The 115,343-nt window shown below is 35.1% G+C and carries 92 protein-coding genes, 2 tRNA genes, 1 other RNA gene and 15 pseudogenes (2 of these 110 running past the window's edge); 55 read left to right on the forward strand and 55 right to left on the reverse strand.

The genetic code is table 11. The features are described from left to right. From HF197_RS01130 to HF197_RS01140, 3 genes and pseudogenes are all read left to right on the forward strand, one after another. Positions 1 to 459, forward strand: partial view of a coiled-coil domain-containing protein gene (locus tag HF197_RS01130; RefSeq protein ID WP_168463941.1) — the 3' end only. Its footprint begins 2,391 nt before the window's first position; 459 of the gene's 2,850 nt are visible here — the last part of the coding sequence; the start codon falls outside the window, past its left edge; its stop codon occupies positions 457 to 459. Between the two features lie 22 nt (positions 460 to 481). Continuing rightward, a pseudogene (tnpC, locus tag HF197_RS01135) lies at positions 482 to 1,842 on the forward strand (IS66 family transposase). 65 nt (positions 1,843 to 1,907) lie between these two features. Further along, entirely contained in the window at positions 1,908 to 2,225 is a 318-nt protein-coding gene (locus HF197_RS01140) for a hypothetical protein (protein WP_168463942.1), read from the forward strand. Here HF197_RS01140 and HF197_RS01145 read toward each other — a convergent pair. The 3 genes from HF197_RS01145 to HF197_RS01155 all read right to left on the reverse strand — a co-directional run bounded on the left by HF197_RS01145 (position 2,220) and on the right by HF197_RS01155 (position 6,422). Further along, a complete protein-coding gene (locus HF197_RS01145; protein ID WP_168463943.1) occupies positions 2,220 to 3,146 on the reverse strand; it encodes an IS5 family transposase in 927 nt (308 codons plus the stop codon). The two genes, HF197_RS01140 and HF197_RS01145, sit on opposite strands and share 6 nt — an antisense overlap. 98 nt (positions 3,147 to 3,244) lie before the next feature. After that, positions 3,245 to 5,179, reverse strand: coding sequence for a replication restart helicase PriA (gene priA / locus HF197_RS01150; protein WP_168463944.1), 1,935 nt, complete (start codon positions 5,177 to 5,179; stop codon positions 3,245 to 3,247). Between the two features lie 55 nt (positions 5,180 to 5,234). Further along, the gene (locus HF197_RS01155; protein WP_174855530.1) at positions 5,235 to 6,422 is read right to left on the reverse strand and encodes a phosphoglycerate kinase; all 1,188 of its coding nucleotides are present in this window, start codon (positions 6,420 to 6,422) and stop codon (positions 5,235 to 5,237) included. A 204-nt stretch (positions 6,423 to 6,626) separates the two neighbouring features. On the opposite strand from HF197_RS01155, the gene HF197_RS01160 reads away from it, so the two are divergent. Next, a complete protein-coding gene (locus HF197_RS01160) occupies positions 6,627 to 7,598 on the forward strand; it encodes a hypothetical protein (RefSeq protein WP_168463946.1) in 972 nt (323 codons plus the stop codon). Between the two features lie 5 nt (positions 7,599 to 7,603). Here HF197_RS01160 and HF197_RS01165 read toward each other — a convergent pair whose 3' ends face one another. After that, positions 7,604 to 8,560 (reverse strand): IS5 family transposase, encoded by a 957-nt coding sequence (locus tag HF197_RS01165; RefSeq protein WP_168463947.1) that lies wholly within the window; start codon positions 8,558 to 8,560, stop codon positions 7,604 to 7,606. A gap of 409 nt (positions 8,561 to 8,969) precedes the next feature. Here HF197_RS01165 and recG point away from each other — a divergent pair, with 409 nt between their 5' ends. Continuing rightward, positions 8,970 to 10,982, forward strand: coding sequence for an ATP-dependent DNA helicase RecG (gene recG, locus HF197_RS01170; RefSeq protein WP_168463948.1), 2,013 nt, complete (start codon positions 8,970 to 8,972; stop codon positions 10,980 to 10,982). A gap of 29 nt (positions 10,983 to 11,011) precedes the next feature. On the opposite strand, the pseudogene tnpC (HF197_RS01175) reads toward recG, so the two are convergent. The 8 genes and pseudogenes from tnpC (HF197_RS01175) to HF197_RS01210 all read right to left on the reverse strand — a co-directional run bounded on the left by tnpC (HF197_RS01175) (position 11,012) and on the right by HF197_RS01210 (position 21,654). Further along, a pseudogene (gene tnpC, locus HF197_RS01175) lies at positions 11,012 to 12,372 on the reverse strand (IS66 family transposase). 81 nt (positions 12,373 to 12,453) lie between these two features. Further along, positions 12,454 to 13,476: a tRNA (adenosine(37)-N6)-threonylcarbamoyltransferase complex transferase subunit TsaD gene (gene tsaD / locus HF197_RS01180; RefSeq protein WP_168463949.1), complete on the reverse strand. Its 1,023-nt coding sequence runs from the start codon at positions 13,474 to 13,476 to the stop codon at positions 12,454 to 12,456. Further along, positions 13,473 to 16,112: a 2-oxoglutarate dehydrogenase E1 component gene (locus tag HF197_RS01185; RefSeq protein WP_168463950.1), complete on the reverse strand. Its 2,640-nt coding sequence runs from the start codon at positions 16,110 to 16,112 to the stop codon at positions 13,473 to 13,475. The genes tsaD and HF197_RS01185 overlap by 4 nt, the downstream gene beginning before the upstream one ends. Before the next feature lie 76 nt (positions 16,113 to 16,188). Further along, positions 16,189 to 16,845: a hypothetical protein gene (locus HF197_RS01190; protein WP_168463951.1), complete on the reverse strand. Its 657-nt coding sequence runs from the start codon at positions 16,843 to 16,845 to the stop codon at positions 16,189 to 16,191. A gap of 65 nt (positions 16,846 to 16,910) precedes the next feature. Continuing rightward, positions 16,911 to 18,271: pseudogene (gene tnpC / locus HF197_RS01195) on the reverse strand (IS66 family transposase). Positions 18,272 to 18,327: 56 nt separating this feature from the next. Further along, positions 18,328 to 19,578: an ankyrin repeat domain-containing protein gene (locus HF197_RS01200; RefSeq protein WP_369800039.1), complete on the reverse strand. Its 1,251-nt coding sequence runs from the start codon at positions 19,576 to 19,578 to the stop codon at positions 18,328 to 18,330. Further along, positions 19,538 to 20,398: an ankyrin repeat domain-containing protein gene (locus HF197_RS01205; RefSeq protein WP_168463953.1), complete on the reverse strand. Its 861-nt coding sequence runs from the start codon at positions 20,396 to 20,398 to the stop codon at positions 19,538 to 19,540. The genes HF197_RS01200 and HF197_RS01205 overlap by 41 nt, the downstream gene beginning before the upstream one ends. Positions 20,399 to 20,526: 128 nt before the next feature. Further along, positions 20,527 to 21,654 (reverse strand): ankyrin repeat domain-containing protein, encoded by a 1,128-nt coding sequence (locus tag HF197_RS01210; protein WP_168463954.1) that lies wholly within the window; start codon positions 21,652 to 21,654, stop codon positions 20,527 to 20,529. A gap of 196 nt (positions 21,655 to 21,850) precedes the next feature. Here HF197_RS01210 and HF197_RS07625 point away from each other — a divergent pair. After that, positions 21,851 to 22,672 (forward strand): annotated as a pseudogene (locus HF197_RS07625) (EndoU domain-containing protein). On the opposite strand, the gene HF197_RS01225 reads toward HF197_RS07625, so the two are convergent. Further along, complete coding sequence (locus HF197_RS01225) at positions 22,663 to 23,340, reverse strand: septal ring lytic transglycosylase RlpA family protein (RefSeq protein WP_168463956.1); 678 nt, start codon at positions 23,338 to 23,340, stop codon at positions 22,663 to 22,665. The pseudogene HF197_RS07625 and the gene HF197_RS01225 sit on opposite strands and share 10 nt — an antisense overlap. Before the next feature lie 77 nt (positions 23,341 to 23,417). On the opposite strand from HF197_RS01225, the gene HF197_RS01230 reads away from it, so the two are divergent. The 3 genes and pseudogenes from HF197_RS01230 to tnpC (HF197_RS01240) all read left to right on the forward strand — a co-directional run bounded on the left by HF197_RS01230 (position 23,418) and on the right by tnpC (HF197_RS01240) (position 26,953). Continuing rightward, a complete protein-coding gene (locus HF197_RS01230; protein ID WP_168463957.1) occupies positions 23,418 to 25,061 on the forward strand; it encodes a UDP-N-acetylmuramate--L-alanine ligase in 1,644 nt (547 codons plus the stop codon). Positions 25,062 to 25,236: 175 nt separating this feature from the next. Then, entirely contained in the window at positions 25,237 to 25,548 is a 312-nt protein-coding gene (locus tag HF197_RS01235) for a hypothetical protein (protein ID WP_168463958.1), read from the forward strand. A 56-nt stretch (positions 25,549 to 25,604) separates the two neighbouring features. Beyond that, positions 25,605 to 26,953: pseudogene (tnpC, locus tag HF197_RS01240) on the forward strand (IS66 family transposase). A gap of 61 nt (positions 26,954 to 27,014) precedes the next feature. Here tnpC (HF197_RS01240) and gyrB read toward each other — a convergent pair. The 5 genes from gyrB to HF197_RS01265 all read right to left on the reverse strand — a co-directional run bounded on the left by gyrB (position 27,015) and on the right by HF197_RS01265 (position 33,199). Beyond that, positions 27,015 to 29,390, reverse strand: coding sequence for a DNA topoisomerase (ATP-hydrolyzing) subunit B (gyrB, locus tag HF197_RS01245; RefSeq protein ID WP_168463959.1), 2,376 nt, complete (start codon positions 29,388 to 29,390; stop codon positions 27,015 to 27,017). Between the two features lie 230 nt (positions 29,391 to 29,620). Next, entirely contained in the window at positions 29,621 to 29,914 is a 294-nt protein-coding gene (locus tag HF197_RS01250; RefSeq protein ID WP_168463960.1) for a hypothetical protein, read from the reverse strand. A 284-nt stretch (positions 29,915 to 30,198) separates the two neighbouring features. Further along, the gene (locus HF197_RS01255) at positions 30,199 to 30,633 is read right to left on the reverse strand and encodes a hypothetical protein (protein WP_168463961.1); all 435 of its coding nucleotides are present in this window, start codon (positions 30,631 to 30,633) and stop codon (positions 30,199 to 30,201) included. 100 nt (positions 30,634 to 30,733) lie between these two features. Further along, positions 30,734 to 31,891, reverse strand: a complete 1,158-nt coding sequence (locus HF197_RS01260) for a hypothetical protein (RefSeq protein WP_168463962.1) — start codon at positions 31,889 to 31,891, stop codon at positions 30,734 to 30,736. A gap of 99 nt (positions 31,892 to 31,990) precedes the next feature. Further along, on the reverse strand, positions 31,991 to 33,199 hold the full coding sequence (locus HF197_RS01265; RefSeq protein ID WP_168463963.1) for an ankyrin repeat domain-containing protein: 1,209 nt from the start codon (positions 33,197 to 33,199) through the stop codon (positions 31,991 to 31,993). A gap of 74 nt (positions 33,200 to 33,273) precedes the next feature. Between HF197_RS01265 and HF197_RS01270 the strand changes: the two genes are divergently transcribed. From HF197_RS01270 to HF197_RS01280, 3 genes are all read left to right on the forward strand, one after another. Further along, entirely contained in the window at positions 33,274 to 34,230 is a 957-nt protein-coding gene (locus HF197_RS01270) for an IS5 family transposase (protein ID WP_168463947.1), read from the forward strand. Positions 34,231 to 34,387: 157 nt separating this feature from the next. After that, positions 34,388 to 34,771 carry a hypothetical protein gene (locus tag HF197_RS01275; RefSeq protein ID WP_168463964.1) on the forward strand — a complete coding sequence of 128 codons (384 nt, stop codon included), beginning with the start codon at positions 34,388 to 34,390 and terminating at the stop codon, positions 34,769 to 34,771. Positions 34,772 to 35,023: 252 nt separating this feature from the next. Next, a complete protein-coding gene (locus HF197_RS01280; RefSeq protein ID WP_168463965.1) occupies positions 35,024 to 35,584 on the forward strand; it encodes an outer membrane beta-barrel protein in 561 nt (186 codons plus the stop codon). A 30-nt stretch (positions 35,585 to 35,614) separates the two neighbouring features. On the opposite strand, the gene fumC is transcribed toward HF197_RS01280, so the two are convergent. Further along, entirely contained in the window at positions 35,615 to 37,003 is a 1,389-nt protein-coding gene (gene fumC / locus HF197_RS01285) for a class II fumarate hydratase (protein WP_168463966.1), read from the reverse strand. A 184-nt stretch (positions 37,004 to 37,187) separates the two neighbouring features. Here fumC and HF197_RS01290 point away from each other — a divergent pair, with 184 nt between their 5' ends. Next, on the forward strand, positions 37,188 to 37,991 hold the full coding sequence (locus HF197_RS01290) for a DUF2163 domain-containing protein (protein WP_168463967.1): 804 nt from the start codon (positions 37,188 to 37,190) through the stop codon (positions 37,989 to 37,991). A gap of 66 nt (positions 37,992 to 38,057) precedes the next feature. On the opposite strand, the gene HF197_RS01295 is transcribed toward HF197_RS01290, so the two are convergent. Further along, positions 38,058 to 39,449 carry a hypothetical protein gene (locus HF197_RS01295; protein WP_168463968.1) on the reverse strand — a complete coding sequence of 464 codons (1,392 nt, stop codon included), beginning with the start codon at positions 39,447 to 39,449 and terminating at the stop codon, positions 38,058 to 38,060. 165 nt (positions 39,450 to 39,614) lie between these two features. On the opposite strand from HF197_RS01295, the gene HF197_RS01300 reads away from it, so the two are divergent. The 6 genes and pseudogenes from HF197_RS01300 (at position 39,615) to HF197_RS01325 (ending at position 44,455) form a co-directional block, all read left to right on the forward strand. Further along, positions 39,615 to 40,031 (forward strand): hypothetical protein, encoded by a 417-nt coding sequence (locus HF197_RS01300; RefSeq protein ID WP_246168527.1) that lies wholly within the window; start codon positions 39,615 to 39,617, stop codon positions 40,029 to 40,031. A gap of 46 nt (positions 40,032 to 40,077) precedes the next feature. After that, positions 40,078 to 40,847 (forward strand): annotated as a pseudogene (locus HF197_RS01305) (IS5 family transposase). Positions 40,848 to 40,940: 93 nt separating this feature from the next. After that, positions 40,941 to 41,258: a hypothetical protein gene (locus HF197_RS01310; RefSeq protein WP_246168529.1), complete on the forward strand. Its 318-nt coding sequence runs from the start codon at positions 40,941 to 40,943 to the stop codon at positions 41,256 to 41,258. A gap of 216 nt (positions 41,259 to 41,474) precedes the next feature. Then, a complete protein-coding gene (locus HF197_RS01315; protein ID WP_168463969.1) occupies positions 41,475 to 42,233 on the forward strand; it encodes a hypothetical protein in 759 nt (252 codons plus the stop codon). A 267-nt stretch (positions 42,234 to 42,500) separates the two neighbouring features. After that, positions 42,501 to 43,861 (forward strand): annotated as a pseudogene (tnpC, locus tag HF197_RS01320) (IS66 family transposase). 93 nt (positions 43,862 to 43,954) lie between these two features. Continuing rightward, positions 43,955 to 44,455 carry a hypothetical protein gene (locus HF197_RS01325; RefSeq protein ID WP_168463970.1) on the forward strand — a complete coding sequence of 167 codons (501 nt, stop codon included), beginning with the start codon at positions 43,955 to 43,957 and terminating at the stop codon, positions 44,453 to 44,455. A gap of 232 nt (positions 44,456 to 44,687) precedes the next feature. Here HF197_RS01325 and HF197_RS01330 read toward each other — a convergent pair whose 3' ends face one another. The 4 genes from HF197_RS01330 to HF197_RS01345 form a co-directional block, all read right to left on the reverse strand. Further along, on the reverse strand, positions 44,688 to 45,164 hold the full coding sequence (locus HF197_RS01330; RefSeq protein ID WP_168463971.1) for an ankyrin repeat domain-containing protein: 477 nt from the start codon (positions 45,162 to 45,164) through the stop codon (positions 44,688 to 44,690). Further along, positions 45,151 to 46,140: an ankyrin repeat domain-containing protein gene (locus HF197_RS01335; RefSeq protein WP_168463972.1), complete on the reverse strand. Its 990-nt coding sequence runs from the start codon at positions 46,138 to 46,140 to the stop codon at positions 45,151 to 45,153. The genes HF197_RS01330 and HF197_RS01335 overlap by 14 nt, the downstream gene beginning before the upstream one ends. 361 nt (positions 46,141 to 46,501) lie before the next feature. Next, entirely contained in the window at positions 46,502 to 48,157 is a 1,656-nt protein-coding gene (gene groL / locus HF197_RS01340; protein ID WP_168463973.1) for a chaperonin GroEL, read from the reverse strand. A 94-nt stretch (positions 48,158 to 48,251) separates the two neighbouring features. Further along, entirely contained in the window at positions 48,252 to 48,545 is a 294-nt protein-coding gene (locus tag HF197_RS01345; protein WP_168463974.1) for a co-chaperone GroES, read from the reverse strand. A gap of 109 nt (positions 48,546 to 48,654) precedes the next feature. On the opposite strand from HF197_RS01345, the gene ygfZ reads away from it, so the two are divergent. Both ygfZ and dapF read left to right on the forward strand, forming a co-directional pair. Further along, a complete protein-coding gene (gene ygfZ / locus HF197_RS01350; protein ID WP_168463975.1) occupies positions 48,655 to 49,509 on the forward strand; it encodes a CAF17-like 4Fe-4S cluster assembly/insertion protein YgfZ in 855 nt (284 codons plus the stop codon). After that, the gene (gene dapF, locus HF197_RS01355) at positions 49,506 to 50,402 is read left to right on the forward strand and encodes a diaminopimelate epimerase (RefSeq protein ID WP_246168531.1); all 897 of its coding nucleotides are present in this window, start codon (positions 49,506 to 49,508) and stop codon (positions 50,400 to 50,402) included. The genes ygfZ and dapF overlap by 4 nt, the downstream gene beginning before the upstream one ends. On the opposite strand, the gene sucD is transcribed toward dapF, so the two are convergent. The 5 genes from sucD to recR form a co-directional block, all read right to left on the reverse strand. Beyond that, complete coding sequence (sucD, locus tag HF197_RS01360; protein WP_168463976.1) at positions 50,399 to 51,286, reverse strand: succinate--CoA ligase subunit alpha; 888 nt, start codon at positions 51,284 to 51,286, stop codon at positions 50,399 to 50,401. The two genes, dapF and sucD, sit on opposite strands and share 4 nt — an antisense overlap. Before the next feature lie 5 nt (positions 51,287 to 51,291). Further along, positions 51,292 to 52,452 (reverse strand): ADP-forming succinate--CoA ligase subunit beta, encoded by a 1,161-nt coding sequence (sucC, locus tag HF197_RS01365; protein ID WP_168464861.1) that lies wholly within the window; start codon positions 52,450 to 52,452, stop codon positions 51,292 to 51,294. Positions 52,453 to 52,466: 14 nt separating this feature from the next. Continuing rightward, complete coding sequence (gene rpsU, locus HF197_RS01370; protein WP_168463977.1) at positions 52,467 to 52,667, reverse strand: 30S ribosomal protein S21; 201 nt, start codon at positions 52,665 to 52,667, stop codon at positions 52,467 to 52,469. Between the two features lie 85 nt (positions 52,668 to 52,752). Next, complete coding sequence (locus HF197_RS01375; RefSeq protein ID WP_168463978.1) at positions 52,753 to 53,943, reverse strand: KAP family P-loop NTPase fold protein; 1,191 nt, start codon at positions 53,941 to 53,943, stop codon at positions 52,753 to 52,755. Between the two features lie 8 nt (positions 53,944 to 53,951). Next, positions 53,952 to 54,548: a recombination mediator RecR gene (recR, locus tag HF197_RS01380; RefSeq protein WP_168463979.1), complete on the reverse strand. Its 597-nt coding sequence runs from the start codon at positions 54,546 to 54,548 to the stop codon at positions 53,952 to 53,954. A gap of 262 nt (positions 54,549 to 54,810) precedes the next feature. Between recR and HF197_RS01385 the strand changes: the two genes are divergently transcribed. Then, positions 54,811 to 55,554 carry a hypothetical protein gene (locus HF197_RS01385; RefSeq protein WP_168463980.1) on the forward strand — a complete coding sequence of 248 codons (744 nt, stop codon included), beginning with the start codon at positions 54,811 to 54,813 and terminating at the stop codon, positions 55,552 to 55,554. Here HF197_RS01385 and HF197_RS01390 read toward each other — a convergent pair. Continuing rightward, complete coding sequence (locus tag HF197_RS01390) at positions 55,549 to 56,505, reverse strand: IS5 family transposase (RefSeq protein ID WP_168463981.1); 957 nt, start codon at positions 56,503 to 56,505, stop codon at positions 55,549 to 55,551. The two genes, HF197_RS01385 and HF197_RS01390, sit on opposite strands and share 6 nt — an antisense overlap. Positions 56,506 to 56,545: 40 nt before the next feature. Between HF197_RS01390 and HF197_RS01395 the strand changes: the two genes are divergently transcribed. Continuing rightward, positions 56,546 to 57,475 carry a hypothetical protein gene (locus tag HF197_RS01395; RefSeq protein WP_168463982.1) on the forward strand — a complete coding sequence of 310 codons (930 nt, stop codon included), beginning with the start codon at positions 56,546 to 56,548 and terminating at the stop codon, positions 57,473 to 57,475. 133 nt (positions 57,476 to 57,608) lie between these two features. Then, positions 57,609 to 58,969: pseudogene (tnpC, locus tag HF197_RS01400) on the forward strand (IS66 family transposase). 59 nt (positions 58,970 to 59,028) lie between these two features. On the opposite strand, the gene rimM reads toward tnpC (HF197_RS01400), so the two are convergent. Together rimM and HF197_RS01410 are read right to left on the reverse strand one after the other, a co-directional pair. After that, the gene (gene rimM, locus HF197_RS01405) at positions 59,029 to 59,526 is read right to left on the reverse strand and encodes a ribosome maturation factor RimM (RefSeq protein ID WP_168464862.1); all 498 of its coding nucleotides are present in this window, start codon (positions 59,524 to 59,526) and stop codon (positions 59,029 to 59,031) included. A 63-nt stretch (positions 59,527 to 59,589) separates the two neighbouring features. Further along, positions 59,590 to 60,303, reverse strand: coding sequence for a class II aldolase/adducin family protein (locus tag HF197_RS01410; protein ID WP_168463983.1), 714 nt, complete (start codon positions 60,301 to 60,303; stop codon positions 59,590 to 59,592). 121 nt (positions 60,304 to 60,424) lie between these two features. Between HF197_RS01410 and odhB the strand changes: the two genes are divergently transcribed. The 5 genes and pseudogenes from odhB (at position 60,425) to tnpC (HF197_RS01435) (ending at position 67,009) form a co-directional block, all read left to right on the forward strand. Next, positions 60,425 to 61,582, forward strand: coding sequence for a 2-oxoglutarate dehydrogenase complex dihydrolipoyllysine-residue succinyltransferase (odhB, locus tag HF197_RS01415; protein ID WP_168463984.1), 1,158 nt, complete (start codon positions 60,425 to 60,427; stop codon positions 61,580 to 61,582). A gap of 175 nt (positions 61,583 to 61,757) precedes the next feature. Further along, a pseudogene (gene tnpC / locus HF197_RS01420) lies at positions 61,758 to 63,118 on the forward strand (IS66 family transposase). A 206-nt stretch (positions 63,119 to 63,324) separates the two neighbouring features. After that, complete coding sequence (gene eno, locus HF197_RS01425; protein WP_168463985.1) at positions 63,325 to 64,608, forward strand: phosphopyruvate hydratase; 1,284 nt, start codon at positions 63,325 to 63,327, stop codon at positions 64,606 to 64,608. Next, positions 64,587 to 65,597: an Obg family GTPase CgtA gene (cgtA, locus tag HF197_RS01430; RefSeq protein ID WP_168463986.1), complete on the forward strand. Its 1,011-nt coding sequence runs from the start codon at positions 64,587 to 64,589 to the stop codon at positions 65,595 to 65,597. Before eno ends, cgtA begins: the two co-directional genes overlap by 22 nt. Positions 65,598 to 65,648: 51 nt before the next feature. After that, positions 65,649 to 67,009 (forward strand): annotated as a pseudogene (gene tnpC / locus HF197_RS01435) (IS66 family transposase). 37 nt (positions 67,010 to 67,046) lie between these two features. Here tnpC (HF197_RS01435) and HF197_RS01440 read toward each other — a convergent pair. From HF197_RS01440 to HF197_RS01455, 4 genes are all read right to left on the reverse strand, one after another. After that, the gene (locus HF197_RS01440; RefSeq protein WP_168463987.1) at positions 67,047 to 67,961 is read right to left on the reverse strand and encodes an outer membrane protein; all 915 of its coding nucleotides are present in this window, start codon (positions 67,959 to 67,961) and stop codon (positions 67,047 to 67,049) included. A gap of 57 nt (positions 67,962 to 68,018) precedes the next feature. Then, on the reverse strand, positions 68,019 to 69,248 hold the full coding sequence (gene mtaB / locus HF197_RS01445; protein ID WP_168463988.1) for a tRNA (N(6)-L-threonylcarbamoyladenosine(37)-C(2))-methylthiotransferase MtaB: 1,230 nt from the start codon (positions 69,246 to 69,248) through the stop codon (positions 68,019 to 68,021). A 146-nt stretch (positions 69,249 to 69,394) separates the two neighbouring features. Then, positions 69,395 to 70,591: a ribonuclease D gene (locus HF197_RS01450; RefSeq protein WP_168463989.1), complete on the reverse strand. Its 1,197-nt coding sequence runs from the start codon at positions 70,589 to 70,591 to the stop codon at positions 69,395 to 69,397. A 55-nt stretch (positions 70,592 to 70,646) separates the two neighbouring features. Beyond that, positions 70,647 to 71,981 (reverse strand): dihydroorotase, encoded by a 1,335-nt coding sequence (locus HF197_RS01455; protein ID WP_168463990.1) that lies wholly within the window; start codon positions 71,979 to 71,981, stop codon positions 70,647 to 70,649. Positions 71,982 to 72,118: 137 nt separating this feature from the next. Between HF197_RS01455 and HF197_RS01460 the strand changes: the two genes are divergently transcribed. Together HF197_RS01460 and HF197_RS01465 are read left to right on the forward strand one after the other, a co-directional pair. Further along, entirely contained in the window at positions 72,119 to 72,553 is a 435-nt protein-coding gene (locus HF197_RS01460) for a hypothetical protein (RefSeq protein ID WP_168463991.1), read from the forward strand. Positions 72,554 to 72,817: 264 nt separating this feature from the next. Continuing rightward, on the forward strand, positions 72,818 to 72,973 hold the full coding sequence (locus tag HF197_RS01465; protein ID WP_168463992.1) for a hypothetical protein: 156 nt from the start codon (positions 72,818 to 72,820) through the stop codon (positions 72,971 to 72,973). A 27-nt stretch (positions 72,974 to 73,000) separates the two neighbouring features. On the opposite strand, the gene HF197_RS01470 is transcribed toward HF197_RS01465, so the two are convergent. Both HF197_RS01470 and HF197_RS01475 read right to left on the reverse strand, forming a co-directional pair. Next, positions 73,001 to 75,268 carry a hypothetical protein gene (locus tag HF197_RS01470; protein WP_168463993.1) on the reverse strand — a complete coding sequence of 756 codons (2,268 nt, stop codon included), beginning with the start codon at positions 75,266 to 75,268 and terminating at the stop codon, positions 73,001 to 73,003. Positions 75,269 to 75,389: 121 nt separating this feature from the next. Continuing rightward, positions 75,390 to 75,480, reverse strand: a tRNA-Ser gene (locus HF197_RS01475). Positions 75,481 to 75,610: 130 nt separating this feature from the next. Between HF197_RS01475 and HF197_RS01480 the strand changes: the two genes are divergently transcribed. The 5 genes from HF197_RS01480 to HF197_RS01500 all read left to right on the forward strand — a co-directional run bounded on the left by HF197_RS01480 (position 75,611) and on the right by HF197_RS01500 (position 80,872). Then, on the forward strand, positions 75,611 to 76,261 hold the full coding sequence (locus HF197_RS01480; RefSeq protein WP_168463994.1) for a TRP75-related protein: 651 nt from the start codon (positions 75,611 to 75,613) through the stop codon (positions 76,259 to 76,261). A 41-nt stretch (positions 76,262 to 76,302) separates the two neighbouring features. Continuing rightward, the gene (gene ispG, locus HF197_RS01485; RefSeq protein WP_168463995.1) at positions 76,303 to 77,571 is read left to right on the forward strand and encodes a flavodoxin-dependent (E)-4-hydroxy-3-methylbut-2-enyl-diphosphate synthase; all 1,269 of its coding nucleotides are present in this window, start codon (positions 76,303 to 76,305) and stop codon (positions 77,569 to 77,571) included. Between the two features lie 79 nt (positions 77,572 to 77,650). Further along, the gene (ubiE, locus tag HF197_RS01490; RefSeq protein WP_168464863.1) at positions 77,651 to 78,349 is read left to right on the forward strand and encodes a bifunctional demethylmenaquinone methyltransferase/2-methoxy-6-polyprenyl-1,4-benzoquinol methylase UbiE; all 699 of its coding nucleotides are present in this window, start codon (positions 77,651 to 77,653) and stop codon (positions 78,347 to 78,349) included. After that, the gene (locus HF197_RS01495; protein WP_168463996.1) at positions 78,346 to 79,452 is read left to right on the forward strand and encodes an FtsW/RodA/SpoVE family cell cycle protein; all 1,107 of its coding nucleotides are present in this window, start codon (positions 78,346 to 78,348) and stop codon (positions 79,450 to 79,452) included. The genes ubiE and HF197_RS01495 overlap by 4 nt, the downstream gene beginning before the upstream one ends. A 52-nt stretch (positions 79,453 to 79,504) precedes the next feature. Next, positions 79,505 to 80,872, forward strand: a complete 1,368-nt coding sequence (locus tag HF197_RS01500) for a malonyl-CoA decarboxylase (protein ID WP_168463997.1) — start codon at positions 79,505 to 79,507, stop codon at positions 80,870 to 80,872. Between the two features lie 69 nt (positions 80,873 to 80,941). On the opposite strand, the gene HF197_RS01505 is transcribed toward HF197_RS01500, so the two are convergent. The 7 genes from HF197_RS01505 to HF197_RS01535 all read right to left on the reverse strand — a co-directional run bounded on the left by HF197_RS01505 (position 80,942) and on the right by HF197_RS01535 (position 87,527). Then, entirely contained in the window at positions 80,942 to 81,610 is a 669-nt protein-coding gene (locus tag HF197_RS01505) for a leucine-rich repeat domain-containing protein (protein WP_168463998.1), read from the reverse strand. Positions 81,611 to 81,784: 174 nt separating this feature from the next. Then, a complete protein-coding gene (gene topA, locus HF197_RS01510) occupies positions 81,785 to 84,238 on the reverse strand; it encodes a type I DNA topoisomerase (RefSeq protein ID WP_168463999.1) in 2,454 nt (817 codons plus the stop codon). A 204-nt stretch (positions 84,239 to 84,442) separates the two neighbouring features. Further along, the gene (locus HF197_RS01515) at positions 84,443 to 85,399 is read right to left on the reverse strand and encodes a hypothetical protein (protein WP_168464000.1); all 957 of its coding nucleotides are present in this window, start codon (positions 85,397 to 85,399) and stop codon (positions 84,443 to 84,445) included. Between the two features lie 77 nt (positions 85,400 to 85,476). Beyond that, positions 85,477 to 86,388 (reverse strand): methionyl-tRNA formyltransferase, encoded by a 912-nt coding sequence (fmt, locus tag HF197_RS01520; RefSeq protein ID WP_168464001.1) that lies wholly within the window; start codon positions 86,386 to 86,388, stop codon positions 85,477 to 85,479. Positions 86,389 to 86,418: 30 nt separating this feature from the next. After that, entirely contained in the window at positions 86,419 to 86,793 is a 375-nt protein-coding gene (gene rplT / locus HF197_RS01525; protein ID WP_168464002.1) for a 50S ribosomal protein L20, read from the reverse strand. Between the two features lie 18 nt (positions 86,794 to 86,811). Next, the gene (rpmI, locus tag HF197_RS01530) at positions 86,812 to 87,015 is read right to left on the reverse strand and encodes a 50S ribosomal protein L35 (protein ID WP_168464003.1); all 204 of its coding nucleotides are present in this window, start codon (positions 87,013 to 87,015) and stop codon (positions 86,812 to 86,814) included. 59 nt (positions 87,016 to 87,074) lie between these two features. Continuing rightward, entirely contained in the window at positions 87,075 to 87,527 is a 453-nt protein-coding gene (locus tag HF197_RS01535) for a PAS domain-containing protein (RefSeq protein ID WP_168464004.1), read from the reverse strand. A gap of 201 nt (positions 87,528 to 87,728) precedes the next feature. Between HF197_RS01535 and HF197_RS01540 the strand changes: the two genes are divergently transcribed. Beyond that, positions 87,729 to 88,682 carry a hypothetical protein gene (locus tag HF197_RS01540; RefSeq protein ID WP_168464005.1) on the forward strand — a complete coding sequence of 318 codons (954 nt, stop codon included), beginning with the start codon at positions 87,729 to 87,731 and terminating at the stop codon, positions 88,680 to 88,682. Positions 88,683 to 88,740: 58 nt separating this feature from the next. Then, positions 88,741 to 90,078, forward strand: coding sequence for a hypothetical protein (locus HF197_RS01545; RefSeq protein WP_168464006.1), 1,338 nt, complete (start codon positions 88,741 to 88,743; stop codon positions 90,076 to 90,078). A 149-nt stretch (positions 90,079 to 90,227) separates the two neighbouring features. On the opposite strand, the gene HF197_RS01550 is transcribed toward HF197_RS01545, so the two are convergent. Beyond that, positions 90,228 to 91,184, reverse strand: a complete 957-nt coding sequence (locus tag HF197_RS01550; protein WP_168464007.1) for an IS5 family transposase — start codon at positions 91,182 to 91,184, stop codon at positions 90,228 to 90,230. Positions 91,185 to 91,386: 202 nt separating this feature from the next. On the opposite strand from HF197_RS01550, the gene HF197_RS01555 reads away from it, so the two are divergent. Both HF197_RS01555 and tnpC (HF197_RS01560) read left to right on the forward strand, forming a co-directional pair. Next, positions 91,387 to 91,848 carry a disulfide bond formation protein B gene (locus tag HF197_RS01555; RefSeq protein ID WP_168464008.1) on the forward strand — a complete coding sequence of 154 codons (462 nt, stop codon included), beginning with the start codon at positions 91,387 to 91,389 and terminating at the stop codon, positions 91,846 to 91,848. A gap of 94 nt (positions 91,849 to 91,942) precedes the next feature. Beyond that, positions 91,943 to 93,303: pseudogene (gene tnpC / locus HF197_RS01560) on the forward strand (IS66 family transposase). Between the two features lie 86 nt (positions 93,304 to 93,389). On the opposite strand, the gene HF197_RS01565 reads toward tnpC (HF197_RS01560), so the two are convergent. Continuing rightward, positions 93,390 to 94,346, reverse strand: a complete 957-nt coding sequence (locus HF197_RS01565) for an IS5 family transposase (RefSeq protein WP_168463866.1) — start codon at positions 94,344 to 94,346, stop codon at positions 93,390 to 93,392. Between the two features lie 74 nt (positions 94,347 to 94,420). Here HF197_RS01565 and HF197_RS01570 point away from each other — a divergent pair, with 74 nt between their 5' ends. Next, positions 94,421 to 95,182 carry an ankyrin repeat domain-containing protein gene (locus HF197_RS01570; RefSeq protein ID WP_168464009.1) on the forward strand — a complete coding sequence of 254 codons (762 nt, stop codon included), beginning with the start codon at positions 94,421 to 94,423 and terminating at the stop codon, positions 95,180 to 95,182. Between the two features lie 49 nt (positions 95,183 to 95,231). Here HF197_RS01570 and HF197_RS01575 read toward each other — a convergent pair whose 3' ends face one another. Together HF197_RS01575 and tnpC (HF197_RS01580) are read right to left on the reverse strand one after the other, a co-directional pair. Then, the gene (locus HF197_RS01575; protein WP_246168538.1) at positions 95,232 to 96,191 is read right to left on the reverse strand and encodes an SGNH/GDSL hydrolase family protein; all 960 of its coding nucleotides are present in this window, start codon (positions 96,189 to 96,191) and stop codon (positions 95,232 to 95,234) included. A gap of 110 nt (positions 96,192 to 96,301) precedes the next feature. Beyond that, positions 96,302 to 97,662: pseudogene (gene tnpC / locus HF197_RS01580) on the reverse strand (IS66 family transposase). 176 nt (positions 97,663 to 97,838) lie between these two features. Between tnpC (HF197_RS01580) and HF197_RS01585 the strand changes: the two are divergent. Continuing rightward, entirely contained in the window at positions 97,839 to 98,681 is an 843-nt protein-coding gene (locus tag HF197_RS01585; RefSeq protein WP_168464011.1) for a hypothetical protein, read from the forward strand. A 63-nt stretch (positions 98,682 to 98,744) separates the two neighbouring features. On the opposite strand, the gene ftsL is transcribed toward HF197_RS01585, so the two are convergent. Beyond that, positions 98,745 to 99,011: a cell division protein FtsL gene (ftsL, locus tag HF197_RS01590; RefSeq protein WP_168464012.1), complete on the reverse strand. Its 267-nt coding sequence runs from the start codon at positions 99,009 to 99,011 to the stop codon at positions 98,745 to 98,747. After that, positions 99,008 to 99,880 carry a 16S rRNA (cytosine(1402)-N(4))-methyltransferase RsmH gene (gene rsmH / locus HF197_RS01595; RefSeq protein ID WP_168464864.1) on the reverse strand — a complete coding sequence of 291 codons (873 nt, stop codon included), beginning with the start codon at positions 99,878 to 99,880 and terminating at the stop codon, positions 99,008 to 99,010. Before rsmH ends, ftsL begins: the two co-directional genes overlap by 4 nt. 210 nt (positions 99,881 to 100,090) lie before the next feature. Here rsmH and HF197_RS01600 point away from each other — a divergent pair, with 210 nt between their 5' ends. The 5 genes from HF197_RS01600 (at position 100,091) to gpmI (ending at position 105,488) form a co-directional block, all read left to right on the forward strand. Beyond that, the gene (locus HF197_RS01600; protein ID WP_168464013.1) at positions 100,091 to 100,897 is read left to right on the forward strand and encodes a leucine-rich repeat domain-containing protein; all 807 of its coding nucleotides are present in this window, start codon (positions 100,091 to 100,093) and stop codon (positions 100,895 to 100,897) included. A gap of 984 nt (positions 100,898 to 101,881) precedes the next feature. Then, complete coding sequence (locus tag HF197_RS01605; protein ID WP_168464014.1) at positions 101,882 to 102,274, forward strand: hypothetical protein; 393 nt, start codon at positions 101,882 to 101,884, stop codon at positions 102,272 to 102,274. A gap of 326 nt (positions 102,275 to 102,600) precedes the next feature. Then, entirely contained in the window at positions 102,601 to 103,845 is a 1,245-nt protein-coding gene (locus HF197_RS01610; RefSeq protein ID WP_168464015.1) for an MFS transporter, read from the forward strand. Positions 103,846 to 103,892: 47 nt separating this feature from the next. Further along, positions 103,893 to 103,964: transfer RNA gene (locus HF197_RS01615), tRNA-Asn, on the forward strand. A gap of 21 nt (positions 103,965 to 103,985) precedes the next feature. Next, the gene (gene gpmI, locus HF197_RS01620; protein WP_168464016.1) at positions 103,986 to 105,488 is read left to right on the forward strand and encodes a 2,3-bisphosphoglycerate-independent phosphoglycerate mutase; all 1,503 of its coding nucleotides are present in this window, start codon (positions 103,986 to 103,988) and stop codon (positions 105,486 to 105,488) included. A gap of 5 nt (positions 105,489 to 105,493) precedes the next feature. On the opposite strand, the gene HF197_RS01625 is transcribed toward gpmI, so the two are convergent. Then, on the reverse strand, positions 105,494 to 106,015 hold the full coding sequence (locus HF197_RS01625) for a hypothetical protein (protein ID WP_168464017.1): 522 nt from the start codon (positions 106,013 to 106,015) through the stop codon (positions 105,494 to 105,496). Positions 106,016 to 106,207: 192 nt separating this feature from the next. On the opposite strand from HF197_RS01625, the gene gatB reads away from it, so the two are divergent. After that, on the forward strand, positions 106,208 to 107,626 hold the full coding sequence (gene gatB / locus HF197_RS01630; RefSeq protein ID WP_168464018.1) for an Asp-tRNA(Asn)/Glu-tRNA(Gln) amidotransferase subunit GatB: 1,419 nt from the start codon (positions 106,208 to 106,210) through the stop codon (positions 107,624 to 107,626). Between the two features lie 101 nt (positions 107,627 to 107,727). Here gatB and HF197_RS01635 read toward each other — a convergent pair whose 3' ends face one another. Further along, entirely contained in the window at positions 107,728 to 107,886 is a 159-nt protein-coding gene (locus HF197_RS01635; protein WP_168463776.1) for a hypothetical protein, read from the reverse strand. Positions 107,887 to 107,957: 71 nt separating this feature from the next. Here HF197_RS01635 and HF197_RS01640 point away from each other — a divergent pair. The 3 pseudogenes from HF197_RS01640 to tnpC (HF197_RS01650) form a co-directional block, all read left to right on the forward strand. Then, positions 107,958 to 108,502 (forward strand): annotated as a pseudogene (locus HF197_RS01640) (DUF6444 domain-containing protein); the annotation flags it as partial. A gap of 70 nt (positions 108,503 to 108,572) precedes the next feature. Further along, positions 108,573 to 109,342 (forward strand): annotated as a pseudogene (locus HF197_RS01645) (IS5 family transposase). A 15-nt stretch (positions 109,343 to 109,357) separates the two neighbouring features. After that, positions 109,358 to 110,176: pseudogene (gene tnpC / locus HF197_RS01650) on the forward strand (IS66 family transposase); the annotation flags it as partial. 576 nt (positions 110,177 to 110,752) lie between these two features. Here the strand turns inward: tnpC (HF197_RS01650) and hemH are convergent. After that, the gene (gene hemH, locus HF197_RS01655; protein ID WP_168464019.1) at positions 110,753 to 111,751 is read right to left on the reverse strand and encodes a ferrochelatase; all 999 of its coding nucleotides are present in this window, start codon (positions 111,749 to 111,751) and stop codon (positions 110,753 to 110,755) included. Between the two features lie 142 nt (positions 111,752 to 111,893). On the opposite strand from hemH, the gene efp reads away from it, so the two are divergent. From efp to rnpB, 3 genes are all read left to right on the forward strand, one after another. Beyond that, on the forward strand, positions 111,894 to 112,460 hold the full coding sequence (gene efp, locus HF197_RS01660; protein WP_168464020.1) for an elongation factor P: 567 nt from the start codon (positions 111,894 to 111,896) through the stop codon (positions 112,458 to 112,460). Between the two features lie 4 nt (positions 112,461 to 112,464). Continuing rightward, positions 112,465 to 113,166 (forward strand): inositol monophosphatase family protein, encoded by a 702-nt coding sequence (locus tag HF197_RS01665; RefSeq protein WP_168464021.1) that lies wholly within the window; start codon positions 112,465 to 112,467, stop codon positions 113,164 to 113,166. A 98-nt stretch (positions 113,167 to 113,264) separates the two neighbouring features. Continuing rightward, positions 113,265 to 113,610, forward strand: an RNA gene (gene rnpB, locus HF197_RS01670) — RNase P RNA component class A. A gap of 22 nt (positions 113,611 to 113,632) precedes the next feature. On the opposite strand, the gene HF197_RS01675 is transcribed toward rnpB, so the two are convergent. Continuing rightward, positions 113,633 to 114,403: a response regulator transcription factor gene (locus HF197_RS01675; RefSeq protein ID WP_168464022.1), complete on the reverse strand. Its 771-nt coding sequence runs from the start codon at positions 114,401 to 114,403 to the stop codon at positions 113,633 to 113,635. 322 nt (positions 114,404 to 114,725) lie between these two features. Here HF197_RS01675 and HF197_RS01680 point away from each other — a divergent pair, with 322 nt between their 5' ends. Beyond that, positions 114,726 to 115,343: the 5' portion of an NAD(P)H-dependent glycerol-3-phosphate dehydrogenase gene (locus HF197_RS01680; protein ID WP_168464865.1), read on the forward strand. Its footprint extends 357 nt past the window's final position; only the first 618 of its 975 coding nucleotides appear in the window; the start codon lies at positions 114,726 to 114,728; its stop codon lies beyond the right edge, outside the window.

Raw genomic sequence — 115,343 nt, forward strand, 5'->3', positions numbered from 1 at the left:
ATTGAAAATTTAAAGGAAATAATAGAAGATAAGACAGAGAGAATTGAAAGAATGAAAGAAGACTCTCTTATTGATAAAAAAGAAATAAAAGAGTTAAGAAATTATGTAGAAGATTTGAATAAAACTGATGATAACAAAATAGACATAGATGAGGTCTTCAGTAATGTAACGTCATATCGGGATTTATGTACTATAGTTTCAGGACTTGGTGGTCTTATTGAGCCAATAACGGAACAACTGTCACCTAGATCTAAACGACCTAGATTTGGAAGTATCACTACTGATGATGGGTTTGATAGTGAAAGTGATAGGGGAAGTGATATAGATGACGATAGAGGAAGTTATGGAGGAAAAAGTGATAATCGCCCTAACTCTGCTATTAATTCTTCTTGGATAGAAAACGTATCCATTCAGCCGGGCGGTAAAATAAAGAGTAGACAAGGAATGCTAAAAAGGTAAACTAGAGTGGCTGTGAGGTAATATGGTTGATCTTTTAGAATTTTGCGAAAGTTTAAGCAGACTATAGAAAAGTTAGAAACAAAAATAGAAGAGCTTAAAGCAGAAAATAAAGCGCTAAGGATCGAAAACGCTGAGTTAAAAGAAAGGCTTGGCTTAAATTCAAAAAATTCATCTATACCAAGCTCCAAAGAATTATATAAGATGAGGGAAAATAAGCCAAAAAGTGACAGGAAAGTAGGAGCACAGGTTGGACATAAAGGCAGTTACCGCCCTAAAATGGAGGCAGATGAGATGGTAAAAATAGAACTGCCCAATACGTGTGAGTGCGGAGGAGAAATTGCGGTATCAAAAGATCCGTATACTCATCAAAAGGTCGATTTGCCGGAAATCAAGCCGTATGTAGTTGAATATCAACTACAGCATGGACATTGCAAAAGATGTGGAAAAAGAAAAAGTAGCAAGCTACAAGAAGGAGTAACTGCGGACACATTTGGTCCAAGAGTTAAGTCAGTAATTGCAGCATTAAGTGGATTTTACAAGAATTCGAAAAAAGAAGTGGCAAATATTATAAAGGACATTTTCAACCTGGATATCAGCGTCGGTAGTGTATCAAATAGCGAGGCTAGAGTGGCAGAAAAATGCCAAGAAGCATATGAGCAAATTGAGGAAGAGGTAAGCAAGAGCAAAATTTTACATATCGATGAAACTAGCCATTACAACAAAGGTAAACAGGGCTGGTGCTGGATGTTTGCGAGCAAAATAGGAAGTGTGATCAAATTGACAGAGTCAAGAGGGATGAAAGTCCTGGAAAATAGTAAATTTGGAAAGAATAACAACCTAGTAGTGACCGACAGATATGCAGCTTACAACTACTTTTCCAGCAAGAAAAGGCAGGTCTGTTGGGCACATTTAGCAAGAGATTTTGAAAGGTTGTCTCATAGTTGGAATAGCGAAGTGAAAGTTTTGGGGTATTATTTAAGGAATGTTGCTACTGAATTATTTGCATTGAAAAAAGCTCTGTTAAAGGATGAAATAGACACATTAAGGTTCATAAGAAGAGCAAGAAAATTACGCAAGCGAACGAGATATTACTTAAAGAATATATCAAATTTACCCGAGGCAATTGGAGCGTCTCGAGTAGCAAAAAATATCATGAAATCGGATCTGATGATGTGGAAATTTTTGGACGATCCAGAAAATATTCCACTGACAAACAACTATGCTGAGCGACAGATTCGGCATTACGTTGTTTACCGAAAAGTTTCATATTTTACACAATCGAAACGGGGAAATATGTTTCTTGAGAGGATAATTTCATTGTACTTGACTTGGAGGCAAAAGAAGTTAAATCCTTTTCAAAACCTACTGGCTATTGCTTCTTAAGCCATACACCTGAATGGATACATATTCTCATGCTAAATTGACCATTTTATTTATAGGCAATATTTATGGATTTGTTTAGTGATTCTGATACTTATAAGGATACAACGGTAACGTTTGAAGCACAATTGGACAGGTGTAATCTTACAGCTGATTATGATAGCGGCGGTAAAGGCCTTAGCATGGATTTAAAGGATAAGACAGGATTGGGAGGTAGTATTTCGTATGCAAACCATATGCTAAAGTTCTTCTCACCTGATAAGAATTATGAAGTGTCATTAGGTACAATGGAATTTGATGAGAAAAGTAATACAGTCAGAATTGGATTCCAAGCGGCTTTGTTGCATCGCTCTTTGGATAGGAGGCAATGCATAATAAATTCATGAAGCTATCTCAAATTTAGCCATGCCTATTTCAGTAAATTTGTTCAGCAAATAACACTTGAGTAGCATTTCTTTCTCACGGTTAATCTCAGATTTGTTCCTAAAACTAAACCCAAATGTTTGCTTCAGTCGCGAGAAAAAACTTTCTATATAAGATCTCTTCCCATAATTTATCTCTTTTTTCCACTTCTTCATACCATCTTCACCATATGACTTTATGAGCTTGATTGTAGAATTTCTCTCAGCCATATAATCCAGCTTTGGATGCTCCACTGCATTGTTTTGCAGAGGAATTTTTGTCTTTATGCCAAGCTCATTGCACAATTTGTATAACTTCTTTCGATTATATGCTCTGTCTGCATATAGTGTGCTTATATTGTATTTAGCATTAGCCCTTGCAATAAGATCACAGGCTCCATAGTGGTCAGAATAAACTCCACTACTGTATTTTGCAGCTATGACTTTTTTGCTACCTATCTCCAGCATTACATGCAATTTTCTTGTTTGCTTATAGCCACGGTACTTTCTATCTGTACCGTTTGCCTTACTATGGCCTGGAATATTATTGTAGATGCTTATTCCAGTGCTATCTATGGCGATCTCAATATTTTCCATACTGTTTTTATCATGTCTTCGATCATTAATTTTTAAGTTAAGCTTTTTGAATCTTCTGGAAGCCTGGGAATAGCTGATAACTTGCAAATTTTTTCCTATTTGCTCAAGGTATCCCGCTATAAACCCCACCGTTTGTCTTAGGCCTATTCTAAACAAATAAGTTATTATGTGAATTAGAATTACGACTTTATCACTATAAATATTGTTGCCACCGGCCATTTTGGGACTTTTTTCGTACCAATTTTCTATGGCATCGTTGACCTTTACAGGGATGACAAAGGGAGAGCACTGTAATTCAGTTCTTTCCATAAGTAAGGGGATCTGTTGTTTTTTCTTGCACTAAAAATTCCTGAATCCCAGATGCTATTTTGGTGCCTAAAGCACTAGCAAAAGTGCAAAACGCCCTATTAAAAAAAGCTCACAGGATCAATATCTATTGTTACTGTTACGTTTGAATTACCATTTTTAACCAAATCTTTCAATTTTTCTTGCATAAAGAAACTACGATTGTTGTGTACTTTAAGTAATATCCTATAACGATATTGGTTTTTTAAAAAGTTTATTGCTGCTGGTGATGGGCCAAAGGTTTCGCACATGTCACCTTCACACGAAATGTTTCTTATTATTTCATTTGCTACTTTTTGCGCTGCGGCTTGATTTTTACTAGATGTTATCAATGCTATTAATCTACTAAAAGGTGGCATTTGAGCTTGACGCCTTGATTCAAGTTCAAATTCATAGAACAAGTCTCTTTCTTGACTTTGTAGTGCTTTTATAATTGAATTGTTAGGATTATTGGTTTGTATTATTGCTGTTCCTTTTTCACTAAATCTTCCTGATCTGCCTGCAACTTGGTGCAGTAATTGGTAAGTCTTTTCTGCTGCTCTCAAATCAGCGTTCTCTAAACTTAAATCTGCATTAATCACTCCAACCAGAGTTAATTTAGGAAAATTGTGCCCTTTAGCAATTATTTGCGTACCAATTATAATATTAACTTCTTCCTTTAATATTGAATCAATTACTTTATTAACTGACTTTTGATCACTGCTTACAATTGCAGTTTTTGCGTTTGGTATTAGCTTTACTATTTCCTCAAGCAGTCTTTCGATTCCTATGCCGTAAAGAGATAATGACTGCTCTTCTTGACAGTTTGGACATCTTTCAGGAAGTGTTGACTGATAAGAACAATGATGACACAAAAGAGCATTTTTTTTCTTGTGGTATGTAAGCCAAACAGCACAATTTAAGCATTGTATTTTATATCCACACTTTCTGCAAACAGCTAGTTGTGCATATCCTCGGCGATTTAAAAATAGCATAACTTGCTGATTCTTTTCTATAGTTTGTCTAATGTGCTCAAATAGTTCAGGAGAAATCCATTGCTTACTGTTTCTCATATCCACTACTTTAATCGATGGCAACTCTGCGCCACCAAACCGCTTAGTTAACTTCACATGGCTGTAGTTTCCATTTTTAACGTGATAAATGGTTTCAAGTAATGGCGTTGCTGATGATAAAATAACTGGAATATTCTCGATTTTAGCTAACATTATTGCCATGTCTCTAGCGTTATATATAATGCCCTGTTCTTGCTTGAAAGATGAGTCATGCTCTTCATCAATCACAATTAGTTTTAGATTTTTATATGGTAAAAAAAGTGCTGATCTTGCACCAATGATTATCTGTGCATTGCCATTTGCTATATTAAGCCAATTATTTCGGCGAGTTTTTGGAGTAAGTCCTGAGTGCCATTCCACTATGTTTCCAGATATTTGTGAACAAATACGATTCACCAATTGTGATGTTAAAACAATCTCTGGTAGAAGAATGAGAATTTGCGCGTCACAACTATCTTTAATTAGCTGCGCAATTACAGAGAGATAAACTTCCGTCTTACCAGAGCCTGTCTCCCCATCAAGAAGAGTTACTGAATAACAACCCAAATTACTTATTATTTCACAACTTGCTGCGCTCTGTTCATGATTTAATTGATAGCTTATTTTGCTTACTTTTTTCTCTTGTTCAGTGCAAAACAGCTTGCTTAAATCATTTACCTTTAGCACCCCTCCCATTATCATTTTTGCAAGCATGCCAATTGGTATTAGATTATATTGTGCAGCCCACTTTGCAAACGTGATAAGCTTTGGCCTTATGCTTGGTAAATTAATTTTTTGTTCAATGGATTTCAATTCTCGATTGGTTTTATTGCCGTGCTTCCAAACGATACCTATTAAACGCTTTTTGCCAAATGGTACTACAACATAACTTCCATCTATAACTTCATCATTAATTATATATGAAAATAACTGATCAATTGGTAGTGGTAGTAGTACGTCAATCATAATAGCTTAGTAGAATAGACCATCTTATGAATAGTCTAATTTTTGTTCGATTTTTTTAGTTTTGCAATGCAGCAATTCCTGGCATTTCATCGCCGCTTAGCCAGCTTAAAAATGCTCCTCCACCTGTAGAAACATATGTAAAATCCTCGTCAGTGAGGTTTGCAGCATTTATTGCAGATAGGCTATCCCCACCCCCTATTATGCTAGTTAATTTTCCTTCACTTGTTAAGTTACTAACTATTTTCATTACTTCTATTGTTCCATTTGCAAAAGCTGAATGTTCAAAAACGCCAATGGGCCCATTCCATAGCACAGTTTTACTGTTTTTGATTATATTGCTTACTGTATGCAAAGTTTGTGGACCAATGTCCAAAATTACATCATCATCCAAAATAGATCCAGTTTCTCTTAAAATGCTGGCACTATAATCAGAATTCACTGCAACCAATACATCTTCCGGCACAATTATTTTACAGCTATTTTTACTTGCCACTTTAACAATCTCGTGCAAAAAATTATCAACACCATCCTGGAAAAAAGATTTGCCTATATTTATTTTATCAAATAGTAAAAAGTTATTGGCTATAGCGCCACCTAAAATTAGGTAATCAACCTTTTCTGCTAGCTTTACAAGCATTTTTATCTTGGTTAATATCTTAGCTCCCCCAACTATTGCAGTAATCGGTTTTGCATCAAAAGATACAGCTTTTTCAAGATACTTTAGCTCATCTTGCAAGCAAAATCCTGCATAAGAAGGCAGGAGTTCTGTAATACGTGAAATAGAAGCATGAGCTCTGTGAGAGCAAGAGAATGCGTCATTTACATATACATCAGCCAAAGATGCTAACTGCTTGGCAAAATTTAAGTCATTTTGTTCTTCTTCCTTATAAAATCTTAAATTTTCAAGTAATATTATATCACCTGGACTCATGGCATCTGCTGTTTCTTGCACTTTTGCACCAATGCAGTCATCAATAAACTTCACTTCCTTATTTAGCAATTGAGATAAAGTTTTTACTATATGTTGCAATGATAAACCGTCATCTTTGGCTTTCGGGCGCCCAAAATGCGATATGATTAAAATTTTTGCATTTGTGCTTACTAAATATTTGATTGTAGGCAACGCTCTAAGAATACGAGTAGAGTCGCGAATCTCTCCAGCTTTTATAGGAACGTTGAAATCAACTCTAAGTAAGACAATCTTATCATTAAGATTACAACTTTTTATATCAAGTATTCTCATCATAAAATTAAAGCTATAGAATCAGTATACGATAACGCTGTCAAAAGTAAACCACCTCATGAAATAAGCCATAGGGGGAGGTTTTCATAAAACTTACATAATAAGAATGTTATTTAATGAATAAATTTACTAAAATATAGTTGATTTTAATAGTTTGTTTGTTATACATTAAGATAATATTTAATCAATTTTAGAGGTTTTTGTATGCTTCCTACTTTATCACCTGAACAGTTAGCTGATTTTCTTAAGAATGGAAGAGAAGAAGGTTGGGATATAGGGCCTTTTGATCCAGTAAACACGAAGTTACTTAAGGTCGGCGAGATCACTTATGGACTAGATTATCAAGATAGTGGTGATGGAAGTAGCGAAGTAATATTACTTACTAATCCTCAATCAGAACTATACAGGACGGGTATAAGTATAAAAAATGAATTCAGAAATAAGTTATCCCTCGTATCACTTGGGGAGGGCAAAATTGGAATTATTTCTCCTGCAATAGGGAAGAATAAGAAAGAGGAAGAATACGTAAAAAGTTTTTTATTTCATACTTATGATATTACGCGACTGGATTCAGATAAATGCTTCTTAGGTAAAGCAGCATTAGAAGAGAATGCTGATGAATTCCATTCTGCAAATAAGGGCAATAGTTACAGTGAGCCAAAAGCAGAAAAGCTGAGCAATGGTGATGGAATAGTAACTGCATTTGTTATTGGTAGTTATGGGCGGAAGACTCTCGTTGCTTGGTATTTAGAGCAAAATAAAGATGGAGCATTTGAACCAAGACTTGGAGCAAGTAATTTTATACAACGCACATTATTAAAAGCTCGGAAAGAAGATCAAGTATCACTCCTTAAAGATCCAGAGACTGGTGAAGTGAAAATAATTCTATCACGAGAATCTACTGACGATAATCAAAAAATAACAACAGAATTCTATGAATTTCCTGTAACACAAGAATTAATTAGAGAGTTGAGGAGCGGAAATAAGATTGATGAATGCCTTCTTGGGGCATGTATACTAACTAATTCAGAATATTCAATAGAGGAATCATCATTATTTGCTAAAGTTGAAGGGAAAATAAAATTTCTACAGCCCTTGCCTGAGTTGGGTAGTATTTCCTATCTTAAGATAGAATTGCTTTGTTGCATCGCTCTTTGGATAGGAGGCAATGCATAATAAATTCATGAAGCTATCTCAAATTTAGCCATGCCTATTTCAGTAAATTTGTTCAGCAAATAACACTTGAGTAGCATTTCTTTCTCACGGTTAATCTCAGATTTGTTCCTAAAACTAAACCCAAATGTTTGCTTCAGTCGCGAGAAAAAACTTTCTATATAAGATCTCTTCCCATAATTTATCTCTTTTTTCCACTTCTTCATACCATCTTCACCATATGACTTTATGAACTTGATTGTAGAATTTCTCTCAGCCATATAATCCAGCTTTGGATGCTCCACTGCATTGTTTTGTAGTGGAATTTTTGTCTTTATGCCAAGCTCATTGCATAATTTGTATAACTTCTTTCGATTATATGCTCTGTCTGCATATAGTGTGCTTATATTGTATTTAGCATTAGCCCTTGCAATAAGATCACAGGCTCCATAGTGGTCAGAATAAACTCCACTACTGTATTTTGCAGCTATGACTTTTTTGCTACCTATCTCCAGCATTACATGCAATTTTCTTGTTTGCTTATAGCCACGGTACTTTCTATCTGTACCGTTTGCCTTACTATGGCCTGGAATATTATTGTAGATGCTTATTCCAGTGCTATCTATGGCGATCTCAATATTTTCCATACTGTTTTTATCATGTCTTCGATCATTAATTTTTAAGTTAAGCTTTTTGAATCTTCTGGAAGCCTGGGAATAGCTGATAACTTGCAAATTTTTTCCTATTTGCTCAAGGTATCCCGCTATAAACCCCACCGTTTGTCTTAGGCCTATTCTAAACAAATAAGTTATTATGTGAATTAGAATTACGACTTTATCACTATAAATATTGTTGCCACCGGCCATTTTGGGACTTTTTTTGTACCAATTTTCTATGGCATCGTTGACGTAATAAAAAATATTTCCTCTTTCTTGGAGAAATTTGTTATATTCGTAGCAGTTACTGACTTTCATTTTGACTGGCATATTTTTCCTTTGTCGGTTAAATGCCTGTTTATAATGAATTTTATCAGTAACTGCCAGTTCTTTTTACTTTAGCTATGCAACAAAGCCGTATGAAGATCACGTTTCGTATGATCGTCGTAGAGTTGCTCCGCCTACAGAGGGACGATTTGAACTAAGTAGTTTAAATTGTGTAGGTCATAAATTATATTCAGCTGATGATGCAGAGATTGGTTCAGCTCGCTCGACTGATACAACATTAACAACTGTGTCAGTAGAAGGTCCTAGTCGACCAAGTAGCCTATTTCTTTCAAGTAATTGTAGTACTAGACTCTAAGTTTTAAGGCTGGGCTATATATTAAGTTTTGTAAAGATAGGTTTTTAGCTCTAGTGTTTACTATTATAATGATAATAGTAAACACTAGATTGTGGTATGATATCAAACTTAAAGAGCAACATAGAAAACATACCTAAGTTTCATTTCACATTGTTGCTTAAGCTTTGTGGTGGAAATAGAGTGATGGATCTTCTATTTTACAGGCCACTTAGTTATGTTGATAGGAATAAGTCATTGCTTGATGCACAAGTTGGGGAATATACAACCTTTATTGCAAAAGTTTACGAACATCAACCACCTAATTTCAAAGGAAGGCCTTACAAAATAATTGTTGAAAGCGAAAACCAGTACATATTCATAGTATTTTTTAACTACTCAATTAAATATTTACACAAGTTATTTCCTATTAAATCTTCAATAATCATAAGCGGCAAACTTGAAAAATTTGCTGAATATTGGCAAATTACTCACCCAGATTATGTATCATCTAATATCAATCAATTTAAAGAAATTGCGTGCATAGAACCGGTTTATCAATTATGCCGTGGTATTACTAACAAGAGCATAAGAAAGATGATAAGCTCTAATCTGGAAAAGCTTCCTGACTTGCCAGAATGGATTGATGATGCGTTAATTAAACAAAAAAGATGGTTAAGTTGGAAAGAAAGTTTAATAAAGTTACATAGGCCAAGCTCACTGCTTGAGGCTGAAGTCTGTAGAAAAAGGCTAGCTTACGATGAATTACTTGCATATCAGCTAGCATTAAAAATCGCACGAAAAGATCATATAAAAAGAAGAGAGGGAACGTTTACAATATCAAATAAGTATAAAGAGCAAGTTCTCAAAGGATTACCATTTCAGCTAACTGAAGATCAAATTCGCGCAATAGATGAAATTTCAAATAAGCAGAAATCTGAGTATCGCATGGTAAATTTGCTACAAGGTGATGTTGGTAGCGGCAAAACTGTTGTTGCGCTTTTTGCAATGTTAAATGTAGTAGAAAATGGTTTGCAAGCAGCTTTAATGGCACCAACTACCATCTTAGCGGAACAGCATTATAATTGGATAGAAGAGACTTTGTCTTGCACTGATATAAAAGTCGCTCTGCTTACTGGTAAAACTACACGCAAGGAAAGAAAGAATATTATGAATGAACTTGCAAATGGTGTTTTAAATATAATAATTGGCACTCATGCGCTATTTCAAGCTAATGTTACATTTAAAAATTTAGGACTTGCAGTAATAGATGAACAGCAGCGTTTTGGAGTGATGCAGAGGAATCGTTTAATAGGAAAAGGGGAAAATACTGATATACTTTTTGTCACTGCAACGCCAATTCCCAGAACTTTACAGCAAGCAGTATATGGCGATATTGATTGCTCAATCCTGAAAGAAAAACCGAAGTCCAGATTACCAATAAAAACTGTAGCTATGAGCATTGCAAAAATAGAGGATATTGTTGAAAAGCTGAAAGATGCTATAAATCGAGGTGAAAAAGCATATTGGATTTGTCCTTATATAGAGGAAAATGAAGATATTAACGTTGCTGCAGCCGAAATGCGTTTGCAGGAGTTACAGAAGACGTTTTCTGATAAAGTTAACATCATACATGGCAGATTAAGCCAAGATCAAAAAGATCAAGTGATGTTTTCTTTTAAAAGGAATGAGTTTGCTCTGCTTGTTGCAACAACTGTCATAGAGGTTGGCATAGATATACCAGATGCAACTATTATGGTTATAGAAAATGCAGAACAATTTGGCTTATCGCAATTACATCAACTAAGAGGCAGAGTGGGACGGGGAAGTAAGCCTTCCTTTTGCGTCTTGTTGTATAGTAATCTCAGTAAGAGCTCGTCTGAAAAATTAAAAACCGTATGCGAATCACAAGATGGGTTTTATATTGCTGAGAAAGATATGATGATGAGAGGTAGTGGAGATATTCTAGGAGTGAAACAGTCAGGATGTATGGAATTTAAGTTTGCCGATTTGTATAAAGACAGAGAGTTGCTAGACCTTGCATGCAAGAATGCAAAAACTGAAAATGAATTTTTTGAATTGCTACTTGAGATATTTGAATATAATGCTTGGGGAAGTACTGTATCTGCTTAATTTCAGGCGTATCCATTCAGGTGTATGGCTTAAGAAGCAATAGCCAGTAGGTTTTGAAAAGGATTTAACTTCTTTTGCCTCCAAGTCAAGTACAATGAAATTATCCTCTCAAGAAACATATTTCCCCGTTTCGATTGTGTAAAATATGAAACTTTTCGGTAAACAACGTAATGCCGAATCTGTCGCTCAGCATAGTTGTTTGTCAGTGGAATATTTTCTGGATCGTCCAAAAATTTCCACATCATCAGATCCGATTTCATGATATTTTTTGCTACTCGAGACGCTCCAATTGCCTCGGGTAAATTTGATATATTCTTTAAGTAATATCTCGTTCGCTTGCGTAATTTTCTTGCTCTTCTTATGAACCTTAATGTGTCTATTTCATCCTTTAACAGAGCTTTTTTCAATGCAAATAATTCAGTAGCAACATTCCTTAAATAATACCCCAAAACTTTCACTTCGCTATTCCAACTATGAGACAACCTTTCAAAATCTCTTGCTAAATGTGCCCAACAGACCTGCCTTTTCTTGCTGGAAAAGTAGTTGTAAGCTGCATATCTGTCGGTCACTACTAGGTTGTTATTCTTTCCAAATTTACTATTTTCCAGGACTTTCATCCCTCTTGACTCTGTCAATTTGATCACACTTCCTATTTTGCTCGCAAACATCCAGCACCAGCCCTGTTTACCTTTGTTGTAATGGCTAGTTTCATCGATATGTAAAATTTTGCTCTTGCTTACCTCTTCCTCAATTTGCTCATATGCTTCTTGGCATTTTTCTGCCACTCTAGCCTCGCTATTTGATACACTACCGACGCTGATATCCAGGTTGAAAATGTCCTTTATAATATTTGCCACTTCTTTTTTCGAATTCTTGTAAAATCCACTTAATGCTGTAATTACTGACTTAACTCTTGGACCAAATGTGTCCGCAGTTACTCCTTCTTGTAGCTTGCTACTTTTTCTTTTTCCACATCTTTTGCAATGTCCATGCTGTAGTTGATATTCAACTACATACGGCTTGATTTCCGGCAAATCGACCTTTTGATGAGTATACGGATCTTTTGATACCGCAATCTCTCCTCTGCACTCACACGTATTGGGCAGTTCTATTTTTACCATCTCATCTGCCTCCATTTTAGGGCGGTAACTGCCTTTATGTCCAACCTGTGCTCCTACTTTCCTGTCACTTTTTGGCTTATTTTCCCTCATCTTATATAATTCTTTGGAGCTTGGTATAGATGAATTTTTTGAATTTAAGCCAAGCCTTTCTTTTAACTCAGCGTTTTCGATCCTTAGCGCTTTATTTTCTGCTTTAAGCTCTTCTATTTTTGTTTCTAACTTTTCTATAGTCTGCTTAAACTTTCGCAAAATTCTAAAAGATCAACCATATTACCTCACAGCCACTCTAGTTTACCTTTTTAGCATTCCTTGTCTACTCTTTATTTTACCGCCCAGCTGAATGGATACGTCTATTGCAGCTCTTGCATAATCATGTCTAGTTCCCACTTTGACCTTGGTGCAAAGTTAAGTGAGTCTATGTAATTTCTCTCCAGTCTTTCAATACCTGCCCAGGCAACCATTATTGCATTGTCCGTACATAGATTATTAGGAGGGCATAATATATTTAAATTTATATGTTTTTGTAATTTTTTTCTCAAGAAATTATTTGCTGCAACTCCACCGGTAAGGACGAAATCACTAACTTTAATATTTAAGGATTCAGTCATTTGAATTGCATTCTTAACTCTATCAAGTAATACGTCACTGACACATTCCTGAAATGAGGCACACATATCACACACGTCCTTCTCATTCATTTCAAGCTTTTGCACTAGATTTTTTACTGCTGTTTTGATTCCAGAGAATGAGAAATCGCATCCAGTGCGCTTTATCATTGCTCTTGGGAGTTTAAATCTTGTACCATCACCTTTTTGTGCTAGCCTTTCAATTATTGGACCACCAGGATAGCTTAGGCCAAGCGTTTTAGCAACTTTATCAAATGCTTCTCCTAATGAATCATCGAGTGTTTCTCCAAGTTTTATGTATTTACCTACATCCTGCGCAATTAAGAATTGGCAGTGGCCACCTGATACTAACAGGACTAAGAAAGGAAATTTCACTTCTTGTAGTAATCTGATGACAAGTGCATGTGCCTCCAGGTGATTGACTGCAATAAATGGCTTTTGTGCCGCATGTGCAATACCTTTAGCCATCATCGTACCAACTATTAATCCACCGATAAGCCCTGGCCCTGATGTTGCTGCAATTGCGTCTAAATCGCGAAAATTGAGATTAGATTTCTCCATAGCACTTTTTATTAGACCATCCAAATGATCCATATGTGCACGAGATGCTATTTCGGGAATTACGCCACCGCGTGTTCTATGTTCTGCTTGAGAGAGAATTTCATGAGCGAGAACTTGTTTATTGCTATTTACAGCTGCAACTGCAGTTTCATCGCAGCTTGTTTCAATAGCTAAAATAGTTTTCATTTCAGGCTCGTTAAAATTGCCTCCTGTTGCTGAGCATGAACGCTAGTATAACCACATGCAGGAGAGGCAGCAGCAGGCCTTGCAACGCACTGAGGCCTTTTTGCTTGAATGTTTAGGCTAGATAACGCTTCTTCTATCAATGGATTGACAAAAGACCATCCGCCCATATTTTTTGGCTCTTCTTGGCACCACACTACTTCAGCATTTTTGTATTTTTTAAGCTCAACACTTAATTTATCAGAGGGGAATGGATAGAATTGCTCCAAGCGTATTACCGCTATGTCATTAATTTTTTGCACTTCACACATTTCAATGATGTCATAATAAACTTTGCCGCTGCATATTACTACTTTGCGTATTTTATCATTTGCAACCAATTCTTTCCTGCTTTCTGGAATCACCGCTAAAAATTGCCCTTCAAAGTCAGATAGATTAGAAACTGCCCTTTTGTGACGCAGCAGTGATTTAGGTGTGAATGCTACTAGAGGCTTACGAAAATCCCTGTGGATCTGCCTGCGCAAAGCATGAAAGTAGTTTGCTGGTGTGGAGCAATTAACTATCTGCATGTTATCTTCTGCACAGAGCTGCAAAAACCTTTCTATACGGGCAGAACTATGCTCAGGTCCTTGGCCTTCATAACCGTGAGGTAACAATAAAACTAAACCACTTGATCGTAGCCATTTTGTTTCTGCAGATGCGATAAATTGGTCAATCATGATCTGTGCACCATTTGCAAAGTCTCCAAATTGTCCTTCCCAAAGCACCAGCGAATATGGAGAATCAAGGCTATATCCATACTCAAATCCCATAACAGCATATTCTGACAAGGCGCTATCTATAACCTCAAAGCGAGCCTGCTTTTCATTTATATTGTTGAGTGGAACAAATGTTTCTTCTGTTTCTTGGTCAATTAATTTTGAATGACGATGAGAGAAAGTTCCGCGGCCAGAGTCTTGACCTGATAAACGCACTTCTGTTCCTTCTGCAAGCAATGATGCAAATGCAAGGCTTTCTGCAGTTGCCCAATCTATATTACTGCCAGAATTTATGGTTTCTATTCTTCCATCAAGTATTTTTCTAACTTTATTATTAATATTAAAACTGCTTGGAATATTGCTATTTATATGCACACCTAACTTTTTTAATTCATTCTGGGGGGCGCCAGAATCTGTGTAGTATTCACTGAGATCATTTAGCTTTGCTCTTCTTAGTTTTGACCACACTCCATCAAACCAATCGGCTTTTTTTGGAGTGTAATTCACTGATTCAGCAAGATTTTTATCCAATTTTGCTCTAAAATCACTGCGTAATTTGTTTACTTCATCACCGCCTAATACTTTTTCTGCAGTTAATTTTTCTTCATAAAGTGTTCCAGGGGTTTTGTGTTTTGATATTGCTTTATACATAAGTGGCTGGGTGAAGTTTGGTTCATCACCTTCATTGTGGCCGTATTTGCGGTAGCATATTATGTCAATTACTACGTCTTTTTTAAATTTTTGTCTATATTCTAGCGCAAGGCCTGCAACAAAACTTACTGCCTCTGGCTTATCTCCATTAACGTGAAACACTGGTGCTTCTATTGATTTTGCCACATCAGTGCAATAAAAAGAAGACCGCGCGCAGCATGGGTTAGCAGTGAAGCCAACTTGATTATTAATGACAATGTGTACAATGCCGTCAACTTTGTAGCCTTCAATGTTACTTAAAGTTAAGGTTTCAGCAACCACTCCCTGGCCTATAAAAGCCGCATCACCATGAATTGATATTCCAATGCTTTTTTCCTGTCTTGCTTTTAATCTTCCAGCTAACACTGGATTTACCGCTTCAAGATGCGATGGATTAGGGCACAAACTTAAATGCATTTTCTTGCCATTTGCAACTACTCTATCAGAAGAGTAACCAAGGTGATATTTTACATCACCAGAAACCTCAAGATCGCTTGGGTATGCAAGATTTCCCTGAAATTCAGAGAGCATTGCAGCATATTCCTTTCCCATAACTTTAGTGAGAACATTTAGTCGTCCACGATGGGCCATGCCAAGTACTATCTCTCCAATACCAGAAGCTGCAGAATCGCTAATAATTTTTTCAATTGCAACAATAGCTGACTCTCCACCTTCTATGGAAAAGCGCTTATATCCAGGGAATTTCATGTGAAGAAACTGCTCAAACATTTCAGCTTCAATCAAATGTCGCAATATTTCTTTTTTATCTTGCGGGCTTAATGTGTAGGTTTGATTTTCGATTTTCTCTTGTAGCCACATTCTCTCTTCGTAGGAGGAAATATGCATAAATTCAAAGCCGATATTTTTACAGTAAATGTTTCTGTAGAGTTCAGCATCATGCGCTGAAGATAAATTCGAATATTTTTGATAATCTATCGCTAGGTTTTCATTTAATGATAAGGGATTTAAGTCTGCAAAAAAATGACCATAAGCTCTAAAGAAACTTGCTGAACTAGAAGCAGAGCCATCTGTTTTAGCTGCACTGCAAGGTTCTGCCTTACTAATTTCTGCCTTGCTTGAGAAAACTTTAAGCCAATCCTCTCCGATTGATTTGTCACCCTTAAGGTAACGGCTATACATTTCCTCTATGAACTCCGCATTTTCACCATGCAGGCAGCTTAAATCTGACATAATCACTGTATTAAAGACCAAGTAACTATAAGTATAACTTAAGTTTTTTAAAAAAGAACTTTTTTGATCTCCAGAATTAAACTACTCCATGTGATTTATTACTAGCTTCAAGTGAATCAACACTAGTGTATGGATAATCTCGCTCCTCTGGTCTTCTGCAAGTTTTCATAGCAATAAATGTTAATGCAAAACAAAGTACAGGAGGTACTCCAAAAGCTGACCCGATTTCTGGTCCTAAACCAATGCCTAATAGAATTCCCATTAATGCACAACATGCGCTAAGACAGCCGAAAGCGCAATATATGTCACCATAATATGTACGGCTAGAGAATTTTAAGTATTTATTGGTGTCTATTATTGCCAATTGAGCATTTTCAAGGCTTAGTTCTTGATTTTTTAATAATTCTCCATTCTTTTTAATTTTAATATTCTGCGCATCAATATGCAATATTTCTGGATATTTTGAATCATAATCGCTGTCAATTATCTTACCTGCAAATTCATATACGTCATATTTGTCATTTTTATTGTTGGAATCATCTTGTATCCTTACCACAGCAGATAGTAAGTCTTTGTGTTTTCCCAACTCTTGACATATTGCATCATGATTAGTACTTGTGATTGTAATGTGTCCATCAGCATGCGTCGTTAACTTTTGAATCGGAGACTCGTATGACACATATCTGAACTTGCCATCATATTGAATATATTTATCATTATTATGTATAATCATGTTTATTACCTATCTGATATTATTAATATATATTTCAATATTACGTATCCATTCAGGTGTATGGCTTAAGAAGCAATAGCCAGTAGGTTTTGAAAAGGATTTAACTTCTTTTGCCTCCAAGTCAAGTACAATGAAATTATCCTCTCAAGAAACATATTTCCCCGTTTCGATTGTGTAAAATATGAAACTTTTCGGTAAACAACGTAATGCCGAATCTGTCGCTCAGCATAGTTGTTTGTCAGTGGAATATTTTCTGGATCGTCCAAAAATTTCCACATCATCAGATCCGATTTCATGATATTTTTTGCTACTCGAGACGCTCCAATTGCCTCGGGTAAATTTGATATATTCTTTAAGTAATATCTCGTTCGCTTGCGTAATTTTCTTGCTCTTCTTATGAACCTTAATGTGTCTATTTCATCCTTTAACAGAGCTTTTTTCAATGCAAATAATTCAGTAGCAACATTCCTTAAATAATACCCCAAAACTTTCACTTCGCTATTCCAACTATGAGACAACCTTTCAAAATCTCTTGCTAAATGTGCCCAACAGACCTGCCTTTTCTTGCTGGAAAAGTAGTTGTAAGCTGCATATCTGTTGGTCACTACTAGGTTGTTATTCTTTCCAAATTTACTATTTTCCAGGACTTTCATCCCTCTTGACTCTGTCAATTTGATCACACTTCCTATTTTGCTCGCAAACATCCAGCACCAGCCCTGTTTACCTTTGTTGTAATGGCTAGTTTCATCGATATGTAAAATTTTGCTCTTGCTTACCTCTTCCTCAATTTGCTCATATGCTTCTTGGCATTTTTCTGCCACTCTAGCCTCGCTATTTGATACACTACCGACGCTGATATCCAGGTTGAAAATGTCCTTTATAATATTTGCCACTTCTTTTTTCGAATTCTTGTAAAATCCACTTAATGCTGCAATTACTGACTTAACTCTTGGACCAAATGTGTCCGCAGTTACTCCTTCTTGTAGCTTGCTACTTTTTCTTTTTCCACATCTTTTGCAACGTCCATGCTCTAGTTGATATTCAACTACATACGGCTTGATTTCCGGCAAATCGACCTTTTGATGAGTATACGGATCTTTTGATACCGCAATTTCTCCTCCGCACTCACACGTATTGGGCAGTTCTATTTTTACCATCTCATCTGCCTCCATTTTAGGGCGGTAACTGCCTTTATGTCCAACCTGTGCTCCTACTTTCCTGTCACTTTTTGACTTATTTTCCCTCATCTTATATAATTCTTTGGAGCTTGGTATAGATGAATTTTTTGAACTTAAGCCAAGCCTTTCTTTTAACTCAGCGTTTTCGATCCTTAGCGCTTTATTTTCTGCTTTAAGCTCTTCTATTTTTGTTTCTAACTTTTCTATAGTCTGCTTAAACTTTCGCAAAATTCTAAAAGATCAACCATATTACCTCACAGCCACTCTAGTTTACCTTTTTAGCATTCCTTGTCTACTCTTTATTTTACCGCCCGGCTGAATGGATACCTCTTATAATTTCTTCTAATTCTTGCCGCAGACCCGTATTAGATAACCAATCTGCCAATTTGTTTGCGTCGTGCTCAAATAAGAATTCGCGTAATGATACATTACTGTTAGCAATTTTCTTATCAATATTGCGCAATAGATCGAGTATTCTCTCATTACCAGGTTTTTGCATTTTCAGCACTTCATTCTTGCAATCGTCCCAAAATTTATATAACTCATCCAGTACTTCACTTTCGCGATCCCAAATATCGCATAACTCAGCTTTATTTGGCTTTTCTGCTTCAGGATTATGTAATAGAATATGTTGAGTTATAGCTTTAGCACATTCTATACGGTCAAAACCAATAGCCATCTGTAAAGGAGTGTATCCATCGTTATCTCTTTCATTAAGATTAGCTCCATTGTTAATTAGAAGCCTCGATATATCCAACTTACCGTCCCAACAATTAATATTATTGTGCACTATTCCTGATGTCAAACTGTTCAAATAAGCCGCACCGTTCCAATAATTAGCTGTATGTAAAGGAGTATGTCCCTGGTCATTTTTTTCATTAACATTAGCTCCATTGTTAATGAGAGTCTTTACCATTTCCACATTGCCGCTATCAGCAGCATAATGCAAAAGAGTGCGTCTCCTCTTGTTATATATTTCCTCAAATTGGTGGTCTATTCCGCTGCCATAGGCAATATTTGGATATTCTCTTATAATTTCTTCTAATGTTTGCCATAAACCCGTATTAGACAACCAAACAGCCAGCTTGGTCAGATAGCACTCAAATATGAATTCGTGTAATGATACATTACCATTAGCAATGTTCTTATAAGGATCGCGTAGTAGATCGAGTATTCTCTCATTACCAGGTTTTTGCATTTTCAGTACTTCATTTTTGCAATCATCCCAAAATTTAAATAGCTGAGGCTTATCTTCCTGAGTGATGTAACCTGGCTTTTCTGCTTCAGGGTTATGTAATATAATGTGCTGAATCATAGCTCTAGCACGTTCTATATGGTTACCTTCAACAGCCAACTGTAAAGGAGTGCATCCATCATTATCTCCTCCATTAACATTAGCTCCATTGTGAATTAAAAGCATTACCATCCCTATCACCCCCAACTCGCCGTACTGAGTAGCATCATGCAAAGGAGTGCGTCCATTCTCATCTTTCTCATTAACATTAGCTCCTTCGCTAATTAGAAACTTTATGCAAAAAAGTGCGTCCCTCGTTATTTCTTACATTAACATCGGCTCCGTTGTTAATTAGAAGCTCTGCTATCTCCGCATCACTGTTCTTAACAGCAAAACATAAAGGGGCGTTTCCATCTTCGTCTCTTATATTAGAATTTGCTCCTTCTCTGAGTAGCATTTCTACAATGTCTAAATGTCCATGCATAACAGCAAGGTGCAAAGGAGTTCCTGCGCTACTTGTTGCAGAAATATTTGCTCCTTCTCTGAGTAGTACTATTACAACTTCTAAATGGCCTTTCCAGGCAGCACAATGCAAAGCGGTAAACCCATTTATACGTTCTACTGCATTAACATTAGCTCCTGAGTCCAGTAGAATTTCCACAATCTCTGCATAACCACTGTCAGCAGCCCAATGCAAAGCAGCCCATCCTTCTATACTTTCTGCATTCACATTAGCTCCACGCTCAATTAAGAATTGTACTATTTCTGTGTTATAGGGTACACGTCTATCATAAGCATCAGGCTGAGCAAGCAAACGCAAGGCAGTATCACCATCAGCAATATGATTAACATCTGCTCCACTTTCTACTAAAAATTCTGTTACCCTTCTATACCCATTTGTAGCCGCAATGTAGAATAGTGTATAGTCTACAGAGTAATCACCATCATCGTAAGAAAATATATGGTCAACTTTGAACCCATCGTTTTTCCATTCTTCATATCCAGCTGGGTATTGAACTTTCAATTCATCTGCTATTTTCTTAATTACATCTTCTCTTGTTAAATCTTGAGAATTTTCTACTTTTTCTAATACACTACTTAACATTTGTGGTAATCCTCGCAAATACATTACTTTTTCCAATAAGATAATTTTTATTATGAAATATTTTACTAAAAACTCAACACACTTTCTTGATAAATATAATTGTGCATAAGTATGTCAGGCAGCTCCACACGTGGGAGCTGTGCATCTATCGTTTCGAAACTAACTTATATCCCTTGCTCAGGTGTTTTAGCTGACTCAACCCTTTTGATCTCGTCAATGTCACTGTCTGGCATGCTTCCCCATGTTGGTGATGTAGGAGGACTACCTGCCTTTGAATTTGCTAAACGTACTTCATCCCAAATAGCAGAAAATTGGTTGTGATTAGCTATATAATCTGGTTTTTCTGTTTCATAAACGTGTGGAATTATAGCTCTAGCACATTCTATCTTGCCTTTTAAAACAGCATAATGTAAAGGAGTTTCTCCCTTTTTATTTATTTTATTAACATCGGCTCCTGCGTTAATTAGAAGCTTTACTACCTTAACATTACCTCTCGAAATAGCAAAATGTAAAGGAGTATCTCCATCGTCATTGATTTTATTAACATCAACTTTTGCGTTAATTAGAAGCTCTACTACCTTAATATCGCCTGTATAAATAGCATAATGTAAAAGAGGACGTCCAACAATTATTTCATTCACATTAGCTTCTTTTTCAATAAGAAACTCTATAGCCTTCTTGTTGTTACTCATAACAGCATAATATAAAGGAGTGCGTCCATAGCTATCTCTTTCATTCACATTAGCCTTTTTATTAATGAAAAGAAGCTTTGCGACCTCCACATTGCCTACAAGAGCAGCATAATGTAAAGAAGTCCAGCCATAACAATTTCTTGCGTTAATATTAGTTCCTTTTTCAATGAGAGACTCTATAGCCTTCTTGCTGTTGCTCATAACAGCAAAATATAAAGGAGAGCATCCAAGGTCAGTTCTTGCATTAACATTAGCTTCTGCGTTAATTAGAAGCTCCACCATCTCCATATCACCTTTTGCAGTAACATAATGTAAAGGAGTCCATCCTTCACTATTTCTTTCATTAACATTAGCTCTTTCATTAATGAGAAGCTCTGCTACCTTCACATAACCTTTTCCAGCAGCATAATGTAAAGCAGTCTGTCCATAAGATTTATCATCTTTTACATTAACGTCAGTTCCTCTTTCTATCAGCCGTTTAACTGGACTTACATAGCCTTTTTTAGTGGCATAAAAAAACCTTTCTCTGTCATCTTTACCAAAAAAATACAGTACTATATCTAGTATTTTATTATATATAGCATTGAATATATTTGCCATCACTTATCCCAATAAAATAACTTTGATTTTTATGCACTATATTAAAAAGAATCAATATATTTATTTAATAAATTTATCACTTAAGTACAAAACAGTAGGTTAAAGTAAGAAAATCAGATTTGCTAACTTAAAGAGAACCTGGTAAAGCTTTTTTAATTTATTTCTTATACCCTAGCTTTTTTGTAGTGTTGTGGTTATGTCGAAAATAGTGAAATTAATTTTATGCTCAATAATACCAGTAATAGGTTTTATTTTTTACATTGAAAGTCATTATCTTAATAAAAAAGTTAAATTTGAGCCATTCTTTAAAACAGATTCCTCAGGTCCAAGCTACATGCCACAACTTCCAGAGCTCACTGACTTTGATAGAAGCACACTGGCAGTTTGTGGAGAATGGGGAACAGAGCCGACTGTAGAAGATTTCAAAATTCTACTTGATTGCCCACAGCATAAAGAAACAGTGGAAAAAATATATGAAAAGCTTGACCATCAGGTAATCACACCAAATGCAAGCTTGGAATTATTTAAGGATGAGTTGGCTAAGATCTGGTTTACGAATAGCGGAACTGAAAAAAGTACTATCGGATTTGGACATATCTTTTGTGGCGAACCAGATAAATTAGGACTAGGTGGTATGCATTTTGTCGGCAGATACGTCGAAGCCCAAGAAGATCAATGGGCAGGCGCAGTTTGAAACGATAAATCTCTATGCAATAAATCAGATATTACACCACCAGTTTATACATTTGGCATGAAATATTTAGGTAAAGATGGAGAAGTGAAAGTTAAATGTCCTAATGGATATGCTTACAATCTTCATGCTGATGATATTTTAGTTTCTGCAACTAAAGCATTTAAAGAACTGGGAAAAGATGGAATGTGCCTATATAAAATGGAGGAAGATGGTTATCAATCAGTGTTTGTGAGAAAGAATGATGCAATACTCACATTCTACCCTGATTTAACACCAAAATGTAATGATAAACACACTGATTGCGATTGCAGCAATCAATTATAGGAGGCTACTTTTACGCAATATTGATTGTCCTTAAGTAGCAGTCTAACATTTTTTATTCCTTGTCTGCGGAGCTTTGACGCAGCTGATTTAGCAGCCTGGGCATTTTTAAAAAATGCGATATATCCAGTGCTTTTTGCAATATTTTGTTTTGGATGATGTTTTTGCATCTCTCTCTCATATTGCTTTCTATAATGAGGAGTACTTTGTATAAGCTGCTCCGACATCTTTCTTAAATATTCAACTTTTACCTTCGTAATACCGGATCTATGAAATCCTAAAATTATTGCTGCTTTTTCTGACAGATCTATTATTCTGCCCTCGATAAATGGCCCTCTATCATTAACTCTGATCACAAGACTGCTGCCATTTTTTAAATTAGTAACGCGAACAAAGCAAGGTAGCGGTAATGTTTTATGTGCTGCAGAAACCAGGTGGCGGTTAAATATTTCTCCATTTGCCGTTAGTGTGCCATGATCCTCTATTCCATACCACGAAGCTATTCCCACTTCTTCGTAGTGAGTGCAGTTTTTTGGATGATAAGTTACACCATTTACTGTGTAGCTATTGCCAATTTTATAATGGCCTGCAGTGCTATTATACCTGTCTTTCAAGCTACAACTGCTCGTTAAAGCGAATATCAGACATAAAAAGACTAGGTTCTTTATCATTTTTTCGGTAAGAGGCTATGAGGATTTTAAATTATACTATAATAAATTTAGTAATGAGTAAATACCTGTTGTAAAATATGAACGACTCTCAAACAATACATATTATTGGCATAGGTGGAATCGGAATGAGTGCTATTGCTGAAATTCTTCATAATTCTAATTATAAAGTTCAAGGTAGTGATGTACGATTAAACAATAATATAGAAAGACTACAAAAGTTTAGTATTAAAGTTTACATTGAACATAATGCTGATAACATTGAACAAGCACAAACAGTTGTGTATTCCTCTGCAATTAAGCCTGATAATGCGGAACTAGTTGCAGCAAGAGAAAGCAATAAGACTGTTTTGCATAGATCAGATATACTTGGTGAAATCTTAAAAAATAAATATGTAATAGCAGTTTCAGGTTCAAGTGGAAAGACAACAACAACGGCAATGATTGCCTCTATTTTTGATCACTCCAATAGATCTCTTTCTGCAACTTCAACACTCTCCACTGTCATCCGAGTAGCCGACACTGGGATCCATGGAAAAAATCTGGATTCCAGCGTCACGCGCTGGAATGACACCAGTACGGGTATTGATGCAACTGTCATTGTAGGCGGCATACTAAACTCTTACCAAAGCAATTTAAAGATTGGGAAAAGTGGTATTTTTCTCATTGAAGCTGACGAATCAGACGGCACCATGCTTAAGATTCCTGCAAACATTGCCGTCATAACGAGTGTGAATGATGACCATATAGATCATTATGGTACATTTAATGATATCAAAAATGCGTTCTCTCAATTTGCAAGTAAAGCAGACTTTGCAATCTTACCTGATTCTTCAGGCATTAATTGTAATGCAAGTAATTTTATCACATTTGGGTTTGAAGCTGATGCTGGGATTAAAGCAATCAATATCCAGCAACATTCCAGCAGCATAGAATTTGATGTATTGATTGATGCAGATGAATGTCAAAGTAACTGGATTCCAGCGTCAAGCACTGAGATGACACCCTTCTCTTTGTCAAGCACTGCCACTGTTTCTTATAACTGGATTCCAGCGTCACGCGCTGGAATGACAGAGGAAATGGTGTCATCTCAGTGCTTGACACTGGGATCCAGAATGAAACAAACTGCACTAGAATACAGGATTATAAAAAAAATAATATTATCAAATGCAGTAGGAATTCACAAAGTCAGTAATGCCTTAGCTGCAATATCAGTGGCATTAAAACTTGGAATAAGTATTGAAGAAATTAAAAAAGGACTTTTAGAATTTAAAGGAGTTGCAAGAAGATTTTCCTTGATTGCTAATATCAATGGTGTAAAATTTATTGAGGATTATGCACATCACCCCAATGAAATATTAGCAACTTTAACAGCAGCACGTACGATTTCTCAGGGAAAAGTAATAGGTATTATTGAACCGCTTCGTTTTGCCCGTATCCGCAATTTTTTCGGCGAATTCACACGTATTTTTATGATGTTCAATCACATAATACTCACTCCTGTTCACCCTCCAGAGGATCAGCTCATACCTGGCTATGGAATTGATGATATACAAAAGGCTTTAATTGAAAGTGGATTTAATAATGTAAAGCTAATGAATGATTCCTTACTTATTTCACATTTTATTAACGATTCTGCAAATCCTGGTGATGTAGTATTATTTATTGGTGCTGGTAGCAACATAGCTAGGTTAATGAAAGAAACCATACAAATACTTACTTAGGTCTTCAGCGCCCTTACGTTCAGATAATGTTTGAATTTTGTATTAACAATTATACAATAGCTATTATTAATTTATCAATTAAGGAGCTCTTATGACGTTAGAAAATTTTTAAAAAAAAAGCGGTAACACTTTTCAAGTAAAAGTAGCTGATATAGTTGAGCAAAATGGTGGAGCAATGACATGGTACAAAATTCCACATGCCAAGGAAGCTACTGTAAGAATAACAATTGATTCACAGGAAAATAATATACAAATCTCCAATGAGTCAATCAGCACAGTTAAAAATGAAGGTAAGACTGTTATTGAGTTTAACTACATGCATGGAGAACATTACCCATATGGCCAAGGATTATACTTTGATTTCTTGTCGGAAAAGATCAACATAGAAGCTACAAATTGTCCTAATTCAAATGGCATTCACTTTGAAGTTGACATAGAATTTCAAGGCCAAGATGGTTCTGATTGTATCCATTCAGCCGGGCGGTAAAATAAAGAGTAGACAAGGAATGCTAAAAAGGTAAACTAGAGTGGCTGTGAGGTAATATGGTTGATCTTTTAGAATTTTGCGAAAGTTTAAGCAGACTATAGAAAAGTTAGAAACAAAAATAGAAGAGCTTAAAGCAGAAAGGATCGAAAACGCTGAGTTAAAAGAAAGGCTTGGCTTAAGTTCAAAAAATTCATCTATACCAAGCTCCAAAGAATTATATAAGATGAGGGAAAATAAGCCAAAAAGTGACAGGAAAGTAGGAGCACAGGTTGGACATAAAGGCAGTTACCGCCCTAAAATGGAGGCAGATGAGATGGTAAAAATAGAACTGCCCAATACGTGTGAGTGCGGAGGAGAAATTGCGGTATCAAAAGATCCGTATACTCATCAAAAGGTCGATTTGCCGGAAATCAAGCCGTATGTAGTTGAATATCAACTAGAGCATGGACGTTGCAAAAGATGTGGAAAAAGAAAAAGTAGCAAGCTACAAGAAGGAGTAACTGCGGACACATTTGGTCCAAGAGTTAAGTCAGTAATTGCAGCATTAAGTGGATTTTACAAGAATTCGAAAAAAGAAGTGGCAAATATTATAAAGGACATTTTCAACCTGGATATCAGCGTCGGTAGTGTATCAAATAGTGAGGCTAGAGTGGCAGAAAAATGCCAAGAAGCATATGAGCAAATTGAGGAAGAGGTAAGCAAGAGCAAAATTTTACATATCGATGAAACTAGCCATTACAACAAAGGTAAACAGGGCTGGTGCTGGATGTTTGCGAGCAAAATAGGAAGTGTGATCAAATTGACAGAGTCAAGAGGGATGAAAGTCCTGGAAAATAGTAAATTTGGAAAGAATAACAACCTAGTAGTGACCGACAGATATGCAGCTTACAACTACTTTTCCAGCAAGAAAAGGCAGGTCTGTTGGGCACATTTAGCAAGAGATTTTGAAAGGTTGTCTCATAGTTGGAATAGCGAAGTGAAAGTTTTGGGGTATTATTTAAGGAATGTTGCTACTGAATTATTTGCATTGAAAAAAGCTCTGTTAAAGGATGAAATAGACACATTAAGGTTCATAAGAAGAGCAAGAAAATTATGCAAGCGAACGAGATATTACTTAAAGAATATATCAAATTTACCCGAGGCAATTGGAGCGTCTCGAGTAGCAAAAAATATCATGAAATCGGATCTGATGATGTGGAAATTTTTGGACGATCCAGAAAATATTCCACTGACAAACAACTATGCTGAGCAACAGATTCGGCATTACGTTGTTTACCGAAAAGTTTCATATTTTACACAATCGAAACGGGGAAATATGTTTCTTGAGAGGATAATTTCATTGTACTTGACTTGGAGGCAAAAGAAGTTAAATCCTTTTCAAAACCTACTGGCTATTGCTTCTTAAGCCATACACCTGAATGGATACGACGCAACTGCGAAAAGAAGAGGTTGAGTCTTAGCCTCTTCTATATATCCACATCATGCACATTAAGTGCGTTATTATTAATAAAGTCTCGGCGTGGTTCAACTATGTCGCCCATTAATACTGAGAATATGCTATCTGCTTCTTCGCAATCTTTTATTTCAACTTTAAGTAGAGTTCTAGTTTCAGGGTTGAGAGTAGTTTCCCATAGCTGATCAGCATTCATTTCACCAAGACCTTTAAATCTCTGTAGAGTGAGACCTTTTTTACCATATTCCATTACCGTATTTGCTAATGCGCTAGGGGAAGTAATTTTTATCTCAGTGTCTTGTGACTTTAAGAATGAATCACCATTAAATAAATTAACTATATCGTCAAGCAAGTTGAGAATATTCTTTATTTCTTTACTCTCGAGCATACTAAGCGAAAATACATACTTATCTGCCAGCCCTTGAAAGAGTTTAGAAATGTGAATTTCGCCTTCTTTTACTTCTACTTCCCAGGTATATTCACTGTACATTAACTTCAAGTATTTTATTATCTCATCGGCAAATGATAAGGCATTTTTTTTGCTTAATATCAGCATTGATTCTAAGAGATTTTGTGGTATTTCTCTATCATAATTTTTACTAATATTAGAAATACTTACGCATTTACTTAAGATAAAGCGTAGGTCTGCAATTGTACCACTTAATGTCAATCTCTTTACTGCTGAATTTATTATATACTCTTCAAATGTTGCATCATCTTTAATGTAAGTATCTTTAGCATTTTTTGTCACTTTATAAAGAGGTGGCTGAGCTATATATAAGTAGCCTTTTTCAATAACTTCGCGCATATATCGGAAGAAGAAGGTTAAAAGTAAAGTTCTAATATGCGAACCATCAACATCTGCGTCTGTCATGATAATTATCTTGTGGTACCTTATTTTCTCAATATCGAAATTATCACTGCCTATTCCAGCTCCAATTGCTGTAATTAAAGAGCCAATTTCTGCAGACGAGAAAATACGATCTAGCCCTGCGCGTTCTACATTTAGAATTTTTCCTTTTAAAGCAAGCACTGCTTGTGTCTTTCGATCACGACCCTGTTTTGCAGAACCGCCTGCAGAGTTACCTTCTACTATAAACAACTCGGACAACTCTGGAGCCTTTTCTTGACAATCAGCGAGTTTTCCAGGTAGGGTTGCAATATCAATATTATTCTTACTTTTAACCAGCTCACGCTCTTTTCTTGCTGCCTCTCTTCCTTTTGCTGATCTAATTGCTCTTTCTACTATACTCGTTGCTAGTTTTGGGTCAGTTTCAAGTATTGTGCTGAGCTTATCAGAAACTATGCTTTCCACAACTGTACGCGCTTCAGAGCTAACCAACTTGTCTTTCGTTTGTGAAGAAAATTTAGGGTCAGGCATCTTAAGAGAGAGAACGCAAGTCAAACCTTCTCTCACATCTTCTCCAGTTAAACTTACTTTTGCCTTCTTTAGAAATCCTTCATTAGTTGCATAAGTATTAATGCATCTGGTTAGAGCAGATCGAAACCCTGCCAAATGCGTACCACCATCGCGCTGTCTAATATTATTTGTGAAACATAACATATGTTCATAGTAGGAATCATTCCACTCCATTGATAATTCTAAACCTATGCCAAGATCTGCTGCTTCGCCTCTCATGCTGGCAATTTTAGTTACCGGTGTCTTATTTTTATCTAAATAGCGTACAAAACTTGCTGTACCAAAATTATCATTAGACTTTTGTTTATTATCGTTAAAGTGAGATTCCGTGCATGAATCGTTACGTAAATCACGCAAAATGATATTGATATTTGAATTCAAAAATGCTAATTCCCTTATACGATTTTCAAGAGTTGAGTAACTAAATTCAATACCACTAAAAGTATCTGTTGATGGCATGAATGTAACTCTCGTGCCTCTCTTATTTATATTCTCATTAACTATTTTCAAAGACTCAAGAGATTCACCGTCTTCAAAACGCATGAAATGTTCTTTTTTATTGCGCCAGATAGTAAGTTCTAGCCAACTTGATAATGCATTTACCACTGATATACCAACACCGTGCAGTCCACCAGAGACTTTATAAGTATTGCTATCAAATTTACCACCGGCATGCAGTTGGGTCATTATTACTTCTGCCGCTGATATCCCTTCTTCTTCATGGATATCGGTTGGAATGCCGCGACCGTTGTCAGTTACAGACACTGAGCCATCTGCATTGATATTAATTTCTATTTTATCACAGTATCCAGCTAAGGATTCATCTATTGCGTTATCAACAACCTCATACACCATATGATGTAAACCAGATCCATCATCGGTGTCACCGATGTACATACCTGGACGTTTTCTTACTGCCTCAAGACCTCTTAAAACTTTTATCGAATCAGCGTTATAGTTACTTTCCATGCAATTGCTTCATTTATAAATGTTTATTAATGTTATATTGAGATACACCAATTAGCAACATTTTTAAATCCTTGGGTTGAAATTTAAAAATTTGCTAATTTTAATAGACTGCTTGCATAACTCTCAGTGCATAGCTCCAAAACGGTACTATTCTAGCGCGTGAAGCTAGGATCCGGTTGTTTTACCAGATTCTAGATAGATGACAAAAAGGCTATGAAAACAACAACCAATTACGTTTTTGATACTCCGCTTTTTTCACAATGTTGTTTTGTTTCTGTATCACCTAAATTTGTTGTTGGTGGTGTTGCTATTACCGTTTCGTTCGAATTTATGCTTTTTGATTTACTAAGCGCAACTACCTCTTTTAAAGTCATGTTTTTATATTGAGGAACAATTTTAGCATAACCAAGTCTGATTTTTACATCTGTATTTTTTTCCAGATCTTCAAAAGTTAAACCTTCACTTGAATTGCTATAGTTTACTGAAATTTTTGGCTTGTTCTTTTCTGTGTTATCAACACTCATAGTTACTGTAATGCTGCACTTTTTACCATCTACTTCTCAATCAAATTTTATGGTTGAAGATCCATTTGTTATCTCGTACAGCCTTACCCCATTATTGTCTTGTGAGAGACGTAATAGTCTTAAGTCTTCTTTAGATACTAAAACAGCTGATGTAACCCTTTGATTGGAGGCTTCATAGAGTCCACTAAGAAATGATTTATCAATGCGCAGTTCTTTTGTATTATCTTTTAGTGATACCCATGCGGCAAATGATTTATCTTCCCTCGCTCTTAATCTTACATCTGCTATTGAGTCATTACTAATATATTTAGCAATTTCTTTTTGAATTGAGTCAATAAACTTCTTAGTTTTTGTGTCATTTTTATTAAAAAAAAGTTTGCATCTGAATGCTCTTTAGATGGTTCTCCAAAGCTTTCTGATGCTTCTCTAAAACGTTTTAATGCTTCCTCAAGAGTTACATATATGTATTTACCACGTGTATTCTTGGTGTAAGGCCCACATAACTCTGTAGGACTTGGTTGAGTTGTAGTACTTACTATAGTTTCACTTGCGTTTAGGTTATTCTTTGCAGAGTGTGTTTTTAATTTTTGATGTGCTTTTATTTTTCTAGCTTTAGGCATAATCCCCCCTATTAAATAATTAAAATACTTAGCATGTTGATAGTGAAGAAAATTTAATGCGTCAAGAGCCAATAAAGGTATTTTAATTTTACTGTTCATAGCAAAGACCTCTTTATTTTGGAATTAGCAGAGCTAATACGTTGATAAGAGCAAAAGAACTTAACGGTAAAAATCACTACCTAACTATTTCACTTGGATGCTACAACGCGACATAAGATAAATTATTTATGCATTCCCTGCATACTTCTTCTCTTTTTTCATTATTTAGTCTGCTCTTGAACTGCTTACACCTTTTTTCAAGGGCTGTACTTGTAGTAACAACAAACCTTACTGTCTCAGGTGACAATTGCGGCAATTCATCTCGAACTTTTTCCTGTTCTTCTGCAGAAAAATTATTAAGGTTTTCTCTGGCCAAATCAGGGAATCTTTGAGTAATTGTTTCCTTTATCATTCCACTTGCTTCTTGCTCATCAAGTGTAATTATTACTGATGGATGTAATGAAGATAAAGATTCAACCATCTTATTATACGTTCCACCTGCGCAGCTCTGACCACGGTTACCGTAAGTTGTTGCTGCATCAATCAGTCCTTTAATAAACATATTTTTTCTATCTTTTATATTCTCATCACTTAATGGAACTCTCTGACCATCCATTCCAGTATTTCTATCATTACAAGCCTTCCAGCATAAAATGGCCATTTGCTTTAATGTTAAGTTACTATAATTGTCTTTAAAGCTATCTCCTGTTGTTTTGTTAACAAATTCTAAGCATTTACGAGCATGAGATTTCTCATCTTCTGTAAATTCATTTGATTCTCTGATGTATTCTTCAATATCAGTTGTATTCCCCTCATTTAGCTGCGCATAAAACTCCTCTTTACTTAGAGCTTTTTTGTACTTTTCTACCAGCCTATCAACACTTAGGTTTATACTAGATACTGCACTTGGATCGTGAGTGGTTTGCTGTACAATTACAGGAAAAATGTCAGCTAAGTTTTGAAAGAAATTCTGCCTTTCTGCTTCTGGAACTGCTTGTATTGCATTCATATACTCTTGTACTGCTGCAATAAATGCACGATTTAGGATGCATAACCCAAATATTAGAAGCGTTACAAATGCAGAGGAAACAATTATACGCACTAATAAAATGGCACTTAGCGTAAACCTTACAAAGTTCTTAGGCCATGCTAACAACTTTATTTCATTTTCTTGGGGTGTTAGATAGTAATTTATTATTCCTAGGTATATAAAAAATGGTGCAAGTAAATAAAATGAACAGATTATTTTTGCGGCTAGAATTATGTTAATAAATCTTTTAACTCTGCCAATATTAGCAGCATCTTGTATCCTCTCCATCGCTGCCCTAAGCCTCTGTTCTTGCTCAGTATTTGCTGCTCTAGCTTGATTACCTATCTAGCTTGATTACCTAACATATTATTACCTCTAGCCTAATTATTATATAATCAGTGCAAGGCCAGCATCTTTCAAGTAAAGTTGAATTAAACTCTGCTCTTCCGAAATGTCTATTACATCCATGCCATTATTGGTTTGAGCATAAAGATTAGCTCCATTCTTTAGCAAAACATGTGCAATCTCTTTTCTATTGTTTAGAGCAGCAGTGTGTAGTGGAGACAAACCATATTCTTTTTCATTTAGATTTACACTTGCATTATATTTCAATAATAAATTATTAATATCTATATTTCCATTTCTAATGGCGAAATATATAGGTGTAGTGTCATAATCGTCTGCGGTATCAGCAAATGCTCCATTCTCTAGGAGTAATTCTACTTTCCTTGTATCATTTTCTTTTACTGAACGAAATAGGCGACTTTCACCATTTACTTTATTTTCAATATCAGCTCCATATGATCTCAGAACTTTAATTACTTCTTCATTTCCACTATTAAGCGCAATATCCAAAGCATCCACACCATCTACATTTTTGTGATGAAAAAAATCCTTCAGCTTGCCTTCACCAAAATTTTCTTTAAATTTCTTAATAATAAGCTCCACTACCTTCCCAGGGCAATTATTAGCAGCAAAAAAAAGAACTGTGTTGTTATTATTATCCTTTTTAGTTACATCTGCTTTAAGCTTATTGATTAAATACTCAATTACTTCTACTCTACTGTCATTTTTCTGTTCAGTGCATTGCCTCAAAGCTAAAAATAAAGCTATACGACCATTATTGTCTACATCTTCAATATTTTGACCTTTACCAACCAATGCTTGTAGCACACTCGTGTTGCCATATAGAGCAGCAAGATGAAGAGGAGTATGTCCTTCAATGCTTTCTCTTTCATTAATCAATGCATTATTGTTAATCAGTAGTTCTAGAAACTCTGTCGTTTTTGCAAACACTGCAAGATGCATTGGCGTTAGATCATCTTTGCCATGATGTTCAATTTTTGCATTAACATCTGCCCCTTTTTCTATTAGGAATTTTGCTATTTCTAACCGTTTGAATCCAATGGCGATGTGTAGTGGTGTGCGATTGTGTTCATACTTCTCATTAACATTTGCACTATGTTCTACAAGAAATTTTACTCTTTTCAAATTTCCTTGCTTTATGGCTTCACGCAAGATGTGCGTCTCTTTTTCGTTTTCTATAAGTAATTTAATAAATTCAATATTTTTTTGTTCTATTGGGCTTTGTTGCATAGCTAAGGTAAAAAGAACTGGGAGTTACTGACGAAATTCATTATAAACAGGCATTTAACCGACAAAGGAAAAATATGCCAGTCAAAATGAAAGTCAGTAACTGCTACGAATATAACAAATTTCTCCAAGAAAGAGGAAATATTTTTTATTACGTCAACGATGCCATAGAAAATTGGTACAAAAAAAGTCCCAAAATGGCCGGTGGCAACAATATTTATAGTGATAAAGTCGTAATTCTAATTCACATAATAACTTATTTGTTTAGAATAGGCCTAAGACAAACGGTGGGGTTTATAGCGGGATACCTTGAGCAAATAGGAAAAAATTTGCAAGTTATCAGCTATTCCCAGGCTTCCAGAAGATTCAAAAAGCTTAACTTAAAAATTAATGATCGAAGACATGATAAAAACAGTATGGAAAATATTGAGATCGCCATAGATAGCACTGGAATAAGCATCTACAATAATATTCCAGGCCATAGTAAGGCAAACGGTACAGATAGAAAGTACCGTGGCTATAAGCAAACAAGAAAATTGCATGTAATGCTGGAGATAGGTAGCAAAAAAGTCATAGCTGCAAAATACAGTAGTGGAGTTTATTCTGACCACTATGGAGCCTGTGATCTTATTGCAAGGGCTAATGCTAAATACAATATAAGCACACTATATGCAGACAGAGCATATAATCGAAAGAAGTTATACAAATTATGCAATGAGCTTGGCATAAAGACAAAAATTCCACTACAAAACAATGCAGTGGAGCATCCAAAGCTGGATTATATGGCTGAGAGAAATTCTACAATCAAGTTCATAAAGTCATATGGTGAAGATGGTATGAAGAAGTGGAAAAAAGAGATAAATTATGGGAAGAGATCTTATATAGAAAGTTTTTTCTCGCGACTGAAGCAAACATTTGGGTTTAGTTTTAGGAACAAATCTGAGATTAACCGTGAGAAAGAAATGCTACTCAAGTGTTATTTGCTGAACAAATTTACTGAAATAGGCATGGCTAAATTTGAGATAGCTTCATGAATTTATTATGCATTGCCTCCTATCCAAAGAGCGATGCAACAAAGCCAGATTGGATTAAGATTTAACATCTAATTCAGTTCATTTTATATCAAAAGGGTTACTTATTTTATTAATTTATTTATGATATGCTACTAATAATATAATATATCAAAGATGCATGAGTATATTAAAATCACTACTCAAAACAGCGATTGCAATATTATTGCTAATCTGTGTTTCAAGTGCATCTTTTGCCTCTGAAAGCAGTAAGAACAGCGTTAATAGTAAACGTACAGGAAACTTCTATATAGGTCTGAGTCTTGGCCAAGTAATCCCTATTAATGACTTATTGAGCAAATCAATTAGTGCCTCTGTCGGTTATAAAGTTAAATATCTTAACGCGGAGATTGATAGTACTCTTGCATCATTGAATAATGCAGACAGAACAAGCATCATTTTGACATTGATGGCAAATGCTTACTTTCATTTTTATAATAGAAGTAATTTTACTCCGTACATTGGCTTTGGTATTGGATTCTCCGAAGCATCTATTGCCCCTTAAGTGTGTATGGGCTGAATGCTCTCCAAGGAAAAGCGGGCTTCAGTTACAGGGCTGGTAATGCAACTGAGATATTTGCTGGTTATAGATTGTTTAGTATTCCATTGTATACAGGTAGAAGTAATGTTGATCATGAGACTCTAGAAATTGGATTAAGATTTTATATATAATTTAGTTCATTTTATATCAAAAGAGTTACTTATTTTATTAATTTATTTATGATATGCTACTAATAATATAATATATCAAAGATGCATGAGTATATTAAAATCACTACTCAAAACAGCGATTGCAACGTTGTTGTTAATCTGTGTTTCTAGTGCATCTTTTGCATCTGAAAGCAGTAAGAGCAGCATTAATAGTAAATATGCAGGAAACTTCTATGTAGGTCTGAGTCTTGGCCAAATAGTTCCTATTAATGACTTATTGAGCAAATCAATCAGTGTCTCTGCTGGTTATAAAATTAATAAAGATGTTAGTGCGGAGCTTGAAGGTGTTATTTCATTTATTGCAGAAAAAGATAGAGAGAGCTTAATTCCTGCATTAATGGCAAATGCTTACTATCATTTTAATAATAGCAGTAATTTTACTCCGTACGTTGGCTTTGGTATAGGTTTAGCCCAACCACTTTTCTATCACTTCGATGGACTGAAAAGCGCTTATCAAGGAAAAGTTGGCGTAAGTTACAGTGCAGGTAATGCAACTGAGCTATTTGCTGGTTATAGGTTTCTCAATGTTCTAAATGCTAAAAAACCAGATCCACGTGAAGTTTTTACTCATAAGGCTATAGAAATTGGATTAAAATATAATATATAATTCATAAAGTGGCAGTACGCTATCTGCCACTTAAAAACTCACCATTTCCTCTGGCTTTACTATCTTTTCAAATCCTTCTTCAGAAAGTAGCTGCAGTTTTATCGCTGCTTCTTTCAGAGTGATATTCTCTTTATAAGCAAGTTTCGCTATTTTCGCTGCATTGTCATACCCTATATGTGTATTTAATACAGTGACTAACATTAGTGATTGATTTAGTAAATTCTTTATTCTCTCTTCATTTGCTTTAATACCGGTAATGCATTTCTCAGTAAAGTTTAAACTTGCATCAGCCAATAGTCTTATGGATTGCAACACATTGTAAATTATAACTGGCTTAAATACGTTTAGCTCAAAGTGACCATTTGAACCGCCAATAGTAACTGCAACATGATTTCCCATAATTTGAGTACATACCATAGTTACTGCTTCACATTGAGTTGGATTTACTTTACCCGGCATAATCGAAGAACCAGGCTCATTCTCTGGCAATATTATTTCTCCAATACCACACCTTGGACCAGAGCCAAGCAACCTTATGTCATTTGCGATTTTCATTAAACTTACTGCTGCTGTATTTAGTGCACCGCTTAGCTCGACTAACGCATCATTTGCTGCTAATGCCTCAAATTTATTGTCTGCTGAAGTAAATGAAAGATTGGTAATTTTTGCCACTTCTTTAGCAAAATCTTCAGCAAAACCCTTTTTGGTATTTAATCCCGTACCAACTGCAGTGCCACCCTGTGCAAGTTCATATACGTTGCCTAAGGTTGACTTTACCCTATCTATTCCCTTTTTAATCTGTACTGCGTAGCCAGAAAATTCTTGTCCCAAGGTTAAAGGTGTTGCATCTTGTAAATGAGTGCGCCCTACTTTTATTATCTTCTTAAACTCTTCCGCTTTACTATTTAACACTTTGTATAATTCTTCCATATTTGGAATGAGTAAATTATTTATCTGCTCTGCTGCTGCTATATGCATTGCTGTTGGAAAAGTGTCATTGGATGATTGACCATAATTTACGTGGTCGTTTGGATGAACTGGAGATTTGCTACCTAAATTACCATTTAGAATTTCTATAGCACGGTTACTAATCACTTCATTCATATTCATGTTAGTCTGCGTTCCAGATCCAGTTTGCCAAACCACAAGTGGAAACTCGTTGTTAAATTTTCCATCTATGATTTCCTCTGCGACTGTGCAGATTGCGTTTCCAACTTGGTTTTCAATGCTACCATTCCTTATGTTAACACGTGCTGCTGCAAGCTTTACTATTGCCAATGCTTTAATTAAAGGCTCTGGCATTTTTTCCGTGCCAATTTTAAAATTCTCTAAAGAGCGCTGTGTTTGTGCTCCCCAATAATGTTCACTTGGTACTTTGATTTCTCCCAAGCTATCTGACTCTGTTCTAGTTTGTTCCATTTTTTTTTAATTTTCTAAAAAATATCTTGCAGTGAGTAAAAAGTCAATTACAATCAGTCTTGTATAAGCTTTCTAAAAAGAGAGCGAAGTACCATTTGAAAATTGCGCAAGACTCTCCTTTTTCCTGTAATGTAGCTTGCGCATCATTTATTTAAACTCACATACTTATACATAGGAGGCAATCATGCAGAGTACATTGAAAAAACATTTAGCTGGTGAATTACTTACCATTGCTACATGTTGGAAGTTAACACTCATCGATAAAAGAGTGAAGGGGTTTACTGATTGTGATAATGATTTAAGCATTGGCAATACAACGTATAAATCTTCAAGTGGATTTACAGCAAGTCACGTTATACTAAATGGCAATTTAAGGACTGATAATCTGGAAATTGAAGGAATATTAAATAGTAATGATATTAAAGAAGAAGAAGTTTTGGCAGGGAAATACGACTTTGCCAGTATTGAAATATTTCTTGTAAATTACAATGATTTGAACCAGGGAAAAATGATTCTACGTTCAGGAACTTTTGGTAAAATAACACTGAATAATGGTAGATTTATTGTTGAGATCAAAGGACTTTCAGCACAGCTTGAAAAAAGCATAGGAGAACTGTATTCTCCAACATGCAGGGCACAATTTTGTGATGATAAGTGTAGAGCAGATACTAAGAAATTCAATAAGATAAGTGTAATTACTAAAGTAATAGATGAAAGAAGTTTCGAAGATAGAAATTTAACTGAGAGTGATGGGTATTATAAACATGGAATAGTAAGATTCTTAGCATACAAAGAATTCGAGTGTGTTGTTAAGGAATACAAAAATAAAATAGTTACGTTGTTTATTCCGCCCCCGTGTCAAATTTCTGCTGGGAATCGATACTCAATACTTGCAGGTTGTGATAAAACATTTTCAACGTGTAAAAATAAATTCGACAACGCTATTAATTTTCGAGGTGAACCTTGTATACCAGGCTATTATAGTTAATAGATTTCTTGTATATTATTCGCCGACGTGGGTGTTATCATATGACATGACTTTTACAGGAATAACTTATGTATTATCCGTTCCCTGTTCTTGTGACTTAAAGCACTTAGGAACAAACATATCGCTTAACACGCTTCCAGCAGCTTTACGCTTACTTGTGCCATCTTGTGCTGCTCTTTCACTAATTGAACTACAAGTCATTGCGATTGCCATTGTTAATGACATACATAATAATGTTGCTCCTATGACCATTACAGCAATAGCCGATTCAGGAGGAAGGATGTCAGGATAAAAGACAGCAATAATTCCATATGCTATAAATCCAATATCCACAGCGAAAAAGCCAATAATAGCTGCTGCTCCGTGCATGTTGAAGAAGGTCGGGGTTTTTTTAGTTTTTTTATCTTGTTGATCAGGTGTTGAAATAATGGCCGGATAACTTAAATCCCTCTCGTCTATATATATAAGAGGACCAAGGTCTTGTTGTTCGTTCGTTTCAGAGCTTGCGTTTTGTGGCTCAAGTGTTGAAGTAGTAGCCTGCTCATTTAAATCTTCATTATTTGTCTGTGTCGGCACTTGAGAATCAAAGCCTTGTATTATTCGTCTGATAATTTCAAAGCTTTCGTCGTGAATAGTTTCAGCGTAATCAAGTGGTTTGTAACGAGATATTTCCCCATTTTTTGTTATAGTATAACAAGTAGTAGTAAGAACTTTTTTGGGCACTCCTGCCTCTTTAGCATGACATAGTATATAATTAGCAAGCGTAATATTATTTTTGTGCAAAGCATATGCAAGCGGCATGTAATTGTATATTTCCCCATTTTTTTCTCTAACTGCACAATAAGAAAAAAACATTTTTTCTAATATACCTACCCTTCTAGCTCTACCCAGTACATCGCCAATAAGCCGAGGATCATTTTTTTCTATAGTATATTCAAGAACGCCTGCAAGTGGCGTGGTATTATATATTTCCCCATTTTCTTTTTTAGTATAACAAGTAGTAGTGAGAACTTCTCTTAACTCTATTGCCTCTTTAGCTTTATCCAATATATCACAAATAATCTGAGGATCTTTTTTTTCCTTAGCATAATCAAGAGCACATTCAAACGGCGTGCGACTAGTTGTTACCCCATTTTTTTCTAGAGTAGTAACACAGTGGGAAATAAGAATGTTGTTTAATATATCTACCTCTTTATCTTTATCCAATATGCCGTTAACAAACTCAATAATACGGTAATCTTTAGCAAAAACATAAATAATTCCAAGCAGTGATCCAATACCGTCTAGATTGCCGTTCTTTGTTGGAATTTTTATTTTTCGAGTAGCTGTGAGAACTGCCTTTATATCTTCTGGCCTGTGGATTGCCAATGTCGGATTAATTTCATCATTATTTTCTATTTGATGTTGTAGCGTAATAAATAATGATTTTTGCTCTGGTGTTAAACTATCGTATGACACACTTTACTCCTTAATTTCAAAATCAATATAGTTAATTATTGCATAATTTTATGAAAAAGTCAATTATTCTGGTAATTTATGCTTAATTAAATATAATGTTAATAAGTAAATAAAATTTAATATAATTTTATTATACTTGGTGAATGCATTACACAAGATAAATGTATGGAAGAGTCCATAACTGCAAGAAGAAAAGATGATGCTGTGATCTCTGTCTGTCAGGATAATGAAAAAAAAACTTTATTGATTTTAGGGTTAAATCAAGTTGCAAGTGATTTATTAAAATATGAAAAAGAAAGTCTTCTTAATAGGCCGTTAGTTGATATTTTAAATGTAAGGGTGGCTGATAGTATAAAAGATAGTTTAGATTATACCGAAGATGGATATGATTTATTAGATATATTACATAAAGTGATAGATTTTTCTTTAATTGACGCTAAATGGCAGATTATCAGGGTAAAAGTTAAAGTTTTTCGCACTACACAATTCGTTAGTAATAAAATAAATTACGAGCTACTAATACGGGATATTAGCTTATTCTATAAATTAGGAATCTTTAGAAGGTGTCTGCAAAGTATGTAGAAAAGTAGAAAAAAGGACAATTATGTGATACAAGGATAACTTTAACATGTATCCAAGTGACATAAAAGACAGTGAATGGGAAATTTTAAAGCCATATTTTGAGCCAAAAAAGACAGGTAGACCAAGAAAACACGATATTAGAACAATTATTAATGCAATAAGGTACGTAATGAGAACAGGCTGCCAATGGAGACAATTACCTAAGGATTTCCCACCATGGAAGACAATTTACAGTTGGAACACACGACTAAAAAACACTGGAAAATGGCAAGAAATACACGATATTTTAGTAAAAAAAGTAAGGGAGGTAGTTGGTAAAAGAGCCACACCATCAGTTGGAATAATTGACAGCCAATCAGTAAAAACGACTCAAAAAGGGGGGCCAGAGGTTACGATGCTGGCAAGAAAATAAAAGGTCGAAAACGGCATATTATTGTAGACACGCTAGGACTCGTGATTACGGCAGATGTACACAGTGCAAGCATCCAAGACCGCGAGGGAGCTTTAGATCTTCTGGTAAAAGCAAAACAAAAAATACCAACATTACAGAGGTTTTTTGCTGATCAAGGATACACAGGTAACCTTAAAAACAGATGCTTAATAAAAACAGGATGTTTATTTACAATAGCAAAAAAAGCTCCTAATATTGCGGGATTTGAGGTTATACCGAAGCGTTGGATTGTTGAAAGAACTTTTGCTTGGCTTTCCAATTTTAGGCGTATGAGTAAGGATTATGAGCATTCTCCTCAAACTTCGGAAACCAATATTTTCTTTAATATGACTACTATTATGCTTACTAAATTAGCTAATTCTTGAGTTTGCAGACACCTTCTTAGAGGTGAATATCTTGCTGGCAAAAAATATAAAGACCACTTTTTATTTGGCATACCAGACGATGAATCTACTATTTTGGAGTTATATGTCATATTAAATTTCTCTCTTAAATATAAAATCGATGCAGCAGTAGGATTAATTGGCCTAAACAGTAGCTGTGAGACAGATGATGCGCTCAAAACTGTAATAGAGCATTTTCAAAAAAATTGCCGTATTGATGATTTTCTTGGTTATACCGATAGGAACAAAGTGCTTTTCATTCTGATCAATTGTGATAAAAAAAGCACACCTAAAATAATTAAGCGTATTCACTCTGCTATTAATAAGCAATTACTAAAGCAAAAATTACCAAGTATATCGATAACTTACGGTAATATAGCTCAGAAGCTATAAACATAATACAAAGAATTGGAGTTTTCTATGGAAAATGAATCTAGGTATAGCCTTCTTTCTGCCCTGCTTGCAATAAACCCCAAGTGTGAGTCATAAGATTTCGTCGCTTATAAAATAAATTTAAAGTTTTTTTAATAAAACGCAAAAATTATCTATTTACTAATTATTTATTACTTGCATGCTATATTGATAATACTTTAATTGGTAGGGTAGGATATGAGAAGTAAAAGTTTTTCCAGTGATTTCAAGGCTGGTGCAAAATTTGGTATTTATGTCTATATTGCGAGTATAATCTTTGGGCCAGCACTTCTTGTTATTGCTCCTCCTTTATTTTTACCAGCCGCCTTACTTGTTATGAATCCCATAGCTTGTATAGGTTTGGGGGTAGTCGTTGCACTAATATCTGGAATAGGTGGAATTATTGTGAAACCCTTAGCTGACCCCTTTACGGATTTTGTTAACAAAAAAATACGCAAACCTTTAGTCAATTTAGCCAGTTCAGTTAAAAATTTTATTAATGAAAAAGTAAGAAAGCCTTTAAGTAATCTGATGACAAAGATTTTTAGCGAAGAGGAGGAGAGCAAAGGAACTACTGCCTTAGGCAATACAGCAAGAGTAGCGTCAACAGTGCTAGCTTTTTCATTGTTTGGCCCTATAGGTGGTTTAGTAGTTGGAGCTTTAGCGCTAGTAGATTATGCATCAAAAGGTAAGCTCTCTGTAGCAGGAAAAAATATTTCGCTCGGTATAGGAAGTGTCTTAAAAAGTACGTTAGAGCCATATGAGAAAAAGCAAGAAATTGAAATAGATACTGCAAAGAAAGATTTGGATGTAAAAGAACATAGTAACTTCAAAAATTTAAATGACAAAGTCAAAGTGCAGGCTAAAGAGCTTGGCAAGGAGTTTAAAGAAGCAACAGTAAGCGATGAAGCGACTCAAATCACTAACACTTCAAAGCAACAAGGTATAGGATGTTGATAGTTAATATACCTGCTAAATCCCTGACAAGAGCAAGGAAATAGGAAAGCTTGTTAGATGGGTGCACTATTTATGAAGCTATGGAAGGATATTTGAAAGATCAGGGAAATTTTTTCAGCCGTCACCTTCGCCATCTTTCTGAGGCAATAGCTACTTGAAAGTGCTAAAGAGGAAATGGTAGCAGAAATGTATCCATTCAGCCGGGCGGTAAAATAAAGAGTAGACAAGGAATGCTAAAAAGGTAAACTAGAGTGGCTATGAGGTAATATGGTTGATCTTTTAGGATTTTGCGAAAGTTTAAGCAGACTATAGAAAAGTTAGAAACAAAAATAGAAGAGCTTAAAGCAGAAAATAAAGCGCTAAGGATCGAAAACGCTGAGTTAAAAGAAAGGCTTGGCTTAAGTTCAAAAAATTCATCTATACCAAGCTCCAAAGAATTATATAAGATGAGGGAAAATAAGCCAAAAAGTGACAGGAAAGTAGGAGCACAGGTTGGACATAAAGGCAGTTACCGCCCTAAAATGGAGGCAGATGAGATGGTAAAAATAGAACTGCCCAATACGTGTGAGTGCGGAGGAGAAATTGCGGTATCAAAAGATCCGTATACTCATCAAAAGGTCGATTTGCCGGAAATCAAGCCGTATGTAGTTGAATATCAACTAGAGCATGGACGTTGCAAAAGATGTGGAAAAAGAAAAAGTAGCAAGCTACAAGAAGGAGTAACTGCGGACACATTTGGTCCAAGAGTTAAGTCAGTAATTGCAGCATTAAGTGGATTTTACAAGAATTCGAAAAAAGAAGTGGCAAATATTATAAAGGACATTTTCAACCTGGATATCAGCGTCGGTAGTGTATCAAATAGCGAGGCTAGAGTGGCAGAAAAATGCCAAGAAGCATATGAGCAAATTGAGGAAGAGGTAAGCAAGAGCAAAATTTTACATATCGATGAAACTAGCCATTACAACAAAGGTAAACAGGGCTGGTGCTGGATGTTTGCGAGCAAAATAGGAAGTGTGATCAAATTGACAGAGTCAAGAGGGATGAAAGTCCTGGAAAATAGTAAATTTGGAAAGAATAACAACCTAGTAGTGACCGACAGATATGCAGCTTACAACTACTTTTCCAGCAAGAAAAGGCAGGTCTGTTGGGCACATTTAGCAAGAGATTTTGAAAGGTTGTCTCATAGTTGGAATAGCGAAGTGAAAGTTTTGGGGTATTATTTAAGGAATGTTGCTACTGAATTATTTGCATTGAAAAAAGCTCTGTTAAAGGATGAAATAGACACATTAAGGTTCATAAGAAGAGCAAGAAAATTACGCAAGCGAACGAGATATTACTTAAAGAATATATCAAATTTACCCGAGGCAATTGGAGCGTCTCGAGTAGCAAAAAATATCATGAAATCGGATCTGATGATGTGGAAATTTTTGGACGATCCAGAAAATATTCCACTGACAAACAACTATGCTGAGCGACAGATTCGGCATTACGTTGTTTACCGAAAAGTTTCATATTTTACACAATCGAAACGGGGAAATATGTTTCTTGAGAGGATAATTTCATTGTACTTGACTTGGAGGCAAAAGAAGTTAAATCCTTTTCAAAACCTACTGGCTATTGCTTCTTAAGCCATACACCTGAATGGATACCTGGCCTACCTTTGAATTATGCTATATCAGAAAACAATATTCCGGCTATTGAAAGTATCTTAGAAACGTGTAATGACACTGATAAGTATTGTAGCTTGGGAAGAGGTTTTTTACAACGATATTGGTAAGGGTGAAGCTGATGGTAGTAAAAAAGATGCATGGAAGTACCTTTTCGACAAGCATAAAGATGTTACTAGCTCAATTCTTGAAGCAGGTGTATTTAGGTATAGGTTTAGTAAAAAGGAGCTAGATAAATTAATTGAAAAAGTTAATAATGGAAATTATAAGGAAGTGGTATATACGATTCAAAAAAGGCAATTACATTTACAGTATGCACAGTTTGCTATGGGTGTTGCATTGTCAGGTGCTTCGACTTGTATGGTTTCTAGTAGTTTTGTATGGCCAGCAACTATACTTTCTACACCTGAAGAAGCGCTTGCAGCTGCTTGTATTACAATATTAGTAGGCTTATTATTATTAGGAGGGGGGATATTCGTTACTTTTAATGCTTTTAGTAAGTTGGACGACATTAAAACTTCTCAACATAAAGAAACAGTAACTTGTGTTAGCTAGAACCAAAAGTTGATACCCTGAAAGCAGAGAACAATAAATTAAGAGCAAAAATAATTGAGCTATTGCTTTCACAAGGGCACTAAGGTCTTAATGGTCTTGTGCCCTTGTGAAAGCAATAGCTCATTTTGAGTGAGCTTGATTATTTACTTCTATAACCATGGCTCTGTATCTCAGTACTACTTAAATTACTGCTAGGAACTTCAATATCCCAGTCACGAGCTTTACCTGTCTTTCATGCTTGGATAAATTGCAAATGAGTATTATCCACTTTTTCCTTAGTAAATTCCTCTTTGGGCAGTGATTTTTCATGAGATGCTTCTTTTTTTCCTGTAAGCAATCTTGCAATTACATTCAACAAGGACAAATTACTATCCACATTTACTGCTACAGAATGCTGTAAAGATTTAGGTTGCTCCGTACTTATAGCTGGCAAACCTGCTACAGGATCTACTGCTGTATGTGCGATTGTATTTATCAATAATGATGGCTTACTTGCTCCACTTACGGCATTTGAAGCGTCAATACTGCGATGTCTACGACCACTATTTGCTTCCCGTTGATTCAATAGATCTGAAGGAGCTTTACCAGAATTGTCTTCATTAACGGCATTAACGATAGCTCCTCTTTCTACAAGGTACTCAATTATATTCTCTTCACCGCTTTCAGCAGCAGAGTGTAAAGGAGTTATTCCAGCCTTATCGGACAGCATTAATGTCTATTCCTTTGCAAGAAAGAAGTAATTCTACTATATCTTTTCGGCCTTTTTCAGCAGCCAAGTGTAGAGGAGTCTTACCACTTCTTTCCTCAGTTACATTAACATCAGCGCCTTTATTTATCAAAAAGCTTGCTACCTCCAATTGATCTACCTCAATTGCGTATAATAAAGGCGCGCTATGATATCTTCCTCCAACATTAATGTTAGCACCGCTATTCAAGAGAAGTTCTACCATATTTAAGTTTCCCTCTACAATTGCTGCATGCAAAGGCTTACCAAAACGTTCTACATCAGAATTAACATCAGCTCCTTTTTCTATAAGGTACTCTGCTATATCTAAGTCACCTTGGTAAGCAGCAGCATGTAAAAGTGTCTCGCCAATATGGTTCCTAGTATTAACATTTGCACCTTTCTCAATGTATTCTTTAACCTTTTCAAGATTAGGCTCTTCTACAGCATCAACTAGTTCTAAGTTGAGCTGTTCCGGAAATATCGTTGTGCTAGTAGTTTCTTGTAATTCTATAATTTGCTGCTCCGTTGTAACTTGTTCTTCTTCACTAGCTCCTTTTTCTATAAGGTACTCTCTAATGCCTGAATGAGGATACCAATTAGCTATATGCAAAAGTGGCTGTCCATACTGATTTCTAACATTAACATCAGCACCTTTCTCAACAAGCTCTTTTACTTTCTTAAGATCATTTTGTTCTACAGCATTAATGAGCGATAAGTCGAGTCCAGGATCTAGGTCATGAGATATTGTAGTACTAGCTTGAGTAGTAACTTTTTGATCATTCCACTTTCCACTTACCAGCTCATGTTCACTTAACCATAAATTAAAAATAAGTTCTCCTATATCAAATATACTCCGCTTTGAACGATTTTCACTAACTGTTGTACTGTTAAAATTTAAAGACTGTGATTGTTCACCAGTACTATTTTGTTGAGTTGTATTTTGCTTACTTAATCCCATTTTCACCCCCTTAAGTTGAGACAATTAAACTATTTATGCTTAAAATTAAATAACTTATATAAAATTTTAAGTACGCATATATTTTACATAAGCATTTTTAATGTCAACAGATTTTTATGTAAAATGTTTATAAATAAAAACTTATATGTCAGATGTGTAGTCCAAGAGTATAATGGTATGGATTAAGCATAAATAATTCAGCACCCTTACTTGGATGCAGTAGTTCTCAAGGAATTACCCTTCTAAACTCCAAATTGTTTTTTGTAATGTTGTCTATGTTGTTCGTACAGTCGTGCATCACACGCTGTAATGACAGCTTTTGGAGCAATAAGAAAAATGGGGCAGTTTGCCCCATTTATTATTAGAATCCGCCCATGCTGCCCATTGCACCTGCACCCATAGGAGATGTAGCGTCTTCTTTATTTGGCACATCAACTATCATGGATTCAGTGGTAATGAGAACACTTGCAACAGACATAGCTGTTTCAAAAGCAATACGAACTACTTTTGCTGGATCAATAACACCAGCGGTGAATGCATTAGCATAATCCATAGCTTCAACATTGTATATAAGCTCTCTGTCGTTTTGTTTAATTAGATGATTAATTATAACAGCAGGTTCAAGACCAGCATTTTTAACCAATCTCTTAATCGGAGCACTCAGAACTTTTTTGATAATATTTATCCCTATTTGTTCCTCGTCGTTTGCACCTTTTAACTTATCAAGAGCAGATGAAGCATAAAGAAGTGCAACTCCACCACCTGGAACTATTCCTTCTTCGATTGCAGCTCTTGTTGCATGCAATGCATCTTCAACTCTATCTCTACGCTCTTTAACTTCTACTTCAGTTGCTCCACCAACTTTGAGCACTGCAACACCACCTGATAATTTCGCTAAACGTTCTCTTAGCTTTTCTTTATCGTAGTCAGAAGTTGAAGCGTCAATTTGAGATTTGATTTGCTCAATTCTAGCTTTTACTGTGTCAGATTCACTATTTTCACTAACAATTGTAGTGTTATCTTTAGTGATTTTAACATTTTTAGCAGTACCAAGATCTTCAAGACTTAAATCTTCCATCTTGATTCCAAGTTCGTCTTTTATGACATATTTAGCACCAGTCAAAGTTGCTATGTCTTCAAGCATTTCTTTTCTTCTGTCGCCAAAACCTGGAGCTTTTACTGCAGCAACTTTTAAACCACCACGCAATTTATTGATAACCAAAGTACTTAGTGCTTCACCTTCAATATCCTCTGCGATAATAAGTAGAGGTCTACCAGATTTAACAATAGCTTCAAGAATAGGCAGTAAAGGTTGAATAATGTTAAGTTTTTTTTCTGTTATGAATAAATATGGATCGTCAAGTTCCACCAGCATTTTTTCATTGTTTGTAATAAAGTATGGAGAAAGATAACCACGATCAAACTGCATACCGGTAGTAAGTTCAACTTCTAATTCTTTAGAGCCCTTACTTTCCTCAACAGTGATCACTCCTTCTTTTCCAACTTTTTTGACGGAATCAGCAATGCTACTACCAATATCTTTGTCGCCATTTGCAGAAATGATTGCAACTTGTGCCACTTCATCCATTTTCTCCAAGGAAATTGTACGAGACATTGATGCAATTTCTTTTAATACCACCTCTTTTGCCTTTTGCATTCCGTTTTTGATACAAATACTATCATTTCCAGCAGCAATTGATTTCATAGCTTCCATTATCATGTTGCTAGTTAGTATTGAACACGTTGTTGTGCCATCACCAACTTTGTCATTGCATTGAGAAGCACTCTGAGCAATAAGATTTACTATGGCAGCCTCTGCTCGATCTTCAGGTTTTATACTTTTTGCTGCTTTATAACCATCTTTTGTACCTTCTGGTGAACCATAAGGCTTATCAATTATAACTATCCCTCCTCTGGGACCCGCAGTTGCTCCGACGGTAAATTCCACTATTTCTGCACCTTTACGAACAACGTTTCGCAGATGCTCGCCTGATATTACCACATTAGTAGTAGTCATTTTATCACCTCTTAATTAATAAAAAAATTTAAAAAACTATAATAAATAATGCGTATTGCTACGCCTTGTTTTAATTTAATCAAAATAAAAATTGCTACTCATTAATAACAGCAAGTATATCTGACTCTTTCATTACAATAAATTTCTGGTCATCATGCTTTATTTCTGTTCCGGCATATGTACGATAAAACACTTTATCACCAGCTTTTACAGTTAAAGATACACGTTCACCGCTTGAATTACGCGAACCTTCACCAGTTGCGATAATTTTACCTTTTACAGGTTTTGCCTCAGCGCTTGATGGTAACATAATCCCACCCTTATTTTCTTCGCTAATAGGCTCTATCAGTACGCTGTCATGCAGCACTTTTAAGTTTACATTTGACATTTACTTTTCCTCAATAAGTTAACTTATTAGTTATATATATACTTGGAAAGTATATTTCAAGGGCTATAATCTATAAATATGCGATTAGAAGCAAATTTTTAGAATTTTTATGAGTTATATACCATTACCAAATCGTGGTGTGATAGCACTATACGGACCAGATACGAAAAATTTTTTGCAGGGTATTATAACCAATGATATCAATAAATTAAATGATCAGAAAGCTATCTATTCTTTATTGCTCAACCCTCAAGGAAAATATTTATATGACTTTTTTCTTATTGAGTATGATAAATACATTTTTTTGGAGTGTGAAAAGGCACATTTGCAGCAATTGATTGAAAAATTAGACTTGCTTAAAACATACCTAAAAGTAAGAATCAAAGATGTCAGTTTGCTATATAAGATTGTGGTTCTACTTGACTCTAAATTAAATGAATGTAGCAGTGAGTCGCAAATCATTTTTCAAGATCCAAGACACTCTTCGTTAGGAATGAGAATAATACATAAAGATGAAATAAAAGAGCCAGTTATGGATTTTTGCGAATATGAAAAAATCAGAATTCAAAATCTCATTCCAGATGGCGCAAAAGATATGGTACAAAATTCGTCATTTCCACTGCAATATTTAATTGATCAGGTAAATGGTATAAGTTTCACTAAAGGGTGTTATATAGGTCAAGAAGTTGTGAATCGTATGAATCGTGTGAGAGTTCAAGAAGGAGCGCTGAGAAGAAGGCTTTATCTTATTAAAGGAGATGATGCACTTCCAAGTATTGGCACAAAAATAACAAATAATAATGATGAAGAAGTAGGGGAGTTACGTTCTAGTATAGATAATATAGGTCTTGCATTACTTAGCAGTGCTAAAGATCATATAGATTTGCGTGTTGGCGGAGTTAAAGTTATAGCCCTTCTTGTAGCAACTGAAGGAGAGCAAGACGAGAAAATTAAGAAGATATGAAACATATATCTGGAAGCGATTTAATAGACCAATTGCCTGCTATAAAGATGCATGGCACTGGTAACAATTTTGTGATTATAGATTCACGCTCACGTCTGTACGAACATTGCAATACGGTACCGACAGTGCGTGCTGTACGAACATTTACGCAAGAAGTGGTGTCATCCCAGTGCTTGACACTGGGATCCAGAAATCTTGATTATAATTACAGAGAGATTGCTAGTAAGAACAATTGCGATCAGGTCATAGTAATAACTAACTCCAGCATAGCAGACTGCTTTATGCATATTTACAATGCTGATGGCAGCAAAGCTGAAATGTGCGGAAATGCAGCGCGTTGTGTTGGATATCTGCTAATGTTAGAAAGTAATACCGAGCATGCCACCATTGAATTAATCAATAAACGCATCTTAGAATGCTTTAGAGTAGGTAATAAGTCCATAAAGGTCAATATGGGCAAACCGTTATTCAAATGGCATGAAATCCCTTTATCTACTAAATGCGATACCCTTCATTTACCTATTGAAGTTGAAGTATTAAAAGATCCAGTGGCTGTAAATATCGGTAATCCTCACATAATTTTTTTTGTTGATAATGTAGATGAGGTGCCACTGCAGAGTTTGGGACCAAAACTGGAAAATCATACGTTATTTCCTCAAAAAGTTAATGTTAGCGTTGCACAAATTGAAAAATCTGGAGAAATAAACTTAAGAACTTGGGAAAGAGGTACGGGCATCACTGCTTCATGCGGTAGTGCGGCTTGTGCGGCACTGGTTGCATCTATACTTCGTGGGTATATTACTGCTCAACAGGCTACAGTAAACTTAGCAGGAGGTAAGTTGTTAATTGAGTGGAAAAATGACATATATATGACTGGCGATATAGGGTTTTAAACAACCTTTTCTTTATTCATCACTTCTAATACTTTTTTACCAATCACTGCAGGCGTTTCTGCAATAGCAATACCAGCACTTTTCATAACCTCAAGTTTTGCACCAGCACTTCCACCACTTGAAGAGATAATTGCTCCGGCATGTCCCATACGCCTTCCAGGAGGTGCTGTTTGCCCAGCGACAAAACCAACAATTGGTTTTTTGGTTTTTTCTGTTTTTACAAAATGCGCTACATCCTCTTCTTCATTCCCACCTATTTCACCAATGACTACAATACCGTGAGTATCATCATCTTTTAAAAAGAGCTCCATGCAGTCAACAAATGTCATACCATGAACAGGATCTCCTCCAATTCCAATACACGTTGATTGGCCAAGACCAACTGCCGTTGTTTGTGCCACTGCTTCATAGGTTAAAGTTCCAGAACGAGACATAATTCCTACATGCCCACGCTTATGAATATGGCCTGGCATAATTCCTATTTTGCATTCTTGAGGTGTGATAATTCCAGGACAGTTAGGACCAATAAGCCGGCTTTTTGAATCCATAAGTGCACGCTTAACTTTTACCATATCAAGTATAGGAATACCCTCTGTAATACAGACTATTAACTCTATTCCAGCATCTATCGCTTCAAGTATAGCGTCTGCAGCGAATTTAGCAGGTACATATATTACTGTAGCATTTGCATCAGTTTTGTCTTTTGCTTCTGCTACAGTGTTAAAAATTGGCAGATTAAGGTGAGTGCTCCCACCTTTTCCAGGAGTTACACCACCAACCATTTTTGTTCCATAAGCGATAGCTTGCTCAGAATGAAACGTACCTTGTGCACCAGTGAAACCCTGGCATATTAATCTCGTATCTTTATTTACTAATACAGACATATTTTTTACTTAACCTCTTTTACTATTTTTTGTGCAGCCTCATCAAGCTCATCTGCAGCAATAATATTTAATCCCGATTCCTCTAAGATTTTTTTTCCTTCTTTGAAATTAGTACCTGATAACCTCACCACTAGAGGAACTTTAATGCTCATCTCTTTTGCAGCTTCAACAATGCCATTTGCAATGATATCGCAACGCATTATGCCGCCAAATATGTTTACCAAAATCCCTTTTACGTTGCTATCAGATAATATTATCTTAAATGCCTCAGTAACAGTTTCTTTGCTTGCTCCTCCACCAACATCCAAAAAGTTAGCCGGCTCAGCTCCATAGTACTTTATTATGTCCATTGTTGCCATAGCAAGACCTGCACCGTTTACCATACAACCAATGCTACCATCCATCTTTATATAGCTTAACCCAAACTTAGAAGCTTCTATTTCTTCTTTTACTTCTTCATCTAAATCACGCAATTCTAAGATATCTGGATGACGATATAGAGCATTGTCATCAAAGTTAATTTTGGCATCAAGTGCAATAAAATCTCCTGAGTTTGTTTCAACTAGAGGATTAATCTCTATTTGACTTGCATCAGTTGCAATAAATGCATCGTATATATTTTTTGCAACATTTGTTATCTTTTCTACTTGTTCTGAATTAAGGCTAAAACTTGATTCTAACTTATTCCTATCAAAGCTTGTGAAGCCAGCGGCAGGATCAATGTCTATTTTCACGATTTTATCAGGAGAGCTTTTTGCTACTTCTTCAATATCCATTCCACCTTCTGAAGAAAATATAAATGTTGGCCTGCTTAATTTTGGATCAACTACTATACTCAAATAGTATTCTTTTTTAATGCTTGAGCCCTCTTCGATATATACTCTTTTTACTTCTTGCCCGCTTGGCCCGGTCTGGTGAGTAACTAAAGTCATGCCGAGCATGCTCTTGATGAACTGTTTAGCTTCTTCAATTGTTTTTGCAAGTTTTACGCCACCTGCTTTACCTCTACCACCTGCATGAATTTGAGCTTTAACCACAAATATATCAGAATTTAATTGATCTATTTGTGACTCTATTCCTTTTGCAGATGTAGTAACAAAACCTTTTGGTACCGGAACGTTAAATTTATGCAAAACTTCCTTTGCTTGATATTCGTGAATATTCATAAAATAACCTAAAATTACCAACCGTAACGCTGTCTTCTACACTCTTGCTGATGCTTCTTTTTTCTTGCTTCAGCTTTCTTTTTAGCTCTCTTTTCTGATTTCTTTTCATGATATTGTTTTTTCATTTTCAATCCTCTCCCTTCCTTTTGAATTGTTTTCTTCAATGCTGGAAAGGCTCTATCTACATCACCATGATGAACTGATACTTCAATCAAATTCTGTACCTCCGTGTGGTTAAAAATCATTTATAAATTAGAAAGTTAACATTGTCAATTATTTTATAAATTTTAGCAAGAAAGCTTACAATAGTATTTGCTTTGTAGTTTTGCTAGCCTTGTCTGAAAAAGCCATATCCAGAGAGTTTTTAATTTTTTTCCGTATTTCTTGATCATTTGCATGGCTTATAGTTGTAGCTTTTTCAATTTTTTCTAATGCTTCCTTATATGAGTCCTCATATATATCAATATCTATCGACTGCAATATTATGAGAAATGAAAATAGGTTCGGGTCGGGTATTTTATTGTAGTTCAAAAAGCATAATAACATTTTCTTTACACAGTATTCTATCGCTTTTAATGATAGAGAAAAGATTTTTACATAAAATATAAAACTTTCCATGATCATATCTTTTGATTTCTTAGATAGTTTAATATTTTTAAACAGTTCTTTTGCGAATTTTTCTATTGGTTGTTTTGGCAGATGCAAAGAGAAATCAGTGAAAGACCTTAAGTCAAAATTTGAGCCAAGTATTGTATTAATGGCCTTAGGAACGTTGCTTTTATCCATGCTTATGGAAATAATGAACACAAGACCTTTTATGCCTAGCATGTATTTTATAGATTCTAGAAAATCAACAATAAATTTAGGACGGCATATATCTAAGTTATCGACCATTATATAAATGTTTTTGCCATTTCTAATTTTACCAATAACTTTTGCTAATTCTGTTTTAAAATCATTAATATTTTCTTCTCTTCTCTGCAGGTTATTCAATTCTCTGAGCACAGCACCTATATCTTTTTTATCGGCCTCTTTAGTGGCATCTAGCAATACAGAAAGCATAGCAAGTGGGGATTTGCTGATCAATTTTCCCAATGTATTTAAAGAAAACAACTCTTGGTTTATATTCTTGAACTGCTGTACAATACTCCCCTTTACTTCATATGATGCAAACAGATCTTCGAATAAAAAATTTAAAAAAGAAGGAAGTGGTTGGTCTAGCGCATTAATATCCCATGCACTGTAATAAGCTGCAATTTCACCTTGTTGTTTTAATTCTTTTACCCATTCTTTTAGAAAAAAGGTCTTACCCCATCCATCATATCCCTCTAGAGATATTATCGTAAAAGATTCTTCAACTGTTCTGATTATAGTGTTGAATTTGTTCGCGATTTGCTTATAGTTTAGAAGATCATTTTCCCAAGCTACTACTATTTGAGGTGGCTCATTTTTTCTACGTTTTACAATCGATATAAGTTTTTTAAAGCACATACCTCATCCTATTTTTCATACTCTTTTCTTGAAGTTAGTGCTGCTTTCAGCGTTCCTTCATCCAAATAATCAATTTCTCCACCCATTGGTATACCATAGGCAAGGTGTGATATTTTCACATTTAGATTCCTAAGTAACTCAATTATATACTGTGCAGTCACCTGACCCTCCAGCGTTGGATTGATGGCAATAATTATTTCTTCAGTTTTAGATTCTGTTACTCTTTTTAAAATGTTATCAAGATTGAGCTCTTTTGGACCTATGCCATTTATTGCAGACAATCTACCACCTAAAACATGGTACATGCCTAAATATATACTTCCCTTTTCAAGCGCCCATAAATCACCTATTTCTTCTACTATGCAAAGCATTTTGTAGTCGCGTTTTGGATTAGTGCAAATAGCACATGGGGATTTTACATCTAAGTTCCCACAAACTTCGCATTCGATTATACAATCTGCTAATTCTTTAATCATAGATGCAATCGGTAGCATAATTTTTTCTTTGTTTTGGAGTAAATATGTTACCAACCTGCGAGATAATGATGGTCCTAGACTTGGCAGTTTAGAGAAAGCATTAATCAAATTTTTGATATTAATGTTCATTAAGTAAATTCAGAACAGATTATTAAATGTAACATTAAACCCTCTATAAAGAAAGTGAGAAATCTGCTTTTATATGCTAATTTAAATATTAAAATTATTAAATCTTTAACTATTATATTTTATAATGGCTTCATGTTACATTTTCGAAGGATTGTTATTTATAATTTTCTGCTGCAGTAGCTGCAAGAACTGCAATAAGCTTCAGCTGGTGAAGTCTTTTGAGTGGTAAATATAATTTAGTATAAAGTTTTAGGAGATTAATATGTTAAAACATAGTGACAAAAATAGGTATTCTGATGAATTCTCTGACAGATATACTAATAAGAGAATAAGTAAGGAAGGTTTAAATACTAAAATTACTGGGAATATTACCGAACATCAAACCTCTACTGAAGAAGGTAAAACTGAGGATCATATCATCAATGATAAAAAAAGAAGTATCGCAGATATAAAGGACAAAATAGAAGAAAAAATAAAAGAACTGATAGGGGGAGGAGACAAGGGAGAGGGAGGAGATAAGAAAGGGGGAGGTGAAGGAGAAGGTGAGGGTGAAGAAGGTAAGAAGGAGGTAGGGGGAGGTGAAGAAGGAGAAGGAGGTAAGAAGGAGGTAGGAGAAGGTGAAGAAGGAGAAGGTGAAGAAGGTAAGAAGGAGGTAGGGGGAGGAGATAAGAAAGATCAGGCAAGCGAAATCGATAAGATGAGAAAAGAAGTTGAACAGGCAAAAGAAGCGCTTACGCAGTGTAAAATTTCAAAGGCAGAGGCGGAAGCTGAAGCTGCATGTATGAAAAAGATGCTTGAGCAATGTGAAAAAGGGGCTAAGGAAGGTGTAACACATCCTAGCATGAATCAAGAAGAGCTTGATAAAATTAAAGAAGATATTGATGCGGTTAAAAAAGACCTTAGAGGAGTAAAAGATAGTCTTGATGGAGTTATAAAAGATCAAGAGCCTGGACCGGCTTTGTTGCATCGCTCTTTGGATAGGAGGCAATGCATAATAAATTCATAAAGCTATCTCAAATTTAGCCATGCCTATTTCAGTAAATTTGTTCAGCAAATAACACTTGAGTAGCATTTCTTTCTCACGGTTAATCTCAGATTTGTTCCTAAAACTAAACCCAAATGTTTGCTTCAGTCGCGAGAAAAAACTTTCTATATAAGATCTCTTCCCATAATTTATCTCTTTTTTCCACTTCTTCATACCATCTTCACCATATGACTTTATGAACTTGATTGTAGAATTTCTCTCAGCCATATAATCCAGCTTTGGATGCTCCACTGCATTGTTTTGCAGAGGAATTTTTGTCTTTATGCCAAGCTCATTGCACAATTTGTATAACTTCTTTCGATTATATGCTCTGTCTGCATATAGTGTGCTTATATTGTATTTAGCATTAGCCCTTGCAATAAGATCACAGGCTCCATAGTGGTCAGAATAAACTCCACTACTGTATTTTGCAGCTATGACTTTTTTGCTACCTATCTCCAGCATTACATGCAATTTTCTTGTTTGCTTATAGCCACGGTACTTTCTATCTGTACCGTTTGCCTTACTATGGCCTGGAATATTATTGTAGATGCTTATTCCAGTGCTATCTATGGCGATCTCAATATTTTCCATACTGTTTTTATCATGTCTTCGATCATTAATTTTTAAGTTAAGCTTTTTGAATCTTCTGGAAGCCTGGGAATAGCTGATAACTTGCAAATTTTTTCCTATTTGCTCAAGGTATCCCGCTATAAACCCCACCGTTTGTCTTAGGCCTATTCTAAACAAATAAGTTATTATGTGAATTAGAATTACGACTTTATCACTATAAATATTGTTGCCACCGGCCATTTTGGGACTTTTTTTGTACCAATTTTCTATGGCATCGTTGACGTAATAAAAAATATTTCCTCTTTCTTGGAGAAATTTGTTATATTCGTAGCAGTTACTGACTTTCATTTTGACTGGCATATTTTTCCTTTGTCGGTTAAATGCCTGTTTATAATGAATTTTGTCAGTAACTCCCAGTTCTTTTTACTTTAGCTATGCAACAAAGCCGCCTGGACCTGACAAAAATGATCCTGATGAGGTTATAAAAGGTCAAGAGCCTGGGCCTGACAAGAATGATCCTGATGAGGTTATAAAAGATCAAAAGCCTGATCTGGAAAAAGAACAAGGTGATAGTGATACATGTGCCAGTGAAAAAAACAAATCAGCAGGTATTATTATAGCTGAAAAAATTACCGAGGATCATACTTCACATTCAAGATGTGGAAAGTACTCTAAAAAATATGACGAGAAAGAGCAAGTCGGTTATGATGGTTTTCATTCGGCGGATATAGCGGAAATACTTTTTTTTGAAATATATAATAATCCTAAAATTATGAACCTTATAGAAGAAGACAAGTACTATCCTACAAATGCTGTGTTTGCTTTTACAGGTCATATTGAAAGTTCAATTGATAGTTGCATAACTTGTAGAGAGTGCGAATTGACAGAAGAGCCTATCTGTCAAAGCGATAGAACTGTTAAGAGCGTTTGCTTTGTTGGTAGTGGCACTCCAGGGAAGTTTTTTACTAAATCATGCCCTAACTTAGTTAACAAGTCTGATAGTAAGGAGGAAATAACAGTAAGACAAGTTGCACCATTAATACTTATTAAAAATATTAGTTATGAAGATAGAAGTGAATATGATCAAATGTTAGATAAGGAGGGTAATACCACTGGAGCGCATTATACTGACCTACTTGCCTATATAGAGAATGATGGTAACATAACAAGCGATTGTGCGGATGATAATAGATGTCTAGAGTTTGTTGAAATCATGAAAGAAGTTGGATGGTATTCTGGTAAGATGTTAACAATCAAGCCTTCCGAGGAGGAAGTGTCCAGTGATACAAGTAGTTACAGTGTATATCCTTCTGAGAGTGAACTTTTTTAGCAGTAAATCCTGTGAGCAGTAAATGTAATTTAATATAAAGTTTTAGGAAATTCGGTATCCATTCAGCCGGGCGGTAAAATAAAGAGTAGACAAGGAATGCTAAAAAGGTAAACTAGAGTGGCTGTGAGGTAATATGGTTGATCTTTTAGAATTTTGCGAAAGTTTAAGCAGACTATAGAAAAGTTAGAAACAAAAATAGAAGAGCTTAAAGCAGAAAATAAAGCGCTAAGGATCGAAAACGCTGAGTTAAAAGAAAGGCTTGGCTTAAATTCAAAAAATTCATCTATACCAAGCTCCAAAGAATTATATAAGATGAGGGAAAATAAGCCAAAAAGTGACAGGAAAGTAGGAGCACAGGTTGGACATAAAGGCAGTTACCGCCCTAAAATGGAGGCAGATGAGATGGTAAAAATAGAACTGCCCAATACGTGTGAGTGCGGAGGAGAAATTGCGGTATCAAAAGATCCGTATACTCATCAAAAGGTCGATTTGCCGGAAATCAAGCCGTATGTAGTTGAATATTAACTAGAGCATGGACGTTGCAAAAGATGTGGAAAAAGAAAAAGTAGCAAGCTACAAGAAGGAGTAACTGCGGACACATTTGGTCCAAGAGTTAAGTCAGTAATTACAGCATTAAGTGGATTTTACAAGAATTCGAAAAAAGAAGTGGCAAATATTATAAAGGACATTTTCAACCTGGATATCAGCGTCGGTAGTGTATCAAATAGCGAGGCTAGAGTGGCAGAAAAATGCCAAGAAGCATATGAGCAAATTGAGGAAGAGGTAAGCAAGAGCAAAATTTTACATATCGATGAAACTAGCCATTACAACAAAGGTAAACAGGGCTGGTGCTGGATGTTTGCGAGCAAAATAGGAAGTGTGATCAAATTGACAGAGTCAAGAGGGATGAAAGTCCTGGAAAATAGTAAATTTGGAAAGAATAACAACCTAGTAGTGACCGACAGATATGCAGCTTACAACTACTTTTCCAGCAAGAAAAGGCAGGTCTGTTGGGCACATTTAGCAAGAGATTTTGAAAGGTTGTCTCATAGTTGGAATAGCGAAGTGAAAGTTTTGGGGTATTATTTAAGGAATGTTGCTACTGAATTATTTGCATTGAAAAAAGCTCTGTTAAAGGATGAAATAGACACATTAAGGTTCATAAGAAGAGCAAGAAAATTACGCAAGCGAACGAGATATTACTTAAAGAATATATCAAATTTACCCGAGGCAATTGGAGCGTCTCGAGTAGCAAAAAATATCATGAAATCGGATCTGATGATGTGGAAATTTTTGGACGATCCAGAAAATATTCCACTGACAAACAACTATGCTGAGCGACAGATTCGGCATTACGTTGTTTACCGAAAAGTTTCATATTTTACACAATCGAAACGGGGAAATATGTTTCTTGAGAGGATAATTTCATTGTACTTGACTTGGAGGCAAAAGAAGTTAAATCCTTTTCAAAACCTACTGGCTATTGCTTCTTAAGCCATACACCTGAATGGATACACGTAATTCGTTGACCTTTACAGTAAGGGTATGGTTTATTAATTGATAAATTCTGGCATATTTAGTACTATATATTTTTCCTTGACATTTACATTCGGAAAAACTTCCTTAGTAAAAGATAGCATGATGCTTCTTTGACTATCTATAACTAAAATTTCTAGTATATCGTCAGAACCAAAGTTATGTATAGACTTCACATGGCCATATAATTCGTTATTTTCTAGTCTTACTTCCATACCTACAAGATCGCTCTGATAAAACTCATCTTCATCATCTAATTCAGGTAGCTTTTCCCTCTCTATATATAATTTCTTATTTCTGAGCAGCTCTGCTTCATTGCGAGAATTTATCCCATTTATTGCGGCAATCACTAAATTATCACCTATAACAGATATTGAATCTATTTGATAACTCTCATTACCACTTACCAACTCACCATATAGAGAAATATTTTCAGGTTTTTCAGTGAAAGTCTTGATTTTAACTGCTCCTTTAATTCCATGAGGAGAGGTGATAATTCCCAAACATACTAACATATTAATATAATAGCCAATATTGGTCTTTCTGTCCAGCACACCAAAGCTTTTTGCGTTACTCTTTTACGAATGTTTACCCTTAAGAAGCCTAACCCATGCACTCCAATCTCTATCACCAAGATTGCTTTCAAATGAGAGAAGATCTTCTACAGCTTTCGAACAAACTTCCTTATTTGGCATTGATAGCCCTTTATTCATCGCTAAGGTTAAACACTGGGTTTTGCACGCTTGCTCTAAGTGATATGTGTAAAACATAGCTTCTTGTATAGTTCTTCCACATGTAATAGATCCATGATTGCGCATTAACATGACAAAATTTTCTTTTAGATCCGCCGTTAATCTCTTTCCTTCTATACCTTCAAGCGCTAAGGAATTATAGTCATGATAGGATATTTTATTATAAAAGTGCAGCGCCCATTGATTTATGGGAAGCAGGCCATCCTTTAGTGAAGAAATAGCTACGATTGAAGGAGTATGTAAGTGAAAAATTGCCTGAATATCCCTTCTTGCTTGATAAATAAAGCCATGAATTATATACCCAGTTCTATTATACTGATATTCCTTACCTTCAATTACATTTCCATCCAACGATACTTTCATCAACGAACTTTCATTTACCTCATCAAAGCGCATGCCAAAAGGATAAATATAAAATGATTTTTGATCTTCAGAATGCACTGAAAGATGTGTATATGTATGATCATCAAGCTTCAGGTAAGATAAGATATGGTAAGCATGGACCAAATCTTTCTTTAACTTATTTCTTGTTAACAGCATTTCTTATTCGCCTTGAAAGCAAATATTATAGGTAATTCTGTCTACTGAATATACAAATTAGTTTATTACACATTTCTTTTCGTGTATAAGTTTATAGCAGATTTTATGAAAGGTTATTTTTATGAGCGAAACTATAGAAATTAGAGCACCGAAAACTCTTGGTGGTGAGTCGGTTACTGAGGGTATAGTCAAAATAAAGAAAAGTATTGGCGAACCAGTAAAAGTAGATGATTTAATCTTTGAAATTGAAACCGATAAAACAGCACTCGAGTTAACTGCTGAAGCTTCAGGGCAAATAGCTGAGTTCCTTGTTAAGGAAGATGATGTCATTAGTCCTGATCAGTTATTAGCAAGGCTTTCCATCGGAGAGATAAAAGAAGAAGTAAAAAAAGAGAGTAATAATGAAACCAAGAAGGATGCTCCTTCTGCTCGTAAAATCATGGAAGAAAATAATATAAATCCAGAAAGTGTCAAGGGAACCGGCATGAGTGGCAGAGTTACCAAAGACGATGTAGTGGATCATATGAATAAAGCTGAGCAACCTGCAGTAAAACAATCTGAGCCAAGAAAAAGTGTAGAAGGCAGAGAACGAAGAGAGAAAATGAGCAAAATAAGGCAAGTAATTGCTGCTCGTTTAAAGGCATCACAAAACACTGCTGCAATACTCACAACATTCAACGAAGTTGATATGAAGAATGTGATGGATTTAAGGGCTCAATATAAGGAAGCTTTCGAAAAGAAATACGGAATAAAATTAGGATTTATGTCATTCTTCATAAAAGCTGCAATACAGGCACTGAAAGAAATTCCTGAAATTAATGCTGAAATTTCAAAAGATGAAATCATATATAAAAATTACTATGATATAGGTGTTGCTGTTGGAACTGACAAAGGCCTTGTTGTACCGGTTATCCGAAATGCTGATCAGATGTCCTTTGCTGAAATAGAGCTTACCTTGGTTGACCTTGGTAAAAAAGCTCGTGATGGTAAATTACAAGTGTCAGAAATGGAAGGTGCAACATTCACAGTTTCAAATGGAGGAGTATATGGTTCACTTCTTTCTACTCCAATAATAAACCCTCCACAATCTGGAATACTTGGTATGCATTCAATACAGAACAGACCAGTTGCTGTAGGTAATTCCATAGAAATTAGACCTATGATGTACATTGCCTTATCCTATGATCACAGAATAGTGGATGGTAAGGGAGCAGTTACTTTTCTTGTGAAAATGAAGAACTACATAGAAGATCCAAACAGGTTGGTTCTGGAAGTATAGTTATTGGCTTGATGCAAAAAGCTAAAAAGGTAGTATTACATAAATTTGCATACTTCAATACAAGCAATGACACCATCCTGAATTGGAGCTACTAAAGTATCCATTCAGCCGGGCGGTAAAATAAAGAGTAGACAAGGAATGCTAAAAAGGTAAACTAGAGTGGCTGTGAGGTAATATGGTTGATCTTTTAGAATTTTGCGAAAGTTTAAGCAGACTATAGAAAAGTTAGAAACAAAAATAGAAGAGCTTAAAGCAGAAAATAAAGCGCTAAGGATCGAAAACGCTGAGTTAAAAGAAAGGCTTGGCTTAAATTCAAAAAATTCATCTATACCAAGCTCCAAAGAATTATATAAGATGAGGGAAAATAAGCCAAAAAGTGACAGGAAAGTAGGAGCACAGGTTGGACATAAAGGCAGTTACCGCCCTAAAATGGAGGCAGATGAGATGGTAAAAATAGAACTGCCCAATACGTGTGAGTGCGGAGGAGAAATTGCGGTATCAAAAGATCCGTATACTCATCAAAAGGTCGATTTGCCGGAAATCAAGCCGTATGTAGTTGAATATCAACTAGAGCATGGACGTTGCAAAAGATGTGGAAAAAGAAAAAGTAGCAAGCTACAAGAAGGAGTAACTGCGGACACATTTGGTCCAAGAGTTAAGTCAGTAATTACAGCATTAAGTGGATTTTACAAGAATTCGAAAAAAGAAGTGGCAAATATTATAAAGGACATTTTCAACCTGGATATCAGCGTCGGTAGTGTATCAAATAGCGAGGCTAGAGTGGCAGAAAAATGCCAAGAAGCATATGAGCAAATTGAGGAAGAGGTAAGCAAGAGCAAAATTTTACATATCGATGAAACTAGCCATTACAACAAAGGTAAACAGGGCTGGTGCTGGATGTTTGCGAGCAAAATAGGAAGTGTGATCAAATTGACAGAGTCAAGAGGGATGAAAGTCCTGGAAAATAGTAAATTTGGAAAGAATAACAACCTAGTAGTGACCGACAGATATGCAGCTTACAACTACTTTTCCAGCAAGAAAAGGCAGGTCTGTTGGGCACATTTAGCAAGAGATTTTGAAAGGTTGTCTCATAGTTGGAATAGCGAAGTGAAAGTTTTGGGGTATTATTTAAGGAATGTTGCTACTGAATTATTTGCATTGAAAAAAGCTCTGTTAAAGGATGAAATAGACACATTAAGGTTCATAAGAAGAGCAAGAAAATTACGCAAGCGAACGAGATATTACTTAAAGAATATATCAAATTTACCCGAGGCAATTGGAGCGTCTCGAGTAGCAAAAAATATCATGAAATCGGATCTGATGATGTGGAAATTTTTGGACGATCCAGAAAATATTCCACTGACAAACAACTATGCTGAGCGACAGATTCGGCATTACGTTGTTTACCGAAAAGTTTCATATTTTACACAATCGAAACGGGGAAATATGTTTCTTGAGAGGATAATTTCATTGTACTTGACTTGGAGGCAAAAGAAGTTAAATCCTTTTCAAAACCTACTGGCTATTGCTTCTTAAGCCATACACCTGAATGGATACTTCTGATTTAGTAAATGAACACCAAGAATTTGATTTCAATCCTTGTTACTTTATATAGCTAAATTTTATAGAGGAAGTCTTCTTCCTCTATATGCTTTATTTTTGTGCAGATAAGCGCTTGTTTATAACCTTTATTTTCTATTTCTTCAGTGTATAATATTAAAATAAAGGTTTGCAACAGAGCTATGCAAAAAATAATTACTAATATATTTGCAAGAGAAATTTTAGATAGCAGAGGTTTTCCAACCGTTGAAGTAGAAGTTGAGCTTTCAGGTGGTGCAAAAGGTAGAGCATCAGTGCCATCTGGAGCTTCAACAGGTAAACTTGAAGCATTGGAGCTCAGAGATCAAGATGAAAAAAGATATTGCGGTAAAGGGGTGCTAAAGGCTGTGCAAGCTGTAAATGGAACAATAGCAGATAAAATCATCGGAATGTATGCAGCAGATCAAGGAACGATAGATGCAACATTAATTGCACTGGATAGCACAAATAACAAATCTAAGCTTGGAGCAAATGCAACGCTAGGAGTATCTCTTGCAGTTGCAAAAGCAGCAGCAAATAGCTTTGAAATACCTTTATACAAGTATTTGGGAGGTGAAAAGGCAAATATTATGCCAGTACCACTAATTAACATAATTAATGGCGGAGTGCATGCAGACAATAAACTTGATTTTCAAGAGTTTATGATTCTTCCTATCGGGGCTGGAACTTTTAGTGAAGCAATTAGAATGTCTGCTGAGGTATTTCATAACTTATGTAAGATTCTTAAGAGCAAAGGCTACAGCACAAATGTCGGGGACGAAGGAGGTTTTGCACCGAATATTGAAAGCACTGAAGAGGCGCTTGATTTAATAATACATGCAATAGAATCTGCAGGTTACTCAATGAAAAGTCACTTTGCACTAGGTCTTGATGTTGCTTCATCTACTTTTTATGACAATAAAGTTTATAAATTTGAAAATAAAGAACTCACCGCAGAAGAATTGACTGAACATTATTGTAATCTCGTGGAAAAATATCCGATAGTTTCTATAGAAGATGCAATGGGTGAAGATGATTATGACGGTTGGAAATTACTTACTGAAAAATTGGGGAATAAAGTCCAATTAGTTGGAGATGATTTATTTGTTACAAATTGTGAGCTAATTAGCAAAGGAATAGAACAGAAAATGGCAAATGCTGTATTAATCAAACCAAATCAGATAGGAACATTAACAGAAACTTTTGCTGCTATTGAAATGGCAAAATCGCATGATTACAAAGCCATTATTTCCCATCGCTCAGGCGAAACAGAGGATACAACGATATCTCATATAGCAGCTGCATCAAATTGCGGACAAATAAAAACCGGTTCGTTGTCGCGTTCTGATAGGCTTGCAAAATATAATGAGTTACTCAGAATTGAGAGTGTTTTGGGAAAAGACGCTGAATATTATCATGGATTAGCATGGCCTTCATCGACGAAGTAAAATTGTATCTAAAAGCAGGTAATGGCGGTAATGGTTGTGTTAGTTTTCGCCGGGAAAAATTCCTTGAATTTGGTGGTCCAAATGGAGGTAATGGAGGAAAGGGTGGAGACATAATTTTCATCAGCGATGCGAATCTTAATACCTTGCTCAACTTTCGTTATATGAAACACATAAAAGCAATGAGCGGGAAACATGGTGCAAATTGGGATAGATCTGGATTATCAGGAAAAAATACTATACTTAAAGTTCCAGTTGGTACACAAATAATCGACGAAGAAAGTGAAGATTTAATAATTGATTTAGACAAACCAGATATGGAATTTAAGGTAGCACAAGGTGGAAAAGGTGGGCTTGGAAACACCAATTTTAAATCCTCCACTAACAAAGCACCAAGGCGCTTTACTTACGGCCAACCAGGTGAGGAAAAATATGTATTATTAAAGCTAAAAATCTTATCAGATGTTGGCATTATCGGAATGCCAAATGCAGGTAAATCAAAATTTTTAACTCGCTGCTCAAATGCAGATACTAGAGTGGGTGATTATCCATTTACCACTATCAGGCCTCATTTGGGTGTTGCAAGAGTAGATGATGGTGAAGTTGTGATAGCAGATATCCCAGGAATAATCACTGATGCTCACCTTGGAGTTGGACTGGGGCACAAATTTTTAAAACATATAGAAAGGTGTAAAATTCTTCTTCATTTAATTGATGTAACTAGTGAGGATATTATTTCAGTTTACAATTGCACACATAATGAGCTAGAGCTTTACAACAGCGAACTTGTTGAAAAAGAAGAAATTATTGTATTAAACAAGTGTGACTTACTGGACGATGCAGAAATTTTAGAAAAAAAGAATAACTTAGCTAAATATCTTAATAAAGAGATATTATGTTTATCAATTACTGATGACCTACAACCTATATTAAGATTATTAAGTAAAAAATTAAGGAAAATTACGTATCCATTCAGCCGGGCGGTAAAATAAAGAGTAGACAAGGAATGCTAAAAAGGTAAACTAGAGTGGCTGTGAGGTAATATGGTTGATCTTTTAGAATTTTGCGAAAGTTTAAGCAGACTATAGAAAAGTTAGAAACAAAAATAGAAGAGCTTAAAGCAGAAAATAAAGCGCTAAGGATCGAAAACGCTGAGTTAAAAGAAAGGCTTGGCTTAAATTCAAAAAATTCATCTATACCAAGCTCCAAAGAATTATATAAGATGAGGGAAAATAAGCCAAAAAGTGACAGGAAAGTAGGAGCACAGGTTGGACATAAAGGCAGTTACCGCCCTAAAATGGAGGCAGATGAGATGGTAAAAATAGAACTGCCCAATACGTGTGAGTGCGGAGGAGAAATTGCGGTATCAAAAGATCCGTATACTCATCAAAAGGTCGATTTGCCGGAAATCAAGCCGTATGTAGTTGAATATCAACTAGAGCATGGACGTTGCAAAAGATGTGGAAAAAGAAAAAGTAGCAAGCTACAAGAAGGAGTAACTGCGGACACATTTGGTCCAAGAGTTAAGTCAGTAATTACAGCATTAAGTGGATTTTACAAGAATTCGAAAAAAGAAGTGGCAAATATTATAAAGGACATTTTCAACCTGGATATCAGCGTCGGTAGTGTATCAAATAGCGAGGCTAGAGTGGCAGAAAAATGCCAAGAAGCATATGAGCAAATTGAGGAAGAGGTAAGCAAGAGCAAAATTTTACATATCGATGAAACTAGCCATTACAACAAAGGTAAACAGGGCTGGTGCTGGATGTTTGCGAGCAAAATAGGAAGTGTGATCAAATTGACAGAGTCAAGAGGGATGAAAGTCCTGGAAAATAGTAAATTTGGAAAGAATAACAACCTAGTAGTGACCGACAGATATGCAGCTTACAACTACTTTTCCAGCAAGAAAAGGCAGGTCTGTTGGGCACATTTAGCAAGAGATTTTGAAAGGTTGTCTCATAGTTGGAATAGCGAAGTGAAAGTTTTGGGGTATTATTTAAGGAATGTTGCTACTGAATTATTTGCATTGAAAAAAGCTCTGTTAAAGGATGAAATAGACACATTAAGGTTCATAAGAAGAGCAAGAAAATTACGCAAGCGAACGAGATATTACTTAAAGAATATATCAAATTTACCTGAGGCAATTGGAGCGTCTCGAGTAGCAAAAAATATCATGAAATCGGATCTGATGATGTGGAAATTTTTGGACGATCCAGAAAATATTCCACTGACAAACAACTATGCTGAGCGACAGATTCGGCATTACGTTGTTTACCGAAAAGTTTCATATTTTACACAATCGAAACGGGGAAATATGTTTCTTGAGAGGATAATTTCATTGTACTTGACTTGGAGGCAAAAGAAGTTAAATCCTTTTCAAAACCTACTGGCTATTGCTTCTTAAGCCATACACCTGAATGGATACTATTCACCAGTTAGGGTTAAAAGTTAAATTGTAAACCAGCTTCAATATTATGAGTCGAGATATCATCTGCTACAGGTATTGGAATGCTGAAATAGCGATAGCCAAGAAAGGTTCTTATTTCTGGAATTATCGAATAACTAACACCAAGTTTTATTTGATAAGCAAACCAAGGAACATTCATTGGCATTAGTTCCTCAGGCGATCCATTAAACTTCTTTAGTCTGAAAACTGTCGGTCCAACACCCAGACCAATATACGGAGTACATTTTGCATCTTTAGTATTAGGATTATAATACAAATTCAATAAAAATGCAAATATACCTGCCGTTTCATCAAATATTTTATTTTCACTACTATCCTTGATTTTTACTTTAGAATACATAGCTTCAAAATCAACTTGACCGTTTTCTCCAGCATAATAACCTAAAGCTATGCTGTTTAACCATTGAAAATCAATTTCACCTTTAAAGTTCTCAATACTCTTAATTTCTTTTGCTGCTATAAATTCTATAATTGTATTTTTAGTTAAAGTTGACACTCTTTTTCCTATTGTCTTTATACCTTCTACAAGTATTTCTGAATTATCGTGATATACTTTACCGCTATTGGCGCTGACATAAAAGTTAAGTTTTTTTGTTTGTTTTTTTTCGGGTAACTTATTGCTAAAAATGTTTGTGAAGTTGGATCTCTTGCGACATCTAGTCTCTGATTGGTGTCGAACACTTTTTAGATGCATTTTTTGCTTGTCTTTTCCTAAACCTTTTTTGCCACAAATTGGTTTTTTATTAATTTTTTTAGGCTCTCGATTCAGTACTTCTTCTGTAAAAGTTTCTTCAGTATCAGTTTCCAATCTTAAATCAGTTGGTTGTTCTGCATAGATATTAGAAAACACAGTTAAAGCCAAAAACAAAGTGATAGATCTTTTAGTCATACTTACAATTTATAGTATAATTACTATGTCATATATTTTACTAGCGTGCAAAATTAATTAAAGAATATTGCCAACAAGATAATTATTTTCTACGCCTTTAACACTAATTTCAACGATATTTTTAGCTTCAGCTTTAAGTTTTACTAGTGCAAAATTTTCTGCTCTACCAATATTATTTTGTTCAACTAGCACATTTTGTTTAGTGCCTATCAAAGATTGATAGAAATCATTCACCATTTCTTTATTTACTTCCCTTAAATGTTTTACTCGCTCTTTACGCACATTTTCTGGTACTTGTGGCATTCGTGCAGCAGGTGTATTTTTCCGTTCTGAATACGGAAAAGCATGCAAGTAAACTATATTAATCTCTTTTAAGAGATCAATTGTATCTTGAAACATCTCATCAGTTTCTGTAGGAAATCCAGCAATAATATCAGCACCAAATGCTATACTAGGTCTAAAATTTTTCACTTTATAATAAAAATCTATAGCTTGCTCTCTGTTGTGACGGCGCTTCATTCTCTTTAGAATTAAATTATTACCAGACTGGAGACTTAAATGTAAATGAGGCATAAACCTTGGTTCATTTGCTATTAAATCCATCAATTCACTGTCCACTTCAGCAACATCAATTGAAGAAAGCCTGAGTCTTTTTAGCTCTGGCACATCTTTTAAAACCCTTCTAATCATAAAACCGAGCGATGGCTTATCAAATAAGTCTATTCCATAATCTGTAATATCCACTCCAGTAAACACCACTTCCTGATAGCCATTTTCTATAAAAACTCTAATTTGTTCTATAATATTACTTATCGGTACGGATCTATTGTCTCCTCTTGCCAAGGTAATTGAACAAAACGTGCAGTTGTGATTACAACCATTTTGAATCTCAATAAACGCCCTTGATTTATCTTCAAATTTATTGAGTAAAACAGGTTCTATTTGACTTGTTTTAGTATCACTTACTAATATTTTTTCGCTGCCATTTAGCAAATAATTTTCGGCCTTGAGTTTATCCTGATTACCCAATACTTTACTTACACCAGGAATATTACTATAGCTTTCAGGATCTAGTTGAACAGCGCAACCAACAACAATAATTTCCTTACTTGGGTCATCTTTATAAATCTTACGTATTTTTTGCTTTACTTGGCGTTCAGCTTCATTTGTTACGGCGCAACTGTGCACCACAATAACATTTTCTCTTTCTACTTTTTTTAAAGCCTCCTTGATCAATTCACTCTCATAAAAATTCAGGCGACAACCAAATGTTATTACTTCATTCATTTTAACATACTTTAATGATTTAATTATTATATCAGATAAAATCATTAAGCCTATTCGTTTACCATTTGAAAATTTCCCCTTTAGAAACTGAAGAGCCTTCAACTTTGCAGAGTTTCGACTAAAAGACCATACAATTTATCTTATGATTATCCTTTTAGCATTTCTTGCTTACTCTTTATCTTACTACTGGGTTGAGCGGATATCTGAGTTTTAATTATATTGTTTGTAGACTTCACAGCTAGAACCTCAAACTTCGAGCTAGTATTCAAAAATGCTTCAATAGATTTACCAAAAAATTCATATCTCCAATTCTCAAATAATCTACCTTTTTGTTCATATATTGATTCGATTAACTCATCTTTTGAAGCAACTAATTTTCTTGATATGTTATTTTCCTTACATTGACTTTCTAAAATAATTGACAGTATATCAAACACAGACTTGTCGTAATTTACTGATGCAACATCGTCCTGTTGCACCAAGTTCCTTTCATTTTCATTAAAAATGTCTATAAATTCCAACAGATCTTCTTCTTTTATATTCTTAGTATTTTTCTTAAGAATATCCAAAACTTCATCAACACGTTTCACGTTTTTTTCAATCAAACGAGTTATTATTGAATTATTGACTACCTTATTACGATTCATATTACAACGCTGTGCTAAAGTCTCTTGCCATTCAGTAACTGCCTTAATAGTTACCGGATTTGCTTCACAATCAAATTTTATTCTCTTCCATGCGTTTTTAGGATTATGTAAATACTTATTTATGTCAGTCACAGATTCCATCTCTTCTTGAAACCAACTGATTCTGTTATTTTCTTCAAGCTTATCGTTCAAAATCTGATACAGGTAGTATAAGTGTGTAACATCATTTATTGCATAGTCTAGCTGGTCTTCAGATAATGGCCGTTTTAACCAGTCTGAATTTTTAGCTTTGATTTTATCTAGTACTACACCTCGATATTTTTCTACTACCTTTGAATAGCCAATGAAATCATGATAATAATAACAAAACATAGCAGCAACCTGAGTATCAAAAATAGGAGCAGGAATACATTTGAATACAGTCAATAAGGATTCTATGTCCTGACGACAACTATGAAATACTTTGATAATATCTTGAGAGAGTAATAGCTCCTTAATTGGTGATAGGTCTATTTCTGGTGCCAATGCATCTACAATGAAATTTCTCTCTCCATAAGAAATCTGTATTAATGATAATTTAGGATAGTAAGCTAGATTATTCCTAATAAATTCCGTGTCAACTGCTATAAACTTAGGTTCTTTTGCCGTTAATTCTTCGCATATACTTTTTAACTTTGGTGTTGTACTAATTAGCATATATCACTTATATTTTATTTTTTAATCAATTGCTATGAATGCTTTAGCTTGAGACTTAAACCACAGCAGAATGCACAGTTTTGCCAGAAACGATAGTGCGTGTTACATATCCCTTTACCTTACGTCCGTCAAAAGGAGAATTCTTTGATTTACTAGCAAAGTTTTCAGTTTTAATTTTCCACTCATGATCCAAATCAACTAAAATTAAGTCTGCAGCAAGATTTTTTTGTATGCGCCCACGTGGCACATGTATAATATCTGCAGATTTATATGTTAGTTTTGCCAGAACATCAAACAAGCTCATTTGTCCACTATGGTAAAGCTCAAGTGAAAGGGGAAGCATTGTTTCAAGGCCAACAATACCAAATGCGGCATTTTCAAGCGGCAGGTCCTTAGAGCTGCGGTCGTGCGGAGCATGATCAGTAGCTATACAATCAATAACACCGGTTTTTAGGCCTTCAACCATAGCTAAACGGTCTTCTTCAGTGCGAAGTGGCGGATTCATTTTTGCAATTGCTCCGTGTTGCTTTACTATATCTTCAGTAAGAGTAAAGTGATGAGGAGTAACCTCACAAGTAACGTTGAGCCCCAAATCTTTTGCCTGCTTGATAGCATCAAGTGAATCTTTTGAAGAAACGTGCAAAATATGATAGTGCACATCTCTTATGTCTTTCATGAGCAAAATATCACGACTTACCATAACTGATTCTGATGCACTTATGATTCCTTTTACTCCTAGCTCTTCAGAAATTTTTCCTTCGTTGATTGCACCACCTGCAGATAGATTTAAGTCCTCTGCATGTTGGGCAATAGGGACGTTCAACATGCTTGAATAGAGTAACGCCTGCCTCATGATCATAGGATTCATAACTGGCATGCCATCATCAGTAAATCCAACTGCACCTGCTTCTTTCAAAAGTGCCATTTCAGTCAATTTTTCTTCTGAAGTGGTAATTTTTGCATAAAATTCAACATTGACGTGTGATGTCTCAAGTGTTCTATATTTCAAGTATTGAGCCAGGAGTACACTATCGATTGCTGGAACGGTGTTTGGTTGACAAACTACGGTTGTAACACCTCCTGCAGCCGCAGATTTACTGCCTGTATATATAGTTTCCTTATGCTCTTGACCTGGTTCACGAAAATGCACATGAATATCAACAAGACCTGGCATGAGCACAAGCCCTTTGCAGTCTATAATTTCATCAATTCCGCTTGGAGTGCCATCCGAAAATAGAGACTCACCAAAATCAACAATTCTATTCCCTTCAGTAAGGAGTGAGCCTTTTATGTCAAGTCTAGATTCGGGGTCAATAATACGAGCATTTGTATAGGCAATTTTATAGCCTTCTTTCTGTCCTGTTTGTAGTAAATTCCAAGTTTGAGTCATTAGATCTTTAAATGTTAAATAAATTTAAAGCCTTTTTTAATAAAACGCAATTGAATTAGAATATAGTCTTCGGCTGTTCACCGATTGTTTATTACTTGCATGTTATATTGAGAATATTTTAGTTGGTAAAGTGGGGCATGAAAAGTAAACGTTCTTCCAGTGGTTTTAAGACTGGTGCAAAACTTGGTATTTATGCCTATATTGCAAGTATAATCTTGGGGCCAGCACTTCTTATGATTGCTCCTCCTTTATTTCTTTTGCCAGCCGCCTTGCTTGTTATGAATCCCGTAGCTTGTATAGGATTTGGGATAGCCGTTACGCTAATGTCTGGAGTAGGTGGAATGATTGGTAAAGCCATTTACGAAGAAGTAGTGAAACCCTTAGCTAACTCCTTTACGGATTTCATTAACGAAAAAATACACAAATCTTTGATCAATTTAGCTAATTCAATTAAAAATTTCATTGGTGAGAAAATAGGCAAGCCTATAGCTAATTTAGCCAATTCAGTTAAAAATTTTATTAGTGAAAAAGTAGGAAAACCTTTAAGTCACCTGATAACAAAAGATTTTTAGTGAAAAGGAGGAGAGCAAAGGAACTACCGCCTTAGGCAACACAGCGAGAGTTGCATCAACAGTTCTGGCCTTTTTATTGCTTGGTCCCATAGGTGGTCTAGTAGTGGGAGCTTTAGCGCTAGCAGACTATGCATCAAACGGTAGGCTCTCTGTAGCAGGAAAAATATTTCGTCTGGTATAGGAAACATCTTAAAAAGTACATTAACAGGAGAGCCTTCATCACATGAAAAAAAGCAGATAGATGCTTTTAAACAGGACCTATATGTGAAGGAACACAATAATTTTAAAGGTTTTAACAATAAAGTTAAAGCTCAGGCTAAAGAACTTGGCAAGGAGTTTAAAGAAGTAGTAGTAAACAACAAAGTAACTCAAAACAAGGTCAATGATACTTCAAAGCAACAAGGTATAGGACGCTATTAATGCTTACTTTCCTACACTCAAAGTTATTTAACTAAGCTCTGGCTTAGGCCCTAGCTGAGTGACAAATAGATCCCTATTACTTGTGTCAGGAATAGGATCACTCACAGATTCTGTTTTAGATAATGCATTGTTTACATAATCAAGTACAACCGAATTAAGCACAGCCTGATCCTTGCCTGGCTCTTGACTACGTTCTCCAAGTATTAATGACGTAAGAACTAGTGCAAAGCCCACTGTAAACACCACAAGAGATCCAATAAGAATCTCCATAATAGCTAATACCGGAAATGATAGCATTAAACTCCATCCTAATATACCTAAAGACGTTATCGTGATACTTTTAATATAGTATTTTCTGTTTTCTTTTTTTATGTAGGAATCTACTGATGGCTTAACGCCTTCTAAAAGTGAGAAATCTACAATAATCATAGCCTTTTCTTCAGGAGTTAGCTTATTACACTTTAGTATCAACTTAGCTCCTGAAAAATTTTCCCTTATTTTCTCAAGAAAACGATTGCGGTCATCTTTTTCTTGAGGTGTGATATTCTTTTTGAGACAGAGGAGTTTTCTCTTTTCTGCAATTCTTAGATTACTTCCAACTATTAACTGAACCTCATCTTTATATGTAGGCGCCCGCGTTATCCAGCTGCTTGCCATTTTACTTAGCTTATCTATCATATCCTCATTCAGAAGAGAAGCAGTACCAGTTGCCGATCTACATGTCACAGCACCTTCCGACAAGTTTTTAGCAGTATCCCTTCGAAAATATCCCCTATTTTCGATTCTTAATGTATTGCTTCTTATACCTTTCAGACATTGACCGTCCATCACACTAGCATATATACGGTTTTCTGCATATGCGCGTGTACGAAGCTCTTGATAAGTATTGTTATTAGACAAGTAATTAAAAAGCTCATCTTCATTTGCAATTAAGAATTGATAGTATGAAATTTTGCTATTGCCGATTTTATTATTTTGCATTTCCTGCAACTCATTTTTGCAATCATCCCAAAAAGCAGAAAGTTCAGCATTATTGGTGACGCTTTTTAATTTTTCTGCTTGAGGGTTGTGTGATACAAAGTATGGAATTAGAATTTTTACTGACTCTCTATCGGCAACATCTACAACAGTATCTCCTTTCTTATCTCTTATGTTAGGGTTCACTCCTTTTGCAAGTAGAAACTTTATTATTCCAATATCCCATCGTCTTACAGCATGACGTAAAATAATTTCTCCATTTTTATCTGTTGAATTAATTGGAAAAGGGTACTTATCAGGGTTTTGTAGTATATCTTTGGTGTCCTGCCCATTATTATCATACGGAACCATTTTGAAAACTAAATTTTTTACAGTCTCTTCATCTAATCTACCAAATTTACCATCATTGTAAGATTTTACTAAGGCATTAAAGACATTAGAATGAAAGTCATTAACTTTAATTTTTACTTGATTTAGAAATTGTAATAGGGCAAGAGCTTCTAAGCCTTCAACTCCAATGTTGTCTGGATGTGAATACAGTGAACTAAAATCCAGTGAAGTAAGATTTACGAGCTTAGCAGCTAATAATGCTTTTATACCTTTATTTCCAATCTTGTTGCCACCTAATTTCAGTTTAACAAGTTTTGAAAGATTAGTTATTACATCTACACCTTCAGCTCTAATGTCGTTTTCATACAAATCTAGCTCAGTAAGTTCTGAGAAATTAGCTAATGCCTTTGCACCTTTAGCTGTAATTTTGTTTCCACTTAACCTCAGTTTAACAAGTTTTGAAAGATTACCATTACCTAGTGCCTCTACGCCTTCATCTTCAATCTCGTTTCCATCTAAATCTAGTTCAGTAAGTTCTGAAAGATTACCACTAGCTAGTTCCTTTACACCTTCAGCTCTGAGTTTGTTTCCACTTAATCTCAGTTTAACAAGTTTTGAAAGATTAGTTAGTGCCCTCGCAGTTGTAATTTCGTTACAACTCAAATCCAGTTCAATAAGATTTGGAAGATTATCAGCTATTACCTTTAAGCCTTCATCTCTAATTTTGTTTTTACTTAAATTTAGTTTAGTAAGATTTGGAAAATTCTTAGCTAGAACTGGAACTAATTCTTTAATATCATCGTCACTAACTCCGCAAAAATGCAAATCGAGCTCTTTAACATTGTGTTTAGTGCTATATTGATTTAAAAATTCTATTAATGCCTTTATATTCCACTTACTACCGCTGCGGCGTATAATTAAAACACTACCTAAAGTACAACTTCTGAAATATCTTTCCATATCATTAAGATTCGTCTCAGTATTCATTCCACTTCTCCATTAAAAATATTATTACTAATATAAATATTTTATCTAATATTTTAACTTTTATCAATCTTTTTAAGTATGTAGAGGATTTTGGATATGCTCAAGTTATTGTAGAAAGGTATGGCGGACGGAATGGGATTTGAACCCATGGTATGCTTATCACATACGTCAGTTTTCAAGACTGGTGCCTTAAACCGCTCGGCCATCCGTCCATTTTTTTTCTATCACAATATTAAGCTTTAGGCAATCTATAATTATTTCTGGGCAAGGCCAAATTCTAGTTTACTTGAAGTCTATTAGCTGTTATTTCTTTTAAACACATTGTGTTTAAATACTTATAACATGTTTAGAGTTTTTTCTAAAATTTTATTTATATTTACAGCTTTAGTTCTTGGTTTTCTGGTGGCATATAATGCTGAAGCTAAATCTAAAGTGCATCTAAGTAAGAGATATATACCACCTGGTAACCCTGGAGGTAAAGATTTTCATACAGATGAAGAGTTTGCTGAGTCATATAAGTTATATGAAAAGCGTAGAGAGCTCCTTAAGAAAAAGAAACTACAAGATCGAGCAAATGCTCGTGTAAGTAAGGAAGATCTAATTGAAAAGTTAAAAGAGAAAAGAATTGCCAGCGAGTTAAGTGATGATGCAGAAGCTTGCGTAGTAGATGATGAAGATGATGATATGGTAAATCAACATGGCATTAATATAGCACGTCTAAAAGGTGCTGTGTTTATAGATCAAGACTATGATTTCCAAGATGAGAATGAGCAGCAATACAGTCAACAAAAAGGAGTTAGGAAAGAAGTAAAGAATGCTGCTTCAACACGAGAAAAAAAAATTTCTCCTGTAAATGTCACTATAAAAGAAACCCCATCAAAGGGAATGTGCTCACATGATTCCATTGCTAATCTAAATAGTACAGATATTGATAAGCAATACAGTTTGAATGGTTCAGATTCATTTAAAAGCGTGATTGACACATCAGAGTAGCCTTTGTATATTGAATTTGTAATATTGGCTGTGTAAAATCTATGTATTATCTAGTAAATGGTGAGGTGTTAACTGTCAATAGACATAGGACTCACGTTGTTGAAGTAGGAAAAGTAAAGATAGGAGGAGATAACCCAATAGTTGTGCAGTCTATGGCGCTTGGTGTGCATATAGATTCTGATAATATAAAAAATGACTCCAAAAAGTATGCAAAAGAAATAATAGAACTGGAACGTGCAGGTTCAGAGCTAGTAAGAATTGCTTTGAACTCAGAAGAAGTGGCAAGAGCGATACCTTATATAGTAGAAGAAATAAGTAAAGAAGGTTTAGATAATAAGATATTGGTAGGCTGTGGGCAATATGAGTTGGATAAGCTAATTCAAGATTATCCAGATAATATCAAAATGCTGGGTAAAATTAGAATAAATCCAGGCAATATAGGTTTTGGCGACAAACGTGACGAGAAATTCGAGAGAGTTATAAAATATGCAGTAAAGCATAATATTCCTATCAGAATTGGAGTAAATTTGGGCAGTCTTGACAAATATTTGTCACAAAAACTTATGGATGAAAATTCTTTGTCTAGTAATCCAAAATCCTCTGATGTCATATTGCGCAAAGCGCTTATTATGTCAGCCTTAAGTAGCGCAAAAAAAGCCGAAGAGATTGGCCTCAGTCCAGATAAGATAATCATTTCTTGCAAAGTTAGCAAAGTACAGGATTTAATCTCAGTTTATACAGCACTTGCAAAATCATCTAACTACGCACTGCATTTAGGTTTAACTGAAGCTGGTATGGGGAATAAAGGTGTGATTAATACAACAGCAGGCCTGACTTATTTGCTGCAAAATGGTATTGGAGATACCATCAGAGCTTCTTTAACCCAGCGCCCTGGTGAATCGCGTACTGATGAGGTGATAGTATGTCAGGAAATATTGCAGTCAATAGGTTTGCGTTATTTTAATCCTCAAGTAAATTCATGCCCTGGCTGTGGACGTACAAGTAGTGATAATTTTCGCATATTAACTGAAAAAGTAAATGATTACATAAAAGATTGCATGCCAATATGGAAACATGATCATCCAGGTGTAGAGCGTATGAGTGTTGCCGTTATGGGGTGCATAGTAAATGGTCCTGGAGAAAGCAAGCATGCAAATTTGGGAATCAGCCTTCCTGGTTATGGAGAGAGACCCGTTTCAGCAGTTTATAAGGATGGTAAATACTTTAAAACCTTGCAAGGTGACAATATTTTTGAAGAGTTTAAGGTGATTATTAGTAAGTATGTGGAAGAGCATTACGCATACAAATAGTAGATCTTTTGCACTATAATCTTATAGTAGAAGTTATAGCTATATAGTAAATCTATTAACTATTAATATGAACAGTAATATGAGTAAATCACAATTAGTTAAAGAGGTATTTGATTCTGTAGCAGGTTGCTATGACATCATGAACGACATAATGAGCATAGGGATGCACAGGCTATGGAAAGAAAAGGTAGTAAATAGCATGTGCTTTTCCAGAGATACCAAGGTTTTAGATGTTGCTGGAGGAACTGGAGATATAGCAGTCAGGATAGCAAAAAGGGAACCTAGTGCTAAGGTTACAGTGTGTGATATAAATCAAAATATGCTGAATAAAGGACGTGATAGGGCAGTAAATTCAAATATGCTAAACCTTGATTGGGTATGTGCGGATGCAGAAAATTTGCCATTTGCAGATTCAGAATTTGATTATTGCACAATAGCATTTGGTATTCGAAATGTTTCTGATCGTAAGAAAGCACTAGGTGAAATATATAGAGTATTAAAGCCAAGTGGAAAATTTCTCTGCTTAGAATTTGCTCCCATGCATTACCAAAATAAGGCATTTACTAAACTTTATGACTTGTATTCATTTGAAGTGATTCCAAGAGTTGGCAGCATAGTTGCAAAAGACAAGAGTGCTTATGAATATTTAGTAAAAAGTATAAGAGAATTCCCAACACAAGTTGATTTTAAAGTGGAAATTGAAGAAGTGGGTTTTAAGAATGTTGAGTTTCATAATATGAGTTATGGAATAGTGGCATTACATATTGGAACAAAATGAAAGTTAAGTTCTGGCTAGATTATTATTTAATCCTTCCAGTAATTTTCCTTCTTATTATAAGCTTTATTCTTGTTTACTCGGCTAGCCCAGCAATTGCACAGCGTCTTTCTTTATCGCAAGATTATTTCATAAAGCGTCATATAATTTACATAGCTTTGTCATTAATTACCTTAATAACATTTGCTTCTTTTAATACACAAGTCATACGTAACCTTTCATTCTTTGGTTTTGTTTTATTTGTTACTTTAATGGTAGCTGCAATTGTTCTAGGTATAGAGGCAAAAGGCGCTAAAAGATGGTTATATATTTTTAAAGTATCAATTCAACCATCTGAATTTATGAGATCTTTCTTTTCGATTGTGATAGCCAGCATTTTGGCAAGTGAAGTAAAATTTAAAGTACATATGTCTACTGCAATATTTCTATTAGTTTTTGTTCTTCTGCTAATGCAGCCTGATTTTAGTATGTCTATGCTTTTGACGTATTCTTTTATCAGTCAGATGTTTATTGCATGTATACCATTTTTATACTTTTTATGTATAGGGGGAATGGTTACAATCGGAATTATATCAGCTTATTTATGTCTTCCACACATAAAACAGAGAATCTATAATTTTCTTTTTTTTGCTCAGCGCGATAATTTTCAGATCACAAAATCATTAGAAGCATTTAAAAAAGGTCAATTAACTGGAGTTGGTCCTGGTGAAGGTAGCGTAAAGATGGTTCTTCCTGATTGCCATACGGATTTTGTATTTTCTGTTCTGGCTGAAGAGTTTGGCTTGGTTATGTGCTTGGTTACACTGATATTATTTGGCATAATCTCTGCCCGCCTTCTTTATCTTATATATAAAGAAGATGAATTGTTTAATCTACTGGTAATTTTTGGTATATCAATTCAATTCATAACACAGTTAATAATAAATATAGGAGTAACATTGAGCATTTTTCCCACTACTGGTATAACCTTACCGTTCCTTAGTTATGGCGGCTCTTCCCTTTTATCTTCAAGTATTGCTATCGGCATTATGTTATCTTTTAGTAGAAAACAAGCCATTGCATTAAATTTTAACGAGCGTATTATTACTAGAATAGCAAAACTTTAGTTACTGAAAATTTTCATTTAGTATAATATGGATACAGAGTAAGAGAAAATCTATGACATTAGTAAAAACTGAAATAGCAAAAATTGAGGATAAAAAAGCTGTAGGGGGATTTTTTAAGATGCTGGGAGGAGTGGCAGACGCAGTTAGATCGTGGGTTGGTAACATTAACCCTGACTTAAATAGCAGTCGCGATATCGAGAGCCTAACTTCAAAAATGAACGAATGTTTAAATCCAAAGGGAGGCGAAGTTTCAGCACGTAAGAACACTGTATCTCTTGGTAATCTATATTTGACTCTATCTGAAGAAGGTAAAGTAAGGTTTTTGCAGACTCTAGCAGAAAAGTTTAACTCACATAGAGAAGAAATAGATGAAAAAATTATAGAATATAAAGAAAATCGAAACTTAGAATTGAGCTATAAATTTGAACAAGATCTTATAAAGGTTCTTGAGTCACCGCGTTCGAAGATATTAAAGCAATTCATATCTTTACCAGAAGGGCTTAAATTTATTGTTGATATGCGCTCTGATGTGCTGAAATTAAAGAATCAATATAAAACTTTGAGTCCACTTGAAAGTGAAATAAAAAACACACTGAATTCTTGGGTTGATGTAGATTTGTTAGATCTCCATCAAATCACTTGGGATTCTCCTGCATCACTACTTGAAAAGCTTATAAAATATGAAGCAGTGCATAAAATTTCCTCCTGGGGTGATTTAAAAAATAGGCTAGATTCTGATCGCCTCTGTTTTGCTTTTTTCCATTATAAGATGCCAAATGAGCCTCTAATTTTCGTGGAAGTTGCATTGGTGAATAAAATTGCCGATAGCATTCAGCACCTTTTGGACGAATCATTACCATCAAATGATCCAAGTAGCGCAAATACTGCAATATTTTATTCAATATCGAATACTCAAGCTGGATTGTCTGGAATTAGTCTTGGTAATTTTTTAATTAAAAGAGTTGTAGAAAAGCTCTCGCAAGAATTTAAGAATGTAAAAACATACGCAACTCTTTCACCGATTCCTGGCTTTACAAAATGGCTAAAAGAGCAAAGTGCTGATCTATTGAATACATTTGACATAAAGCAATCTGGTGAAGAAATTTTAGAACAGCTGAAAGTTAATGCTGAATACGAAAAACAATGTTTACTTAAGCTATGTGCGCATTACTTACTTAAGGTTAAGGGTCATAATGGCAGTGCTTACGATCCTGTGGCACATTTTCACTTAAGCAATGGTGCATCAATAAAGCAGCTAAATTGGATGGCAGATATTTCAGAAAAAGGCATGGATCAGTCAGCTGGAATAATGGTAAATTATTTATATGAATTGCCTAAAATAGATAATAATCATGAAAATTACATGATTAACAAAGTTATTTCTTGTTCAAAGCAGGTGTTATCCATATTAAAGGGATAACGACCCACAACTGTACGAATATTGCATTTTAGGCCAGTTACTCACAAAACGGCGTTATCAGAGTAGCCGTCACTGTGGTCTAGTAAAAAGAATATCATTGGCGTAGCTTTCTGCTTGTTGGCTTGAGGGAAGTGTATTACTTATTTTTCCATTTTTATACGCTTCACTCTCTGCTTCTACGAGGCAGTTTGGAAGTTGAGTGGATAATCCTTCCACGCTTTCTGCTTGTTGTCCTGAGGAGAGTATATTATCTATTTTTTTTCCATTTTTATATGCTCCACTATCCGCTTCTACGAGGCAGTTTGGAAGTTGAGTAGATAATTTTTCCGCATTTTTAGCGCTTATCTTTGGATTTCCTCTAAGACTAATACATTTGAGATTAGGAAGTTTCTCCAAGTGTGGAGCCAGTACTGTTAAATTTGAGTTCCCAAGATGGTTATGCTCAAGATACAAATGTGTAAGCTGAGGAAGTTTCTCAAAGTGTAAAGCAAATGTTTTAAAACTTTGGTCTGTAAACGTGTTATGACTAAGATTAATGCATGTAAGATGAGAAAATTTCTCCAAGTATTTTTCTTCAATTGGGCGTCCAATAAAGCACTTTTGTAAATTAAACTCCTTAATCTTAGATATGTTTTTCCTTTTAGATATCTCTTCTAAAAGCTTTTCTAATGTCTTACCAGGATTGTTTCTCCGTATTTTTAAAACACCTCCGTTAATTTTATAATCATAACCGAGCATTCTATACTTCACTAAAGATTAATATATAAATATTCTATCTAATATCTTTACTTTTGTCAACAAATTAGGTGACCTTTACAAGAATGACACCATTTTCTAATGTATGAAGACCATATTACGTAGAAAAATTCAGTTATTTCCAAAACGGAAATAACTGCTTCAAATCAACCAAATTTAGTGCAACTTACTCTTAATCAGCTCCAGAGCCTTTTTTAGATCTATGCTTTCAATATCTGCATCTTTGCCTAAGGCAACGTTGGTTTTATCGCATTTTATGTAAAATCCATATCTGCCGTTGCAAATGAAGACTTCCTTTCCTTTTTCATTGAACCCTAGGGATTTCAACTCTTTACGTGGGCTATTTGCAATAATTTGTACAGCCTCATCCAATTCTGTGCTCAGCACCCCATTTAAATTCTTCTTAAGGGAAAAATATTTACCATCATGAAAAATATAATATCCAAAGCGTCCAAGACCAACTTTCACTTCTTTGCCGGTTTCAGGGTGCTGTCCAATTGTTTTTGGCAAGGAGAGTAATTGCGCAGCGGTATTTATATCAATATCATTAACATTTACATCTTTTGGTATGGAAACTGCCTTCTTTTTCTCTGGTTCGCTACCAAGCTGCAGGTAAAGCCCATAAGGACCTTTTTTTATCATGATCTCTTGCCCTGTCGCATCATCCAAACCCAAACTTTTTGGATACTCTGATACATCATCATTACGAGTAATTTCTTGCGTGTAATTGCATGTTGGATAGTTAGAGCACCCAAGAAACACTCCTGTCCGTCCGAAGTTTAATTTTAATATACCATCAGAGCAATTTAGGCATTTCTTACCTATTTCTTCTTTTCCTTCTTCTGAGCAAAAGCAGTCGATTATTAAATCACGAATGCCATTAAAAACCTCATCATGAGTCATCTGTTTAACAGAGTTAACATGCGCAAAAAATGGCACCCAAAAATGACTCAGCTCTTTTTTCCAATCTGCATCGCCATTTGAAATTAAATCGAGTTTTTCTTCCATTTGCGCAGTGAAGTCATATTCTATGCAGTTATGGAAAAAGACTTTTAAAAATATAGTAACTATCTTACCGCGGCTACTTGGAATAAACCTTTTATTATCAAGTGTAACATATTCACGGTCTTGCAATACCGAAATAATCGTTCCGTAAGTTGATGGACGGCCGATACCTATTTCTTCCATTTTTTTCACAATGCTTGCTTCGCTATAACGCGGAGGCGGCTGGGTAAAATGTTGTTTTGGATGAGTAGAAATCAGCTTGCACGCTTCCCCTTCATTCATCACAGGTAATAGGCCTTCATTTTCAGTGTCTATATCATCTTTATAGACTTTATAAAAGCCATCAAATAGTATGCTAGATCCATTTGCTCGCAAGATTACTTTCTGATCAGTGGAACTAATTTCTACTACTACTTGATCAAGAATTGCTGATTCCATCTGACTTGCAATGATCCTTTTCCAGATTAAATCATACAATTTAAATTGCTCTGGAGTTAGATAGTTTTTTATGCTACTTGGTGTTCTATTGATGTCAGTTGGACGAATTGCTTCGTGTGCTTCCTGGGCATTTTTGACCTTTTTTACATACTGACGGGGGGATTGCGGCAGATACTTATCACCATATAGCGACTTAATGGACTGTCTAATTGAGCTTATGGCCTCATCTGTAATGTGAAAGCCATCTGTACGCATATAGGTTATTAACCCTACAGTTTCACCGCCAATATCAATACCCTCATATAAATTCTGGGCTATACGCATAACATTTTTAACGTAAAAGTTTAATTTATTTACTGCATCCTGCTGCAAAGTGGAGGTAATAAATGGTGGAAGAGGATTTCTCTTAACTTGCTTACGTTCTATTGTGCTGACGGCATACTGTCTTGATTCAATTTGCTTGACCAAATCTTTTGCTTCTTCTTCATTTTTAATATCAAATTTTTCTAGTTTTTTATTATCATAGTGGCTCAGCATAGCAAAAAAGTTCTCATTTTTGCTGTTTTGCATTTCTGCTTTTATGCTCCAATATTCTTGTGATACGAACTTACTAATTTCATCTTCTCGCTCACATATGAGCCTCAATGCAACAGACTGCACACGGCCTGCAGACTTGCTGCCCGATAACTTTGTCCATAAAAGTGGCGATAAACTAAATCCTACAAGATAATCCAAGGCTCTGCGCGCTTGCTGAGCATGCACTAAATCCATATTTATTTCTCGTGGGTTTTTTATTGCCGCCTGCACCGCTTTCTTTGTTATTTCGTTAAAAACCACTCTATAGATATTGTTTTTATTGTTGATAGCCTTTCTTTCCTTTAATGCCTCTATTACGTGCCAGGCTATTGCTTCTCCTTCTCTATCTGGATCTGTGGCAAGATATATATCTGATGTTTTGTTTGCTGCTTTTACCAGCTTTTTTACATATTTTTCTGCTTTTTCGATGATCTCATATTTTATGGCAAAATCATTATCTGGATCAACAGAACCATTTTTTGCTGGAAGATCTCTTACATGGCCAAAAGATGCAGCCACTTTGAATTCCTTGCTTAGGTATTTGCCTATTGTCTTTGCCTTTGCAGGTGACTCAACTATTAATAACGCCATAATTATTAGTATTTAGATATAATATGTTGAGAAATATACAATGAAAAGTAAAAGAATATTTTAATAAACTGTTCTTATTTTGCAAAATTATAAATATTCTAAATATAATAGAGTAAATATTTAGAATATGCAAGAAAACCATAGGAAGTTTAATTAAAGGTGCAGCTTTGTAAAAAGCCAGGGTAAGTGTTGATATTTAAAACCTTAGATTTCTCGAGTTTGTCCCACTTGAGCAGCTCGACGGTCCATGACCATATTTCTAAATTTTTGCTCCTTTATAGGGTCTGTTATAGGTTCTATCTTATTTTCAGGTATACTTACTAAGGCTTCACTAATACCTTCACTAAAAATTTTATTACATTTTTCTTTTTCCTTTTCATCTTCAGCTTTCCTAGTCTCAGCTTCATGCTTTGCAGCCTGATCAAGTATGTTTTTCTCAGTAGCTGAGAAATGCGGACTTTTATCTTGAGGAACGTCCTCCTTCTTAAATGAAAAAAGACCCTTCACCTGCGTTATTGGAGTATAAATAAGAAAAAGAATAGTAGTAGTTAGAATCAATGGGTTAGCGCCAACAAATGCTATTGTAATGCCGGAAATGACAAGACGAGACGCAGGTCCTGTAAAAAAACTCATTACCCTCTTATCATCACTAGGCAAAGGTTTTTTATTTTCATCCTTAAAATGTTTTCCAATTATTGGAATGTTTGCGAGAAACTCTGTTCCGGGCATAAATTTTTTAGCGAACTTTTTAATATAACCCCAAGCTTCAGAACGTGTTCCACCTTTTACATCTTCAACTACAATATCCGTTGAACTCCTTTCTTTGTATTCATCTACAATTTCTTGTATTGCATTATCTGTGAAATTCCTTTTTTTGCATTCAACTACAGTTTTTTGTGTTTTACTACCTATTGAATTCCAATTTGTAGCTAAATCTTTAACTACGGTAGATAAAAATTGGCCAAAATTCTCTTTGCTTAGTGAGTTTGCTCCTTTTATAACTATGGTGTTTTTAAATATCTTTTCATGATTGTTTAAAATAAAAGTAAGGAATTGCTCTTGATTTGGATTCAATTTACCACAGTTCCTATACGCTTCAATCTTCTTTAAGAACTCCTCATAAATTAACAGGTGTTCTTTCTTCATTGATATAGCTTCCATAACTTATATTTACATTATCTACTCTTTAATTGTAGCACATTTTTCACACTAATTCAACTAAATTGTAGCTTTTCAAGTTATTCTATGAGCTTTTCTGCTATGGCTGACTTTAAACCACGAACGAAATCTGCAATACTACAAGGGTTTCTCCCTTCCATCTGTACAATTTTAGGAATTAAAATGCCGCCCTTTAAACTTATATGCATATTATCATTAATGACCTTTCCTTGCTCTAAATAAGGCGTATTTGCTTCAAAGTCAGCATCGAGTATTCTTATGCGCTTACCTTCCATTTTAACAAATGCTTTTGGGTAAAAAGCTTTAATCTTTCTATAAGCAACTTCACAATTATCATTAACATAAATTTGATAATCTTCTATTTTATCAGCATAGCATGTAAGGCTATCATCCTGTTTTACGGGAATTTGTTTTTCAATCTCATTTAGGACCTCCAAAAGCAATTCACTGCCTAGTTTAGATAATTTATCGTGCAACGTTTTGTAATTATCTTCTTTTTTAACAAGAAATTTTTTCTGCTTTAAAACAGGACCAGAATCAAGCCCTTCATCGAGTTGCATAATACTGACTCCAGTTTCTGCATCACCTGCTAGAATTGTATGTTGTATTGGCGCTGCACCACGCCATCTGGGTAGTAGGGAAGGGTGGATATTTATACATCCATACTTTAGAATATTCAAAATTTTGCTTGGAAGTATCAATCCGTATGCAGCAACAACTGCAATATCAGGTTTAAAATTTTTAAATTTTTCTTGTTCTGCTTGAGATTTTAGGGAAGAAGGAGTACAAACTTCTATGTTATTTTCTTCAGCAAGAATATGTACGGGAGACTTTGTCAACTTTTGCCCACGTCCTGAGGGTTTAGGAGGTTTGGTATATACCGCTATTACAAGAAGCCTATTCTGCGACTTCAGCAGCAAGTCTAACGCGCTAACAGCAAACTCTGGTGATCCCATGAAAATAATTCTCATGCTGCTAGCTCCTTTTTAATTTAGCAAAATTTAAGAAACTGCACTATTTTCTTCTAGTTTGCTACCTGCAATTTCTACTAATTTAGCAAAATCATCCTTATAATTCACAGCCATTTCAGCAAGGATTTTCCTATTTAAGTCAATCTCAGCAAGTTTAAGGCCATGCATAAACCTACCATAAGTAAGACCATGCTCACGTGCTGCTGCATTAATACGTATTATCCATAAACTGCGAAAATCACGCTTGCGATTCCTTCTGTCTCTGTAAGCATACTGCAATGCTTTTTCAACTCTCTGCAATGCGATTCTATAGCAGCTGTTTGCACGTCCCCTGTAACCTTTAGCAAGTTTCAATATCTTTTTATGACGAGCGTGAATAGTAACTCCACGTTTTACCCGAGCCATCTTATCTTACCTCCATTTTTAAAGACCATAAGGCATATAAAGCTTAACTATACGCGAATCAGACTTACCAAGGATTGTTGTACCACGCTGATTACGAAGACTAGATTTGCTTCTTTTTGTCATGCCATGTCGTTTACCTGATTGAGTGGCAACAACTTTGCCAGTAGCTGTAAGCTTGAAACGCTTTTTAACAGAAGATTTAGTTTTTAATTTTTTCTTCATATCTAAAATAACTTTAACATTAGTAGTATAAATAATTTTATTAAAGAATCAAATTAAAATTATATATCATCGAATAACTTAAATGTGATCACACCTAATATATGTGTTATACGCTTTTCATCGCCAAGTGGCAGTAACACCTGCCTCATTTTAACACCTTCACTTTCTTCTTCTTCATGAATTAGGTATTTGCTATCTACAATAGTATCGAATTTATCAATAACTGAATCTATCTTATATAATCGCAAAAACGGTGCATCAATTGTATATTTATTATCAATACACATTTTTTTTTTAAAGCCGTAAAAAAAAGAAGCTTTTTCTCCAGCGTTTTCACAGATATAACCTTGATCACTAACTTCAATGATAAAACAATTCTGCCACGATTCCATTATTTCTGCAGTATCTATTTCATGCCTTGCTGGCCAGTTCCTACTAGATCCTTTTATATCGCTCCAGTGTTGAGTAACCACGTTTGCTATTCTTCTCTCTTTGCCTACATAACTTTCCATTCCGATTTTTATATATGAATCACAGATATTAGGTGAATTTATCCTGAATATATTGATTTTTTCTTACCTGAAGATGCATGTTACTAGGGATTTCAGATGACTGACAGTTAAAATCTTGATTCAGAATATTATGAAAAATATCTTGCAGCTGTAGATAAGCTAAATATTATGTAAAATATTATTCTTCAACTGTTAAGTATAATGGATGCAGCGATCATAAGTAACAATTATACTAGAAGATTCTTTTGTAATGTATGCATCTTAATAGGTGAAATATCTGCAAGGCTTTACTGCATTATCCTTGCGAGCAATTTATTAGAGGGTAGGTGGTTTTTTATCATTCCAGCAAGCGTCTTTTGGAAAATGCTCAAAGAACAAAAAACCCTAAAGGATACATTAGAACAAGATATATTAAACATAATAAAACTGCTGCAAAAAGAAAAATGTACAAAAAAACTAGATGAATTGCGTAAGAAGCTATTTTTTCTGACAAAGTTAAAATTTATAATTGAAACGCTAAAATTAATCATCTTCAATCTCTTAATCATACTTATCGGTATAACTTGTTGTGTTGCCAAAACATTTAGGAACAACACAGCGACTTCTGTAAAAAAAGAAGGAAATGAACATTCTGTAAAAAGAGAAAAATCCAATCAAACTGCTAGTAGTAATAGTATTTTAGGAGAAAATATTAAGAAAAACACTCAATATACTACGCTAGATGATAAGAAATCCTTGGTCACTTGTAATAATCAAAAACAACGAGCAGCGTTTGATAGTTATATACATGGGAATGTGTTACCAAAAGTAGTCGCGCATTTAGCTATAAGCTGCCTTGTTAAGACGGAGAGGAGGTTTCATAGAAAGAGGGAAGAGAGCACCTTGAGATATTCTATATATAGATATACATGTGATTATAAGGTTGTTCGAAATGTGGACAAGAAGAATATACGATATATTCACAACAAGAGACGTGAAAGCGGTCTTACTATTACGCCTGAAAGAGCTGATGCATTTATTGCAAACGTGAAGCACCAAAGTAAATGCGATATCAATAATAATGATCTAGAAATAGACGTGTCAAGCAAACTCAAAGAGCTGTTTATTGATCAGGCTGATATTTCAATTGATAAGAAAATTCAGATGATTATGTAAAAATAGTTGCAATAATTTCCCATAATGTACATAAATAAATTTTATTCTGGATAATTGTATGCATAAATATCAAAATAGCAACTTAAACGATAAATTAACTGACGAAGAGCGTGAGTTTCTCAGAAATAGAGGATTAGCAAAGACATATAACATATTTAATATTGCAAATGGTGACATACACAGTAATTTTACTTTAGTACCTAAAGAGAATAAGAAGTATATTGTAGCACCATTTGACTGTATGCATGAAATTAAATTTGAGTATATCCTTCAGTACTTTGAAAAGCTGAAATATAATTTATATTTTCACCTATTTTTGCACGTTAAAGAAAGGGATCGATTTGGTAGCTTTGATGATTATTTCCGTATGATGAAGGGTATAATACCACTCTCTACTTATTTTAGAGATGTTTTTGATGCAGAGTCATTTCCCTTCACAACTAAGGAATTTTTGTTTGATGGAAAAAATTATAAAGTCCTTGTAAATGATAGTATAACACGTAATTTTGAACGTATTATAGCCTTAATGCTAGTGCACCGAACTCTTGAATGTGCATTTGAGCATAGGGATAAAACATATGATGTAAAATTCACTCGTGATGCAAATTATCTACTAAGTTTGTCATTTTCCAGTAGGGATGAAAGAGATGAATTTGCAGGTGATCTCAAGGAGTTTGTAAAAGTTTTTGGACTTGATATTCGACCTCATATTTCTCTTAAGGAGAGCAGGTCCGGTTACTGTGTGTGTATAAAGGATACAGTAGTCGACTGTGCTCAGCTTTTACAAATACTCAAAGGTGCACTACTTAACGCATCTTCAGCCTGCTTTCGTGGGACAAAGGTAAGTAGAAAGTTCGAAACAAATAGAGTGCTGGAGTTATTGTCAAACAGAATGGGCGAAGTAATCGATAGTAAGGTTAAGCTCTATCATGCAAGCAGAAAGGAATGGGCAGGTAGGAGAGATTCTGACGAAAAAGAATTTCTTGTGCCTTATGTAAGCGAGTATGATCAGAGCAGACCATTGACTGCGCTAGAAATTAAAGATATTAACAAAGGTTTTAGGACAGAAACGCATTTTCTTGATATCATAAGTAAATCCGAGAGAAATAGTTACGTATTCTATGATGATCGAGGAAACGAAGTACAGCCAATTTGTATGAATAGCACGCAGCCTATGACAATAAATCTCACTGACCCGTTCGTCTTGTCTCTAATATATGAAAACACAATGTATGGTCTGAGTTGCGCAGTAAACCCTAAAAGTGGTTTTATTAACAGGGAACCACTGTCGGTATTGAAGAACCCGAGGGTAGAACAACGATCAAATACGGTGCAACCTGATTTCCCAATGTTTGAATTTGAAACTAAGGAAGAATCGAGCTGTGTACTATTGTGACTGCTATCTGCTTTTAGCAGGTAGCACTTTTACAGGAAAATTGTTTTTTTGTCGTCCTATGACTTGATCATAGGATCTAGTTAAAAAAGTCTAGATTCTAGCGGGCTTTGTTGCATCGCTCTTTGGATAGGAGGCAATGCATAATAAATTCATGAAGCTATCTCAAATTTAGCCATGCCTATTTCAGTAAATTTGTTCAGCAAATAACACTTGAGTAGCATTTCTTTCTCACGGTTAATCTCAGATTTGTTCCTAAAACTAAACCCAAATGTTTGCTTCAGTCGCGAGAAAAAACTTTCTATATAAGATCTCTTCCCATAATTTATCTCTTTTTTCCACTTCTTCATACCATCTTCACCATATGACTTTATGAACTTGATTGTAGAATTTCTCTCAGCCATATAATCCAGCTTTGGATGCTCCACTGCATTGTTTTGCAGAGGAATTTTTATCTTTATGCCAAGCTCATTGCACAATTTGTATAACTTCTTTCGATTATATGCTCTGTCTGCATATAGTGTGCTTATATTGTATTTAGCATTAGCCCTTGCAATAAGATCACAGGCTCCATAGTGGTCAGAATAAACTCCACTACTGTATTTTGCAGCTATGACTTTTTTGCTACCTATCTCCAGCATTACATGCAATTTTCTTGTTTGCTTATAGCCACGGTACTTTCTATCTGTACCGTTTGCCTTACTATGGCCTGGAATATTATTGTAGATGCTTATTCCAGTGCTATCTATGGCGATCTCAATATTTTCCATACTGTTTTTATCATGTCTTCGATCATTAATTTTTAAGTTAAGCTTTTTGAATCTTCTGGAAGCCTGGGAATAGCTGATAACTTGCAAATTTTTTCCTATTTGCTCAAGGTATCCCGCTATAAACCCCACCGTTTGTCTTAGGCCTATTCTAAACAAATAAGTTATTATGTGAATTAGAATTACGACTTTATCACTATAAATATTGTTGCCACCGGTCATTTTGGGACTTTTTTCGTACCAATTTTCTATGGCATCGTTGACGTAATAAAAAATATTTCCTCTTTCTTGGAGAAATTTGTTATATTCGTAGCAGTTACTGACTTTCATTTTGACTGGCATATTTTTCCTTTGTCGGTTAAATGCCTGTTTATAATGAATTTCGTCAGTAACTCCCAGTTCTTTTTACTTTAGCTATGCAACAAAGCCATTCTAGCGCCACGCGCTAGAATGACAAATTTATAAATTTATTCCGGTATTAAGTTAGCTATATTTTAAAGAAGTATAGATTGACTTCTTGTTGTTAGTATAATACTCTTTCGCTATGTCTGATAATTTTAGAATTCCTTTAATTTTTTTACTCTCTAGCGTTTTTGCTCTTGGTTTTGCATACGTACTAGAATATTTTTTCAATATATTGCCATGTAAATTGTGTATATATGAGCGAATAGCTTACTACGTTGCAGGTCTACTTGCAATAATGTGTATGGTTAAGAATAACAAAGTGTTAGTCTATGCAATGTTTTGCAGTTACCTCATATGTGCAATAATATCTATTTATCATATAGGTATTGAGCTACATTTAATTCACGATGTTTTAGGATGTACAGAGCAGGCAACTAGCATAGAAGATATTAGAAATAATCTATTAAATCCTAATTATTCTCCATCTTGTGACAGACCTAATTATATTTTTGGTATTTCTTTGGTAACCTGGAATTTGCTTTATTTATTGGCAGTGCTGTTTGTATCAAGTAAAATGTACGTAAACAAACCGGACAGGTAGTTATACACCTTTTTCGTATCCATTCAGCCGGGCGGTAAAATAAAGAGTAGACAAGGAATGCTAAAAAGGTAAACTAGAGTGGCTGTAAGGTAATATGGTTGATCTTTTAGAATTTTGCGAAAGTTTAAGCAGACTATAGAAAAGTTAGAAACAAAAATAGAAGAGCTTAAAGCAGAAAATAAAGCGCTAAGGATCGAAAACGCTGAGTTAAAAGAAAGGCTTGGCTTAAGTTCAAAAAATTCATCTATACCAAGCTCCAAAGAATTATATAAGATGAGGGAAAATAAGCCAAAAAGTGACAGGAAAGTAGGAGCACAGGTTGGACATAAAGGCAGTTACCGCCCTAAAATGGAGGCAGATGAGATGGTAAAAATAGAACTGCCCAATACGTGTGAGTGCGGAGGAGAAATTGCGGTATCAAAAGATCCGTATACTCATCAAAAGGTCGATTTGCCGGAAATCAAGCCGTATGTAGTTGAATATCAACTAGAGCATGGACGTTGCAAAAGATGTGGAAAAAGAAAAAGTAGCAAGCTACAAGAAGGAGTAACTGCGGACACATTTGGTCCAAGAGTTAAGTCAGTAATTGCAGCATTAAGTGGATTTTACAAGAATTCGAAAAAAGAAGTGGCAAATATTATAAAGGACATTTTCAACCTGGATATCAGCGTCGGTAGTGTATCAAATAGCGAGGCTAGAGTGGCAGAAAAATGCCAAGAAGCATATGAGCAAATTGAGGAAGAGGTAAGCAAGAGCAAAATTTTACATATCGATGAAACTAGCCATTACAACAAAGGTAAACAGGGCTGGTGCTGGATGTTTGCGAGCAAAATAGGGAGTGTGATCAAATTGACAGAGTCAAGAGGGATGAAAGTCCTGGAAAATAGTAAATTTGGAAAGAATAACAACCTAGTAGTGACCGACAGATATGCAGCTTACAACTACTTTTCCAGCAAGAAAAGGCAGGTCTGTTGGGCACATTTAGCAAGAGATTTTGAAAGGTTGTCTCATAGTTGGAATAGCGAAGTGAAAGTTTTGGGGTATTATTTAAGGAATGTTGCTACTGAATTATTTGCATTGAAAAAAGCTCTGTTAAAGGATGAAATAGACACATTAAGGTTCATAAGAAGAGCAAGAAAATTACGCAAGCGAACGAGATATTACTTAAAGAATATATCAAATTTACCCGAGGCAATTGGAGCGTCTCGAGTAGCAAAAAATATCATGAAATCGGATCTGATGATGTGGAAATTTTTGGACGATCCAGAAAATATTCCACTGACAAACAACTATGCTGAGCGACAGATTCGGCATTACGTTGTTTACCGAAAAGTTTCATATTTTACACAATCGAAACGGGGAAATATGTTTCTTGAGAGGATAATTTCATTGTACTTGACTTGGAGGCAAAAGAAGTTAAATCCTTTTCAAAACCTACTGGCTATTGCTTCTTAAGCCATACACCTGAATGGATACAAAAATGTAGCAATCGATCGGCTTTGTTGCATCGCTCTTTGGATAGGAGGCAATGCATAATAAATTCATGAAGCTATCTCAAATTTAGCCATGCCTATTTCAGTAAATTTGTTCAGCAAATAACACTTGAGTAGCATTTCTTTCTCACGGTTAATCTCAGATTTGTTCCTAAAACTAAACCCAAATGTTTGCTTCAGTCGCGAGAAAAAACTTTCTATATAAGATCTCTTCCCATAATTTATCTCTTTTTTCCACTTCTTCATACCATCTTCACCATATGACTTTATGAGCTTGATTGTAGAATTTCTCTCAGCCATATAATCCAGCTTTGGATGCTCCACTGCATTGTTTTGCAGAGGAATTTTTGTCTTTATGCCAAGCTCATTGCACAATTTGTATAACTTCTTTCGATTATATGCTCTGTCTGCATATAGTGTGCTTATATTGTATTTAGCATTAGCCCTTGCAATAAGATCACAGGCTCCATAGTGGTCAGAATAAACTCCACTACTGTATTTTGCAGCTATGACTTTTTTGCTACCTATCTCCAGCATTACATGCAATTTTCTTGTTTGCTTATAGCCACGGTACTTTCTATCTGTACCGTTTGCCTTACTATGGCCTGGAATATTATTGTAGATGCTTATTCCAGTGCTATCTATGGCGATCTCAATATTTTCCATACTGTTTTTATCATGTCTTCGATCATTAATTTTTAAGTTAAGCTTTTTGAATCTTCTGGAAGCCTGGGAATAGCTGATAACTTGCAAATTTTTTCCTATTTGCTCAAGGTATCCCGCTATAAACCCCACCGTTTGTCTTAGGCCTATTCTAAACAAATAAGTTATTATGTGAATTAGAATTACGACTTTATCACTATAAATATTGTTGCTACCGGCCATTTTGGGACTTTTTTCGTACCAATTTTCTATGGCATCGTTGACGTAATAAAAAATATTTCCTCTTTCTTGGAGAAATTTGTTATATTCGTAGCAGTTACTGACTTTCATTTTGACTGGCATATTTTTCCTTTGTCGGTTAAATGCCTATTTATAATGAATTTCGTCAGTAACTCCCAGTTCTTTTTACTTTAGCTATGCAACAAAGCCCAATCGATCTCATAATAAACAAGCAAGCTAACGTTAATGTAAAAAATGATAACGGCATAGCTCCCTTACATTGCGCTTCTCTAAAGGGTCATATAGATGTAGTCAACATTCTCTTAGGTAATGGAGAAATTGTCGATGTAGAAGAAAATAATAGCAGAACTCCCTTACATTTTGCATCCTCAAAAGGTGTAGTAGAAGCCCTAGTAGCAGCAGGAGCTGAGGTTAATAAAGCAAATGATAATGGAGATACTCCTTTACATTCTGCATCCACAAAAGGTGTAGCAGAAGCTCTAATAGCAGCAAGAGTTGAGGTTAATAAAGCAAATGATAATGGAGATACTCCTTTACATTATGTATTTCAAGAAAACATAGCAAGAATTTTAATAGCAGCAGGAGCTGATGTTGATAAAACAAATAATGATGGAAATACTCCCTTACATAATGTATCCCAAGAAGACATAGCAAGGATTTTAATAAAAGCAGGAGCTGATATTAATGCAGAAAATGAGAATGGAAGTACTCCTTTACATCATGCTATTGAAGATCAAATAGACATACAAATTATAAAGATCTTTCTAGAAGCAGGAGCTAATGTTAGTAAACCAGATAAAAATGGATACACTCCCTTAAAATTAGCCGAACTTTATGGAGATAAAGAGGTAATTAAAACTTTAACTAAAGCATCTGCAGCTAGCAACCTGACAGAGCTAAAAGCTCTAGAAAAATCGACATCATGTATAATACAATAAAACATAAACACGCAGCCTACCAAATATTAAGCTGCGTTTCTTTCCAAAGCTAAAGCTGCGGAAAAGTTACCATGAGTTCACACAACTCATTTCCTACATACTGGTGAGCTCCTGCAGTTGGATGAAAATAGTCAAAAAAGAAGTATTTATTCAGATCTTCTTCACTACACCCGTTACTATAACAAGATTCGAGTTTCCCTTGAAAAATTAATTGAAAAAGCGTTTTCGTAGTTTCTAAAAACCCATAAATTCCATTTGCAATGTCTGATATACATGCATCCTGATAATTTAAGCCATTATCTCTGTATTCATCAACTATATTTTTTACTTTAGAATAAAGATCAAACTGCTCTATTTTAAGATTTGTACATTCTTTCTTAATACTCTCCAAGCTATCGGCCAATTTTGCATTAAAACTCTGCGTGAGCTTTGTTGCTAACTCTTTCTCTTCATTGTTTTTATTAATGGCTGGTATTAATCCAACATCAGGCACATTTGCAACGATAACGTGCTGAACGTTGTGCTCGCTTAAAACTTTAAGTGCATTACATATTTCACTTACAGCCTGATCTAACATCTCCTCTACTACATCAGCATCATCATAAACTGAAGCAAGCATTATATCGTTCCCACCGATTATGATAAGAAATAGATCTTCTTGCCCTATATATGGATTGTGCTCAATCAATGTACCCAATTGATTTGCTAGTCGGAATTTATTTAAAAAACTAGGATAAATAGGATGATCATAATATTCAGATGCAGTAGCATATGACACCGCATAATTTTGGCCTCTCTGCTCAAATTCCATACCAAGAACAGAAAATTTCCACCCAGGCTTAAATTCCTCTATACCTAAACATCTTGCTAAATATTCAACAGCTACAGGACCATCACTGAAAGATCTTCCTTGATAAAATGGTTCATCAAACTTTACATCGCTTGCAAAAGACAAATTTCTACAAATTCCAATACCTGCACCATTGTCAGATAGGCTGTCACCTAACACATAAAGATTCCTATATCTAGCCATGTTTGTCATTACAATTATTATTTGATTATTATACTATTTTTAACATAAAATATATAAGAAAAAATGTATCCATTCAGGTGTATGGCTTAAGAAGCAATAGCCAGTAGGTTTTGAAAAGGATTTAACTTCTTTTGCCTCCAAGTCAAGTACAATGAAATTATCCTCTCAAGAAACATATTTCCCCGTTTCGATTGTGTAAAATATGAAACTTTTCGGTAAACAACGTAATGCCGAATCTGTCGCTCAGCATAGTTGTTTGTCAGTGGAATATTTTCTGGATCGTCCAAAAATTTCCACATCATCAGATCCGATTTCATGATATTTTTTGCTACTCGAGACGCTCCAATTGCCTCGGGTAAATTTGATATATTCTTTAAGTAATATCTCGTTCGCTTGCGTAATTTTCTTGCTCTTCTTATGAACCTTAATGTGTCTATTTCATCCTTTAACAGAGCTTTTTTCAATGCAAATAATTCAGTAGCAACATTCCTTAAATAATACCCCAAAACTTTCACTTCGCTATTCCAACTATGAGACAACCTTTCAAAATCTCTTGCTAAATGTGCCCAACAGACCTGCCTTTTCTTGCTGGAAAAGTAGTTGTAAGCTGCATATCTGTCGGTCACTACTAGGTTGTTATTCTTTCCAAATTTACTATTTTCCAGGACTTTCATCCCTCTTGACTCTGTCAATTTGATCACACTTCCTATTTTGCTCGCAAACATCCAGCACCAGCCCTGTTTACCTTTGTTGTAATGGCTAGTTTCATCGATATGTAAAATTTTGCTCTTGCTTACCTCTTCCTCAATTTGCTCATATGCTTCTTGGCATTTTTCTGCCACTCTAGCCTCGCTATTTGATACACTACCGACGCTGATATCCAGGTTGAAAATGTCCTTTATAATATTTGCCACTTCTTTTTTCGAATTCTTGTAAAATCCACTTAATGCTGCAATTACTGACTTAACTCTTGGACCAAATGTGTCCGCAGTTACTCCTTCTTGTAGCTTGCTACTTTTTCTTTTTCCACATCTTTTGCAATGTCCATGCTGTAGTTGATATTCAACTACATACGGCTTGATTTCCGGCAAATCGACCTTTTGATGAGTATACGGATCTTTTGATACCGCAATTTCTCCTCTGCACTCACACGTATTGGGCAGTTCTATTTTTACCATCTCATCTGCCTCCATTTTAGGGCGGTAACTGCCTTTATGTCCAACCTGTGCTCCTACTTTCCTGTCACTTTTTGGCTTATTTTCCCTCATCTTATATAATTCTTTGGAGCTTGGTATAGATGAATTTTTTGAATTTAAGCCAAGCCTTTCTTTTAACTCAGCGTTTTCGATCCTTAGCGCTTTATTTTCTGCTTTAAGCTCTTCTATTTTTGTTTCTAACTTTTCTATAGTCTGCTTAAACTTTCGCAAAATTCTAAAAGATCAACCATATTACCTCATAGCCACTCTAGTTTACCTTTTTAGCATTCCTTGTCTACTCTTTATTTTACCGCCCGGCTGAATGGATACATAATTGTTACTAATTTCTTAGTAAATTTATTGATATAGTATATTAATTATATTACTATTGTAATAATAAATTAATTTTTAGGGGAATATTATAAGTATGTCCAATACCACAAAAAATGTACTTAGTGCTACAGCTGTTGTATCCACTATGGCATTTACCTCGACTGCATTTATATTAGGCTTTATTTTTTCACCTTTCTATTTCTTACTTCTTATTCCAGCACTTATTTTAGGTATGTGGCTTGTACGTCAAGTAATTATTAACAATAAAATTGCTTTTTTGAACATAGAGATAATTAAAGACCTGAGAGGGGAGTTAAATAATGCAAATAAGGAAGTTGAAGACCTGAGAAAGGAATTAGATAATGCAAAGAAGAAAGTTGAAACGAAAAGTGAAACTATTGCTGAACAAGGAACTAATTTTACTAGAACTTTAGGGGTTAAAGACAGATTGATTTCTGTGCAGGAAAGTAGGATTTCCATAATGGAAGGGGAGTTAGCTGAGAAAGAAGCTGAAATTTCTGAGATAAGATCTGGATATGGAAGAGCTTTAGAAGCTCAAGAAAATGAGATTTCTAAGCAAGGATATGAGATTTCTCAGATGAAATATGATTTAACGTATAAAGACGCTGCTATTTCTTATATACACTCTTGTTATGAAGAAGTGTTAAAAGCTCAAGGCAATAAGATTTCTCTCTTGGAAGGTCAGCTGACTGATATAAAGAGGGAATTGAGAATTAAAGATATAGTAGCTTGTTCACAAGATGGCAAATTGTCGTTGCTTTTTTCTTCAGAGATATCTGACCTTTTGTACGAAAATAGACTGGAAATAGCAAAGCAATTTACAAGGATGCAAATTTATAAAGAAAAAGTACCGGAAGCAAAATTGCAAGATGTAGCTACGCAAAGGTGTTTATTATACTTGAATCAAGTGGATTAAAGCTCCTAACTCGGAAAATCAGCAGGTTTAGGAGGGGTAGCAACTTCTCCTCCTTTTTAAACACTATGAAGCATCAAGCCTCTTAACCTGGCTTGCTAATATCAGCGAGTTGTTCTTCAAATATTTTTCCACAAGACTTGCAAGTCTTTTTGGGTGATTTAAGTAGCTCCATTCTGCTTGTAGGACCTTTATATCACTTTGCACTAAGTTAATTTCATTTTTTATTTTTATTAACTCTCTATTTAATGATTGAACATGTAATTTAATCTGAAATAGCCCAACAACGCTGAGGAGAAATATAATTACTGAGATGATACAGAGGATTTTCATAATAGTCTTTGTATAGCCCTCAGTTTCGCTGAACGTGCACGTGGGTTTGCATTTACTTCTTCTGCATTTGCTGTAATCACTTTTTTATTTAGTAAGGAAAATTTTTTGCAGTTATCTGAGCATAAATCTCTAAAAAAGTTTTTAACTATGCGATCTTCCAGAGAGTGAAAGGTAACGACGACTAATTTTCCACCTTCATTTAAAACTTCAGATGCAGCTTTTATGCCCTTTTCAAGCTCACCAAGCTCATCGTTCACCCATATCCTGATTGCCTGAAATGTTCTTGTTGCTGGATCAATTTTGCTTTTCCCGCGAAAAACCATAGAACGCACGATATTTGCAAGTTCAAACGTAGTTTTAATTGGTTTCTTTTTGCGTGCATTTACTATTGCTCGTGCGATTCTGCGAGAGTGACGCTCTCCGCCATAATTGTAGATAGTGTTTGCAATTTCCTCTTCGCGCAAAGCATTAACAAATGTTGCAGCATTTATATGGGAGGAATTATCCATGCTCATATCAAGTGGCCCGTCATGCAAAAATGAAAACCCTCTTTCTCCATTATCAAGCTGCATAGATGAAACTCCAACATCAAAAACTACCCCATCTACATACTTACCTTCTAATATATTCTTTATGTTACTGAACTTATCGATAAATAGTTTTATTTTATCTGGATATTTTATACTCAAGTCATTATAAAATTTATTAACTGTTTCATCTCTATCGATTGCATATACTTTGCAATCTGCTGAATCCAGTATTCCTTTACTATATCCTCCAGCACCAAACGTTGCATCAACATATGTACCACCATTTTGTGGTGATAGCATTGATAGCATCTCTTTTAGTAAAACCGGAGTGTGTGTCATAGAAGAAGGTTTTGTGTTGTATGTTGGCACAATTGCGCGAACATTGCAATACAGCGCGTATTATACGGGTATTAAAATTTTTATGAATTTTATAGGTAATCCTGAAGTAATTGCCTCTAAAGCTATAATTATGGTTAATAAGATTGACAAAATTAAGAATATAAAGTAAAATTTATATATTAGTAATAATATTTTTAATAGGAGAATAGAATGCCTGGTTGTCATTATGGAACTTATGAAGATGTTTTAAAAATACAGGTAAGCAAGTTTGATAAAACATTCAAAGAGCTTTATGGAATTTATGGAGATGTTTTAAAAATACAGGCAAGCGAGTCTGGTAAGACATTCAAAGAGCTTTTAGAAGAGATATTTGCAATAGAAAAAGATATATTTGCAGTAGAAGGCATATCTAAGATTAGAAAGTTTGATTTAACAAATTGTCAAATTGGAGATGAAGAGATAAAAACTCTAGTGGAATATTTGAAGAAAAGTAAGATTACATCACTTGATTTAAGTGGGAACAACATTGGAGATGAAGGTGTAAAAACTCTAGAAGAAAAGGGGATTCTTAAGAACCTTACATCGCTTAATTTAAGTGGGAACCGAGTTACAGATGAAGGTGTAAAAGTTCTAGAAAAAGCTAAAATAGAAGCTATTAAGAAAAATAAAACTTTTATATTTAATTTAAGAAATAACCCAATTGGAGATGAGTGTAAACAAGCTATAACAGAATCTCTGGAGAAAAATATTGGTTTAAGAAGGAATTCACTCATAATACATGGCACTAGCCGTGGTGCAGAACGTGGCGCGATTGCTGGATTATTAGGGTCAATATTTGGGTTAATAGTATTATATTGTAATGGATTGACTGCTTTAACTCTTGTTAATCTTGCTATTGTGTTATTTGTTCCACTTTTAGTTTTTGCACCTGCTGGAGCTGCAATAGGTTATGCATTTTCAGTGCTTGATAATGTAAATGCTGCTCAACATAATATGAACTGTAAATTTATTCTATAATGACACTATTTTCTAATGTGTGAAGACCATATTACAGCGTTCGTAAAGTTGTGCGTAAGCTACTCAGATGACTACATTTTAGGCCATTTACCAACAAAAGGGTGTCATACCAGTGCCCAGACACTGGTATCCAGCCTTTAAATTCCATTCAAAATAACTTTTATATTCATCATTTATGCCCAATTGAAACTCCTGGATTCTAGCTTCACGCGCTAGAATGACATCATTTTCTAATGTATGAAGACCGTATTACGTAGAAAAATTCAGTTATTTCTGTTTTGGAAATAACTGCTTCTGAGGTATATGGGCTGTAAAATTCATAGAAATCTTGATGGATTAAAGAAAATTGGATCTATAGCAAATCCGTAGAAAATTCAGTTATTTCCGTTTTGGAAATAACTGCTTTTGAGGTACATTATGGGCCATAAAGAAAGGTGTCATTCTAGCGCGTGACGCTAGAATCCAGGTCTTTTTAACTTTATCCTATAATCAAGTCATAGTATGATAAAAAAGCTTTATTATTAAAATATTTCTATTAATTTTGTAAGTATATCTACCCATTCTATTTCCTTTAAGAATATCATAATTAATATATAAATTTTATCTAATATTCTTAATTTTCGTCGACTTTTTAATAGAATTATGGGAAATTATATGAAAGTCAGTTATTTCCAAAACGGAAATAACTGGTCTTTAAAAGTATATTACCGCATGATAATAGCGTTAAAGTTGTAATTTTGAGGTTTGTGAAAACTTTAATGTTTGTACAGTTGTGGGCTATCTTTTACAAATATTAAAAAGTACTTGTACTTTATACTTACCAAGGTAAAATTAGCCTCTAGAGCTTCTTAATATGCTATTTTCTAAATTCTTAGATCCAAAAAATGACCATTTTTACCATAATAATTGTTAATAAAATTGACAAGGTAAAGATATTAAGTATAATTTATATATTAGTAATAATATTTTTAATAGGAGAGTAAAATGAAAGAAACAGATCTTAATCAACATCCTTCAAGTAATCCAGTGAATGATCAAATTAGTATAAAGGAAGAACTTTCTGCAGAGGAAACAGCTACCACAGCATTGCCAAGTTCTGCTGATGCGCATAGTAGTGTAAATGATCAAACTACACCAAAAGTGCAATCAGATATAAGAATTAATAAGCACGATCCTTCTAGCAGCCTAGACTGCTCTACTGGCTGTGTTGTAGCATCCATTGCAGCAATGGCAGGAATGATATTTTGCGCTGCAGGTTATAAAGATATTGGATGTATATTCCTAATAATTTTTGCCATTGTGGGAATTATAAAGTCGCTACCCTCTGAAAAGTCTACAAGTATCGACGCTAAACGCTATGACAAAGGAGTTTGGTAATAGACATTATTGTGATTACCAAAACTTCCAACATTCAATACACTTAACTCTTAACTTTAAGAAAATTATAACCATTGAACATTTCACATCAATGGTGTATAGTTGCTAATAGTCCTGGAGCTTCTTAATATGTCATTTCAAAGTGAGGTTGTTGTTAAAAATTAAGTATATCTTATGTCAGTTTTAAGCTTATCTACTTTGCAGGTGCAGCGTTTGTACATGGCATTATTAAGATTATATAATATTCATACAATGTTTACACTTTTTCACCATATTGAAAAAGTGAGCGATATCATTATAATGTTAAATAAATTAATAGTAGAGTTATGCAGCAGATCACAAAAGTAATACTATCAAGCTTAATTTGTAACACGTTATTATGGTATGATCACATGCTCTTTGGGCATTTAATCAATATTATTGGTAGTACGTTTTTTCCATCTGATGATCAATTAACAAGTGTGTTAAAGGCCTTTGGAGTATTTGCAGTAGGTTTTCTGATGAGGCCAATTGGTGCTGCTGTGTTTGGTCATATTGGCGATAAATACGGAAGAAGAGTTGCTCTATTGCTCTCGATTATAATGATGACTCTGTCGACTGTATTAATCGCCTTTGTGCCAGCATATCAGAGCATTGGCATACTTGCATCAATATTTGTAGTTTGCTTAAGGTTATTGCAAGGTATATCACTTGGTGGAGAAGCAGGAAATGCACCATTTTTGATAGAGCATGCTCCTGAAAATAAAAAAGGATTTTTTGGCAGCATTGAAGTTTTGAGTGCAATTTTTGGTTCAGTGTTAAGCCTTATAGCAGTGCTTATCTGTACAAAAGTGTCTGATTTTGAATCTTGGGGATGGAGGTTACCTTTTACTTTCAGTTTAGTAATGGGATTAATCAGCATATATATGAGATACATACTTGACGAGAGTCCAGAATATAAGAAACAAAAAGAGCCATCTGAGTTGCCACTAAAAGAGTTACTAAGTGGCTACAAAAAGCCTTTGTTTATAGCAATTGGAGTGGATATAGTTGAAAACTCATCTCTTTATATATATTTAGTATTTTTCAATATATTCACAAACTGGGTCAATTCTCATGTCACACACATGGTGGAAACATTCAGTCAAGTTGCACTTGGGGGGCTGACAATATCATTTGCGATTCTTTCTGATAAAATAGGAAGGGAAAAGGTTATGAAATTTGCATTTATAGCTTTTGTAATAGTCAGTTACCCAGTTTTTTCTATGTTATGTAAAGATGATGATCTGCTTACTATTGTAGCACACATCCTTTTTATTGTTCCAATTGCTGCATCACTTGGCCCTGTTAGTGCGCTGATGTGTGAGTTATTTCCAACGAAGGTGCGATATAGCGGATTTGGTTTATCAAGGAACATAGCTGCTGGATTTTTTGGTGGTCTTGCGCCGTTTGTATGTACAACAATTATTAAAGTTACAGGGCAAGAAACTGCAGCAAGCTACTATATGATTTTTTGTGCACTAATTGGGCTGGTCGCTATTTCAAATATAAAAAAGAAAAATCCTGTAAAGGAGTTAGTTTATAGCACATAAAGATATTTACAATCAGCGCTTAGCGTGATAAATTAGGAGCAATTCATTCCTCGGTAGCTCAGTGGTAGAGCAGTTGGCTGTTAACCAATTGGTTGCTGGTTCGAATCCGGCCCGGGGAGCATTTTTCTCTTGAGAATTATATGAACTTCAAGTCAGTTGTTTTGTGTATATTGGACGGCTGGGGAAATGGAGTGAAAAATAGCAGGTACAATGCCATAAGCAACGCAAAACCATCCTGTTGGCAATGTATTAGCTCTCATTATCCAAAGTCTAGTTTATCTGCATGCGGAACCGATGTTGGTCTTCCAGGTGGTCAAATAGGCAATTCAGAAGTGGGCCATATGAATATCGGTAGTGGTAGGGTGGTTATGCAAAGCCTGCAACGCATTAATTTGGAAATTGATGGAGTAGGAGAGAATTTAAAACTTAAGGAATTTATTGAAGATGTAAAAAGTAAGAATGGTGTATGCCATTTAATGGGATTAGTATCAGATGGTGGTGTTCATTCACACCAAAAGCACATTTCAACCTTAGCAAATAAGATATCACAGCATGGGATTAAAGTGGTAGTGCATGCATTTTTAGATGGTAGAGATACTTTTCCAAATTCAGGAAAGAAATGCATTCAGGAGTTTGAGGAGGATGTAAAAGGTAACGATGTGAAAATCGTCACCGTTTCTGGTCGCTATTACGCTATGGACCGTGACAACAGGTGGGAGAGGACAATTGAAGCTTATGAGACCATTGCATTTGCAAATGCACCTAGTCATAGCGATGCAGTGTCATTGATTGATGAAAATTATCAAAACAATGTAACTGATGAATTTATTAAGCCCACAGTAATAGGCGATTATCAGGGTATAAAACCAGAAGATGGTGTATTACTAGCTAACTTCCGTGCTGATCGTATGATACAATTAGCAAATATCTTTCTCAATAGAGCGGATTATAATAAGGCGGCAAAATTTTCTTCAATCTTGAGCATGATGAAATACAGGGAAGAGCTTGAAATTCCTTATATTTTTGCTCCTTTTTCTTTCGATCATACTTTAGGACAGGTGATGGAGGACAATAAGTTGCGGCAGTTACGTATTGCTGAAACAGAAAAATATGCTCATGTAACTTTTTTTTTCAATTGTGGGAAAGAGAAGCCTTTTGCTGGTGAGGAGAGAATACTTATTCCCTCGCCAAAAGTAAAAACTTATGATCTGCAGCCAGAAATGTCAGCTTTTGAGCTGACAGAAATATTAGTTGAAAAGATATATTCACAAGAATTTGCTTTGATAGTTGTAAATTACGCCAATCCTGATATGGTTGGGCATACAGGTAATATAAAGGCGGCTGAAACAGCTGTGCTAGTAGCGGACGATTGTCTTGCAAAAATATTAAGAGCTGTCAAAGAAGTGGGAGATACTGCACTGATTGTCACTGCAGATCACGGTAATGTGGAATGTATGTTTGATGAGGAGAACAACACACCTCACACAGCACACACTTTAAATACAGTTCCATTTATTGTATGTGCTGATAACTTACAATTAAAGGACGGAAAATTATCCGACATTGCCCCTACAATTTTGCAGTTACTTGGAATTAAGCAACCAGATGAGATGAAGGGCAAATCGTTGATTGTGGATGATTAACCACATCATTTACCTGGCTCTGTTTGCCCAGGTGTTCCTGTATCAGGTACTTCTATTACTGGATCAACACTAGGTTTAGCAAAACATGTGCTCACTTTTTCAACTATTGGCGCTATAACAAGAACTGTTGTTAGAAAGAATACAGACAATCCTACAGCTGGTGCTATAGCTCCTATGACTGCACCTACTGCAGACATGTTTGCATCAGGGAAGAGAGCAATTGCAGCTGCAGCAATACCAACCCCAACTGCAGCGCTTGCAATTGTCCATGTGCTCAAAAAAATAGTAGCGTTTACATCATCTTTTTTAACTTTATTTTTACAAAGTTCATACAATACCACTGTAAGACAAACTGCAGTAAATGCTAATGGAATTATAGAACCAGCAATTGCACCTATAGCTAAAGGTGGTAGATTTGCAAGGCCCATCAGTGCTCCTGCTCCAGCACTGATAAGTGCTAATACAACTGTAGTCTTTGGCGATCCTTCACCTGAAGATTCATTATTTTTGCCTATACTTTCGCCCATATAAACTTCTCAAAATTAACTAATAATTAAATATTATTATTTTTATCTTAACTTATTAAATTATTTTATTTACTAAATTTAGCATGAAAATGTAGATATAGCCCTTCTCATAACTTCTGTAAAAGGGAATTCTTGTTTTGACTTTTTCGTTAATTTTGGCAGAATATATAATTAATTATTTAAATCAGACACATGGCAAAAGAGAATTGGGAAGCAGTAATTGGGCTTGAGGTACATGCTCAAGTTTCTTCTGAGACGAAGTTATTCTCTAGTTCATCCACTGAATTTGGCGCTGAACATAATACACAAGTTTCCTTGGTTGATGGAGCAATGCCAGGTACATTGCCAATACTAAATTATTACTGTATAGAGCAGGCAATACGCACTGGCCTTGCACTATCTGCAGAAATTAACAAAAATTCTTACTTTGATCGGAAAAATTATTTCTACCCTGACTTACCGCAAGGGTATCAGATAACGCAGTTTTTTGAGCCGATTGTAAAAAATGGCAAAATATTTATTGGCGACAAAGAAATCAGAATTGGAAGGATTCACTTGGAGCAGGATGCAGGGAAAAGTGTTCATGAAGAAAGCAAGACATATATAGATTTAAATAGAGCAGGTGTTGCATTAATGGAGATTGTTTCTGAGCCAGATCTTAGATCATCAGCAGAGGTTGCGGAGTTCATGAAAAAATTAAGGCAGATTTTACGTTATGTCGGCTCATGTGATGGTGATATGGAAAAAGGATCACTGCGTTGTGATGCAAACGTTTCTGTCCGCCCAAAAGGCAGCAGTGAATTTGGCACTCGTTGTGAAATAAAAAATCTAAATTCAATACGTTACATTGTTCAAGCAATAGATTATGAAATACAGAGGCAAATTGAAATTTTAGAAAGCGGAGGAGAAGTAAGCCAGGATACTCTATTGTTTGATGTTGCTTTAGAGAAAACAAAAGTGATGCGAAATAAAGAAGATGCAAGTGACTATAGATATTTTCCAGAGCCCGACTTATTACCGGTTGAAATAAGTGATGAGAAAATTGACTCAATTAAAGCATCTTTACCTGAGTTGCCAGAGCAGAAAAAGCAGCGGTATATTGAAAAGTTAAGTGTTAACGAATATGATGCAGAAGTTATTACTTCTGACAAATCAATTGCTGATTACTTTGAAGAACTAATAAAAAGGCATGAAGCGAAAATCTCAGTAACTTGGTTAACTGTTGAGCTTTTTGGTCGTTTGAATAAAGCTGGAATTAATATTACTGATTCTCCGATAGAAGCAGGCGAGTTGTCTGAGCTTTTAGATTTTATTGTGGATAACACAGTTTCTGCTAAGCTTGCGAAACAGATACTTGATAGTATGTTTGAAACTGGTAAGTCTGCATCTCAAATTATTGAAGAGCAGGGCCTTAAGCAGATAACTGATAAGGGTCAAATATCTGAAATCATTCAAGAAATTATTGAAACCCATCAAGATAAAGTTCAAGAATATAAGAGCGGTAAAACAAAACTATATGGATTTTTTGTTGGTGAAGTTATGAAACAAACAAAAGGAAAAGCAAACCCTGATGTAGCAAACTTAGTATTGAGTGAAAAGTTGAGTGATTAATTTCATCAGTAGGGCCTGCAAAGGTCAAGTAATAGAGTGATAAATAGGTAGCCTTTTCTGTAAAAGCTGTATAATTCTGGAAAGTTTTGATGCAGAAATTATTAATTTTTTCGTATCCATTCAGGTGTATGGCTTAAGAAGCAATACAGTAGGTTTTGAAAAGGATTTAACTTCTTTTGCCTCCAAGTCAAGTACAATGAAATTATCCTCTCAAGAAACATATTTCCCCGTTTCGATTGTGTAAAATATGAAGTATCCATTCAGCCGGGCGGTAAAATAAAGAGTAGACAAGGAATGCTAAAAAGGTAAACTAGAGTGGCTGTGAGGTAATATGGTTGATCTTTTAGAATTTTGCGAAAGTTTAAGCAGACTATAGAAAAGTTAGAAACAAAAATAGAAGAGCTTAAAGCAGAAAATAAAGCGCTAAGGATCGAAAACGCTGAGTTAAAAGAAAGGCTTGGCTTAAATTCAAAAAATTCATCTATACCAAGCTCCAAAGAATTATATAAGATGAGGGAAAATAAGCCAAAAAGTGACAGGAAAGTAGGAGCACAGGTTGGACATAAAGGCAGTTACCGCCCTAAAATGGAGGCAGATGAGATGGTAAAAATAGAACTGCCCAATACGTGTGAGTGCGGAGGAGAAATTGCGGTATCAAAAGATCCGTATACTCATCAAAAGGTCGATTTGCCGGAAATCAAGCCGTATGTAGTTGAATATTAACTAGAGCATGGACGTTGCAAAAGATGTGGAAAAAGAAAAAGTAGCAAGCTACAAGAAGGAGTAACTGCGGACACATTTGGTCCAAGAGTTAAGTCAGTAATTACAGCATTAAGTGGATTTTACAAGAATTCGAAAAAAGAAGTGGCAAATATTAGAAGGTGTCTGCAAAGTATGTAGAAAAGTAGAAAAAAGGACAATTATGTGATACAAGGATAACTTTAACATGTATCCAAGTGACATAAAAGACAGTGAATGGGAAATTTTAAAGCCATATTTTGAGCCAAAAAAGACAGGTAGACCAAGAAAACACGATATTAGAACAATTATTAATGCAATAAGGTACGTAATGAGAACAGGCTGCCAATGGAGACAATTACCTAAGGATTTCCCACCATGGAAGACAATTTACAGTTGGAACACACGACTAAAAAACACTGGAAAATGGCAAGAAATACACGATATTTTAGTAAAAAAAGTAAGGGAGGTAGTTGGTAAAAGAGCCACACCATCAGTTGGAATAATTGACAGCCAATCAGTAAAAACGACTCAAAAAGGGGGGCCAGAGGTTACGATGCTGGCAAGAAAATAAAAGGTCGAAAACGGCATATTATTGTAGACACGCTAGGACTCGTGATTACGGCAGATGTACACAGTGCAAGCATCCAAGACCGCGAGGGAGCTTTAGATCTTCTGGTAAAAGCAAAACAAAAAATACCAACATTACAGAGGTTTTTTGCTGATCAAGGATACACAGGTAACCTTAAAAACAGATGCTTAATAAAAACAGGATGTTTATTTACAATAGCAAAAAAAGCTCCTAATATTGCGGGATTTGAGGTTATACCGAAGCGTTGGATTGTTGAAAGAACTTTTGCTTGGCTTTCCAATTTTAGGCGTATGAGTAAGGATTATGAGCATTCTCCTCAAACTTCGGAAACCAATATTTTCTTTAATATGACTACTATTATGCTTACTAAATTAGCTAATTCTTGAGTTTGCAGACACCTTCTTATAAAGGACATTTTCAACCTGGATATCAGCGTCGGTAGTGTATCAAATAGCGAGGCTAGAGTGGCAGAAAAATGCCAAGAAGCATATGAGCAAATTGAGGAAGAGGTAAGCAAGAGCAAAATTTTACATATCGATGAAACTAGCCATTACAACAAAGGTAAACAGGGCTGGTGCTGGATGTTTGCGAGCAAAATAGGAAGTGTGATCAAATTGACAGAGTCAAGAGGGATGAAAGTCCTGGAAAATAGTAAATTTGGAAAGAATAACAACCTAGTAGTGACCAACAGATATGCAGCTTACAACTACTTTTCCAGCAAGAAAAGGCAGGTCTGTTGGGCACATTTAGCAAGAGATTTTGAAAGGTTGTCTCATAGTTGGAATAGCGAAGTGAAAGTTTTGGGGTATTATTTAAGGAATGTTGCTACTGAATTATTTGCATTGAAAAAAGCTCTGTTAAAGGATGAAATAGACACATTAAGGTTCATAAGAAGAGCAAGAAAATTATGCAAGCGAACGAGATATTACTTAAAGAATATATCAAATTTACCCGAGGCAATTGGAGCGTCTCGAGTAGCAAAAAATATCATGAAATCGGATCTGATGATGTGGAAATTTTTGGACGATCCAGAAAATATTCCACTGACAAACAACTATGCTGAGCGACAGATTCGGCATTACGTTGTTTACCGAAAAGTTTCATATTTTACACAATCGAAACGGGGAAATATGTTTCTTGAGAGGATAATTTCATTGTACTTGACTTGGAGGCAAAAGAAGTTAAATCCTTTTCAAAACCTACTGGCTATTGCTTCTTAAGCCATACACCTGAATGGATACTTTTTGTCAGCTTCAATACTTCAAACGTAGTATCCTCTAATCCAATTAAATCATCTACAAATACCAGTTGTATTTCAATCTTGCTTTTTTTCCTGTCTGATTTTTCTTTTGCTTCGGACTTATATCCAGCTAAATTACATGCTACATGAAGAATGTATAGTATTGTTGTTAGAGCTCTAATACATGCAATAATATTGCGTATATTAGAAATAATATGCCTATAGCTATCAATGAAGTCACAGGAAAATTGCAGTACAATTCATAAGTTTAGTCTTGTTAATCCCAGTGAAAAGCGAATGACTTTTCTAGGATTAATCTCTCGGTTGCGGGTCTTATATGTGTAATTAAAAAGGAGATGAATCCATATATATATACTGAGAAGTTCATTGCTTGGTTGTGATCTCCTCCACACTATATTAGTATCTTTGTTTTTATCAGTAGATTGTGGGAGAACGCTATTTAATTTATTTTTTAATCTACTTGGCATAAAACAGTTAATTTTATACTAATTCTCCATGGATGTTAACACATAAAAACCTAGCAGACAAGCCTTTATTAGGCACATAAATCTGCTAAACATTTTATGAATAATGGGTCAGTTCTAAGGGTTGGTACACGGAAGTAATATCCATCTTTGATAATTGCTTTGTATTCAATATCAAGTTCTACAAGTGTTTCAGAATGTTCAGAAACGAAAGATATAGGTGATAAGACTACAGGTACATCATCCATTTTTGCGCGTAATAATTCACTTTCAGTGCTTGGCTCTAGCCACTTTACAGGACCAATTTTGCTCTGATAACATATGGACCAATCGAGGTCTTTGATTGCTAACTTTTTCACTATTAGCTCTGCGCTTTTTTCTACCTGCTTAGCGTAAGGATCGCCTTTTTTAATTACGCTCAAGGGAAGACTGTGTGCTGAAAACAAGACTCTTGGTTTATCAATTTTGCTGGCCAGTTTATAGTGCTTAGCTATCAGGCTAGCATGAGCTGCAATGAAGTTTTTATTGTCATAATAATGGTTAATTATTTTTGTACTGCACTTTAAGCCATGTTTTCTAGCATGTTTTTGCCAGTTTTCAATAGATGATAGGGTTGTTGTTGTTGAATACTGAGGATATAAGGGCAGCAGAATTACTTCTTCAGGATCAAGCTGTTTTACACTTTCCACGACTTCACTAGCAAATAGATGCCAGTAGCGCATGCAGACAAAAACTTTAGTAAATTTTTCAACGCATGACACTGGAGCCAGATTTTTATTTCTAGATCCCAGTGTCAGGCTACTCTGGTGACAAAGTTTGTTAATCTCTTGCTCAAGTGCCTCAGCCTGTGCTTTTGTGTTTTCTAAAATTGGCGATTTACCTCCAATTCGTTTATATATTTCTCGTGCAGTTTTTTCGCGTTTTGAAGATATGAGTTTTGCTAGAAGGAACCGGAAGGGATTCGGTAAGTTAATTATTCTTTTATCGCAAAAAAGATTGAATAAAAAAGGACGAATTGCATCCAGTGAGTCAGGCCCACCGAGATTAAGTAAAATAACCGCCTTTTTCATTAGATCTAATGGTATAAACTAGTTATTTATACCATTTCAGTTACAACTGTACAAACACTGTGCTAACAGTGCTCTTGATGAATAAAGGCTTTGATATTTATCATAAAGCTATTTATAATTATGCAGTAATTAAAATGTAGTTATGGCAGAAAGAGCTAATGATATTAGACCTGGCCAAGTATTGGAGCATAATGGTGGGTTGTTTTTAGTTGTAAGTATTATGCATACTCAACCTGGTAAAGGTGGTGCATATATACAAGCTGAAATGAAAAACATTAAAACTGGCTCAAAACATTATGAGAGATTTCGTTCTGATGCAACGATTAGAAGGGCTATTTTAGATGAAGAGGAGTACACTTACCTCTTTACCGAAGGAAATATTGTCAGTCTCATGCATCCAGGCAATTATGAGCAAATTACTATAAATTTAGAGTTATTAGGAGATAAAAAAATTTATTTACAAGACAACATGATAGTTAAGGTAGTGACCTATCAAGATAAAATAATTTCCGCACATGTGCCTGACTACGTAACACTTACTGTAAGGGAAACAGAGTCCGTGATTAAAGGGCAAACCGCCACTTCCTCTTATAAGCCTGCAATTCTTGAAAATGGGATGCGTGTTAGTGTACCTCAGTTTATCAAAGAAGAGGATAAAATTGTAGTTTATACTCCTGACGATAGCTATTACGAACGAGTAAAAGAATAAAAAGATGTCTATCTCATCACCAAGAATTAATGTGATGCTTGACTCTGTGCGCAATGCTTCAAAACAGCTTATGCGTGATTTTAATGAGTTACAGATCTCTAGTGTTAAATCAGCGGATTTTATTAATAAAGCTTATTTAAAATCTAAAAAGACAATACATTATTATTTACATAATTATAAGCCAGATTATGGTTTTATTTTTGAGGATGATATTGACCAAGAAATAAAGGAAGATGAAAATGGTTACACTTGGTTTATTATGCCTATAGAAGCTAGAGAAAATTTTTCTAGCTGCATGGTTTATTTTGCAGTATCAGTGTGCCTGATTCACAAAAATAGAGTTATAGCAGTTGTGATTGAAGCTCCGGCTCTAAAAGAAACTTTTTGGGCAGAAGAAAAGAAAGGTGCTTTTCTTGAAGATTTTAAACTCCGTCACATAAAACTGCGCATGAAAAACCGTGAAAGTGGTTTAATAGATGTAAGTGGCAATCTACTCAATAAACTACAGCCAGGCAATAATAATATACGTTCTATCGGTTCAACACTTTTGGGCTTTGCTTATCTTGCTGCAGGAAGGTATAGTGGAATAATTTATTCTGGAATTAACAGGTATAAGGCTCTAATTGGCAGGCTTTTGCTTCAAGAGAGTGGTGGAAGATTAACAGAGAGTAATAAATTACTTGTTGCGGGGGATATGACATTTTAGACCTTACTCTAGAATAGATGAAATATTGCTTTGCGGATAGTATGTAACGAATCTAAAAAATTATTTTGTTCTTATAGTTTTCGTGCTAATATAATGCTTAGGTGAAGTAAGTAGCTGCTGTTGTGCGGTAGGCATAACAGAGGAAAGTCCGGGCTCCAAGGAAAAATAGTGACGGATAACATCCGCCGGAGGTAACTCTAGTTATAGGGCTACAGAAAATTACCGCCTAATGTTTTTAGGTAAGGGTGAAAAGGTGCGGTAAGAGCGCACCATAGCAATGGTAACATTGATAGTTGAGTAACCAGCACTAGGAGCAAGATTAAATAAGAGTAGGCCTTATGTTTTCCTCATATCTACTCGGGTAAATCGCACGAAGTAAATGGTAATATTTATTCCAGATAAATAGCTACATAAACAGAACCTGGCTTATACTTCACCTAAGATCAATATAAGCCACCATTGTTTATCATGCGTTATCCTTTACTTGTTCTGTTTGATAGCCACCACTACTTTCGCCTATATTAACGCCGGAGTATTCTTCGTCGTCAATATATTCTTTCAGAATATATCCTCTGCCCCAAACAGTTTCTATATGACTTTTTCCATCATTAGCGCTTTCAAGTTTTTTACGCAACTTACACATAAAGACATCAACTATTTTATTATCTGAAGGCTCGTCCAGACCATTGTAAAGATGGTTCAAGAACATTTCCTTCGTTAATACTGTACCTTTACGTAATGCCAATAATTCTATCATAGAATATTCTTTGTTGGTAAGATGCACTGTCTTACCTTTTACTGTGACAACTCGATGATCAAAGTTGATTTCGATATTGCCGATTCTGATCACTGATTCAGGATGACCTTTAGTACGACGCACTATAGCCTTAATACGAGCAAGTAGCTCGCTTTTATGAAATGGCTTAGTCAGATAATCATCAGCACCATACCCGAGCCCTTTAGCTTTGTGATTAACAGCAGACATACATGATAGAATTAAGACCGGAACTTTAATTTTCGCACTTCTTAATCTTAACAATATGTCATATCCGTCAATATCACCAGGTAAGTGTATATCCAGAATAACTAAATCATAATAGTCTCCATTTGAAGAAACCATATTATTGTTATAATCCTGTGCAGAAGTTACAACGTCGCAAAAGTGCCCGTCGGAAGTTAAAGCATTCACGACAGTTTTTGCACTCACTTGATCATCTTCAATTAATAATATACGCATATTTTACACCCCATAAAATAATTTATAATTTTAGTAATATATATAACTAAGGAAAGTAACAAATCAAATCTTTATTAACAAATGATCAAAATTACACTTAATAATTATTAATTAACAGTAAAAATACCATTCCAAAATTATATAAAAATATAATAGATATATCATATACCATAATAATAACACTATTTTTAGTAAATATTGAATTAAAATTGTTATTGCTACAATAATACTTATGTTAATAAATATTTAACTATATTTATATCATGTTTTTAATTTACTTGTCCTTTAGTCTTAAAATATAAGTAATACTTTGGTAATGTTTGTGGTGATATCAATTTTAGGTGCTGGTGCATGGGGTACAGCGATTGCAATTTCATTAAGTAATAAACAAAATATAACTCTATGGACCCGTAATGACACTACATTTAAATCAATTAGTGAAAAAAGAGAAAGTGATAAATTGCCTGGTTGTTTCATTTCTGATAATGTATCAATAAAATTGGCTATTGAAGATGCAATTGACGCTTCAATGGTGATTCTTGCTGTTCCTACTCAGTCTCTACGCGAAGTGTGTCAGCAACTACATAACTACAATCTGAAAAAAGACGTAGCCATCATTTTAGCTTGCAAGGGAATAGAAAAAAATACACTAAAATTGCCAAGTGAAGTAGTAAATGAAACTTTCCCTAGCAATCCAGTTGCTATCTTTTCCGGTCCTAGCTTTGCTATAGAAGTTGCAAAAAAATTACCATATACGATGGTTCTTGCTTGCCAAGATGACACGTTAGGTTTAAAGTTAATATCGGAATTAAAACAGAAAGACATTACATTAAATTTCAGTAATGATGTTATAGGGGTGCAAATTTGTGCAGCATTAAAAAATGTTTTTGCTATAGCATGTGGAATCATTTTAGGTAAAAAGCTCGGGTTTAATGCTCAT

This window comes from Wolbachia endosymbiont of Ctenocephalides felis wCfeT, from assembly GCF_012277295.1.
Taxonomy (GTDB): Bacteria; Pseudomonadota; Alphaproteobacteria; order Rickettsiales; family Anaplasmataceae; genus Wolbachia.

What these genes read in the sequence shown, in the direction of transcription:
- topA (WP_168463999.1), bottom strand. Translation starts at nt 84,238, where the DNA reads ATGGCGTTATTAATAGTTGAGTCACCTGCAAAGGCAAAGACAATAGGC.
- HF197_RS01300 (WP_246168527.1), top strand. Translation starts at nt 39,615, where the DNA reads ATGGAAGAGTCCATAACTGCAAGAAGAAAAGATGATGCTGTGATCTCT.
- HF197_RS01160 (WP_168463946.1), top strand. Translation starts at nt 6,627, where the DNA reads ATGCTTCCTACTTTATCACCTGAACAGTTAGCTGATTTTCTTAAGAAT.
- HF197_RS01410 (WP_168463983.1), bottom strand. Translation starts at nt 60,303, where the DNA reads ATGCTGTTAACAAGAAATAAGTTAAAGAAAGATTTGGTCCATGCTTAC.
- HF197_RS01570 (WP_168464009.1), top strand. Translation starts at nt 94,421, where the DNA reads ATGCAACAAAGCCCAATCGATCTCATAATAAACAAGCAAGCTAACGTT.
- HF197_RS01185 (WP_168463950.1), bottom strand. Translation starts at nt 16,112, where the DNA reads ATGTCAGATTTAAGCTGCCTGCATGGTGAAAATGCGGAGTTCATAGAG.
- HF197_RS01260 (WP_168463962.1), bottom strand. Translation starts at nt 31,891, where the DNA reads ATGGAGAGGATACAAGATGCTGCTAATATTGGCAGAGTTAAAAGATTT.
- HF197_RS01385 (WP_168463980.1), top strand. Translation starts at nt 54,811, where the DNA reads ATGTTAAAACATAGTGACAAAAATAGGTATTCTGATGAATTCTCTGAC.
- odhB (WP_168463984.1), top strand. Translation starts at nt 60,425, where the DNA reads ATGAGCGAAACTATAGAAATTAGAGCACCGAAAACTCTTGGTGGTGAG.
- HF197_RS01455 (WP_168463990.1), bottom strand. Translation starts at nt 71,981, where the DNA reads ATGACTCAAACTTGGAATTTACTACAAACAGGACAGAAAGAAGGCTAT.
- HF197_RS01440 (WP_168463987.1), bottom strand. Translation starts at nt 67,961, where the DNA reads ATGACTAAAAGATCTATCACTTTGTTTTTGGCTTTAACTGTGTTTTCT.
- HF197_RS01315 (WP_168463969.1), top strand. Translation starts at nt 41,475, where the DNA reads ATGAGAAGTAAAAGTTTTTCCAGTGATTTCAAGGCTGGTGCAAAATTT.
- HF197_RS01555 (WP_168464008.1), top strand. Translation starts at nt 91,387, where the DNA reads ATGTCTGATAATTTTAGAATTCCTTTAATTTTTTTACTCTCTAGCGTT.
- HF197_RS01145 (WP_168463943.1), bottom strand. Translation starts at nt 3,146, where the DNA reads ATGGAAAGAACTGAATTACAGTGCTCTCCCTTTGTCATCCCTGTAAAG.
- mtaB (WP_168463988.1), bottom strand. Translation starts at nt 69,248, where the DNA reads ATGAATGAAGTAATAACATTTGGTTGTCGCCTGAATTTTTATGAGAGT.
- recR (WP_168463979.1), bottom strand. Translation starts at nt 54,548, where the DNA reads ATGAACATTAATATCAAAAATTTGATTAATGCTTTCTCTAAACTGCCA.
- sucD (WP_168463976.1), bottom strand. Translation starts at nt 51,286, where the DNA reads ATGTCTGTATTAGTAAATAAAGATACGAGATTAATATGCCAGGGTTTC.
- HF197_RS01480 (WP_168463994.1), top strand. Translation starts at nt 75,611, where the DNA reads ATGTTTAGAGTTTTTTCTAAAATTTTATTTATATTTACAGCTTTAGTT.
- recG (WP_168463948.1), top strand. Translation starts at nt 8,970, where the DNA reads ATGATATCAAACTTAAAGAGCAACATAGAAAACATACCTAAGTTTCAT.
- HF197_RS01540 (WP_168464005.1), top strand. Translation starts at nt 87,729, where the DNA reads ATGGATGCAGCGATCATAAGTAACAATTATACTAGAAGATTCTTTTGT.
- groL (WP_168463973.1), bottom strand. Translation starts at nt 48,157, where the DNA reads ATGACTACTACTAATGTGGTAATATCAGGCGAGCATCTGCGAAACGTT.
- tsaD (WP_168463949.1), bottom strand. Translation starts at nt 13,476, where the DNA reads ATGAAAACTATTTTAGCTATTGAAACAAGCTGCGATGAAACTGCAGTT.
- sucC (WP_168464861.1), bottom strand. Translation starts at nt 52,452, where the DNA reads ATGAATATTCACGAATATCAAGCAAAGGAAGTTTTGCATAAATTTAAC.
- rsmH (WP_168464864.1), bottom strand. Translation starts at nt 99,880, where the DNA reads ATGACACACACTCCGGTTTTACTAAAAGAGATGCTATCAATGCTATCA.
- HF197_RS01470 (WP_168463993.1), bottom strand. Translation starts at nt 75,268, where the DNA reads ATGAATACTGAGACGAATCTTAATGATATGGAAAGATATTTCAGAAGT.
- hemH (WP_168464019.1), bottom strand. Translation starts at nt 111,751, where the DNA reads ATGAAAAAGGCGGTTATTTTACTTAATCTCGGTGGGCCTGACTCACTG.
- HF197_RS01280 (WP_168463965.1), top strand. Translation starts at nt 35,024, where the DNA reads ATGAGTATATTAAAATCACTACTCAAAACAGCGATTGCAACGTTGTTG.
- HF197_RS01495 (WP_168463996.1), top strand. Translation starts at nt 78,346, where the DNA reads ATGAAAGTTAAGTTCTGGCTAGATTATTATTTAATCCTTCCAGTAATT.
- HF197_RS01275 (WP_168463964.1), top strand. Translation starts at nt 34,388, where the DNA reads ATGAGTATATTAAAATCACTACTCAAAACAGCGATTGCAATATTATTG.
- HF197_RS01345 (WP_168463974.1), bottom strand. Translation starts at nt 48,545, where the DNA reads ATGTCAAATGTAAACTTAAAAGTGCTGCATGACAGCGTACTGATAGAG.
- gyrB (WP_168463959.1), bottom strand. Translation starts at nt 29,390, where the DNA reads ATGGAAAGTAACTATAACGCTGATTCGATAAAAGTTTTAAGAGGTCTT.
- HF197_RS01550 (WP_168464007.1), bottom strand. Translation starts at nt 91,184, where the DNA reads ATGCCAGTCAAAATGAAAGTCAGTAACTGCTACGAATATAACAAATTT.
- HF197_RS01390 (WP_168463981.1), bottom strand. Translation starts at nt 56,505, where the DNA reads ATGCCAGTCAAAATGAAAGTCAGTAACTGCTACGAATATAACAAATTT.
- HF197_RS01605 (WP_168464014.1), top strand. Translation starts at nt 101,882, where the DNA reads ATGAAAGAAACAGATCTTAATCAACATCCTTCAAGTAATCCAGTGAAT.
- HF197_RS01545 (WP_168464006.1), top strand. Translation starts at nt 88,741, where the DNA reads ATGCATAAATATCAAAATAGCAACTTAAACGATAAATTAACTGACGAA.
- HF197_RS01375 (WP_168463978.1), bottom strand. Translation starts at nt 53,943, where the DNA reads ATGTGCTTTAAAAAACTTATATCGATTGTAAAACGTAGAAAAAATGAG.
- eno (WP_168463985.1), top strand. Translation starts at nt 63,325, where the DNA reads ATGCAAAAAATAATTACTAATATATTTGCAAGAGAAATTTTAGATAGC.
- fumC (WP_168463966.1), bottom strand. Translation starts at nt 37,003, where the DNA reads ATGGAACAAACTAGAACAGAGTCAGATAGCTTGGGAGAAATCAAAGTA.
- efp (WP_168464020.1), top strand. Translation starts at nt 111,894, where the DNA reads ATGGCAGAAAGAGCTAATGATATTAGACCTGGCCAAGTATTGGAGCAT.
- dapF (WP_246168531.1), top strand. Translation starts at nt 49,506, where the DNA reads ATGAAACATATATCTGGAAGCGATTTAATAGACCAATTGCCTGCTATA.
- HF197_RS01265 (WP_168463963.1), bottom strand. Translation starts at nt 33,199, where the DNA reads ATGCAACAAAGCCCAATAGAACAAAAAAATATTGAATTTATTAAATTA.
- HF197_RS01450 (WP_168463989.1), bottom strand. Translation starts at nt 70,591, where the DNA reads ATGCTAATTAGTACAACACCAAAGTTAAAAAGTATATGCGAAGAATTA.
- HF197_RS01230 (WP_168463957.1), top strand. Translation starts at nt 23,418, where the DNA reads ATGAACGACTCTCAAACAATACATATTATTGGCATAGGTGGAATCGGA.
- ubiE (WP_168464863.1), top strand. Translation starts at nt 77,651, where the DNA reads ATGAGTAAATCACAATTAGTTAAAGAGGTATTTGATTCTGTAGCAGGT.
- HF197_RS01325 (WP_168463970.1), top strand. Translation starts at nt 43,955, where the DNA reads ATGACACTGATAAGTATTGTAGCTTGGGAAGAGGTTTTTTACAACGAT.
- HF197_RS01140 (WP_168463942.1), top strand. Translation starts at nt 1,908, where the DNA reads ATGGATTTGTTTAGTGATTCTGATACTTATAAGGATACAACGGTAACG.
- HF197_RS01625 (WP_168464017.1), bottom strand. Translation starts at nt 106,015, where the DNA reads ATGGGCGAAAGTATAGGCAAAAATAATGAATCTTCAGGTGAAGGATCG.
- HF197_RS01155 (WP_174855530.1), bottom strand. Translation starts at nt 6,422, where the DNA reads ATGAGAATACTTGATATAAAAAGTTGTAATCTTAATGATAAGATTGTC.
- HF197_RS01515 (WP_168464000.1), bottom strand. Translation starts at nt 85,399, where the DNA reads ATGGAAGCTATATCAATGAAGAAAGAACACCTGTTAATTTATGAGGAG.
- HF197_RS01610 (WP_168464015.1), top strand. Translation starts at nt 102,601, where the DNA reads ATGCAGCAGATCACAAAAGTAATACTATCAAGCTTAATTTGTAACACG.
- rplT (WP_168464002.1), bottom strand. Translation starts at nt 86,793, where the DNA reads ATGGCTCGGGTAAAACGTGGAGTTACTATTCACGCTCGTCATAAAAAG.
- cgtA (WP_168463986.1), top strand. Translation starts at nt 64,587, where the DNA reads ATGGCCTTCATCGACGAAGTAAAATTGTATCTAAAAGCAGGTAATGGC.
- HF197_RS01535 (WP_168464004.1), bottom strand. Translation starts at nt 87,527, where the DNA reads ATGGAAAGTTATGTAGGCAAAGAGAGAAGAATAGCAAACGTGGTTACT.
- HF197_RS01225 (WP_168463956.1), bottom strand. Translation starts at nt 23,340, where the DNA reads ATGATAAAGAACCTAGTCTTTTTATGTCTGATATTCGCTTTAACGAGC.
- HF197_RS01335 (WP_168463972.1), bottom strand. Translation starts at nt 46,140, where the DNA reads ATGGGATTAAGTAAGCAAAATACAACTCAACAAAATAGTACTGGTGAA.
- HF197_RS01675 (WP_168464022.1), bottom strand. Translation starts at nt 114,403, where the DNA reads ATGCGTATATTATTAATTGAAGATGATCAAGTGAGTGCAAAAACTGTC.
- HF197_RS01210 (WP_168463954.1), bottom strand. Translation starts at nt 21,654, where the DNA reads ATGGCAAATATATTCAATGCTATATATAATAAAATACTAGATATAGTA.
- ispG (WP_168463995.1), top strand. Translation starts at nt 76,303, where the DNA reads ATGTATTATCTAGTAAATGGTGAGGTGTTAACTGTCAATAGACATAGG.
- HF197_RS01565 (WP_168463866.1), bottom strand. Translation starts at nt 94,346, where the DNA reads ATGCCAGTCAAAATGAAAGTCAGTAACTGCTACGAATATAACAAATTT.
- gpmI (WP_168464016.1), top strand. Translation starts at nt 103,986, where the DNA reads ATGAACTTCAAGTCAGTTGTTTTGTGTATATTGGACGGCTGGGGAAAT.
- ftsL (WP_168464012.1), bottom strand. Translation starts at nt 99,011, where the DNA reads ATGAAAATCCTCTGTATCATCTCAGTAATTATATTTCTCCTCAGCGTT.
- HF197_RS01190 (WP_168463951.1), bottom strand. Translation starts at nt 16,845, where the DNA reads ATGATTATACATAATAATGATAAATATATTCAATATGATGGCAAGTTC.
- rimM (WP_168464862.1), bottom strand. Translation starts at nt 59,526, where the DNA reads ATGTTAGTATGTTTGGGAATTATCACCTCTCCTCATGGAATTAAAGGA.
- HF197_RS01635 (WP_168463776.1), bottom strand. Translation starts at nt 107,886, where the DNA reads ATGGATACTTCATATTTTACACAATCGAAACGGGGAAATATGTTTCTT.
- HF197_RS01255 (WP_168463961.1), bottom strand. Translation starts at nt 30,633, where the DNA reads ATGAACAGTAAAATTAAAATACCTTTATTGGCTCTTGACGCATTAAAT.
- HF197_RS01290 (WP_168463967.1), top strand. Translation starts at nt 37,188, where the DNA reads ATGCAGAGTACATTGAAAAAACATTTAGCTGGTGAATTACTTACCATT.
- ygfZ (WP_168463975.1), top strand. Translation starts at nt 48,655, where the DNA reads ATGAGTTATATACCATTACCAAATCGTGGTGTGATAGCACTATACGGA.
- HF197_RS01270 (WP_168463947.1), top strand. Translation starts at nt 33,274, where the DNA reads ATGCCAGTCAAAATGAAAGTCAGTAACTGCTACGAATATAACAAATTT.
- HF197_RS01500 (WP_168463997.1), top strand. Translation starts at nt 79,505, where the DNA reads ATGACATTAGTAAAAACTGAAATAGCAAAAATTGAGGATAAAAAAGCT.
- fmt (WP_168464001.1), bottom strand. Translation starts at nt 86,388, where the DNA reads ATGAGAATTATTTTCATGGGATCACCAGAGTTTGCTGTTAGCGCGTTA.
- gatB (WP_168464018.1), top strand. Translation starts at nt 106,208, where the DNA reads ATGGCAAAAGAGAATTGGGAAGCAGTAATTGGGCTTGAGGTACATGCT.
- HF197_RS01235 (WP_168463958.1), top strand. Translation starts at nt 25,237, where the DNA reads ATGACATGGTACAAAATTCCACATGCCAAGGAAGCTACTGTAAGAATA.
- HF197_RS01600 (WP_168464013.1), top strand. Translation starts at nt 100,091, where the DNA reads ATGCCTGGTTGTCATTATGGAACTTATGAAGATGTTTTAAAAATACAG.
- HF197_RS01665 (WP_168464021.1), top strand. Translation starts at nt 112,465, where the DNA reads ATGTCTATCTCATCACCAAGAATTAATGTGATGCTTGACTCTGTGCGC.
- HF197_RS01330 (WP_168463971.1), bottom strand. Translation starts at nt 45,164, where the DNA reads ATGCTGTCCGATAAGGCTGGAATAACTCCTTTACACTCTGCTGCTGAA.
- HF197_RS01165 (WP_168463947.1), bottom strand. Translation starts at nt 8,560, where the DNA reads ATGCCAGTCAAAATGAAAGTCAGTAACTGCTACGAATATAACAAATTT.
- HF197_RS01250 (WP_168463960.1), bottom strand. Translation starts at nt 29,914, where the DNA reads ATGAGTGTTGATAACACAGAAAAGAACAAGCCAAAAATTTCAGTAAAC.
- rpmI (WP_168464003.1), bottom strand. Translation starts at nt 87,015, where the DNA reads ATGAAGAAAAAATTAAAAACTAAATCTTCTGTTAAAAAGCGTTTCAAG.
- priA (WP_168463944.1), bottom strand. Translation starts at nt 5,179, where the DNA reads ATGATTGACGTACTACTACCACTACCAATTGATCAGTTATTTTCATAT.
- HF197_RS01460 (WP_168463991.1), top strand. Translation starts at nt 72,119, where the DNA reads ATGAAAAGTAAACGTTCTTCCAGTGGTTTTAAGACTGGTGCAAAACTT.
- HF197_RS01505 (WP_168463998.1), bottom strand. Translation starts at nt 81,610, where the DNA reads ATGCTCGGTTATGATTATAAAATTAACGGAGGTGTTTTAAAAATACGG.
- HF197_RS01585 (WP_168464011.1), top strand. Translation starts at nt 97,839, where the DNA reads ATGTCCAATACCACAAAAAATGTACTTAGTGCTACAGCTGTTGTATCC.